Annotated in this window: 119 protein-coding genes and 2 tRNA genes (2 of these 121 running past the window's edge); 69 read left to right on the forward strand and 52 right to left on the reverse strand. The window is 66.5% G+C overall.

From position 1 onward, the window contains the following. A protein-coding gene (locus tag BUR94_RS00265) for a dienelactone hydrolase family protein (RefSeq protein ID WP_074254286.1) crosses the window boundary here: on the reverse strand, positions 1-631 show its 5' portion. It extends 62 nt beyond the left edge of the window; the window shows 631 of its 693 coding nt (coding positions 1-631); the start codon lies at positions 629-631; its stop codon lies off the left edge, out of view. A 176-nt stretch (positions 632-807) separates the two neighbouring features. Between BUR94_RS00265 and rpmI the strand changes: the two genes are divergently transcribed. From rpmI to pheS, 3 genes are all read left to right on the forward strand, one after another. Then, a complete protein-coding gene (rpmI, locus tag BUR94_RS00270; protein ID WP_074254287.1) occupies positions 808-1,008 on the forward strand; it encodes a 50S ribosomal protein L35 in 201 nt (66 codons plus the stop codon). Between the two features lie 12 nt (positions 1,009-1,020). Continuing rightward, complete coding sequence (gene rplT, locus BUR94_RS00275) at positions 1,021-1,383, forward strand: 50S ribosomal protein L20 (RefSeq protein ID WP_074254288.1); 363 nt, start codon at positions 1,021-1,023, stop codon at positions 1,381-1,383. A gap of 143 nt (positions 1,384-1,526) precedes the next feature. After that, entirely contained in the window at positions 1,527-2,597 is a 1,071-nt protein-coding gene (gene pheS, locus BUR94_RS00280; protein ID WP_074254289.1) for a phenylalanine--tRNA ligase subunit alpha, read from the forward strand. A 125-nt stretch (positions 2,598-2,722) separates the two neighbouring features. Here pheS and BUR94_RS00285 read toward each other — a convergent pair whose 3' ends face one another. Together BUR94_RS00285 and BUR94_RS00290 are read right to left on the reverse strand one after the other, a co-directional pair. Continuing rightward, on the reverse strand, positions 2,723-2,914 hold the full coding sequence (locus BUR94_RS00285; RefSeq protein ID WP_074254290.1) for a hypothetical protein: 192 nt from the start codon (positions 2,912-2,914) through the stop codon (positions 2,723-2,725). A gap of 248 nt (positions 2,915-3,162) precedes the next feature. After that, entirely contained in the window at positions 3,163-3,372 is a 210-nt protein-coding gene (locus BUR94_RS00290) for a hypothetical protein (protein ID WP_074254291.1), read from the reverse strand. 317 nt (positions 3,373-3,689) lie between these two features. On the opposite strand from BUR94_RS00290, the gene pheT reads away from it, so the two are divergent. The 3 genes from pheT to BUR94_RS00305 all read left to right on the forward strand — a co-directional run bounded on the left by pheT (position 3,690) and on the right by BUR94_RS00305 (position 7,154). Next, on the forward strand, positions 3,690-6,083 hold the full coding sequence (pheT, locus tag BUR94_RS00295) for a phenylalanine--tRNA ligase subunit beta (protein ID WP_074254292.1): 2,394 nt from the start codon (positions 3,690-3,692) through the stop codon (positions 6,081-6,083). Then, positions 6,080-6,586 carry a hypothetical protein gene (locus BUR94_RS00300; RefSeq protein ID WP_074254293.1) on the forward strand — a complete coding sequence of 169 codons (507 nt, stop codon included), beginning with the start codon at positions 6,080-6,082 and terminating at the stop codon, positions 6,584-6,586. Before pheT ends, BUR94_RS00300 begins: the two co-directional genes overlap by 4 nt. 79 nt (positions 6,587-6,665) lie before the next feature. Continuing rightward, positions 6,666-7,154 (forward strand): hypothetical protein, encoded by a 489-nt coding sequence (locus tag BUR94_RS00305; protein WP_139301184.1) that lies wholly within the window; start codon positions 6,666-6,668, stop codon positions 7,152-7,154. Between the two features lie 21 nt (positions 7,155-7,175). Here BUR94_RS00305 and BUR94_RS00310 read toward each other — a convergent pair whose 3' ends face one another. Further along, positions 7,176-7,877, reverse strand: a complete 702-nt coding sequence (locus BUR94_RS00310) for a glutathione S-transferase family protein (protein ID WP_074254295.1) — start codon at positions 7,875-7,877, stop codon at positions 7,176-7,178. Positions 7,878-8,029: 152 nt separating this feature from the next. Between BUR94_RS00310 and mscL the strand changes: the two genes are divergently transcribed. Together mscL and BUR94_RS00320 are read left to right on the forward strand one after the other, a co-directional pair. Next, on the forward strand, positions 8,030-8,455 hold the full coding sequence (gene mscL, locus BUR94_RS00315) for a large conductance mechanosensitive channel protein MscL (protein WP_074254296.1): 426 nt from the start codon (positions 8,030-8,032) through the stop codon (positions 8,453-8,455). 159 nt (positions 8,456-8,614) lie between these two features. Beyond that, on the forward strand, positions 8,615-9,301 hold the full coding sequence (locus BUR94_RS00320; protein ID WP_074254297.1) for an adenylate kinase: 687 nt from the start codon (positions 8,615-8,617) through the stop codon (positions 9,299-9,301). Positions 9,302-9,379: 78 nt separating this feature from the next. Here BUR94_RS00320 and BUR94_RS00325 read toward each other — a convergent pair whose 3' ends face one another. Continuing rightward, a complete protein-coding gene (locus BUR94_RS00325) occupies positions 9,380-9,574 on the reverse strand; it encodes a DUF1127 domain-containing protein (protein WP_074254298.1) in 195 nt (64 codons plus the stop codon). 336 nt (positions 9,575-9,910) lie between these two features. Between BUR94_RS00325 and ruvC the strand changes: the two genes are divergently transcribed. The 5 genes from ruvC (at position 9,911) to BUR94_RS00350 (ending at position 13,286) form a co-directional block, all read left to right on the forward strand. After that, positions 9,911-10,420, forward strand: a complete 510-nt coding sequence (gene ruvC, locus BUR94_RS00330; protein WP_074254299.1) for a crossover junction endodeoxyribonuclease RuvC — start codon at positions 9,911-9,913, stop codon at positions 10,418-10,420. Then, positions 10,417-11,085, forward strand: coding sequence for a Holliday junction branch migration protein RuvA (ruvA, locus tag BUR94_RS00335; RefSeq protein ID WP_074254300.1), 669 nt, complete (start codon positions 10,417-10,419; stop codon positions 11,083-11,085). Before ruvC ends, ruvA begins: the two co-directional genes overlap by 4 nt. Before the next feature lie 3 nt (positions 11,086-11,088). Further along, on the forward strand, positions 11,089-12,123 hold the full coding sequence (ruvB, locus tag BUR94_RS00340) for a Holliday junction branch migration DNA helicase RuvB (RefSeq protein WP_175570397.1): 1,035 nt from the start codon (positions 11,089-11,091) through the stop codon (positions 12,121-12,123). A gap of 171 nt (positions 12,124-12,294) precedes the next feature. Continuing rightward, a complete protein-coding gene (locus BUR94_RS00345; protein WP_074254301.1) occupies positions 12,295-12,912 on the forward strand; it encodes a hypothetical protein in 618 nt (205 codons plus the stop codon). Next, positions 12,909-13,286, forward strand: coding sequence for a YbgC/FadM family acyl-CoA thioesterase (locus BUR94_RS00350; RefSeq protein WP_074254302.1), 378 nt, complete (start codon positions 12,909-12,911; stop codon positions 13,284-13,286). Before BUR94_RS00345 ends, BUR94_RS00350 begins: the two co-directional genes overlap by 4 nt. Positions 13,287-13,319: 33 nt before the next feature. Here the strand turns inward: BUR94_RS00350 and BUR94_RS00355 are convergent, their stop codons facing one another. The 20 genes from BUR94_RS00355 to BUR94_RS00445 form a co-directional block, all read right to left on the reverse strand. Continuing rightward, complete coding sequence (locus BUR94_RS00355; RefSeq protein ID WP_074254303.1) at positions 13,320-13,778, reverse strand: hypothetical protein; 459 nt, start codon at positions 13,776-13,778, stop codon at positions 13,320-13,322. 43 nt (positions 13,779-13,821) lie between these two features. Next, entirely contained in the window at positions 13,822-15,207 is a 1,386-nt protein-coding gene (locus BUR94_RS00360; protein WP_074254304.1) for a sensor histidine kinase, read from the reverse strand. Between the two features lie 351 nt (positions 15,208-15,558). Beyond that, positions 15,559-15,780 carry a 50S ribosomal protein L31 gene (gene rpmE / locus BUR94_RS00365; protein ID WP_074254305.1) on the reverse strand — a complete coding sequence of 74 codons (222 nt, stop codon included), beginning with the start codon at positions 15,778-15,780 and terminating at the stop codon, positions 15,559-15,561. 12 nt (positions 15,781-15,792) lie between these two features. After that, on the reverse strand, positions 15,793-16,176 hold the full coding sequence (rplS, locus tag BUR94_RS00370; RefSeq protein WP_074254306.1) for a 50S ribosomal protein L19: 384 nt from the start codon (positions 16,174-16,176) through the stop codon (positions 15,793-15,795). Between the two features lie 246 nt (positions 16,177-16,422). Next, entirely contained in the window at positions 16,423-16,617 is a 195-nt protein-coding gene (locus tag BUR94_RS00375; protein ID WP_074254307.1) for a hypothetical protein, read from the reverse strand. Between the two features lie 154 nt (positions 16,618-16,771). Continuing rightward, positions 16,772-17,572, reverse strand: coding sequence for a tRNA (guanosine(37)-N1)-methyltransferase TrmD (gene trmD, locus BUR94_RS00380; RefSeq protein ID WP_074254308.1), 801 nt, complete (start codon positions 17,570-17,572; stop codon positions 16,772-16,774). Further along, positions 17,569-18,003: a VOC family protein gene (locus tag BUR94_RS00385; protein WP_074254309.1), complete on the reverse strand. Its 435-nt coding sequence runs from the start codon at positions 18,001-18,003 to the stop codon at positions 17,569-17,571. The genes trmD and BUR94_RS00385 overlap by 4 nt, the downstream gene beginning before the upstream one ends. Next, on the reverse strand, positions 17,996-18,904 hold the full coding sequence (locus BUR94_RS00390) for a hypothetical protein (RefSeq protein WP_074254310.1): 909 nt from the start codon (positions 18,902-18,904) through the stop codon (positions 17,996-17,998). The genes BUR94_RS00385 and BUR94_RS00390 overlap by 8 nt, the downstream gene beginning before the upstream one ends. 4 nt (positions 18,905-18,908) lie before the next feature. Continuing rightward, positions 18,909-19,412, reverse strand: coding sequence for a ribosome maturation factor RimM (rimM, locus tag BUR94_RS00395; RefSeq protein ID WP_074254311.1), 504 nt, complete (start codon positions 19,410-19,412; stop codon positions 18,909-18,911). After that, entirely contained in the window at positions 19,409-19,552 is a 144-nt protein-coding gene (locus tag BUR94_RS20565; RefSeq protein WP_175570398.1) for a hypothetical protein, read from the reverse strand. Before BUR94_RS20565 ends, rimM begins: the two co-directional genes overlap by 4 nt. 93 nt (positions 19,553-19,645) lie before the next feature. Beyond that, on the reverse strand, positions 19,646-20,467 hold the full coding sequence (locus BUR94_RS00400; protein ID WP_139301185.1) for a hypothetical protein: 822 nt from the start codon (positions 20,465-20,467) through the stop codon (positions 19,646-19,648). A 7-nt stretch (positions 20,468-20,474) separates the two neighbouring features. Continuing rightward, on the reverse strand, positions 20,475-20,897 hold the full coding sequence (gene rpsP, locus BUR94_RS00405) for a 30S ribosomal protein S16 (RefSeq protein ID WP_074254313.1): 423 nt from the start codon (positions 20,895-20,897) through the stop codon (positions 20,475-20,477). A gap of 52 nt (positions 20,898-20,949) precedes the next feature. Next, entirely contained in the window at positions 20,950-21,249 is a 300-nt protein-coding gene (locus tag BUR94_RS00410) for a chorismate mutase (RefSeq protein ID WP_074254314.1), read from the reverse strand. Next, entirely contained in the window at positions 21,242-21,910 is a 669-nt protein-coding gene (locus BUR94_RS00415; RefSeq protein WP_084192851.1) for a GNAT family N-acetyltransferase, read from the reverse strand. The genes BUR94_RS00410 and BUR94_RS00415 overlap by 8 nt, the downstream gene beginning before the upstream one ends. Further along, on the reverse strand, positions 21,907-22,437 hold the full coding sequence (locus BUR94_RS00420; RefSeq protein WP_074254315.1) for a GNAT family N-acetyltransferase: 531 nt from the start codon (positions 22,435-22,437) through the stop codon (positions 21,907-21,909). The genes BUR94_RS00415 and BUR94_RS00420 overlap by 4 nt, the downstream gene beginning before the upstream one ends. Next, complete coding sequence (locus BUR94_RS00425) at positions 22,434-22,976, reverse strand: GNAT family N-acetyltransferase (protein ID WP_074254316.1); 543 nt, start codon at positions 22,974-22,976, stop codon at positions 22,434-22,436. Before BUR94_RS00425 ends, BUR94_RS00420 begins: the two co-directional genes overlap by 4 nt. After that, entirely contained in the window at positions 22,973-23,539 is a 567-nt protein-coding gene (locus tag BUR94_RS00430; RefSeq protein WP_074254317.1) for a GNAT family N-acetyltransferase, read from the reverse strand. Before BUR94_RS00430 ends, BUR94_RS00425 begins: the two co-directional genes overlap by 4 nt. Continuing rightward, positions 23,539-24,060 carry a GNAT family N-acetyltransferase gene (locus BUR94_RS00435; protein WP_074254318.1) on the reverse strand — a complete coding sequence of 174 codons (522 nt, stop codon included), beginning with the start codon at positions 24,058-24,060 and terminating at the stop codon, positions 23,539-23,541. The genes BUR94_RS00430 and BUR94_RS00435 overlap by 1 nt, the downstream gene beginning before the upstream one ends. A gap of 2 nt (positions 24,061-24,062) precedes the next feature. Beyond that, positions 24,063-25,568 carry a signal recognition particle protein gene (ffh, locus tag BUR94_RS00440; RefSeq protein WP_074254319.1) on the reverse strand — a complete coding sequence of 502 codons (1,506 nt, stop codon included), beginning with the start codon at positions 25,566-25,568 and terminating at the stop codon, positions 24,063-24,065. A 358-nt stretch (positions 25,569-25,926) separates the two neighbouring features. Next, the gene (locus BUR94_RS00445) at positions 25,927-26,409 is read right to left on the reverse strand and encodes a hypothetical protein (RefSeq protein WP_074254320.1); all 483 of its coding nucleotides are present in this window, start codon (positions 26,407-26,409) and stop codon (positions 25,927-25,929) included. 323 nt (positions 26,410-26,732) lie between these two features. On the opposite strand from BUR94_RS00445, the gene BUR94_RS00450 reads away from it, so the two are divergent. Beyond that, positions 26,733-27,617, forward strand: a complete 885-nt coding sequence (locus BUR94_RS00450; RefSeq protein ID WP_074254321.1) for a LysR family transcriptional regulator — start codon at positions 26,733-26,735, stop codon at positions 27,615-27,617. A gap of 94 nt (positions 27,618-27,711) precedes the next feature. On the opposite strand, the gene BUR94_RS00455 is transcribed toward BUR94_RS00450, so the two are convergent. Continuing rightward, positions 27,712-28,056 carry an ArsR/SmtB family transcription factor gene (locus BUR94_RS00455; protein ID WP_139301186.1) on the reverse strand — a complete coding sequence of 115 codons (345 nt, stop codon included), beginning with the start codon at positions 28,054-28,056 and terminating at the stop codon, positions 27,712-27,714. Positions 28,057-28,261: 205 nt separating this feature from the next. On the opposite strand from BUR94_RS00455, the gene BUR94_RS00460 reads away from it, so the two are divergent. The 9 genes from BUR94_RS00460 to BUR94_RS00500 all read left to right on the forward strand — a co-directional run bounded on the left by BUR94_RS00460 (position 28,262) and on the right by BUR94_RS00500 (position 36,246). Next, positions 28,262-28,588 (forward strand): AtpZ/AtpI family protein, encoded by a 327-nt coding sequence (locus BUR94_RS00460; RefSeq protein WP_074254322.1) that lies wholly within the window; start codon positions 28,262-28,264, stop codon positions 28,586-28,588. Between the two features lies 1 nt (position 28,589). Further along, positions 28,590-29,366: a F0F1 ATP synthase subunit A gene (locus tag BUR94_RS00465; RefSeq protein WP_074254323.1), complete on the forward strand. Its 777-nt coding sequence runs from the start codon at positions 28,590-28,592 to the stop codon at positions 29,364-29,366. 53 nt (positions 29,367-29,419) lie between these two features. Continuing rightward, positions 29,420-29,656, forward strand: coding sequence for a F0F1 ATP synthase subunit C (locus BUR94_RS00470; protein WP_074254324.1), 237 nt, complete (start codon positions 29,420-29,422; stop codon positions 29,654-29,656). An 81-nt stretch (positions 29,657-29,737) separates the two neighbouring features. Continuing rightward, complete coding sequence (locus tag BUR94_RS00475; protein WP_074254325.1) at positions 29,738-30,331, forward strand: F0F1 ATP synthase subunit B'; 594 nt, start codon at positions 29,738-29,740, stop codon at positions 30,329-30,331. Then, positions 30,331-30,894 carry a F0F1 ATP synthase subunit B gene (locus BUR94_RS00480; protein ID WP_074254326.1) on the forward strand — a complete coding sequence of 188 codons (564 nt, stop codon included), beginning with the start codon at positions 30,331-30,333 and terminating at the stop codon, positions 30,892-30,894. Before BUR94_RS00475 ends, BUR94_RS00480 begins: the two co-directional genes overlap by 1 nt. A gap of 116 nt (positions 30,895-31,010) precedes the next feature. Continuing rightward, positions 31,011-31,856, forward strand: coding sequence for a DUF305 domain-containing protein (locus BUR94_RS00485; protein WP_074257506.1), 846 nt, complete (start codon positions 31,011-31,013; stop codon positions 31,854-31,856). Positions 31,857-31,934: 78 nt separating this feature from the next. Then, complete coding sequence (gene trhA, locus BUR94_RS00490) at positions 31,935-32,609, forward strand: PAQR family membrane homeostasis protein TrhA (RefSeq protein WP_074254327.1); 675 nt, start codon at positions 31,935-31,937, stop codon at positions 32,607-32,609. A 150-nt stretch (positions 32,610-32,759) separates the two neighbouring features. Continuing rightward, a complete protein-coding gene (polA, locus tag BUR94_RS00495; RefSeq protein ID WP_074254328.1) occupies positions 32,760-35,585 on the forward strand; it encodes a DNA polymerase I in 2,826 nt (941 codons plus the stop codon). Positions 35,586-35,661: 76 nt separating this feature from the next. Next, positions 35,662-36,246 (forward strand): pseudouridine synthase, encoded by a 585-nt coding sequence (locus BUR94_RS00500; RefSeq protein ID WP_074254329.1) that lies wholly within the window; start codon positions 35,662-35,664, stop codon positions 36,244-36,246. Here BUR94_RS00500 and BUR94_RS00505 read toward each other — a convergent pair. From BUR94_RS00505 to BUR94_RS00515, 3 genes are all read right to left on the reverse strand, one after another. After that, a complete protein-coding gene (locus BUR94_RS00505; protein WP_074254330.1) occupies positions 36,243-36,959 on the reverse strand; it encodes a helix-turn-helix transcriptional regulator in 717 nt (238 codons plus the stop codon). The genes BUR94_RS00500 and BUR94_RS00505 overlap by 4 nt on opposite strands. Continuing rightward, positions 36,959-37,372 (reverse strand): VOC family protein, encoded by a 414-nt coding sequence (locus BUR94_RS00510; protein WP_245794306.1) that lies wholly within the window; start codon positions 37,370-37,372, stop codon positions 36,959-36,961. The genes BUR94_RS00505 and BUR94_RS00510 overlap by 1 nt, the downstream gene beginning before the upstream one ends. Positions 37,373-37,541: 169 nt before the next feature. Next, positions 37,542-38,132: a DUF1285 domain-containing protein gene (locus BUR94_RS00515; RefSeq protein ID WP_074254331.1), complete on the reverse strand. Its 591-nt coding sequence runs from the start codon at positions 38,130-38,132 to the stop codon at positions 37,542-37,544. 61 nt (positions 38,133-38,193) lie between these two features. Here BUR94_RS00515 and BUR94_RS00520 point away from each other — a divergent pair, with 61 nt between their 5' ends. The 4 genes from BUR94_RS00520 to BUR94_RS00535 are packed head-to-tail and all read left to right on the forward strand — an operon-like array spanning position 38,194 to position 45,021. Beyond that, the gene (locus BUR94_RS00520; protein WP_074254332.1) at positions 38,194-39,201 is read left to right on the forward strand and encodes an AAA family ATPase; all 1,008 of its coding nucleotides are present in this window, start codon (positions 38,194-38,196) and stop codon (positions 39,199-39,201) included. Then, positions 39,198-40,127 (forward strand): DUF58 domain-containing protein, encoded by a 930-nt coding sequence (locus BUR94_RS00525; protein ID WP_245794308.1) that lies wholly within the window; start codon positions 39,198-39,200, stop codon positions 40,125-40,127. Before BUR94_RS00520 ends, BUR94_RS00525 begins: the two co-directional genes overlap by 4 nt. After that, complete coding sequence (locus BUR94_RS00530; RefSeq protein WP_074254333.1) at positions 40,127-42,931, forward strand: DUF4159 domain-containing protein; 2,805 nt, start codon at positions 40,127-40,129, stop codon at positions 42,929-42,931. The genes BUR94_RS00525 and BUR94_RS00530 overlap by 1 nt, the downstream gene beginning before the upstream one ends. Beyond that, positions 42,928-45,021, forward strand: a complete 2,094-nt coding sequence (locus BUR94_RS00535; protein ID WP_074254334.1) for a hypothetical protein — start codon at positions 42,928-42,930, stop codon at positions 45,019-45,021. Before BUR94_RS00530 ends, BUR94_RS00535 begins: the two co-directional genes overlap by 4 nt. A gap of 352 nt (positions 45,022-45,373) precedes the next feature. Here BUR94_RS00535 and ettA read toward each other — a convergent pair whose 3' ends face one another. After that, positions 45,374-47,029 (reverse strand): energy-dependent translational throttle protein EttA, encoded by a 1,656-nt coding sequence (gene ettA, locus BUR94_RS00540; RefSeq protein WP_074254335.1) that lies wholly within the window; start codon positions 47,027-47,029, stop codon positions 45,374-45,376. Between the two features lie 335 nt (positions 47,030-47,364). On the opposite strand from ettA, the gene BUR94_RS00545 reads away from it, so the two are divergent. Continuing rightward, the gene (locus tag BUR94_RS00545; protein ID WP_074254336.1) at positions 47,365-47,562 is read left to right on the forward strand and encodes a hypothetical protein; all 198 of its coding nucleotides are present in this window, start codon (positions 47,365-47,367) and stop codon (positions 47,560-47,562) included. 41 nt (positions 47,563-47,603) lie between these two features. On the opposite strand, the gene BUR94_RS00550 is transcribed toward BUR94_RS00545, so the two are convergent. Together BUR94_RS00550 and BUR94_RS00555 are read right to left on the reverse strand one after the other, a co-directional pair. Beyond that, entirely contained in the window at positions 47,604-48,404 is an 801-nt protein-coding gene (locus BUR94_RS00550) for a hypothetical protein (RefSeq protein ID WP_074254337.1), read from the reverse strand. A 151-nt stretch (positions 48,405-48,555) separates the two neighbouring features. After that, positions 48,556-49,434, reverse strand: a complete 879-nt coding sequence (locus BUR94_RS00555; RefSeq protein WP_074254338.1) for a helix-turn-helix domain-containing GNAT family N-acetyltransferase — start codon at positions 49,432-49,434, stop codon at positions 48,556-48,558. A 96-nt stretch (positions 49,435-49,530) separates the two neighbouring features. Between BUR94_RS00555 and BUR94_RS00560 the strand changes: the two genes are divergently transcribed. The 3 genes from BUR94_RS00560 (at position 49,531) to BUR94_RS00570 (ending at position 53,057) form a co-directional block, all read left to right on the forward strand. Next, a complete protein-coding gene (locus tag BUR94_RS00560; protein ID WP_074254339.1) occupies positions 49,531-50,139 on the forward strand; it encodes a nicotinate-nucleotide adenylyltransferase in 609 nt (202 codons plus the stop codon). A gap of 48 nt (positions 50,140-50,187) precedes the next feature. After that, on the forward strand, positions 50,188-51,687 hold the full coding sequence (gene dacB, locus BUR94_RS00565) for a D-alanyl-D-alanine carboxypeptidase/D-alanyl-D-alanine endopeptidase (RefSeq protein WP_074254340.1): 1,500 nt from the start codon (positions 50,188-50,190) through the stop codon (positions 51,685-51,687). Between the two features lie 89 nt (positions 51,688-51,776). Further along, positions 51,777-53,057 (forward strand): PAS domain-containing protein, encoded by a 1,281-nt coding sequence (locus BUR94_RS00570; protein ID WP_074254341.1) that lies wholly within the window; start codon positions 51,777-51,779, stop codon positions 53,055-53,057. Between the two features lie 20 nt (positions 53,058-53,077). On the opposite strand, the gene BUR94_RS00575 is transcribed toward BUR94_RS00570, so the two are convergent. Continuing rightward, on the reverse strand, positions 53,078-53,479 hold the full coding sequence (locus BUR94_RS00575; RefSeq protein ID WP_245794536.1) for a tellurite resistance TerB family protein: 402 nt from the start codon (positions 53,477-53,479) through the stop codon (positions 53,078-53,080). A 149-nt stretch (positions 53,480-53,628) separates the two neighbouring features. On the opposite strand from BUR94_RS00575, the gene BUR94_RS00580 reads away from it, so the two are divergent. The 3 genes from BUR94_RS00580 to BUR94_RS00590 all read left to right on the forward strand — a co-directional run bounded on the left by BUR94_RS00580 (position 53,629) and on the right by BUR94_RS00590 (position 58,137). Then, positions 53,629-55,203, forward strand: a complete 1,575-nt coding sequence (locus BUR94_RS00580) for a lysine--tRNA ligase (protein WP_074254343.1) — start codon at positions 53,629-53,631, stop codon at positions 55,201-55,203. 54 nt (positions 55,204-55,257) lie between these two features. Then, the gene (locus BUR94_RS00585) at positions 55,258-55,662 is read left to right on the forward strand and encodes a DUF4864 domain-containing protein (RefSeq protein WP_074254344.1); all 405 of its coding nucleotides are present in this window, start codon (positions 55,258-55,260) and stop codon (positions 55,660-55,662) included. 183 nt (positions 55,663-55,845) lie between these two features. Next, positions 55,846-58,137 carry a glycosyl hydrolase family 28-related protein gene (locus tag BUR94_RS00590; protein WP_074254345.1) on the forward strand — a complete coding sequence of 764 codons (2,292 nt, stop codon included), beginning with the start codon at positions 55,846-55,848 and terminating at the stop codon, positions 58,135-58,137. A 42-nt stretch (positions 58,138-58,179) separates the two neighbouring features. Here the strand turns inward: BUR94_RS00590 and BUR94_RS00595 are convergent, their stop codons facing one another. After that, positions 58,180-58,671, reverse strand: coding sequence for a HugZ family pyridoxamine 5'-phosphate oxidase (locus BUR94_RS00595; RefSeq protein ID WP_074254346.1), 492 nt, complete (start codon positions 58,669-58,671; stop codon positions 58,180-58,182). 76 nt (positions 58,672-58,747) lie between these two features. Between BUR94_RS00595 and BUR94_RS00600 the strand changes: the two genes are divergently transcribed. The 5 genes from BUR94_RS00600 to BUR94_RS00620 all read left to right on the forward strand — a co-directional run bounded on the left by BUR94_RS00600 (position 58,748) and on the right by BUR94_RS00620 (position 61,172). Further along, positions 58,748-59,155, forward strand: coding sequence for a universal stress protein (locus BUR94_RS00600; protein WP_074254347.1), 408 nt, complete (start codon positions 58,748-58,750; stop codon positions 59,153-59,155). A gap of 68 nt (positions 59,156-59,223) precedes the next feature. Next, positions 59,224-59,541: an antibiotic biosynthesis monooxygenase family protein gene (locus BUR94_RS00605; protein ID WP_074254348.1), complete on the forward strand. Its 318-nt coding sequence runs from the start codon at positions 59,224-59,226 to the stop codon at positions 59,539-59,541. Next, entirely contained in the window at positions 59,541-60,119 is a 579-nt protein-coding gene (locus BUR94_RS00610) for a rhodanese-like domain-containing protein (RefSeq protein WP_074254349.1), read from the forward strand. Before BUR94_RS00605 ends, BUR94_RS00610 begins: the two co-directional genes overlap by 1 nt. A gap of 84 nt (positions 60,120-60,203) precedes the next feature. Further along, positions 60,204-60,518, forward strand: a complete 315-nt coding sequence (locus BUR94_RS00615; RefSeq protein ID WP_074254350.1) for a TFIIB-type zinc ribbon-containing protein — start codon at positions 60,204-60,206, stop codon at positions 60,516-60,518. 81 nt (positions 60,519-60,599) lie between these two features. After that, complete coding sequence (locus BUR94_RS00620; RefSeq protein WP_074254351.1) at positions 60,600-61,172, forward strand: hypothetical protein; 573 nt, start codon at positions 60,600-60,602, stop codon at positions 61,170-61,172. 6 nt (positions 61,173-61,178) lie between these two features. On the opposite strand, the gene uvrB is transcribed toward BUR94_RS00620, so the two are convergent. Then, entirely contained in the window at positions 61,179-63,383 is a 2,205-nt protein-coding gene (gene uvrB, locus BUR94_RS00625) for an excinuclease ABC subunit UvrB (protein ID WP_074254352.1), read from the reverse strand. 317 nt (positions 63,384-63,700) lie between these two features. On the opposite strand from uvrB, the gene BUR94_RS00630 reads away from it, so the two are divergent. Together BUR94_RS00630 and BUR94_RS00635 are read left to right on the forward strand one after the other, a co-directional pair. Beyond that, on the forward strand, positions 63,701-64,012 hold the full coding sequence (locus tag BUR94_RS00630) for an ETC complex I subunit (RefSeq protein ID WP_074254353.1): 312 nt from the start codon (positions 63,701-63,703) through the stop codon (positions 64,010-64,012). Positions 64,013-64,044: 32 nt separating this feature from the next. Beyond that, positions 64,045-65,169, forward strand: a complete 1,125-nt coding sequence (locus tag BUR94_RS00635; RefSeq protein ID WP_139301187.1) for a glycosyltransferase family 2 protein — start codon at positions 64,045-64,047, stop codon at positions 65,167-65,169. Here BUR94_RS00635 and arsB read toward each other — a convergent pair. Genes arsB through BUR94_RS00655 form a run of 4 tightly spaced genes read right to left on the reverse strand, consistent with a single transcriptional unit; the run spans position 65,117 to position 69,217 of the window. Further along, a complete protein-coding gene (arsB, locus tag BUR94_RS00640) occupies positions 65,117-66,124 on the reverse strand; it encodes an ACR3 family arsenite efflux transporter (RefSeq protein WP_074254355.1) in 1,008 nt (335 codons plus the stop codon). The genes BUR94_RS00635 and arsB overlap by 53 nt on opposite strands. Then, positions 66,121-67,380 (reverse strand): organoarsenical effux MFS transporter ArsJ, encoded by a 1,260-nt coding sequence (gene arsJ, locus BUR94_RS00645; protein ID WP_074254356.1) that lies wholly within the window; start codon positions 67,378-67,380, stop codon positions 66,121-66,123. The genes arsB and arsJ overlap by 4 nt, the downstream gene beginning before the upstream one ends. After that, the gene (locus tag BUR94_RS00650) at positions 67,377-68,375 is read right to left on the reverse strand and encodes an ArsJ-associated glyceraldehyde-3-phosphate dehydrogenase (protein WP_074254357.1); all 999 of its coding nucleotides are present in this window, start codon (positions 68,373-68,375) and stop codon (positions 67,377-67,379) included. The genes arsJ and BUR94_RS00650 overlap by 4 nt, the downstream gene beginning before the upstream one ends. Further along, positions 68,372-69,217, reverse strand: coding sequence for an arsenate reductase/protein-tyrosine-phosphatase family protein (locus BUR94_RS00655; protein WP_074254358.1), 846 nt, complete (start codon positions 69,215-69,217; stop codon positions 68,372-68,374). Before BUR94_RS00655 ends, BUR94_RS00650 begins: the two co-directional genes overlap by 4 nt. A gap of 107 nt (positions 69,218-69,324) precedes the next feature. On the opposite strand from BUR94_RS00655, the gene BUR94_RS00660 reads away from it, so the two are divergent. Then, positions 69,325-69,401, forward strand: a tRNA-Arg gene (locus BUR94_RS00660). An 85-nt stretch (positions 69,402-69,486) separates the two neighbouring features. Here BUR94_RS00660 and BUR94_RS00665 read toward each other — a convergent pair. Further along, entirely contained in the window at positions 69,487-71,787 is a 2,301-nt protein-coding gene (locus BUR94_RS00665) for a TRAP transporter permease (protein ID WP_074254359.1), read from the reverse strand. A gap of 59 nt (positions 71,788-71,846) precedes the next feature. After that, positions 71,847-72,899: a TAXI family TRAP transporter solute-binding subunit gene (locus tag BUR94_RS00670; RefSeq protein ID WP_074254360.1), complete on the reverse strand. Its 1,053-nt coding sequence runs from the start codon at positions 72,897-72,899 to the stop codon at positions 71,847-71,849. A gap of 141 nt (positions 72,900-73,040) precedes the next feature. Here BUR94_RS00670 and BUR94_RS00675 point away from each other — a divergent pair, with 141 nt between their 5' ends. From BUR94_RS00675 to htpX, 3 genes are all read left to right on the forward strand, one after another. Beyond that, positions 73,041-73,550, forward strand: coding sequence for a MarR family winged helix-turn-helix transcriptional regulator (locus BUR94_RS00675; protein WP_074254361.1), 510 nt, complete (start codon positions 73,041-73,043; stop codon positions 73,548-73,550). Then, on the forward strand, positions 73,547-75,193 hold the full coding sequence (locus BUR94_RS00680; protein ID WP_074254362.1) for a sulfatase-like hydrolase/transferase: 1,647 nt from the start codon (positions 73,547-73,549) through the stop codon (positions 75,191-75,193). The genes BUR94_RS00675 and BUR94_RS00680 overlap by 4 nt, the downstream gene beginning before the upstream one ends. 113 nt (positions 75,194-75,306) lie before the next feature. Beyond that, positions 75,307-76,230 (forward strand): zinc metalloprotease HtpX, encoded by a 924-nt coding sequence (gene htpX / locus BUR94_RS00685; RefSeq protein WP_074254363.1) that lies wholly within the window; start codon positions 75,307-75,309, stop codon positions 76,228-76,230. A 453-nt stretch (positions 76,231-76,683) separates the two neighbouring features. Here the strand turns inward: htpX and BUR94_RS00690 are convergent, their stop codons facing one another. Next, positions 76,684-77,553: an IclR family transcriptional regulator gene (locus tag BUR94_RS00690; RefSeq protein ID WP_074254364.1), complete on the reverse strand. Its 870-nt coding sequence runs from the start codon at positions 77,551-77,553 to the stop codon at positions 76,684-76,686. 49 nt (positions 77,554-77,602) lie between these two features. On the opposite strand from BUR94_RS00690, the gene BUR94_RS00695 reads away from it, so the two are divergent. After that, a complete protein-coding gene (locus BUR94_RS00695) occupies positions 77,603-79,333 on the forward strand; it encodes a thiamine pyrophosphate-requiring protein (protein ID WP_074254365.1) in 1,731 nt (576 codons plus the stop codon). Between the two features lie 60 nt (positions 79,334-79,393). On the opposite strand, the gene BUR94_RS00700 is transcribed toward BUR94_RS00695, so the two are convergent. Genes BUR94_RS00700 through BUR94_RS00715 form a run of 4 tightly spaced genes read right to left on the reverse strand, consistent with a single transcriptional unit; the run spans position 79,394 to position 82,912 of the window. Next, on the reverse strand, positions 79,394-80,992 hold the full coding sequence (locus BUR94_RS00700) for an FAD/NAD(P)-binding protein (RefSeq protein WP_074254366.1): 1,599 nt from the start codon (positions 80,990-80,992) through the stop codon (positions 79,394-79,396). A gap of 16 nt (positions 80,993-81,008) precedes the next feature. After that, positions 81,009-82,067, reverse strand: coding sequence for a YeeE/YedE family protein (locus tag BUR94_RS00705; RefSeq protein WP_074257509.1), 1,059 nt, complete (start codon positions 82,065-82,067; stop codon positions 81,009-81,011). A 53-nt stretch (positions 82,068-82,120) separates the two neighbouring features. Continuing rightward, positions 82,121-82,471, reverse strand: coding sequence for an ArsR/SmtB family transcription factor (locus tag BUR94_RS00710; protein ID WP_074254367.1), 351 nt, complete (start codon positions 82,469-82,471; stop codon positions 82,121-82,123). 30 nt (positions 82,472-82,501) lie between these two features. Next, entirely contained in the window at positions 82,502-82,912 is a 411-nt protein-coding gene (locus tag BUR94_RS00715; RefSeq protein WP_175570399.1) for a thioredoxin domain-containing protein, read from the reverse strand. A gap of 61 nt (positions 82,913-82,973) precedes the next feature. On the opposite strand from BUR94_RS00715, the gene BUR94_RS00720 reads away from it, so the two are divergent. The 13 genes from BUR94_RS00720 (at position 82,974) to BUR94_RS00780 (ending at position 94,714) form a co-directional block, all read left to right on the forward strand. Beyond that, positions 82,974-83,711 carry a cytochrome c biogenesis CcdA family protein gene (locus tag BUR94_RS00720; RefSeq protein ID WP_245794310.1) on the forward strand — a complete coding sequence of 246 codons (738 nt, stop codon included), beginning with the start codon at positions 82,974-82,976 and terminating at the stop codon, positions 83,709-83,711. 14 nt (positions 83,712-83,725) lie between these two features. After that, positions 83,726-84,286 carry a thioredoxin family protein gene (locus BUR94_RS00725; protein WP_074254369.1) on the forward strand — a complete coding sequence of 187 codons (561 nt, stop codon included), beginning with the start codon at positions 83,726-83,728 and terminating at the stop codon, positions 84,284-84,286. 130 nt (positions 84,287-84,416) lie between these two features. After that, positions 84,417-84,893, forward strand: a complete 477-nt coding sequence (gene soxX / locus BUR94_RS00730; RefSeq protein ID WP_074254370.1) for a sulfur oxidation c-type cytochrome SoxX — start codon at positions 84,417-84,419, stop codon at positions 84,891-84,893. A 47-nt stretch (positions 84,894-84,940) separates the two neighbouring features. After that, on the forward strand, positions 84,941-85,360 hold the full coding sequence (gene soxY / locus BUR94_RS00735; protein ID WP_074254371.1) for a thiosulfate oxidation carrier protein SoxY: 420 nt from the start codon (positions 84,941-84,943) through the stop codon (positions 85,358-85,360). A gap of 27 nt (positions 85,361-85,387) precedes the next feature. Next, positions 85,388-85,717, forward strand: a complete 330-nt coding sequence (soxZ, locus tag BUR94_RS00740; protein WP_074254372.1) for a thiosulfate oxidation carrier complex protein SoxZ — start codon at positions 85,388-85,390, stop codon at positions 85,715-85,717. 57 nt (positions 85,718-85,774) lie between these two features. Then, positions 85,775-86,608, forward strand: coding sequence for a sulfur oxidation c-type cytochrome SoxA (gene soxA / locus BUR94_RS00745; RefSeq protein WP_074257511.1), 834 nt, complete (start codon positions 85,775-85,777; stop codon positions 86,606-86,608). A gap of 109 nt (positions 86,609-86,717) precedes the next feature. After that, positions 86,718-88,415: a thiosulfohydrolase SoxB gene (gene soxB, locus BUR94_RS00750; RefSeq protein WP_074254373.1), complete on the forward strand. Its 1,698-nt coding sequence runs from the start codon at positions 86,718-86,720 to the stop codon at positions 88,413-88,415. A 34-nt stretch (positions 88,416-88,449) separates the two neighbouring features. Next, positions 88,450-89,715, forward strand: coding sequence for a sulfite dehydrogenase (gene soxC / locus BUR94_RS00755; protein WP_074254374.1), 1,266 nt, complete (start codon positions 88,450-88,452; stop codon positions 89,713-89,715). Further along, on the forward strand, positions 89,699-91,057 hold the full coding sequence (locus BUR94_RS00760) for a c-type cytochrome (RefSeq protein WP_084192854.1): 1,359 nt from the start codon (positions 89,699-89,701) through the stop codon (positions 91,055-91,057). Before soxC ends, BUR94_RS00760 begins: the two co-directional genes overlap by 17 nt. Next, on the forward strand, positions 91,054-91,758 hold the full coding sequence (locus tag BUR94_RS00765; RefSeq protein ID WP_074254375.1) for a c-type cytochrome: 705 nt from the start codon (positions 91,054-91,056) through the stop codon (positions 91,756-91,758). Before BUR94_RS00760 ends, BUR94_RS00765 begins: the two co-directional genes overlap by 4 nt. A 28-nt stretch (positions 91,759-91,786) precedes the next feature. Then, on the forward strand, positions 91,787-93,055 hold the full coding sequence (locus BUR94_RS00770) for an NAD(P)/FAD-dependent oxidoreductase (RefSeq protein ID WP_074254376.1): 1,269 nt from the start codon (positions 91,787-91,789) through the stop codon (positions 93,053-93,055). Positions 93,056-93,142: 87 nt separating this feature from the next. Continuing rightward, entirely contained in the window at positions 93,143-93,571 is a 429-nt protein-coding gene (locus BUR94_RS00775; RefSeq protein ID WP_074254377.1) for a DUF302 domain-containing protein, read from the forward strand. Between the two features lie 78 nt (positions 93,572-93,649). Further along, a complete protein-coding gene (locus tag BUR94_RS00780) occupies positions 93,650-94,714 on the forward strand; it encodes a YeeE/YedE family protein (protein WP_074254378.1) in 1,065 nt (354 codons plus the stop codon). A 6-nt stretch (positions 94,715-94,720) separates the two neighbouring features. Here BUR94_RS00780 and BUR94_RS00785 read toward each other — a convergent pair whose 3' ends face one another. Then, complete coding sequence (locus BUR94_RS00785; protein ID WP_084192855.1) at positions 94,721-94,975, reverse strand: DUF167 domain-containing protein; 255 nt, start codon at positions 94,973-94,975, stop codon at positions 94,721-94,723. A 51-nt stretch (positions 94,976-95,026) separates the two neighbouring features. On the opposite strand from BUR94_RS00785, the gene BUR94_RS00790 reads away from it, so the two are divergent. From BUR94_RS00790 to BUR94_RS00800, 3 genes are all read left to right on the forward strand, one after another. Further along, the gene (locus tag BUR94_RS00790) at positions 95,027-96,130 is read left to right on the forward strand and encodes a class II histone deacetylase (protein WP_074254380.1); all 1,104 of its coding nucleotides are present in this window, start codon (positions 95,027-95,029) and stop codon (positions 96,128-96,130) included. After that, complete coding sequence (locus BUR94_RS00795) at positions 96,127-96,867, forward strand: hypothetical protein (RefSeq protein WP_074254381.1); 741 nt, start codon at positions 96,127-96,129, stop codon at positions 96,865-96,867. Before BUR94_RS00790 ends, BUR94_RS00795 begins: the two co-directional genes overlap by 4 nt. 139 nt (positions 96,868-97,006) lie before the next feature. Next, positions 97,007-97,336, forward strand: coding sequence for a DUF1801 domain-containing protein (locus BUR94_RS00800; protein ID WP_245794312.1), 330 nt, complete (start codon positions 97,007-97,009; stop codon positions 97,334-97,336). A 12-nt stretch (positions 97,337-97,348) separates the two neighbouring features. Here BUR94_RS00800 and trpA read toward each other — a convergent pair whose 3' ends face one another. The 4 genes from trpA to BUR94_RS00820 all read right to left on the reverse strand — a co-directional run bounded on the left by trpA (position 97,349) and on the right by BUR94_RS00820 (position 101,419). Next, positions 97,349-98,140 carry a tryptophan synthase subunit alpha gene (gene trpA, locus BUR94_RS00805; protein WP_074254382.1) on the reverse strand — a complete coding sequence of 264 codons (792 nt, stop codon included), beginning with the start codon at positions 98,138-98,140 and terminating at the stop codon, positions 97,349-97,351. 124 nt (positions 98,141-98,264) lie between these two features. Further along, positions 98,265-99,677: a UdgX family uracil-DNA binding protein gene (locus BUR94_RS00810; protein WP_074254383.1), complete on the reverse strand. Its 1,413-nt coding sequence runs from the start codon at positions 99,675-99,677 to the stop codon at positions 98,265-98,267. After that, the gene (locus tag BUR94_RS00815) at positions 99,677-100,903 is read right to left on the reverse strand and encodes a putative DNA modification/repair radical SAM protein (protein WP_074254384.1); all 1,227 of its coding nucleotides are present in this window, start codon (positions 100,901-100,903) and stop codon (positions 99,677-99,679) included. Before BUR94_RS00815 ends, BUR94_RS00810 begins: the two co-directional genes overlap by 1 nt. A 99-nt stretch (positions 100,904-101,002) precedes the next feature. Then, positions 101,003-101,419 carry a VOC family protein gene (locus BUR94_RS00820; RefSeq protein WP_074254385.1) on the reverse strand — a complete coding sequence of 139 codons (417 nt, stop codon included), beginning with the start codon at positions 101,417-101,419 and terminating at the stop codon, positions 101,003-101,005. Between the two features lie 247 nt (positions 101,420-101,666). Between BUR94_RS00820 and ychF the strand changes: the two genes are divergently transcribed. The 7 genes from ychF (at position 101,667) to BUR94_RS00855 (ending at position 107,423) form a co-directional block, all read left to right on the forward strand. Beyond that, complete coding sequence (gene ychF / locus BUR94_RS00825) at positions 101,667-102,764, forward strand: redox-regulated ATPase YchF (protein WP_074254386.1); 1,098 nt, start codon at positions 101,667-101,669, stop codon at positions 102,762-102,764. 196 nt (positions 102,765-102,960) lie between these two features. Beyond that, positions 102,961-103,515 (forward strand): hypothetical protein, encoded by a 555-nt coding sequence (locus tag BUR94_RS00830; protein WP_074254387.1) that lies wholly within the window; start codon positions 102,961-102,963, stop codon positions 103,513-103,515. A 56-nt stretch (positions 103,516-103,571) separates the two neighbouring features. Further along, the gene (locus tag BUR94_RS00835) at positions 103,572-103,934 is read left to right on the forward strand and encodes a hypothetical protein (RefSeq protein ID WP_074254388.1); all 363 of its coding nucleotides are present in this window, start codon (positions 103,572-103,574) and stop codon (positions 103,932-103,934) included. Positions 103,935-104,006: 72 nt separating this feature from the next. Beyond that, positions 104,007-105,035, forward strand: coding sequence for a glycosyl transferase family 90 (locus tag BUR94_RS00840; RefSeq protein WP_084192856.1), 1,029 nt, complete (start codon positions 104,007-104,009; stop codon positions 105,033-105,035). After that, positions 105,032-105,967, forward strand: a complete 936-nt coding sequence (locus BUR94_RS00845; RefSeq protein WP_084192857.1) for an NAD-dependent epimerase/dehydratase family protein — start codon at positions 105,032-105,034, stop codon at positions 105,965-105,967. The genes BUR94_RS00840 and BUR94_RS00845 overlap by 4 nt, the downstream gene beginning before the upstream one ends. Positions 105,968-106,029: 62 nt before the next feature. Further along, complete coding sequence (gene speB, locus BUR94_RS00850) at positions 106,030-107,004, forward strand: agmatinase (RefSeq protein ID WP_074254391.1); 975 nt, start codon at positions 106,030-106,032, stop codon at positions 107,002-107,004. Between the two features lie 329 nt (positions 107,005-107,333). Then, a tRNA-Ser gene (locus BUR94_RS00855) sits at positions 107,334-107,423 on the forward strand. Positions 107,424-107,742: 319 nt separating this feature from the next. Here BUR94_RS00855 and BUR94_RS00860 read toward each other — a convergent pair. Continuing rightward, positions 107,743-108,390, reverse strand: partial view of a sulfatase family protein gene (locus BUR94_RS00860; RefSeq protein WP_074254392.1) — the 3' end only. 885 nt of this gene lie beyond the right edge of the window; the window shows 648 of its 1,533 coding nt (coding positions 886-1,533); its start codon lies beyond the right edge, outside the window — the gene reads right to left on this strand; its stop codon occupies positions 107,743-107,745.

Below are 108,390 nucleotides of genomic sequence, written 5' to 3' on the forward strand. Positions count from 1 at the left end.
CATACTGCTTGCCGCCGGCCTTGTCCTGCGCCCTGGGGTTGGTGAAGGCATGGCCCACACCGCCCATCGCAAGGATCTGCCAGTCGGCCCCGGCTGCGTCGAGTTCGGCGGCGAGGGCGAAGGTTTGCTCGGGTGTGGCCAGCGGATCATCCCAGCCGTGCAGGGCGAGGACGGAGGCGGGGATCTTTTGGGCGGTCGGCCAGCCGGGTCGGTCGAAGAGGCCGTGAAAGCTGGCGACTCCCCTGACATCGGCATGGCCCATCCGGGCAAGGTCGAGCACGCATTTGCCGCCGAAGCAGAAGCCGATGGCCCCGTGGGCGCCATTGGTCACGCCGGAGCCGCGCATCCAGTCGAGCGCGGCTTCGATGCGGCGGCGCAGCTCGGAGCGGTCGGCGTTGAGCGCGTTCATCATCTCGCGGCAGTCCTCGGGGCCTTCGGGCGCGCGGCCGTAGGTGTCGGCCACGAAGGCGGCATAGCCCAGGTTTGCGAGCCGCTCGGCGGCTTCCATCTCGACCGGGCCGCGCCAGGCGATCGAGTGGAAGACGAGAACGCCGGGGCGCGTGCCGGACCGGGCCGGATCGGTGACGATGGTGCCTTGAAACCCCTCGTAGGTCTGATCGACATGCTGCATGAGGTTGCCTCCTCGAATCGTGCCTGCCCGGCGCATGGTGCGCAGAAGCCGCGGCCTGGCACAAACCCCCTTGCCAGACAGGGGATTCGCCCCTATACGCCACCTCTCATCCGCGCGGACGGGCCGACAGTGGCATGCCTATCTGCGCCAATACGACCAACTCATGGAGATGGCAAATGCCCAAGATGAAGACGAAATCGAGCGCCAAGAAGCGCTTCAAGGTGACGGCCACGGGCCGCATCAAGGCTGCCCAGGCGGGCAAGCGTCACGGCATGATCAAGCGGACGACCAAGTTCATCCGCACGGCCCGCGGCACCACGGTGCTGTGCGACGCTGACGAGAAGATCGTCAAAAAATACATGCCCTACGCCCGCTGAGGAGTTACCCAGATGTCCCGAGTCAAAGGTGGAACGACCACCCACGCCCGCCACAAGAAGGTTCTGAAGGCCGCCAAGGGTTACTATGGCAGCCGTTCGCGGAACTTCCGCACCGCAACCCAGGCCGTCGACAAGGCCAACCAGTACGCGACCCGCGACCGCAAGAACCGCAAGCGCCAGTTCCGCGCGCTGTGGATCCAGCGGATCAACGCCGCCGTGCGCGCCCATGACGAGGCCCTGACCTACTCGCGCTTCATCAACGGCCTGGCGCTCGCCGGGATCGAGGTGGACCGCAAGGTGCTGGCCGACCTCGCCATTCACGAGCCCGATGCCTTTGGCGGCATCGTCGAGAAGGCGAAAGCCGCGCTGGCTTGAGGCCGGTTGCACAGAGATCGCAGGGGCCGTCCTTCGGGGCGGCCCTTTTGCTTTGGGGCAGTGCCCGGGCGGGCTGACGCATCCCGCCTTGCACCCTTGAGCGCCGCGCTATAGTCCATGCGCCGAAGCCAAGGAGGCCAGGCATGGACGAGCTGCGCGGGAAGTACATCGAGGCAATCGCAGGGGCGGCCGACGAGGCCGCGCTCGAGGAGTTGCGCCTGGCTGCCGTGGGCAAGAAGGGCGAGGTGAGCCTCAAGATGCGCGAGCTGGGCAAGATGAGCCCGGAAGAGCGCCAGGTGGCCGGCCCGGCCCTGAACGCGCTGAAGGACGAGATCAACGCGGCCCTCGCTGCCCGCAAGGCCGCGCTGGGCGACGCAGCGCTGGATGAGCGGCTGAAGAGCGAATGGCTCGACGTGACGCTGCCTTCGCGGCCGCGCCGCCAGGGCACGATCCATCCGGTCAGCCAGGTGACCGAGGAGGTCACGGCCATTTTCGCCGACATGGGATTTCGCGTGGCCGAAGGCCCGCAGATCGAGACCGACTGGTACAACTTCGATGCGCTGAACATCCCCGGCCATCACCCGGCCCGCGCGGAAATGGACACCTTCTACATGGCCCGCCAGGAGGGCGACAACCGCCCGCCGCATGTGCTGCGCACCCATACGAGCCCGGTGCAGATCCGGTCGATGGAGGCAGGCGGCGCGCCGACGCGGATCATCTGCCCGGGGCGGGTCTATCGCGCCGACTACGACCAGACCCATACGCCGATGTTTCACCAGGTCGAGGGCCTCGCCATCGACCGCGATATCTCGATGGCCAACCTGAAGTGGGTGCTCGAGGAGTTCTTCACCGCCTTTTTCGGCACCAGCGTGAAGACCCGCTTCCGGGCCAGCCACTTTCCCTTCACCGAGCCTTCGGCGGAGGTGGATATCCAGTGCAGCTTCGAAGGCGGCACGGTGAAGGTGGGCGAGGGCGACGACTGGCTGGAGGTGCTGGGCAGCGGCATGGTCCACCCCGACGTGCTGCGCGCGGGCAAGATCGACCCTGACGAATGGCAGGGCTTTGCCTTCGGCATGGGGATCGACAGGATTGCCATGCTGAAATATGGCATCCCCGACCTGCGGGCCTTCTTCGAGAGTGACCTGCGCTGGCTGCGGCACTACGGATTTGCCGCGCTGGACGTGCCGACGCTGCACGCGGGCGTCTCGCGGTAGAGCGCGCGGCGGGGCCTGACACCCGGCGCCGACGAAAGAGGGCGCGGCGATATCCAGCCCCCTGGAACACCGCCGCGCCCGCGCTTTTGCCCCCACCCGAAACTCTGTTCAGGCGGTTGGTCTCCCTATTCGGGGAGAACCCCCTTCACGAAGGCGACCGACCCCTGGTCGATCACGTCCATGATGGTCCCGCGCGCCAGGGCCACGGCCTTGGCGTCGAGCACCGGCACGGCGATGACGGCCGCGGCGGTGAGTGTCAGCACGACGAGCACGGGGAAACGTGCGCCGCCTGCAACGGTCTTGAGGAAGGTTTGCATCTGCTCGTCCTCGCACTTGTCGTGTGCCGGTGTTCCGGCTTCCACGGTCTCTGAATGCGCCCCGGTTTTTCGGGTGTCGCAGCGTCATCTAGCCGCCGAAAAGGGGCGAGATCAGGGCAAGTTCTAGGTAAAATTTCGGAAACAGAACGGACCAACGGCGCAGATTGTTTCCTGTCCAGAAAACGGCCGCCCCGCTCCGAGGCCGGAAACGAGGGGAATCGGCCTTGGAGCGGGGCGGAGAGGCACGCCTAGTTGGTGGCGGCTTCGTTCTTTGCGGCTGCGCCTTCGGCGCGCAGGCCGGGAATGAGGTCTGCCACCGGCGTGTTCCACAGGCGCGCCGGGTTCATCCGGCACAGCGCACGGTTCAGCTCGATGTTGTCGGTCAGCTGGTGGCAGGTGGTGCCGCCGGCGCCATCCGGCGTGTTCGAAATGAACCCGAGCCCGATGAGCACGAGCACTGCAATGGCAAGTGGGCGGAGGAATCCTCCGAGGGAGTCGAGAACGGACGACAGCATTGGAACCCCCAAGTATCCGTCTGTGAATCGGCCCCCACCGGTTCACGCCCTTGATAGGGCGCAATTATGGCGAAATTTGGGCAAAGGCGGCGGGTTTGTGTTGAATGCCGCTGTCTCGGGCCGCCCGGCCAGGGCATGGAGAGACCGCCGGACGCGCTTTTTTGAGGCCACGCCCCCGTGCCACGGCCCGCCCGCGCCGGTCTTCCCCCTCTGCATCCGATGCGTTAAACCGCGCCGGCAAGCCCTGAGAGGACGACCCGATGAAATTCACCCTGAGCTGGCTCAAGGAGCACCTGGAGACGGATGCGAGCCTTGATGACATTCTCGATGCGCTGACCGACCTCGGCCTCGAGGTGGAGGGAGTCGAGAACCCCGCCGCGAAGCTCTCGGCCTTTACCATCGGCAAGGTGCTCGCCGCCGAAAAGCACCCGGATGCCGACCGGTTGAAGGTGTGCAAGGTGATGACCGACGAGGGCGAGACCCAGATCATCTGCGGAGCGCCCAACGCGCGGGCCGGGATCACCGTGGTTGTGGCCAAGCCGGGCACCTATGTGCCGGGCATCGACACCACGATCCAGGTCGGCAAGATCCGGGGCATCGAGAGCCACGGGATGATGGCCTCCGAGCGGGAGATGGAGCTCTCGGACGAGCACGACGGGATCATCGAGCTGGAGAGCGGCGAGGTGGGCGAGCGGTTCACCGACTGGCTCGCGGCCAACCGGCCCGACACGGTGGACCCGGTGATCGAGATCGTCATCACCCCGAACCGCCCCGATGCGCTGGGCGTGCATGGCATTGCGCGCGACCTCGCGGCACGCGGGCTGGGCAGGCTGAAGCCGCTGAAGGCCCATAGCATCGAAGGCAGGTTCGAGAGCCCCGTGAAGGTGAGGATCGCCGAGGATGCGGCGGATGGCTGCCACGTGTTCCAGGGCCGCTACATCCGGGGCGTGAAGAACGGGCCGAGCCCGGCCTGGCTTCAGAAGAAGCTGCGCGCCATCGGGCTGCGGCCGATCTCGGCGCTGGTCGATATCACCAACTACTTCACCCATGACCGCAACCGCCCGCTGCACGTGTTCGACGGCGGCAGGGTGAAGGGCGACCTGCTGATCCATCGCGCCAAGGGCGGCGAGGCGCTGCTTGCGCTGGATGGCAAGACCTATGCGATGCCCGAGGGGGCGCTGGTGTTCTCGGATGACAACGGCGTGGAAAGTGTTGGCGGGATCATGGGCGGCGAGGAGGCGGGCTGCACCGAGGAGACGGTGGATGTGATCCTCGAGGCCGCCTACTGGGATTTTGTCCAGATCGCGCTGACCGGGCGCGCGCTGAAGATCAACTCGGACGCGCGGTATCGCAACGAGCGCGGCATTGATCCGGGCTACAACCGGCAGGCGGTGGATGATGCCACGGCGATGATCCTCGAGCTCTGCGGCGGCGAACCCTCGGAGCTGATCGAGGCCGGGCAGGTGCCCGATGTGAGCCGCGCCTACAGGCTCGATGCCGCGCGATGCTCGTCGCTCGTGGGCATGGACATTCCGGAGGCGACCCAGAGGGCCACGCTGGAGGCGCTGGGCTTCGTCATGGAAGGCGACATGGCGAATGTGCCCTCCTGGCGGCCCGACGTGAAGGGCGAGGCGGACCTGGTGGAAGAGGTGGCGCGGATCGCCTCGCTGACCGGTCTGGTCGGCAAGCCGATGCCGCGTGTCACCCCCGGCGTGCCCAAGCCGATCCTCACCGAGAGCCAGCAGCGCGAGCGGATCGCGCGGCGGACCCTTGCGGCGCTGGGCTACAACGAATGTGTGACCTACAGCTTCATCGACGAGGCGACGGCGAAGCTCTTCAGCGGCGGCGATGAGGCCACCAGGCTGGAGAACCCCATTTCCAGCGAGATGAGCCACATGCGGCCGGCGCTCCTGCCGGGTCTGTTGCAGGCCGCCGCCCGAAACCAGGCGCGTGGGTTCAATGACATGGCGCTCTTCGAGGTCGGTGCGGCCTTTCACGGCGGCGAGCCGGGCGAGCAGCACATGCTGGCGACCGGCCTGCTGGTGGGTGCGACCGGCCCGCGCGACAGTTTTGCGACGCGCCGCGACGTGGACCTGTATGACGCCAAGGCCGATTGCGAGGCCGTGCTGGCTGCGTTGGGCGCGCCCGATCGTGTGCAGTTTCGCCGCGAGGCCAATGACTGGTGGCATCCGGGTCGGTCCTCGGTGATGGCGCTCGGCCCCAATGTGCTGGCCGTGTTTGGCGAGATTCACCCGAGGATCCTGCGCGAGATGGATGTGAAGGGCCCTGCCGTGGGCTTTACCATCTGGCCCCAGGCGGTGCCGGAGAAGAAGGCCAAGGGCGCCTCGCGCGGAGCCGTGGTGATGGCCGATCTCCAGGCCGTAGAGCGCGACTTTGCCTTCGTGGTCAACGCCGACGTGGCCGCGATGGACCTGATGAACGCCGCGCGCGGGGCCGACAAGGCGCTGATTGCCGATGTGCGGCTCTTCGACCAGTTCATCGGGGGTGCGCTGGGCGAGGGCAAGAAGAGCCTGGCCATCACGGTGCGGATGCAGCCCACCGAAAAGACGTTGACCGATGAGGATATCGCCGGTGTGGCGGCCAGGGTCGTCGAGAAGGTGACCAAGGCCACCGGCGGTGTGCTGCGCGGGTGACCCGCTGGCGCTGGGCTGTGGTGGCCGCGGTGGTGGCCGCCAACATCCTGGCGTTCCTGCCGCTGCTGCGCCGCGAGACGCAGGTGACGTGCCAGCCCGAGATGGCGCTGCCCGAGGGCCTGCTGGCCGGGGTGGCGCCGGACGGATTGGTGCATGAGCTGGTCGGCCTGGATGCGACCTGGCACCTCTCGGGGCCGCAGAGCCTTTCCAACGACGGCATCGAGACCGCCGACGGCGTGAAGCCGTGGCGCGCCGAGCACGTCAGGCACCTGTGCACCGAAGGCCTGCCCTGCGCCCTCAAGATCGAGACCGACGACCGGTTTGCCCTGCTCTGGGTCGAGGCCTCCGAGCCCGGCTACTCGGGCGCGATGGTGGTGCAGGATGCACCCGACCGCCGCCTGACGCTCTCGGCCGCGGCGGAAGAGACCGCCGAGGGAGCCGCTTGCGGGGTGCTGGCTGCCTGGTTCGCCTTTGTCCGAACCGAGCGCTTGCTTCCGGACTGATTGAAAATAGTATGCCGTCATCATGAAACCGGCGTCGTTGCCGGAGCATTGTACCCCAGAGGTTCGAAGGAGGAGGTGTATGGTCCGGACATCGTTGGCAACGGTCTGCGCGTTGGTGCTGTCGTGGCCAGCCGTGGCCTGCGACATTTCGCTGCCGCTGGGCGAAGGCATGTTCGATGACCTCGATGCGCCGCTCGATCAGCTGACGGGCCTGCCGGACAACGCCGGTGCATTCGAGTATCTCAACGAACGCTATCTCGACACCATCCACCTGACCCACAACGGCAAGACCTTTGCCTGGACGGCAAAGAACACGGCCGCAACCTGCGCGCGGCCGGGGCAGGGCAGGACGTGCCGAGTGGTTGCGGATACCGAGACGCGGTTTGGCAAGATCTCCCTTGCCAAGGAGGATACGGGCGCCGTGACGCTCTACCGCTACAGGCTGCTGATGGTTGACGGGCGGCGCCATGTGCGCCTTTTCCCGAGGCCGGCGGCAACCCGGTTGATCGCCGCCTGCAATCTCATGAAATCGGTCGATGCCTTTCGGCGCACGTGGATGCACCGATAGCGGGGCACCCAACCGGCTGGTTCAACCCTCGCGCGGCGGCACGTTCAGGCCGGCCTGCACGGCGGGGCGGGCCTTGAAGCGCTCGATATAGGCGGTGACCCGTTCGAGCTGGGGCAGGCCGACGAGCTCCTCGGCGCCGTAGAACTCCAGCCCCATCAGCCAGGGCACGATCGCCATGTCGGCGATGGAGTAGTCACCGGCGACCCAGTCCTTGCCCTCGAGCGCGCCCTCGAGCACGCCGAGCAGGCGCCTTGCCTCGTTGATGTAGCGCTCGCGGGGGCGCGGATCCTCGATCTCGGAGCCGGCGAACTTGACGAAGAAGCCGAGCTGGCCAAGCATCGGGCCGAGCCCGCCCATCTGCCACATCAGCCATTGGGTCACGACATGCTTTTCGGCCGCTGTGGTGCCGTGAAACCTGCCTGTCTTTTCGGCGAGATAGATCAGGATCGCTCCGCTCTCCCAGAGCGCCAGCGGCTTGCCGCCCGGGCCGTCGGGGTCGATGATTGCAGGGATCTTGTTGTTGGGGTTGAGGCTCAGAAACTCGGGGCTCTTCACGTCCTTGTCGGACACGGTCACCCGGTGCGCCTCGTAGGGCAGGCCCATCTCCTCCAGCGCGACGCCGATCTTGCGGCCGTTCGGGGTGGGAAAAGAGAAGAGCTGAAGCTTGGTGGGGTCTTCCACCGGCCAGCGGCTGGTGACGAAGAACTCGGATAGGTCAGTCATAGGTCGGGTCCCTGATTGGTCTGGTCGTCGCTACGTAGCCTGCGCGTTATCGAAAAAAAGCTACAAAATTGCAGAGGAATGGTTAAAAGCTGCACAGCCGCGGAGAGGGCGTGCGACCTCTGGGCGCAAGAGCAAGACAAGGGACAGTACACATGATTAACGAATTCAAGGACTTCATTGCCAAGGGCAATGTGATGGACATGGCTGTGGGTATCATCATCGGTGCCGCCTTCACTGCCATCGTGACCTCGCTGGTGGGTGACCTCATCAACCCGATCATCGGCCTGTTCACTGGCGGTATCGACTTCTCGGGTTGGTTCTACATCCTGGGCGAAGGCGACTGCGCCTCGGTCGAAGCCTGCCAGGAGGCCGGTGTGGCTGTTTTTGCCATTGGCAACTTCCTGATGGCGGTCATCAACTTTCTCATCATCGCCTTCGTGGTGTTCATGCTGGTGAAGATGGTCAACCGGGTGAAGGCCGCTGCCGAGAAGCCCGAGGAAGTGGCCCCCGAAGTGAAGAGCGGCCCCTCGGAGCTGGACGTGCTGCTCGAGATCCGCGACGCCTTGAAGAAGGCCTGATCACGGCTGAAATCACGGGAAAGGGCGCCCGCTGCGGCGCCTTTTTTCATGTCCGGTCGCGCGGTGTGCAATGGTATGCCGTGGGGCGGTTTTGCCGCAGGCTTGCCCTCTGCGTTTGATGTTAACCATGGGTCAGCCACGGATGAAGGAGGACGAACCATGAGGGCACAAGAGAAGGCAAGGCCGGTGCTTATCCTGCTCGGACCGCCGGGCGCGGGCAAGGGGACCCAGGCACGCAGGCTCGAAGAGCGCCATGGCCTTGTGCAGCTCTCGACCGGCGACATGCTGCGCGCGGCGGTGGCCGCCGGCACCGAGGCCGGCCGCGCGGCGAAGGCCGTGATGGAAGTGGGCGGTTTGGTCAGCGACGAGATCGTGCTGGATATCCTAGCCGACCGGCTGACCGAGGCTGATGTGCAGGAGGGCGTGATTCTCGACGGCTTCCCGAGGACCACGGTGCAGGCCGAGGCGCTCGATGTGATGCTGGCCGAGCATGGCGAGCGGGTGACGGGGGCAATCTCGATGGATGTCGATGACGCCGCCATGGTGAGCCGGATCGCCGGACGCTTCACCTGCGGTGCCTGCGGCGAGGGCTACCATGACAGTTTCAAGCCGACCGTCGTGGAAGGCGTTTGCGATGCCTGCGGCGGAACCGAGATGAAGCGCCGCGCCGATGACAAGGCCGAGACAGTCGCGGCGCGGCTGGAGGCCTATCACGCGCAAACCGCGCCGCTGATCGACTACTACGCGGAAAGGCGGCTGCTCGACCGGGTCGATGCCATGGGCGAGATCGACGCGGTGACGGCGGCGCTTTCGGCCAAGGTCGAGCGGATGCGCGAACCGGCCTGACCTGGCCAAACCGGCAAGAAAAGGGGGCGGCACCTTGCGGGGCCGCCCCTAGTCATTGCCATTTCTGGCAGGGAGAGTTCAGAGAGCCTCGAGGTCGCTGCGGCACAGGCCGATATCGTCCAGCTCGCGGTCGGTGAGCTTGGAGAGGGCGTTGCGGGTCACGCGACGGTCGTTCCACTCGGCGATGATGGCGGTGGGACGGGTGAGGAAACGGGTGATCCTGCCGGCGAGGGTGCTGCCGGAGGCGCGGGTGGTCGGATCGAAGTAAGCCATCGGAATAGTCCTTTGTGGCGCGGATACGGGGGAGGGCGGCTTCAGGGGCCGCTGCATTCTGAGGCTCAATTAGAAGCGGGATGCACATTAAACAAGCGCCGTGAAAACATGCCCGATATGCATTGTGTGCATAGGTCATGTATCCACTAACCTGCTGTAAAGAAGTGTGAAATTCCAGTGACGCTCCTCGCCGGGAATTGTCGTTTCGGGGTCACGTAGCGTCGGTTCTGCTCCCGGAAGGGTGGCGCGGCTGTCGCATTCCCGCTTGGGATTGTTCACGTTTCGTGCTAATCGGGTAAAAAGCGCTGCGAACTGCAGGCATTCGAGAGGGCGAGCATGCGTATCATCGGGGTCGATCCGGGCCTGCGCAACCTGGGCTGGGGCGTGATCGAGGCCGAGGGCAGCCGGATGGTGCATGTTGCCAATGGCATCTGCCACAGTGATTCTGCCGCCCCGCTGGCGATCCGCCTGCAACAGCTCTTTCGCGGCCTTTGCGCCGTGATCGCCGAACATGCGCCCGAGGCAGCCGCCATCGAGGAGACCTTCGTCAACCGCGACGGGCAGGGCACGCTGAAGCTGGGCCAGGCCCGCGGCGTGGCGCTGCTGGCGCTGGCCGAAGCTGGGCTCGCGCCGGGGGAATACGCGCCCAACACGGTGAAGAAGGCGGTGGTCGGCACCGGCCACGCCGCCAAGGGGCAGATCGCCCATATGATCGGCCACTACTTTCCCGGGGTGAAGACCGCGGGGGCCGACGCGGCGGATGCGCTGGCGATCGCCATCTGCCACTCGCACCACACCGGCCCGGGTGCCGCACGGATTGCCGCCGCCCTGAGGGCCGCCGGATGATCGGCCGCATCGCCGGGCGGCTGGATTATCGCGCCTCCGACCACGTGCTGATCGACGTGCGCGGCGTGGGATACCTTGTCTATTGCTCCGAACGGACGCTGGCCGCCCTGCCGGCCCCCGGCGAAGCGGTGGCGCTCTACACCGACCTGCTGGTGCGCGAGGACAACCTGCAGCTCTTCGGCTTTCCGACCCTGCTGGAGAAGGAGTGGCACCGGCTGCTGACGAGCGTGCAGGGGGTGGGGGCCAAGGTCTCGCTCGCCATTCTCGGCACGCTGGGGCCGGAGGGCGTGGGCCGGGCGATCACGCTGGGCGACGCGGCGGCGGTGAAGTCGGCGCCGGGCGTTGGCCCCAAGCTGGCGGCACGGGTGGTGAACGAGCTGAAGGAGAAGGCGGCGGGCGTGATGGCGATGGGCTCGTTTCGGGGCGGCGCGCTCTCGCCGGACCCGGGGGAGGTGGTGGAGGCCGATGTGCCCCCGCCCACCCGCGCGGCCGCCCCGGTGCAGGTGGCGGGCGGACGAGCCGAGGCCCAGGCCGATGCGCTCTCGGCTCTGGTCAACTTGGGCTACGGACAGTCCGAGGCCGCCCAGGCGGTGGCCAGTGTGGAGGGCGAGGATGCCTCTGCCCTGATCCGCGCGGCGCTGAAGCTGCTGGCGCCGAAGGGGTGACGCATGCCCGAACCTGAGAACATGCCCGACCCCACCCTGCGGCCAGAGCCGCGCGAGGAGGATGGCAGCGCGGGGGCGTTGCGGCCGGAAACGCTCGATGACTTTACCGGGCAGGCGGAGGCACGGGCGAACCTGAAGGTCTTCATCGAGAGTGCCCGGCGGCGCGGGCAGGCGATGGATCACACGCTGTTTCATGGACCTCCGGGGCTTGGCAAGACGACGCTGGCGCAGATCATGGCCAGGGAGCTGGGCGTGGGCTTCCGGATGACGTCCGGGCCGGTGCTGGCGCGGGCGGGCGACCTTGCGGCGATCCTGACCAATCTCGAGCCGCGCGACGTGCTCTTCATCGACGAGATCCACCGGATGAACCCGGTGGTGGAGGAGGTGCTCTACCCGGCGATGGAGGATTTCGCGCTCGATCTCGTCATCGGCGAGGGGCCGGCGGCGCGGTCGGTGCGGATCGAGTTGCAGCCTTTCACCCTGGTCGGCGCGACCACGCGGCTTGGCCTGTTGCAGACGCCGCTGCGCGACCGCTTCGGGATTCCGACGCGGCTGGAGTTCTATTCGGTGGAGGAGCTTCACCGGATCACCCTGCGCGGCGCTCGGCTTCTGGACATCGCCTGCGACGAGGACGGCGCCCGCGAGATCGCCGCCCGCTCGCGCGGCACGCCGCGTATCGCCGGGCGGCTCTTGCGCCGGGTAGTGGATTTTGCGCTGGTGGAGGGCGACGGGCGGATCACCAAGCCCATCGCCGATGGTGCCCTGACCCGGCTCGGGGTCGACAGCCTCGGCCTGGACGGGGCCGACCGGCGCTACCTGAGCCTGATCGCGGAGGCCTACCAGGGCGGGCCGGTGGGGGTTGAAACGCTTTCGGCGGCCTTGAGCGAGAGCCGCGACGCGATCGAGGAGGTGATCGAGCCCTACCTGCTGCAACAGGGGCTCATCCAGCGCACCCCGCGCGGGCGCGTGCTGGCGCAGCGCGCATGGTCGCACCTTGGCATGGCGGCGCCCGACCGCCTCTCCGATCTGTTCGATTGACCCTTGCTCTCGCCGGGTTCCTGCCGGTCTGCTGATGCTTGCCGCCTCGGTCCGGGCGGGTGACAGGCCGGGCGAGAGAACGGCGGCGGGGCTCCCGGGCCGTCCAAATACAGCCGCCCCGGATGGGCGTCCCGGCTTTACCCTTGCGCCGCGCTGGGGCATCAAGCCAGCATGAGCCCTGACGACATCGCCCGCCTCTTCACCCGCCCTGACGGGACATATCACTTTGCCCGGTGGCAACGGCCCATCGTCCCGATCGTCTTCGGGGTGGAAGACGAGACGCTGGCGGTGGTGAAGGGCGCCTGCGAGGCAGTCGTGGCGATGGCGGGCCACAAGATGGCCGAGATGGACCACGACCAGGGAGCCAACCTGTTTTTCTTCTTTTTCCGGGAGTGGGAGGAGTTGCTCTCCGTGCCGGACCTTGGCGGGATGATCCCTGGCCTCGATGATCTTGTCGAACGCCTGGAGAGGGCCGGGGCCTCGAGTTACCGGGCGTTTCGATTCGAGGCGGAGGGGGCCATTCGGGCGGCCTTCGTCTTTGTGCGGATGGATGCGGGCAATTCGGCCATGTCGGCGGAGGCGCTGGCGCTGAGCCAGGTGGTGCAGGTGATGCTCGACTGGGGCGAGGGCGCCTTTGCGGGAGCCTCACCGCTTGGGCTTGTGGAGGGGCGCGCGGTGCTGCGGCCGGAGATCGCCGAAGTGATCGTGGCGGGATACGACCCGGTCATGCCTGCGGTGGCCCATGACCCGAGCCATGCGCTCAGGCTGGCGGCGAGGATCGGGCGATGAGCCATCGGTTCGAGACCGACGTGTTTTACGAGGACACCGACCTGTCGGGCTTTGTCTATCACGCGAACTACCTGAAATTCATCGAAAGAGGCCGCTCGGCCTGGGCGGCCGGCCTTGGGGTGGACCAGACTGCGATGCGCGAGGCCGGGCTCGTCTTTGCCGTGCGGCGGATCGAGGCGGACTTTCTGGCGCCCGCGCGATTGGGCGACCGGCTGGTTGTGGAGACCTCGGTGGCCAGCCGGACGGCCGCGCGGATGACCCTTTTGCAACGGGCGTTCCTCGGGGAGAAAGTTCTGTTCGAGGCGCTGGTGACGCTGGTGGCGATGGGCACCGGGGGCAGGCCGGTGCGCTTGCCGGAGGCCTTGAGGTCGTAGCGGCCCGGCGGCGAGAACCTCGCGCGTCGGCGATCAGCTGATCGGCGCGGGTGGCTTGCAGCGGATGTGGAGGTGGGTGCATCGGGGTGGGGACCAATCGGTGCGGTCCCAGCAATAGGCCTCTCCGTCCTCGATCAGGCGCAGGATCCAGATAACCGGCGACCCGGCATCGGTGCGCCGTTGCTCGCCATGCAGGTACATGGTGATCGAATCCGCATCGCTTTCGATGACATCATACACCCCTTCCTGATCGGTCTCTCCGAGGTAGTTGACCATCGGCCCGTCCCAGGTGAACCAGGACAGGCTGCGCTCTTCATTGAAGGTGACCGTGTGGGGGTTTTCGTCGCAGTGCATGTCTTGCACATTGGGAAAGGCCCAACGGTTGGCCGCGAGATGGGCGAAGATATCGGCAGGCCCGGTTGGCCCGGTCTCCTGCGCGGCGACGGGCAGGGCGAGGGACAGCAGGACGGCGGAGGCGAGGTGGCTGCGCATGACGCGAGCCTAGACGCCAGGCCGCGCCGTGCAAGGGGCGAGATCAGGTGCGGGCCCCTCGGGCGGGCTGCGGCTGGACCCGAACCTCCGACAGGTCGCAGCTGTCTGCTTCACGGGTCTCGGGGGGCGGGCGATCGTTGGCGTGGGCCGGAAGATAGAGCGTGAACCGGCTTCCCTTTTCGGGTTCGGATTCGACATGCGCGTGACCGCCTGTCTGCCGGGCAAAGCCCTCCACCATGGCGAGGCCGAGCCCGGTTCCGCCGCCCTTGGGCTTGGTCGAGAAAAACGGGTCAAACACCCGTCCGATCACCTCGGGCTGGATTCCGGTGCCGGTGTCGCTCACCGAGAGTGCCACGAAGTTTCCCGGCGGCAGGAAGCCGGGGCGGGCCTCATGCGGGGTGATGTGGCGCGCCTCGAAATGGATAGATCCTCCGTCCGGCATGGCGTCACGCGCATTGATGGCAAGGTTCAGGAGTGCCGCCTGCAGCGTTGTTTCATCGGCAAGGATCAGGGGAAGGGCGGTATCGGCCTCGGCAGTCAGGCCTATACCCTGCGGCATCACGCGCCGCACAAGGCGCTCGACCTCGAACAGCGACCGGCCCGCGTCTATCCGCTGCGGCACGAGCATCGCGTTGCGGCCCAAGGCTAGCAGCTGGCGGGTCAGCGAGGCGCCGCGCCAGCAGGCGGTCTGCGCCTCGCTGGCGAAGGTGCCGCGCTGCTCGGCGTCCTCCGACAGCTGCATCAGCTCGAGGTTGCCCTGGATGACGCTGAGCAAATTGTTGAAATCATGCGCGATACCGCCGGCAAGCGTGCCGATCGCTTCCATCTTCTGCGCCTGGAAGAACTGCCGCTGGGTATCCTCGAACCGGCGGTGCGCCTGGTTGGCCTCGTACACGGCGACCAGGAAGTAGACGATGATTGCACTGGCCAGAATGACGGAAGTGTAGAACAGCGGCCCGCCGCCCGGGGGCTGCCAAGTGGAGGCGGCGATGACCACAAATGAGGCGGCAAGGGGGACCATGTAGGCCGCCGAGATCTGCCAGACCCGTGCGCGCACGAGGAAGACGTTGAGCACGCCGGCGACCAGCAGGATCAGGGCACCGTACTTCAGGTTCGGGTCTGGGTGCAGCCAAAGATAGGTGGGCAGGGCCGCGTGGGCAGTTGCGATCAGGCCGGAGATGAAGACCATGAGCCAGAAGAAGCCGCGCGAGCTTGCCGAGGGCCAGGCCGCGAGCACGGCCTTTTCGAGCGCGACGCAGGCGTAGTAGGTGCCCAGCCACAGTGGAAGGATCTCCAGCCCGAGCAGGAGGGTGCCGGCCACAGTGCCGATGAACATCAGGGCGATGCGTGCAACGAACTCTGGGCTACGCACGCGCTCCGCACGGCGCAACACGTCGATGCGTGCGCTGTAGTCTGTGTGATCCGTCATTCTTCCCGAGAGGTAAAGCGCGGAAATCGGCTCCAGCCGCCGCAAATCCGCGCATACCCATGCAATAGCTAATCATGCCAACCAAACTCATCGTCAGGTAGAGGAATACAATCAAGAGGAGAGGTTGGCAATTTAATTTTAGCCGAGGCCTATGAATTGTAAGTTTATATCAAAACATATATGGCGAATGCAACTATTGGACGGATGCAGCGAGAGGTCGGATGGGAGGAGCCTTTTCTGCGGCACCGGGGCGGGGTGACGCGCGTGCCAGCGGGCTCGATAGGAGTTGCGCGTGCCGCAAATGAAAACGCCGCCCCGGAGGGCGGCGCATGGATCGCATGGAGGGCGGGCTCAGAAGCCGAGGCCCTCGTACTTTTTCTTGAACTTCGACACGCGGCCGCCGGTGTCCATCAGGCGGGTGTTGCCGCCGGTCCAGGCCGGGTGCACCGAGGGGTCGATATCGAGCGACAGAGTGTCGCCTTCCTTGCCCCAGGTCGATTTCATCTGCACGACGTCGCCATTGGTCATCTTGACGTCGATGATGTGATAGTCGGGATGCAGGTCTTTTTTCATTGTCTCTGCTCCTTACGCGTCAGCGCCGTCGAGCGGCTTGTAGTTGGAAACCTCGGCGATCCGGGCAGATTTGCCGCGGCGGGTGCGGAGGTAGTAGAGCTTGGCGCGGCGGACGCGACCACGACGCACCACTTCGATGCTGTCGATGTTGGTCGAGTGCAGCGGGAACACCCGCTCGACGCCCTCGCCGAAGGAAATCTTGCGCACGGTGAACGAACCGGCGATGCCCTTGCCGTTCTTGCGGCTGATGCAGACGCCTTCGTAGGCCTGCACACGGGTGCGGGTGCCTTCAGTCACCTTGTAGCCGACGCGCACGGTGTCGCCGGCCTTGAAGTCGGGAATGCTCTTCCCGAGGGAGGCAACCTGTTCGGCCTCCAGTTCAGCGATCAGGTCCATCTGATCCACTCCTATGTTGCCCGTGGTATGCCACGGAGGTTTGGCGTGTCTCAGAGCTTCGGGTTTTTTGCCGGGTCCGCCGATGTGCGCCCCGCCGAAGAGTTCAGCCACTATTCCTTGCTTCGCGTCCGGCAAGGCTGATGCCAAAGGCCGAACGGTCCGGCAGGCGATTCCGCCTGCAGACCGGCGCTGTGTAGGGGCTTGGCCCCTGTCGATCAAGGGGTTTCTTGCCGCCAGTCGCGGCGGTCAGCCGGGATTGCGGAACTGGCGTGCCCACCAGCGCGGGCTGAGCAGGTGGGGTTGAAGAAACGCCACGAAGGCAAGCGCCAGCGGAACGCCGAGAAACGGCGTGGTCAGGATGAGCAGCACCAGCAGCAAGGCTGCAGGCACGATGAGCACGACCTTGGTGGCCAGCGGCAGGTTGGCGAGGTTCTGTCTCACGGTATTTGATCGTCTTCCGGTTCTTTCCAGGCAACAGACTGCCAGCGAAACGGGGCGCCGGGGTGGCGGGGACAGGGCGGCACGTAGACAGGTGGGAAACGGTTTGTTTTCAGCCGGTTGAATGTGGGCTGCCTGGCAGCTCGGAGCCGTGCGGCTAGCGTTTCTTCCAAAGGTCGGGGCGGCGCTCCTGCGTCAGTTTCTCGCTCATCTCGCGGCGCCAGGCCTCGATTCGTCCGTGGTGGCCGGAGAGCAGCACCTCGGGGATGCTGCGGCCCCGCCATTCGGCGGGTTTGGTATACTGCGGGTGTTCGAGCAAGCCGTTCGAGTGGCTCTCCTCCTCGGCGCTGGCCTCGTTGCCCAGCACGCCGGGCAGGAGCCTCACGATGGCGTCGAGCATGGCTTGCGCGGCGATTTCGCCGCCCGTGAGAACGAAATCGCCGAGGCTGACTTCTTCCACTTCGAACGCCTCGAGCACGCGCTCGTCCACGCCCTCGAAGCGCCCGCAGAGCAGGGTCAGGCCGCGCCCGGCGGCGAGGCGGCGCGCCATGGCCTGGTCAAAGGGCCTGCCGCGCGGCGAGGCGTAGAGCACCGGCCACTGTCCGCGATCGTGGGGCGTGCCCTGCGCGGCCTCTTCCAGCGCTTCGGCCACCACGTCGGCCCGCAGAACCATGCCGGCACCGCCGCCGGCGGGCGTGTCATCGACATTGCGGTGCCGTCCCTTGCCATAGGCGCGGAGGGGCAGGGTCTCGAGCGCCCACTTGCCTTCGGCCAAAGCCCTTCCGGTGAGCGAAAGGCCGAGCACACCGGGAAAGGCCTCGGGGAAGAGGGTGACGATCTTCGCGGTCCAGGCGTGGGCGAGGCGGGGGCTGTCGCCCATCAGGTCGCGCGGCGCGCGGGAGGCGGAGATGGACAGGCGTCCGTGCGATTTGGAGGGGCGCTCTGGGGTGTCTGTCATTCCACGATCCTGCCGGTTGTCGGGCGCGTCTCCACCGTGGCGAGTGCGGTGGCGAAGCGCAGCAGGTAGCCGTCGGGATCGGCCACCACGAATTGCACTTGCCCGTGCCATCGGGCGCCGTCGCGATACCACGCTTCTTCCAGCGGGCGAAAGAGCGGGACTTCGGCCGCCCCGAGGCTGGCGGCGAGACCGGGGGCATCGGCGATGGCGAACTGCAGGTGCAGGCCCCGGCCCAGCGGAACCTCGGGAGGCGCGAGCGCCCAGCTATCGGGCCCGAGCTGCTCGAGCATCAGAGCGCTGCCCTCCTTGGACAGGTGGTAGAAACCCGAGGCGGGGCGGGCGTAGTCCACGGAGAACCCGAGGAGGCCGGTGTAGAAGGCGAGCGAGGCGGTGACATCGGTGCAGCCCAGTTCGGGCGTGAGCCTAGGCATCGGCTTCGCGCTCGAGGTCCAACATCGCCTTGCCAAGCCCGGCCAGCTCCTCGCCGAGCCTGGGGTTCGCGGCTTCGACGGCCATCGCGACGCGGATGATCTCTCCGCCCTGCGGCATGTCGCGCCAGGCGAAGGGGTCGTCAAGGATCAGCCGGATCGTGGCGCCGGAGAACCGGCAGAGGGCCTCGTGGTCGTTTGCCGCCACAAAGACCGCCCAGGCACGGGCGAGCTGCTGCTGCCCGGTGCAGAGGGCGATGGCCTCGTCGTTCACCGCGGCCCAGTGCAGGGCGGCGTGATCCCGAGGGCAGGGGTGGGCGGCGGCACGCGCGAGGGCCGCCTCGAAGAGCGCGCCGGGCGAGGCCTGGTCGGACAGGGGCAGGACGATGCGGGCGACCTCGTCGGAGGCGGCCGTGGCGGGCAGGTCATCGAGGGCGGACGACATGCGGGCGAGAGCCTCTGCGTCGATGGTGCCGGAATGCGGGGCAGGCGGGCGGTTTGCCGCGCCTTCGGGCCGGGCCCCGGCGGCCTGAACCTCGGTGAGCGCCCGGTCGAGCAACGCGTCGATCTCGCGGGCGAGCTTGGGCGGAAAGGCCAGGCGCGAGAGCAGGATCGCGGCCAGCGCCATCAGGCCCCAGGGCCACCACGGGCGGATCTCGTCGATCCCGAACAGACCCCGTGCCCCCCAGCCGAGGCCCACCAGAACGAGCGCCAACACGGCCACCACGCCGGCAGAAGCAAGTGCCAGCAACGGCTCCCTGGGCACGCGCTCCATGGCCAGGTTGAACAGGAAGAAGACCGCGGCGAACCCTGCCACCGCATCCCAGCCCGCGCCCCAGCTGCCCGCCAGGATCGGGGCGACGTAGAGCGCGGCGATGGACATCCAGTAGATCCGCCGGCGCATCGGCTCAGCTTTCGTCGGGCGGGTCGGCGACGATGCGGCGGGCGGCGAGGTCGACGGTGGGGACGGCGGCGCGGGTGAAGGGCAGGTAGAAGCTGTCGCTGCCGCCCTCCCGGCGGACTTCCAGCAGGTCGCCAGCGCCGTGATCGTGCACCGCATGCACCTTGCCCAGTGTGGCGCCACCTGTGTCCACGACGGTCAGGCCCATCAGGTCGGAGTGGTAGAACTCGTCGTCGGGCAGGGCGGGCAGGCGCTCGCGCGCGACATAGAGGCGGGTGCCTTTGAGCGCGTCGGCCTGCTCCTTGGTGGAGACGCCGCCCAGCCGCGCGCCCAACGCGCCCTTGAGCGGGCGGGTCAGGGTGACGGTGAATCGGCGCGCGCCATCCTCGGTGGAGAGCGGGCCGTAATCGGCGATGTCGCTCGGTTCGGCGCAGAAGCTCTTCAGCCGCACCTCACCCTGGACGCCGAAGGCACCCCCGATGGCGCCGACGCAGATCATGGTTTCGCTCATCTTCCATCCCCCGCACAGAGGTGGCCGCCGTAGTTGCCCCCGGCCGCATCGCAGGCGTCGACGGCGAGTTGCCAATGCGCCGCATAGCCGAAGGCAAAGGCGGCGACGGGGATCAGGAGCTTGCGCAGGAGCCAGAACATGGAGGGCTTGTTAGGGGAAAACGGCAGGCCGGGGCAATGGGGAAGCGGCAGAGCGGTGCCCGGCGCATCTGGAATGGCGGCGAGACGATGTGCCTAGCGGCCAAGCAGCTTGTCTTTTGCGGCGCGCAAAGCCGCGTCATCCAGGTTTGACCGGTTGAGCGCGAGAAGGGCTTCGGTCACCTCCGGGTCGCGGCGGGTGTTCAGACGGCGGGTCGGGTCGAGACGGGCGCGTCGGGAATGCGACACTTGCATCAGGTCGAGCAAGGGTGTCGCAGGGCCGAAAGGGAGCGTGCCGATCTTTTCGAGCCAGGCCGTGGTGACGGTGCTCTGCACCCGCGCCTGCGTGGCCGCGATGATCGAGGCGAAGTTGGCCGCCGAGGGATTGGCGGCCTCGAAGGCCGCGAAATCGAGGGTCATCCGGGAGCTTTTCACATGCTCGGACCAGGCGCTTTTCAGCCAGGGGCCAGGCGCGCGGAGGGAGAAGAAGAACGTGACATCCGCCGCAGGCCAGGCGGCGAGGATCTCCTGCTCCATCACCTCGGCGATCTCGGGCACGGCGGAATAGTCGGGCAGGCCGGGACGACCGGCCATGTGGCCGGCCAGCTCTTCGGACGACAACAGAAGGTCGCGCTTCTGGCCCAGGTGGAGCCCGGCCAGATAGGCGGCGAACCGCAGGCGCAGTTTTTCGAGCGAGAGGACATCGCGCCAGGTCGAGAAAGCGCGGGTTGCAAAGAGAACGGGCTCCAGCTGTTGCCGGAGCCCGAGGGCCATCACGGGCCAGAGGTGCTTGCCGTTGTGGCGCAGGAAGCTCTGTGCGGAGGTCGTCCCGGTCTTGTGAAAGCCCATGTGGACGACCACCCGCACCGGACGCGCATGCGCCTCCGGTGCGTTGGGGCTTCGCGCCTCCCCGGCCACGGGAGGATTACTCCGCGGAGGCTTCGGCGGCAGCTTCCTCGGCGGGCTCTTCGGCCGGAGCCTCGGCGGGCGCGGCAGCGGCCTCGGCGGCCTTGGCGGCCTTGGCGGCCTTGGATTCGGCGCGCTCTTCAGCGGCCTTGCCCGGCTTGCCCTTGTTGGGGTTGTTGCGCTCTTTCTTGGCCAGCACGCCGGCGGCCTCGAGCATGCGGGCAACCCGGTCGGTCGGCTGGGCGCCCTGGTCGAGCCAGAACTGCACGCGCTCCATGTTCATCTTCACCCGGTCCTCGCTGTCCTTCGCCAGGAGCGGGTTGTAGGTGCCGAGCTTCTCCTTGAAGCGGCCGTCGCGGGGCATCCGGCTGTCGGCGGCGACGATGGAGTAGAACGGGCGCTTCTTGGAGCCGCCGCGAGCGAGACGAATTTTCATGGCCATTTGGGTTTCTCCTTTGGAATGGCGGGTAGGTGTGGGGGGCAGATTGCCCACCCTACGATTGGTGTTCCTCGTGGTGCTTGATGACTTCCCGGATGATGAAGGCCAGGAATTTCTTGGCGAATTCGGGGTCGAGGTCGGCCCGGATCGCAAGGTCTTCGAGCCGCGCGATCTGAACCGCCTCGCGGGCGGGGTCGGATGGCGGCAAGTCGTGTTCGGCCTTGAGCTTGCCCACGGCCTGGGTGTGCTTGAAGCGCTCGCCAAGGGTATAGACGAGGATCGCGTCGAGCCGGTCGATGCTTTCGCGGTGGCCCTTCAGCAGCTCCGCTGCGCGGGTGATGACATCTTCAGTCAACGGCCCCTCCCTTGGGTTTGAAGATCGGGTTGATGTGGTGCTCGATCTCGAGCGCGATACCGTCCTCGATCTGGGTGTTCTGCAACGCGGCGGGCGAGGGGTGGCGGTAGACCGCGGCCTCGTCGTTGCCGATCGAGGGGGCCTCCTTGTCCTTCTTGCAGCCCAGCCGTTCGGCCAGCCGGATCGAGCTGAGATCGTGCGGGTCGAGGTAGCTCACGGCCCCTTCCCAGCCCTGGGTCTTGTAGAAGAAGGCGCGGGCGGCGTCGGTGGCCTCCAGCGCATAGCCCTTGCCGGCCTTCTCGGGCCAGATGATCCAGGCGATCTCGCGCTCGGGCCAGCCTGCGGGCGCCCAGCCTCCGGCCATGCCCACGGTTTCGCCCGTGTCCTTCAGGTGAACCATCCACATTCCGAAGCCCCGGATCTGCCAGTGGCCGATCTCGCCGGCGTAGAGCATCCAGCTTTCATAGGGGTTGAGCGGCCCACCCATGAAGCGCGAGCGGTAGGAGGCAAAGGTGGCCTTGAAGTTGGGGTAATCCTCCGGCCGGGGCGGCTCGAGCCGGAGCCGCCGGGTTTCCAGCGTTGGGATCGTCACCGGGCGCGGGCCGGGGATGGTGAGCGGGTTCTCCAGCGGGTTGCCGGTGAAGGTCGCGGCGTCGGTCATGCGGCGGCCTCCGCACGGCGGGGGTGGCGCCAGACCACGCAGGGCGCGTCGAAGAACTCGACCTCGCGTTCGCGGCGCGCGCCCAGCCGCTCTGCCAGGGCGGCGGAGCGGGTGTTGTCGGGGTGGATGTAGCTGATCGGGCCGTCGATGCCGAAGTGGCGGGCGCCGTAGGCCAGTGCCGCTTCGGCCGCCTCGCGGGCGATGCCCAGCCCTTCGAAGCCGTCGAAGATCGACCAGCCGATCTCGGGCTCCAGCCAGCCGTCGTGGTTGTTGAAGCCCACGCGCCCGGCGACCGCGCCGCTCGCCTTCAGCTCGACGGTCCAGAGCCCGTAGCCGTGCAGCGCCCAGTGACCGAGAGTGCTCAGGAACTTGCGCCACGACGTCCAGCGGTCGTTCGGCCCGCCGACCCAGCGCGACCGCTCGGAGGCGTCGAAGGCCAGGTAGGCCTCGAAGTCGCTCTCGCGGGCGCCGCGAAGCACTAGGCGCTCGGTCTCGACGACCGGGATATCCAGCGTGAGGCGGTTCATGCGTAGGCCTCCACGCCGCCCTCGGTGGAGCTCTCGGGCCCGGGGTGGCGCCAGACGTTGACGACGCCGTGGCGCAGGTGTTCGAACTCGCCGTCGGGCTGCGCGCCCATGCGTCGGGCCACGCGGGCGGATCCCTCATTACCGGGCTTCACCAGGCTGATCGCGGTTTGCCAGCCCAGCACGTCGTAGGCATAGGCGCGGGCCGCCAGCGCGGCCTCGGTGGCATAGCCCTTGCCTTCGTGGCCTTCGAAGAGGTCCCAGCCGATCTCCGGTTCGGGCCATCCCTCGGGCGCGAAGAGGCCGACGAGGCCCACGGTGGAGGGCCCGTCCTTCACATCGACGATCCAGCGGCCGAAGCCCGCCAGCGTCCAGTGCCCGATCTCCATCGCCAGCATCCGCCAGCTGCCCTCGCGGTTCAGCGGCCCGCCAACGAACTTGGCGCGGTCGGAGGCGTAGAAGGCGGCGAAGGGCTCGTAATCGCCGATCCCGGGCGCACGCAGGATGAGGCGCGGGGTTTCGAGGGTGGGAATCTCGGTCATTCCGGCCTCCGGTGGCGCCAGATAAAGAGGTCGGGGTTGGGCGAGGGGATGCGGTCGGCGCCCAGCCGCCTGGCCAGCGTGTTGGAGCGGGTGTTGAAGCTGTCGACGTAGCTCACCATCGAGGGCAGGCCGAGCAGGCAGAAGCCGATCTCGCGGGCAGCCTCGGCGGCCTCCCGGGCCAGGCCCTTGCCCTCGTAGGCCTCGGAAAAGAACCAGCCCAGCTCGGGCTCCTCGTCGCCCGGCTCGAAGCCGATCTGCACGAAACCGGCACAGGCGCCCTCGTGCATCACCGCCCAGAGCCCGTGGCCGCGCAGCAGCCAGCAGCCCACCATGGCGGTGTATTCGCGGAAGGCGCTCTCGCGGTCCTGCACGCCGCCGATGCCGCGAGAGCGGACCGGGTCGCAGGCGATCTCGGCAAAGACGTCGAAATCGGCCAGCGTGGCCGGGCGCAGGCGGGTGCGGGCGGTGTCGGCCACCGGCAAGAGGGCAGAAACCTGCGCGGCAAGCCGGGCGGCGGCGCCGGGGATCGGGCGTTCGTGCGGGGCGGGGTGCGGCGTGGCCATCAGGCGTGCTCCGGCTTGGGGTGGCGGTAGACCACCGTATCGGCAGGGGTCTCGCCCTCGGGGCGCGGCGCGGCAGGATCGGGCGCCGCACCGAGGCGCGTGGCAAGCGCGATGGAGCGGGCATTGCCGGGAGAGATGTAGCTGACAAGGGTCGAGAGCCCGCCCGGCCCGAAGGCCCAGTCGCGCGCGGCCTGCGCCGCCTCGAAGGCGATGCCCTTGCCCTGATGCGCGGGCCAGACCGTCCAGCCCAGCTCGGCCTCGGGCCAATGGGCCATGCGGTTGATCCCGACCTGCCCGGCGAAGGTGCCGTCTGCCAGCTCCACTGACCAGCCGCCGTGGCCGCGCAGCGCCCAGTTGGCCGTTTCGGAGGCGAAATAGGCCCAGGTCACGCTCCGGCCGAAGGGCCCGCCCATGTGCACCGACCAGTCCGACGCCATCAGCTCCGCAACCGGCTCGAAATCCTCGATCCGGTAGGGGCGCAGGCGCAGGCGCGCGGTCTCGATGGTGGGGCAGGGGGCCATGGTTACTTCTTCTTTCCGAAGCCGGAGAGGCCGGGGGGCAGCGCACCGCCGCCGAGGCCGGGCAGGCCGCCGCCCATGCCGCCCATCGCCTTGCCGAGACCAGCGGGCATCTTGCCGCCGGCCATCTGGGCGCGCGCGGCCTCCATGTCGGCCTCCGAGGGGCCGCCCTTGCCGAACATGCCCTTGAGCGCCTGCTTGAGCATGCCGCCCTTGCCCATCTTCTTCATCATGTCGGCCATCTGGCGGTGCATCTTCAGCAGCTTGTTCAGCTCGCTGACCTCCTGGCCCGCCCCCGCCGCGATGCGCTTCTTGCGCGAGGCCTGGAGCAGGGCGGGGTTGGCCCGCTCCTTCTTGGTCATCGACTGGATCAGCGCGATCTGGTGGCGGAAGATGGTGTCGTCGAACCCGCTCTCCTCCACCTGCTTGGCCATCTTGCCCATGCCGGGCATCATCTTCATCATGCCTTCCATGCCGCCCATCTTGAGCATCTGCTCGAGCTGCATCTTCAGGTCGTTCATGTTGAACTGACCCTTCTGGAAGCGCTTCATCATCCGCTCGGCCTGTTCAGCCTCGATGGTCTCCTGCGCCTTCTCGACGAGCGCCACGATGTCGCCCATGCCGAGGATCCGGCCGGCGATCTGCTCGGGGCGGAACTCCTCGAGCGCCTCCATCTTCTCGCCGAGGCCGACGAACTTGATCGGCTTGCCGGTCACGGCGCGCATCGACAGCGCCGCGCCCCCGCGCCCGTCGCCGTCCATCCGGGTGAGGACCACGCCGGTGATGCCCACCTTGGCGTCGAACTCCTCGGCCACCTCGACGGCGACCTGGCCGGTCAGGCCGTCGACCACCAGCAGGGTCTCGCGCGGCTTGACGGCGTTGCGCACGTCCTCGACCTCGCCCATCAGCTTTTCGTCGATCTGGAGCCGTCCGGCGGTGTCGAGCATGTAGACGTCGTAGCCGCCCATGGTTGCCTGCTGCTGGGCGCGCTTGGCGATTTGAAGAGCGCTCTGGCCTTCGACGATCGGCAGGGTATCCACGCCGATCTGGCGGCCCAGAACCTCGAGCTGCTGCATGGCGGCGGGGCGGTAGATGTCGAGCGAGGCCATCAGCACGCGCTTGCCCTGCTTCTCCTTGAGCCGCTTGGCGATCTTGGCGGTGGTGGTGGTCTTGCCGCCGCCCTGCAGGCCGACCATCAGGATCGGCGCGGGCGCGTTGTCCACCTTCAGCTCGCCCGGCTCGCCCTCGCCCTCGAGCACGTGGACCAGCTCGTCATGGACGATCTTCACCACCTGCTGCCCGGGGGTGACCGACTTGGTCACCGCCTGGCCGGTGGCCTTTTCCTGCACCGCCTTCACGAAGTCGCGGGCCACGGGCAGCGAAACGTCGGCCTCGAGCAGCGCCACGCGGACCTCGCGAAGGGCGGTCTTCACGTCGTCCTCGGAGAGCGCGCCCTGCTTGGTCAGCCGGTCGAAGACGCCGGAGAGACGTTCGCTCAGATTTTCAAACATGCTCTCGGCCCTCCTGCGGCCTCGGTCTGGGACATGCCCTCCCCAGATGGGTCGGGCGGCTCGTTTCGCAAGCCGGAATGCAGTTGCGCCCCCGTGGGCGATACTCGCTGACGGGGGGCGATCCTGAACTCGGGCAGGACCGGAAGTTGCATCACTTCCGGAGATTTGAGGGGCGTTTACGCGCGCGGCGGCGCCGAGTCAACCGCCGGGGGGTGGCGGAGGAGGCCTGCAGACGCCAGCGGAGCACGGCACCGGAGGCGATGTTGGCGGAGGTGTGGCCGGGTTCCCGCGGCGACATTGGTGACCGTGGCACCTGCTCCGGGATCGGGCGCGCGAAAGGCATCGAGGCCCGAGCGGATCAGGCCGGCAGGGGCGATGCGGCCAGCCAGGCCTCTATGCTTGCCTTGAGGTCGCGAGCGGGGCCGGGCGCGCCAAAGCCGCGGATGGCCACGGGCTCGGACCCGGTAAGCAGCAGGGTGCGATAGATGGTGAGGTCGGCGCCACCGGGGCTGCGGGCCGGCAGGCGGACGCGGTCGCAGGTGACGCCCTCGATTCGGTCGAAGGGGGTGGCGCTGAGCAAGCGGCCAAGCGCCGAGCGTTCTTCGATGCGGCGGGCCGCGCGGTCGATCACCGTCACCGGGCCAGGCCGGAGCGCCCAGAGCAAGGGCAGAACAAACAAGATGCCGCTGGCCCCGGCCAGAGGGGCCAGCGCGGCCGGTCGGAGCAGGGCAGCCGCCATCACCAGCCCACCCCCGGCCACCGCGAGCCAAATGGCCCAGCCCCGTGGCGCGGGGCGGTTGCGCAGGGTGAGCCTGGCTCCGGCGGTCTGGCTGCCGATCATGCTGAGGGGTCCTCTCCCATGGTCGTATTACCGCCCGCCCGGCGCCTCTCGTCAAGAAACTTGGTGACCGACCGACGAAACCGCGCGCCTCGTGCGTAACATCCCCGGATCCGCTCACGCGGCCTCACGTTTTGCGGCGATGGCAGGAACTGTCTTGAGCCGGCAGATAATTCGCGGAGGCTGCTTGCGGGTGCGGCAAAACGTGGTAATCCATACTGAACGGTTCAGAACAGCTGACGCGCTGCTCTTGCAAGAGCGCACAGAACACAGGAAGGTCGTAACTCATGTTGGATGGCGAACATATCTCTGCGGGAGCGCGACGGATGAACAGCCTTGATGCCTGGGACGAAGTCCGCACCGCCTACCACGTGGCGCGTGTCGGCACGGTGTCGGGCGCAGCGGATGCCTTGGGCGTGCACCATGCCACTGTCATCCGGCATATCGACGCCCTGGAGGCGCGCCTCGGGACCAAGCTGTTTCAGCGCCATGCGCGCGGATATACCGCCACCGAAGCGGGGCTCGACCTGCTGCAGGTGGCCAAGGCGACCGATGACCAGTTCTCCCAGCTTGCAGGGCGGATCAAGGGGCGCGGCGAGGAAGTGACCGGCGAGTTGATCGTGACGTCGATTCCCTCGCTTTCGCCGGCGCTCTCGGCCACGCTTGCCCGCTACTCCCGCGCCAACCCGCAGGTGGTGCTGCGCTTCATGACCGACGAGCGCCTGTTCCGGCTGGAATACGGCGAAGCCCATGTTGCAATCCGGGCGGGCAAACGCCCGGACCAGCCGGACAACGTTGTTCAGAAGTTCTTCGATCTCTCCCACGCACTCTATGCGACGCAGGATTACGTGAGGGAGATGGGCCATCTGGACGAAAGCAACCTCGCGCGGCACAGCTTTGTGTCGGAGGACGACCAGGACAGCCGGGCCCCCTTCTACCGCTGGCTGAATGAAATGGTTCCGGACCGTGCGATCACCTACCGCGCCTCGGCCCAGCGCTCGGTGGTGGACGCGATCCGCGCCGGGGCGGGCGTTGGGTTTCTGCCCACGGCGGTGGGCGAGCGCTCTCCCGATCTTGTGCAGATGATGGCACCGAAGGAGGAGTGGAGTGCGACGGTCTGGCTGGTGACCCATGTGGACCTGCACCGGACTGCCAAGGTGCAGTCGATCCTGACCCATCTGAAGGAAAACTTCGACCCGGGCCTCTTCTAAGGGGAGCAAAACCTTGCCGGAATTATGCCTCTTGAGGGTGACCTCCGGTTCGTTACCGATGCGCTGACCGGCTCGGGTGGGCCTGCGCGAGGCCCTAGTCCTCGTGCAGGCCGAGCTCTTCGCCCAGGAACCGCTCGAAGGCGTCGAGGTTGACCGGCTCGAACTGGCCGAAGCCCTGCATCCAGACGGAGGCCGCCTTCATCGCGTCGGGCTCCAGCTTGCACCACTTCACGCGGCCGCGCTTTTCCTGCGTGATGAGGCCCGCGCCGGCGAGGATGGTGAGGTGCTTGGAAATGGCCGCGAGGCTCATCTCGAAGGGCTCGGCCACATCGGTCACGGCCATGTCGTCTTCGAGCAGCATGGCGAGGATTGCCCGCCGCGTCGGATCGGCGAGAGCGGCGAAGACGGTATTGAGCGAGGGGGTCACGCGGGGAGCCATTGCGCAGCGGTAGGGCGGTGCCGGGCAATCGTCAACCATGCGGTTGAATATGCGCGCAGGGCCGAAAGGCGCGCGTGTGGGCTGCCCCAGCGCTGCGACGCTTTGGCAAAATCAATACTTTTCAATGACTTGACGCAGACAGCATGGAATTGACTCTGGCGCGCCCTCTGCCTAGCTTCCGCGCAACTATCGACGGGGGCGAAACATGGCCAGCTCGGGCGACGAGCAGCGACTTGATGAGCTCGATGCGAAGCTCGCGGCGCACAAGGCCAAGTACGCTCCGCCCCCGCCGAAAGACGATCACTATCACGCGGCCTCGCAGGGCTGGCGCATGGTGATCGAGCTGGTCGCGGGACTCGGGATCGGCGTTGCTGTCGGGTATGGGCTCGACGTGCTGTTCGGCACGCTGCCCCTCTTCCTGGTGGTGTTCACATTGCTGGGCTTCGCCGCCGGTGTCCGCGTGATGATGCGCACGGCAGCAGAGTTCCAAAACGCCCCGAAAGCGCGGGCAGAGGACGAGAAGAGGGACTGAAATGGCGACTGAGAGCCACGGCGCAGAAGAAGGCCTCGTGTTTCACCCGATGGACCAGTTCCTGGTCACGCCGCTCTTCGGTGACGGCGCGGTGGCCTGGTACACGCCCACGAACGTGACGCTCTGGATGGCGCTCACGGTTCTTTGCGTGATCCTGCTGCTGGTCATCGGCACCCGCCGGCGTGCGGTGATCCCGAGCCGGAGCCAGTCGGTTGCCGAGATGGCCTATGGTCTCGTTCACAAGATGATCGAGGACGTCTGCGGCAAGGACGGGTTGAAGTACTTCCCCTATATCATGACGCTGTTCATGTTCATCCTGCTGGCCAACATGCTGGGTCTGCTGCCGCTGGCCTTCACCACCACCTCGCACCTCGCGGTGACGGTCGTGCTGGCGCTCTTCGTCTTCATCTCGGTCACAGTGATCGGTTTCGTGAAGAACGGCGCCCATTTCCTCGAACTCTTCTGGGTGTCGTCCGCGCCGCTGGCGCTGCGCCCGATCCTCGCGATCATCGAGGTGATCTCTTACTTCGTGCGCCCGGTCAGCCACTCGATCCGTCTGATGGGCAACATGATGGCCGGTCACGCGGTGATCAAGGTGTTCGCCGCCTTCGCGCCGCTGGTGCTGTTCTCTGCGGTCGGCATCGCGGTCACGCCGCTGTCGATCCTGGCGATCACCGCGATCTACGCGCTCGAGCTGCTCGTGGCCTTCATCCAGGCCTATGTCTTCACCATCCTGACCTGCGTCTACCTGAAGGACGCGCTGCACCCGGGTCACTGAACCGGGGCACAGGACAAAGTTTCTAGCCAATTCCAACGTAAGGAGAATTCGACATGGAAGGCGATATCGTTCAAATGGGTGCCTACATCGGTGCTGGCCTGGCCTCTGTGGGCATGGGTGGCGCTGCCGTGGGTGTGGGCAACGTTGTGGGCAACTTCCTCAGCGGCGCCCTGCGCAACCCCTCCGCCGCCGGCGGCCAGACGGCCACCATGTTCATCGGCATCGCCTTCGCCGAAGCCCTGGGGATCTTCTCGTTCCTCGTCGCGCTTCTGCTGATGTTTGCCGTCTGAGGCAGATCTTCTGATCCTTACGGCCGGGGGGCAGCGCTGATGCGTCCCCCGGTGTCCCTTTAAGGTTTCCGGAGAGAGCCCATGGCAACCGAAGATACCGCAGCCGAAGCGGCAGCCGGGCACGGGGCAGATGCTGCCGGTCACGGGGCCGACGCGGTCGGCCACGCCACCGAGGCCGCCCCCGGCATGCCGCAGCTCGACTTCTCGAGCTGGCCCAACCAGATTTTCTGGCTTCTCGTCACCCTGGTGGCGATCTACTTCGTGCTGAGCCGCATCGCCTTGCCGCGCATTGCCGCGGTTCTGGCCGAGCGGTCTGGCACGATCACGAATGACATCGCCGCGGCCGAAGAGTTCAAGATCCGCGCCGCCGAGGCCGAGAAGGCCTATGAGAAGGCGCTGGCCGATGCGCGGGCCGAGGCTCAGGCCATCGGTGCCGAGGCCCGTGCCGAGGTGCAGAAGGAAGTCGACGTCGCCATCGCAAAGGCCGATGCCGAGATCGCCGCCCGCACCGCCGAAGCCGAGAAGGCGATTGCCGAGATCCGCGAAAGCGCGCTCGCCAACGTCGAGACCGTCGCCAAGGACACCGCCGGCGACATCGTCGAGGCGCTGGGCGGCAAGGTCGACGCCAAGGCGGTCAATGCCGCGGTCGAAGCCCGGCTGAAAGGAGCGTCGTGATGATCCGTTACGCCCTCACCACCGCCGCGATCACGGTGGCCGCGAGCCCGGTTCTGGCCGCCAGCGGCCCGTTCTTCTCGCTGCGCAACACCAACTTCGTGGTGCTCATCGCCTTCCTGCTGTTCATCGGCGTGCTGATGTTCTTCAAGGTGCCGGCGTTGATCGCTGGCATGCTCGACAAGCGGGCGGAGACGATCCGTGCCGAGCTGGAGGAGGCCCGCGCCCTGCGCGAGGAGGCCCAGACCGTTCTGGCCTCCTTCGAGCGCAAGCAGGCCGAGGTGGCCGAGCAGGCCGAGCGCATCGTCGCCCACGCACGCGAGGAGGCCAAGGTGGCCGCCGATGTGGCCAAGGCCGACCTGGAGAAATCCATCGCGCGCCGTCTCGCCGCCGCCGACGAGCAGATCGCCTCTGCCGAAGCGGCTGCCGTGCGATCGGTGCGTGATCGCGCCGTGCAGGTGGCCGTGGCCGCTGCGGGCGACCTGATTGCCAAGCAGATGGGCGCGACCGAGGCCAACAAGCTCATCGACAACGCCATCGACGAGGCCGGTGCCAAGCTGCACTGAGCCGGGCCAGACCAGAAGAGTTGAGCGGCCGCCTCTTGGGCGGCCGTTCACTTTTTTGGGAACCTTCCAGCGCTGGAAACCCGTTGGGTTGCCGGATGACACACAAGGAGGCCCCGATGACCTACACCCGCTTTGCCGCGATGATCGCCACTTCGACGGTGGTGATGTTCGGCCTGATGTATCTCAACACCTACGCGCTCGGGCATGTCTTCTTTTCCCAGACGCGGGCCTGGATGGCCCTGCTGATGGGCGCGGTGATGGCAGGGATCATGCTGGGCTTCATGTGGCCGATGTATCCCGGCCGCGGGGTCAAGCTGGCCATCCTCGGAGGAGCGGTCGCCGTGTTTGCCCTCAGCCTCTTTCTTGTCCGGAGCCAGCTGACCGTGGGCGGGATCAGCTACATGCGGGCGATGATCCCGCACCATTCCATCGCGGTGATGACCTCGGGCCGGGCGGGTATCGAGGATGCCCGGGTGCGCAAACTCGCCGACAACATCATCGCCGCCCAGAACCGCGAGATTGCCGAGATGCGCTGGCTCATCGCCGAGCTGGAAGCGGGTCGCAGTACAGAGGCGGCCTACGAGGATCCGGCCCCGGTGCCCGGCAGCGTGGAGGGCGCCCTGACGACGGTGCGGCTCTCGACCCTCTATCCCGCGCCGCTCACCGCCTCCGAGGCCTCGGCCCTCATCGAGGCGCCCACCGGCGGTTGCAACTTCAGTCAGACCGCCGATGACACGCCGATCCTGTGGACCAGCGCTGCCGGCGACGTGGCGGCGATGCGACTCAACGGCACCGACCTGCGCCTCGGTGGCGGGGACGGGCGTTTCGCGGCCGATCGGCTCACGGTGGAGGTGACGCCGCTGGGCGAGGAGGCCGGTTTCCGGTCCGATGCGGCGCTGGTGTTTTCCATCGCCGACGGGCCTGTGCGCGGGTATCGCGGCTTCTGGTCATGTGCCCAATGATCAGGCGTTGGCAGTCACGATTTCTTAGGGTCGCACGTTTAGGCTTGCAGGGCCGATAGCGCGTTTTAACTTGGCATCATGACACACGCCACAGACCCTGCGATCCTGCCGCACGCCTCACGGCCCTATAGCCGCGCCGAGCTTGTGACCGACGCGGTTGTGCACCTCGCGGCACTGGCGCTGGCGGTGGGCGCGGTGCCGGTGCTGATCACCCTCACGGCGGTCTGGCGCGGTGACGCGATGGGCATCCTGGGCGTTTCGGTCTACGGCGCGACGCTGATCGCCATGCTGACCTGCTCGCTGCTCTACAACCATCTGCCGCGCCCGGAATGGCGCGCCATGCTCCTGCGCTTCGACCAGTCTGCGATCTACCTCAAGATCGCGGGCACCTACACGCCCTTCGCCCTGCTTGCGGGGGCAGGCCAGGGGCTTCTGGTGTTCATCTGGGTGCTGGCGATGGTGGGGACGGCGGCCAATTTCGCCCTGCCGCGCCGGCCCACGGCGGTGGGCATCGGGCTCTGCCTCGGCATGGGCTGGGCGGTGCTCTTCGGAGGGCAGGACCTGCTGGCCGTCACCTCCACGCCGGTGATCGTGCTGATGGCGGTGGGCGGCGGGCTCTACTCCGCCGGCACGCTCTTCCTTCTGCTCGGTCGGATGCGCTTTCACAACGCGATCTGGCACCTCTTTGTCGCCGCAGCCTCGATCATCTTCTTCATCGCCGTCTTCATGCACGCCGCGCAATCGGCGGTTTGACCCCTCGGGTGGGGGCTTCACCCACCCTGGCGACCCCTTGCCTGAAGGTCGGGTGAGGCCGCTCTCCTGCACGCCCGCTGTCAGCTACCCGCTGGCCCCCGCCGCGCCCGCGTGGCATGTAACCCCCACCATCACCGGGAGGCGCATGACATGGCATTCGGCAAGGGCTGCCACCTTCACCTGATCGACGGATCGGCCTTCATCTTCCGCGCCTACCACGCGCTGCCGCCGCTCACCCGCAAGTCCGACGGGTTGCCGATCGGCGCCGTGGCGGGCTTCTGCAACATGCTGCACAAGTACATCGAGGCCAACACCGGCCCCGATGCCCCGACCCACGCGGCGGTGATCTTCGACTATTCCGGCAAGAGCTTTCGCAACGAGATCTACGACAAGTACAAGGCCAACCGCCCGCCCGCGCCGGAGGACCTGGTGCCGCAATTCCCGCTCACCCGGCAGGCCACCCGTGCCTTCAACGTCGCCTGCGAGGAGATCGAGGGCTACGAGGCAGACGACATCATTGCTACCCTCTCCTGCCAGGCCCGCGAGGCCGGCGGGCGGGTGACGATCATCAGCTCCGACAAGGACCTGATGCAGCTCGTCGGCGACGGGGTCGAAATGCTCGATGCGATGAAGAACAAGCGCATCGGCCCCGACGAGGTGGTGGAGAAGTTCGGGGTGAAGCCCGAGCGCGTGGTCGACGTTCAGGCACTTGCCGGTGACAGCACCGACAACGTGCCGGGCGCGCCGGGGATCGGCATCAAGACCGCCGCCTTGCTCATCAACGAGTTCGGCGACCTCGATACGCTGCTGGAACGGGCCGGAGAAATCCCACAGCCCAAGCGCCGCGAGTCGCTGCAAGACAACGCCGAGCTCATCCGCATCAGCCGCAGGCTCGTTCAGCTCGATTGCAACACCCCGCTCGATTTCAGCCTCGACGACCTCGAGGTGAAGGAGCCCGACCCCGAGGCCCTGCTGGCCTTCCTGGCCGAGATGGAGTTTCGCACCCTGGCCAGGCGGGTGGCCGAGCAGTTCAAGGTCGAGGCCCCGGTGATCGACGACACGCCCGGCGCAAGCGCTGGCAGCGATGGTGCCGAGGCCGGCGACATGCCCGACCCGACGGCCCGTGAAATCCCCTTCGACCATGCGAAATACGAGCATGTCGCCACGGCGCAGGCGCTCGACGACTGGCTCATGCGCATTGCCCGCGCGGGCTATGTTGCCGTTGATACCGAAACCACCGGCCTCGACGAGATGGTGGCCGACCTCGTCGGCATCTCGCTCTCCGTCACCCCCGGCGAGGCCTGCTACATCCCGCTCGCCCATGTGAAGGGCACGGGCGACGACCTCTTTGCCGATGACACCCCGGCCGAGGGCCAGCTCCCGATGCAGCAGGTGCTCGACGCGCTGAAGCCGATGCTGGAAGACCCGCAGATCCTGAAGATCGGCCAGAACATCAAGTACGATGCCAAGATCCTGCACCGCTACGGCGTCACGGTCGCCCCCTTCGACGACACCATGCTGATGAGCTACGCCATGCATGGCGGGCTGCACGGGCACGGGATGGATGCGCTCTCCGAGCGGTATCTCCACCACAACCCGATCCCGATCAAGGAGCTGATCGGCTCGGGCAAGAGCCAGCTCACCTTCGACAAGGTGCCGCTGGAGGAGGCGGTGAAATACGCCGCCGAGGATGCCGACATCACGCTCAGGCTCTGGCAGACCTTCAAGCCGCGCCTGCACCGTGCGCGCGTCACCACCGTCTACGAAACGCTGGAGCGCCCGCTGGTGCCCGTGCTGGCCCAGATGGAGCGCCACGGCGTGAAGGTCGACCGTGACACGCTCTCCCGCATGTCCAACGCCTTCGCGCAGAAGATGGCCGGGCTCGAGGCCGAGATCCACGAGCTTGCCGGCGAGGCCTTCAACGTCGGATCCCCGGCCCAGCTCGGCGAGATCCTCTTCGACAAGATGGGGCTGGAAGGCGGCAAGAAGGGCAAGACCGGCAAGTACTCCACCCCGGCGGATGTGCTCGAAGACCTCGCCACCGAGCACGACCTGCCCGCGCGGGTGCTCGACTGGCGCCAGCTCTCCAAGCTGAAGAGCACCTACACCGACGCGCTGCAAACCCACATCAATGCCGAAACAGGCCGGGTGCACACGAGCTACTCGATCACCGGCGCCAACACCGGGCGGCTGGCCTCGACCGACCCCAACCTGCAGAACATCCCCGTGCGCACCGAAGAGGGCCGCCGCATCCGCGAGGCCTTCGTGGCGCAAAAGGGCAACAGGCTGGTGTCGCTCGACTACTCCCAGATCGAGCTGCGCATCCTCGCCCATATCGCCGACATCGACGCGCTGAAGCAGGCGTTCAAGGACGGCCACGACATCCACGCTATGACCGCGTCGGAGATGTTCGACGTGCCGCTCGACCAGATGACCCCGGACATCCGCCGCCAGGCCAAGGCGATCAACTTTGGCGTGATCTACGGGATCAGCGGTTTCGGCCTTGCCCGCAACCTGCGCATCCCCCGCGCCGAGGCCCAGGCCTTCATCGACCGCTACTTCGAGCGCTTCCCGGGCATCCGGAAGTACATGGACGACACCGTGGCCTACGCCAAGGAGCACGGCTGCGTGCAAACCCTCTTCGGGCGCAAGATCCACACGCCCGAGATCAACGCAAAGGGCCCCGGCGCGGGCTTTGCCAAGCGCGCGGCAATCAACGCGCCGATCCAGGGAACGGCGGCCGACGTGATCCGCCGCGCGATGATCCGGATGCCGGAGGCGATCCGGGACCTGCCCGCCAGGATGCTGCTCCAGGTCCACGACGAGCTCATCTTCGAGGTCGAGGAGGCCGCGGTGGACGACACCATCGCCGCCGTCCGCAAGGTGATGGAGAGCGCCGCCGCCCCTGCCGTCCACCTCGCGGTGCCGCTCGAAGTGGATGCTGGTCAGGGCATGAGCTGGGCCGAGGCACATTGATGGGGGGTGTGGGCAGATTGCCCACCCTGCGGTCGACCGGTAGGGTGGGCAATCTGCCCACCGTCCGGACCGCCTCATGCTTCTTGCCCTGAACAAACCCATGAACCTGCTCTCGCAATTCACCGACGAGGGCCAGTGGCAGGGCCTATCGGGCCTCGGCCTGCCGGAAAAGGTCTACCCTGCGGGCCGGCTCGACCGGGACTCGGAGGGCCTGCTGCTCCTTACGGATGACGGCAAGCTGCAGGCACGCATTTCCAGCCCCAAGTTCAAGATGGCCAAGACCTACTGGGTTCTGGTCGAGGGCACGCCCGATGCCGCCGCGCTGGAAGCGTTGAAGTTGGGCGTGGAGCTGAAGGATGGCCCCACCAGACGCGCCGAGGTCGCCATGATCCCCGAGCCGGAGGCACTATGGCCCCGCGATCCGCCGGTGCGGATCCGGAAGGCGCCCGACACCTGGCTTGCGCTCACAATCCGCGAGGGAAGAAACCGGCAGGTACGGCGCATGACCGCAGCGGTGGGTCACCCGACGCTTCGGCTCATCCGTGCGCAGATCGGGCCCTGGGCGCTGGACGGCTTGGCGCCGGGAGAGTGGCGTGAGGTCGATGCAACGCCGCCCGAACCCCGCACACCGCGCCGAAAGACGCTGCGGCTGAAGCGTTAGGACGCTCCGCTGCGGCGCTCGTCGAAACCGCCACGGTGCCGCTCCATCCGGTAGAAATCCTGCAGGCTCTTTCCCGGTTCGATGCGGAACCGTTCGCCGCAGGTCATGCCCTTGATCCGGTCTACCCGGAACATCCGGAAGTCGTCGCGCAGCTCGCACCAGCCGATGAGGGTCCAGGTCCGGCCCCAGAAAATCAGGCTCAAGGGGCGCACCACCCGCGCGGTTTCGGCCCCCTCGGCATCGCCGTAATCGAGCACCAGCCGCTCGCGGGCATCGACCGCCCGTTCGATGCCGTCGAGCCGCCGCCGGGTCTCGTCATCCATCAGGTAGGGCATCGAGTAGGCGTGGATCTGCAGGCCGGCCGCGCGGCCGCGCTCTGCCTCGGGCAGCACCGCCGCGATCTTCACCAGCGCCTCCTCGGCGGCCTCGGCCATCTCGAGCCCGCCCCAGGCGCGGATCAGCCGCGCGCCCGCCACCAGCGCCACGATCTCGTTTCGGTTGAACATCAGCGGCGGCAGGTCGAAGCCGGCACGCATCAGGTAACCCACCCCCGCCTCGCCCTCGATCGGCACGCCAGAGCCCACCAGATCGGCGATGTCGCGGTAGATCGTGCGCTCGCTCACCTCCAGCCGCTCGGCCAGCATCCGCGCAGTGACCAGCCGCCCCCCGCGGAGCAGCTGGACGATCTGGAACAGGCGGTCGGCGCGACGCATCACTTGGCCTTGCTGAACTCGAACAACCCGATCGAGTTGCCATCGGGGTCGAGCGTATAGGCAAAACGCCCGGATGGGATGGGAATAATCCCCGGCAGCACCCGGCCCCCGGCCTCGAGCACCCGCTCGAGCGCGGCCTCCAGCACCGGCACGGCCAGGTGCACCGTCACCCCCGAGCCGTCGCCCGCGGGCTTGCCGGGGTAAAGGTGGCCCGCGGTGCCATCCATCGGCGATTTCACCGGCAGCATCGCCATCGGGTTCGGCCCCTCGTCATTGCGCACCAGCGGGTGGTCCAGCACGGCGCCGTAATAGGCGATCGCGGCGTCGAGATCGGTCACCGGAATCTCGCACCAGACGAGCGCATCTTCGGGGGCCGTCGTCATGTCGGCGGGGTTGGTCATGGTGTCGGTCATCGGGGCATCCTCCTGAGGTTTTGATGCCCCATCATCGCACCCCCCTCCTGACAGCATCCTGTCAGGAGCCGCCGAACGGGCCCGTCATCCGCACAACCTGTTCATTCTCTGGCTGAAAATACTCAGACAAGACATGTCCTGCGTAGCAGGCGCTCGATTGAACAGCAGGTCAAGGCAACTCGGCAGCCGGGATGATGCGAAAGAAGGCACCGCCCGACCAGAGGCCGAACCAGCCGTCCTGCTCGGCGCCGATCTCCACCAGTCGGTAAAAGCTCTTGCGGTCGATCAGCGCCTCCAGCCCGGCTCGCACGTGCACGTAGGGCGAGGGTTCGCCGGTCTCCGGGTCGCGCACCACGCGAATCGGGTTGTCGGGTCCGGCCTCGGTGACATCGCCCACATTGGTCTCGAAGCGCAGCACCTGGGCCTCGCCCGCGCCATGGGCGGTGAAATCCACCGCAACGAAGGGCGCATCGTCCACCGTGATGCCCACCTTCTCCACCGGGGTCACGAGAAAGTAATCCTCTCCCTCCTTCTTCAGGATGGTGGAGAAGAGCCGCACCAGCTCGGGGCGACCGATCGGGGTGCCGAGGTAGAACCAGGTGCCATCGCGGGCGATGCGCATGTCGAGATCGCCGCAGAATTTGGGGTTCCACAGGTGGACCGGCGGGAGTTTGCCCTTTTTGGAAGCGCTCCGGGCGGCGGTTTCCAGGCTTCCGGCGTCGGGTTTCACAATATCTTGTCTGGCCTTCGATTTCGCCATTGGTCTCACATGCGATAGATGGCTTACTGCGCCCTAACCTAGCCGACCAAGGAGAAATGTCATGTCCGACGACGCGGGCCTCGTGCCAGAAATCGAGGCGCTGGCCGAGAAGCTGGGGCAGGCGAGGGCCTCCATCAGCCGCCGGTTCATCGGGCAGGAGACAGTCGTGGACCTCGTGCTTTCGGCCCTCGTCTGCGGCGGCCACGGGCTGCTGATCGGCCTTCCGGGCCTAGGCAAGACCCGCCTGGTCGATACGCTCTCGACGGTGATGGGGCTCAACGGCAGCCGCATCCAGTTCACCCCCGATCTGATGCCGGCCGATATTCTAGGCTCCGAGGTTCTGGAAACCGCCGAGGGCGGCTCACGCGCCTTCCGCTTCATCGAGGGGCCGATCTTTTGCCAGCTGCTGATGGCCGACGAGATCAACAGGGCCTCGCCGCGAACGCAATCTGCCCTGCTGCAGGCGATGCAGGAAAAGGAGGTGACCGTCGGTGGCCAGCACCGCGTTCTGGAAAAGCCCTTTCACGTGCTCGCCACGCAGAACCCGATCGAGCAGGAGGGCACCTATCCGCTGCCCGAAGCCCAGCTCGATCGTTTCCTGGTGCAGATCGACGTGCTTTACCCGGACCGTGATACCGAGCGGGACATCATCCTGGCCACCACCGGCGCGGAGGAGGCCGAGAGCCACCAGATCTTCAGCGCCGGGGAGCTGATTGCCGCGCAGGCCCTGCTGCGGCGGATGCCGGTGGGCACCAGCGTGGTCGAGCTGATCCTCGATCTCGTCCGCGCCTGCCGCCCGGAAGACCCGACCGCGCCCGAGGCGGTGCAGCGATCCGTCAGCTGGGGTCCGGGGCCGCGCGCGGCCCAGGCGTTGATGATGACGGTGCGCGCCCGCGCCCTTCTCGAAGGCCGCCTGGTGCCCTCCGCCGAAGATGTGATGGCCATGGCCGCACCCGTGCTCACCCACCGCATGGCGCTCTCCTTTGCTGCCCGCGCGCGGGGCGAGGAGCTGTCGTCTGTCATTCGTAGCGTGGCCGAGAGCGTCACACGGGTGGAGGCGGCGGCTTGAGCCAAACCGCTTCTGTTCATCTCCATGCCGGCGTCGGGCGCGGGCTGAGGTCGAAGGCCGAGGGGCTCGCTGCCGCGCTGCCCCCTCTGCTGGCCGAAGCCGAGCATCTTGCGCAGACCGTGCTGCTGGGCGCGCACGGCCGCCGCCGCTCGGGCATGGGCGACGAGTTCTGGCAGTACCGCCCGCTGGCCGTGGGCGACGAGGCGCGCAGCATCGACTGGCGCCGTTCGGCCAAGTCGGACCAGCACTTCGTGCGCGAGAAGGAGTGGCAGGCGGCACAATCTGTCATGCTCTGGTGCGACGAGGCGATGTCGATGCGCTTTTCCGGCACGCCCGGCAAGCGCCCCTCCAAGGCCGAGCGCGCGCGCCTGCTGACGCTGGCCATCGCCGTGCTGCTGGTGCGGGGCGGCGAGCGCGTGGGGCTGGCGCGGCTCGAGCAGCCGCCACGCTCCGGCCCGCTCCAGCTTATCCGGATTGCCGACGCGCTGGGCGGTGCGATGGAGGCCGAGGAAAAGGCCTTGCCGGGCCCCGACTACGGTGCGCCGCGCGGCGATACCCTGCCGCTGCACTCGCGCGCCGTGTTCCTGTCGGATTTCATGGGCGATGTGGAGGCGGTTGAAACCGCACTGGCCCGCGCGGCCGACCGAGGCGTGCGCGGGGCCATGGTGATGATCCTCGACCCGCAGGAAGAGGAGTTTCCTTTCGACGGGCGCACGATCTTCGAGAGCATGGGGGGCAGCCTTGCCCATGAAACGAAGAAGGCCGGAGACCTGCGCAGCCGCTATCTCGACCGTCTTGCGGCCCGCAAGGACCGGCTTGAGCAGTTGAGCCGCACCACGGGCTGGCAGTTTTCGACCCACCACACCGACAGTCCGGCCCAATCGGCGCTGCTCTGGCTCTACGGGGCCCTGGAGCATGGTCGCTGATGTTTGCGATCGGCCCCATAGGCTTTACCGCGCCGCTGCTGCTCTGGGCGCTGGTGGTGCTGCCGCTCCTGTGGCTGCTGCTCCGCGCCGTGCCGCCCGCACCGATCCGCCGGCGCTTTCCGGGCGTCGCGCTGCTGCTCGGGCTGGAGGATGAAGACAGCCAGACCGATCGCACGCCGTGGTGGCTGCTGCTGCTGCGGATGCTGGCCATCGCCGCCATCGTCATCGGATTTGCCGGGCCGGTGCTGAACCCCGAACAGCGCCGGGATGGCAGCGGGCCGCTGGTGATCGTGCTGGATGGCGGCTGGGCCGATGCGAGGGATTGGCCTGGGCGGATGGCTCGGATCGAGGGGCTGCTCACGGATGCCGCAGCGGCCGACCGCCCCGTGGCCGTGGTTTCGCTGACCGCTTTGCCCGCGGCGGGAGAGCTGCCAATGCTTGCCGCCGCGGCCTGGGGCCCGCGCCTTGCCGGGTTGGAGCCCACAGCCTGGCCACCGGTGAGCGGGGCGGCGGTCGACTGGGTGGAGAGCCTGGGCAACGGGTTCGAGACCTATTGGCTGTCGGACGGCCTCGCTCACGAGGGGCGCGACGAGATCCTGGCGGCTTTCGAGGCCAAGGGTCCGGTGACGGTATTCGAAAGCCCGCGCCGCCCGCTCGGGTTGCGCCCCGCGCGCTTCGAGGACGGGCAGGTCCGGCTCACCGTGCTGCGCCCCGACGAGACCGCCGCGCAAACCGCCACCGTGCTGGCCTACGGGCGCGACCCCTCGGGCACCGAGCGGGTGCTGGCGCGTGCCGAGGCCAGCTTCGAGCCGCAGGCGACCGAGGCCGAGGTGGCGCTGATCCTGCCCGCTGAGCTGCGCAACCGGGTCACCCGCTTCGAGATCCAGGCCGCCCGCGGCGCCGGGGCGGTCACGCTCACCGACGATGGCCTGCGCCGCCGCGAGGTGGCGCTGATCGCCGGGCGCGAAGACCGCGAAGGTCTCGAGCTGCTCTCGCCGCTGCACTACCTGCAGCGCGCTCTGGAGCCCACCGCCGACCTCGTCGAAGGGACTCTGCCCGATATCCTGCTCGCCAATCCCGACGCGATCATCTTCGCCGATGTGGCTGACCTGCCGGTTGCGGAGAAGGACGATCTGCTGGCCTGGGTCGAGGAAGGCGGGATGCTGCTGCGTTTTGCGGGGCCGCAGCTGGCGGCATCTGACGTGAGCCGCCGCGAGGAAGACCCGCTGATGCCGGTGCGCCTGCGCGAGGGCGGCCGTTCGGTGGGCGGTGCGATGAGCTGGGGCGAGCCCAAGGCGCTGCGGCCCTTTCCGGAGAGCTCTCCGTTTTATGGCCTCGCCTTGCCCGCGGATGTGACGGTGACCGCTCAGGTCATGGCCCAACCCGACCCGGAACTGGCCGAGCGCGTCATTGCCGCGCTGGCCGATGGCACGCCCCTGGTGACCCGCAAGCGCGTGGGGCAGGGCAGCGTGGTTCTGTTTCACGTCACCGCCAATGCCGAGTGGTCGAGCCTGCCGCTCTCGGGCCTCTTCGTGCAGATGCTGGAACGGCTGGCGATCTCGACCCGGCCCGCGACGCCCGAGGCACGCGAGCTGGAGGGCACGGTCTGGACACCCGAGCGCGTTCTCGACGGCTTCGGCGGGGTGCAGGATGCGGGCACTCTGCCGGGCGTGGAGGGTGCGGACCTCGGTGCGGCGCTGGCCGGCGACATCCCCATCGGCCCCGACATGCGCCCGGGTCTTTACGCGGGGGAGGATCGGCTGATCGCACTCAACGTGCTTGGTCCGGAGGCCGTTCTGGAGCCTGTCGCCTGGCCGGCGCGGATTCCGGTGGAGGGGCTGGCGGTGAGCCGGGAGACGGCGTTGAAGGGCTTCGTGCTCTCGGCGGCGCTGATCGCTCTGGCGCTCGACATCCTCGCATCGCTCTGGCTCGGCGGCCGCCTCCTTGCGCCGCGTGCGCGGCGTTCCTCGACGGTCGCAGTGGCGCTCATCGCTGCCTGCTTCGCGGCCGCGCCGGACAATGCGGCGGCGCAAAGCGACGAGGCGGCGGAGATATTCGCGCTGGAGGCCACCACAGACGTGGTTCTGGCCCATGTCATCACCGGTGACACGCGGCTCGATGACGTGGCGCATGCCGGGCTTCGGGGCCTCTCCGATACGCTCTTCCGCCGCACTTCGATCGAGCCGGCCGAACCCATCGCCGTGAACCTCGAAACGGATGAGCTGGCCTTCTTTCCCTTTCTCTACTGGCCGGTCAGCCCGAACCAGCCGCTCCCCTCCGACGAGGCCTATGCCAAGCTCAACCGCTACCTGCGAACCGGTGGGATGATCCTGTTCGACACCCGCGACGCCGACATCGGCGGCTTCGGTGCGGCCACGCCCGAGGGGCGCAAGCTGCAGGAGCTGGCCGCCCCGCTCGACATTCCGCCGCTTGAGCCGATCCCGATGGATCATGTGCTGACCCGAACTTTCTACCTGCTGCAGGATTTTCCCGGCCGCTGGGCCAGCCGGGATGTCTGGGTCGAGGCCGCGCCGCCCGATGCGGAGGTGGTGGAGGGCATGCCCTTCCGCAACCTCAATGACGGGGTGACGCCGGTGGTGATCGGCGGCAACGACTGGGCGGCGGCCTGGGCGGTGGAGCGCAATGGCGCGGCGATGTTTCCCGTGGGGCGTGGCTATGCAGGCGAGCAGCAGCGCGAGATCGCCTATCGCTTCGGGGTGAACCTCATCATGCATGTGCTCACCGGCAACTACAAAAGCGACCAGGTCCACGTGCCGGCCCTGCTCGACAGGTTGGGCCAATGAACGCCGACAGCATCATCTTTGCCCCCCTTCTGCCGTGGATCGCGCTCTACGTCGCCTGCGCGCTCGCCGTGCTTCTGATCGGTCTCGCCATATGGCGTGGCCTTGCCGGCTGGTGGCTGCGTGCACTTGCGGCCGTGGCCCTGCTGGTGGCACTGGCCAACCCCTCGCTGCAGCAGGAGGAGCGCAACCCGCTCACCGACATCGTGCTGGTCGTGGTTGATGAGAGCTCGTCCCAGGGGCTTTCTGACCGTGCAGAGCAGACCCAGGCAGCGTTGGGCCGCGTGCTGGCGCAGATCGCCGCCATGCCCGATACCGAGGCCCGTGTGGCCGTTGTGAGCGATGGCGAGGGCGACGAAGGCACCCGCGCGATGGCGGCGCTTTCCGAGGCGCTGGCAGAAGAGCCGCGCGCCCGGGTCGCGGGGGCCATCCTCATCTCGGACGGGCGAGTGCACGACATGGAGCGCACTCCGGACCTGCCCGCACCGCTGCACCTGCTGATGACAGGCCATTCCACCGACTGGGACCGCCGCCTGGTGGTGCAGAACGCCCCCGCCTTCGGCATCCTTGGCGAGGAGATCACCCTCACCCTGATGATCGAGGATCAGGGGGATGTGCCCGCGAACGGCGGGCCGGGGGCCACGGTGCCGCTCTCCATCGCGATCGACGGGGAAGAGCCGCGCACCTACGACGTTCCGGTGGGCGAGGAGCTTTCGCTGCCCGTCACGCTCTCCCACGGCGGCAAGAACGTAATCCAGTTCGTCACTCCCACCGCCGAGGGCGAGCTGACCGACCGGAACAATGCCGCCGTGGTGCAGATCAACGGCGTGCGAGACCGGCTGCGCGTGCTGCTAGTCTCCGGCGAGCCGCATCCCGGCGAGCGGACCTGGCGCAACCTGCTCAAGTCCGACTCCTCGGTGGACCTCGTGCATTTCACCATCCTGCGCCCGCCCGAAAAGCAGGATGGCGTGCCGGTGAGCGAGCTTTCCCTCATTGCCTTCCCCACCCGCGAGCTCTTCATCGAAAAGATCGACGAGTTCGACCTCATCATCTTCGACCGCTACAAGCGCCGCGGCATCCTGCCCACGCTCTACCTCGAGAACATCCGCGACTACGTGGAGCGGGGCGGCGCTGTGCTGGTGGCAGCGGGGCCCGACTTTGCCTCCGCCGACTCGATCTATCGCTCGCCGCTGGGCGACATCATGCCCGCCTCGCCCTCTGCCCGCGTCCTCGAGGAGGGCTACCTGCCCGAAGTCACCGATCTGGGCGAGAAGCACCCGGTCACGGAGGGGTTGGAGGCGCTCTACCCCTCGCAGGAAGACGGGGTGCCGGGTTGGGGCCGCTGGTTCCGCCTGGTCGATCTGATCCCGGGACAAGGGCAGGTGGTGATGTCGGGGCTGGAAGAACGCCCGCTGCTGGTGCTGCAACGCCAGGGCGAGGGCCGGGTGGCGCTGATGGCCTCGGACCATGCCTGGCTGTGGTCGCGCGGCTTCGAGGGCGGGGGGCCGCAACTGGAGCTGCTGCGCCGGCTGGCGCATTGGATGATGAAGGAACCCGATCTGGAGGAGGAGAGCCTCACCGCCGAGGCGGTTGGTCAGGAAATGACCGTGACCCGCCGCACGCTGGGTGATGCGCCTTCGGAGGTGGAGGTGACGGGCCCTGACGGCAGCCTCTACACCGTGCCGCTCGAAGAGCTTTCACCCGGCCTGTACCAGGGGGTCTTCGAGGGCCCGGACCTTGGGCTCTACAGGCTGGTCGAGGGTGACAAGACCGCGGTGGTGGCGCTTGGGCCTTCGGCGCCGAAGGAGTTCGAGGAGACAATCGCAACCGGCGAGGTGCTGGAGGCGGCGGTGGATGCCCGCCGTGGTGGTGTGGTGCCCCTGGAAGACGGCACGCCGGATATCCGGCAGGTCCGCGAGGGGCGCGTGGCCGCAGGGCGCGGCTGGGTCGGCATCACTCCGCGGGAGGCCTATGTCACTGCCGATGTCACCGTGATCCCGCTGGTGAACCCGCTCCTGTTTCTCGCTCTCGCGGCGCTGATGTCGCTCGGGGCCTGGCTCCTGGAAGGGCGCCGCGGGGCAAAGGGAAGCTAGCGAGCGAGAGAGCGCTCTGCCGCTCAGCGAAACACTTCGCAGGCGCTGAGCGGGTGTATTTCCGGCCCGAAGAACCCCTTGCAGAGCCCGCTGAAGGCTTCGGGAGATCTCGCGCCGGCATGTCCGGCATTCATCTCATGGACCCAAGCCGCGCCGTCAGGATCGGCACCGGCTTTCCATCCGATGCAGCGGATGTGCGCCCGCGGATCGGGCAGCAAACTCCGGGTGCGGGTCGTCAGGCTCTGACCCGGCCACCGTGGTGATGGCCTCCCGGGCGGACCTGTATCGCGACGGGGCGTCCGCCGGGAATGTCGCGCCCGAAGAGGCGGGTATGCGCGGTTGTGAGGCGAACCTACCGCACGAACTTCTTGTACTTGACCCGCTTTGGCTCCAGCGCATCCGGGCCGAGGCGGCGTGCCTTGTCTTCTTCGTAGGCCTCGAAGTTGCCCTCGAACCATTCCACGTGGGCTTCGCCTTCGAAGGCGAGGATGTGGGTGCAGAGACGGTCGAGGAAGAAGCGGTCGTGGGAGATGATCACGGCGCAGCCGGCAAAGTTCTCGAGCGCGTCTTCCAGCGCGCGCAGGGTTTCGACGTCGAGGTCGTTGGTCGGTTCGTCGAGCAGCAGCACGTTGCCGCCGCTCTTCAGGAGCTTGGCCATGTGGACCCGGTTGCGCTCACCGCCCGAGAGCAGCCCCACCTTCTTCTGCTGGTCGCCGCCCTTGAAGTTGAAGGCGGAGCAGTAGGCGCGGGAGTTCATCGAGGCGTCGCCCAGTTCGATCACCTCGGCCCCGCCGGAGATTTCCTCCCAGACGGTCTTGTTGCCCTCGAGCGCGTCGCGCGACTGGTCGACGTAGCTCAGTTTCACCGTGTCGCCGTATTCCACGGAGCCGCCGTCGGGCTGTTCCTGTCCGGTCAGCATGCGGAAGAGGGTCGACTTGCCGGCGCCGTTGGGGCCGATCACGCCGACGATGCCACCGGGCGGCAGGGCAAAGTCCAGCCCCTCGATCAGCAGCTTGTCGCCATAGGCCTTTTGCAGCCCTTCGACTTCAATGACCTTCGAGCCAAGCCGTGGGCCGTTCGGGATGACGATCTGCGCGCGGGAGATCTTTTCGCGTTCGGACTGCGCGGCAAGGTCCTCGTAGGCGTTGATACGGGCCTTCTGCTTGGCCTGGCGGGCCTTGGCCCCTGCGCGGATCCACTCGAGTTCGCGCTCCAGCGTCTTCTGGCGCGACTTGTCCTCGCGCGCCTCCTGCTCCAGCCGCTTGGCCTTCTGCTCCAGCCAGGCCGAGTAGTTGCCCTCGTAGGGAATACCCCGGCCGCGATCCAACTCGAGGATCCAGCCGGTGATGTCGTCGAGGAAGTAACGGTCGTGGGTGACGATCAGGATGGTGCCCTTGTAGTCGATCAGGTGTTGCTGCAACCAGGCGATGGTCTCGGCGTCGAGGTGGTTGGTCGGTTCGTCGAGCAGCAACATGTCGGGCGCTTCGAGCAGCAGCTTGCAGAGCGCCACGCGGCGCCGCTCACCCCCCGAGAGGTTCTCGGGCATGGCCTCGTCGGGCGGGCAGCGCAGGGCCTCCATCGCCACGTCGATCTGGCTGTCGAGATCCCACAGGTTGTTGCTGTCGATCTCGTCCTGCAGCTTCGCCATCTCGTCGGCGGTCTCGTCGGAGTAGTTCATCGCCAGTTCATTGTAGCGGTCGAGGATCGCCTTCTTCTCGGCCACGCCGTCCATGACGTTCTCGCGCACGGTCTTGCTCTCGTCGAGCTGGGGCTCCTGCGGCAGGTAGCCGACCTTGGCGCCCTCGGCGGCCCAGGCCTCGCCGGTGAAATCCTTGTCGATCCCGGCCATGATGCGCATCAGTGTGGATTTACCCGCGCCGTTGACGCCGACGACGCCGATCTTCACGCCCGGCAGAAAGCTCAGGCGGATGTTCTCGAAGCATTTCTTGCCGCCGGGATAGGTCTTGGAGACACCATCCATGTGGTAGACGTATTGATAGCTGGCCATGGAATCCTCCGGGTTTCGCGTTGCGGCACATCTAGGGGAGGCAGCGGAAAAGGGCAATCGGGCGGAAGGCTGCCGTGACTGCCAATCCCATGCGCGTGGCATATTGCTTCGAATCTCCAGACCGATTAGGCACGCCGCACCGAAACCGATCGGACCCAGGAGCGACCGATGATGAACCGAACCGCATATCTCGCCGGGGTGACCCCCCAGTAGCGGCCCGGATCGCGCATTGTCGCTTCATCCCCGAAGGCCGCTCTCCGACGCGGCCTTTTTCATGTTCAACGTCATGTTTCCGTATCGGCGAGCGGCTTTCCTGACCCCAAGGAGAGCAAGACATGACTCTGACGTTTGGAACCTTCCTGACCGGGCCAACGGAGGCCTGGAGCAGGCTCCGCCTGACCCTGTGGCGCGGCAAGCCCAACCTGCCGTCGGCCGAGGGTGCCGAGGTGCCCGATTACCTGCGGCGCGACCTTGGCCTGTTGCCGCCGGAGGCACCCCCCTATCCGATGCCGGGCAGGGTGACGTTTCTCTGACCCTCGAGCCTCGTTCCGCCAGGTGCGGGACGGGGCGCCTGTCAGGCCGAAGGACCGAGCGGTTGCGAGAGCCAGAGTTCCAGCCGCCCCTCCCTGGAAAAGGCCCCCAGGCGGGTGAAGTCGCGCACGTAGATCGGGGTGTCGGGGTGGAGGCCGTGGATGGTTTGCGCCAGCGCGATGGCGGCCTCCCGGTCGGCGGCCTTGAAGTAGCGCACCTCGTTTGTGTCGGGCCCGACCTTCACCAACTCGCCGCCGGTCGACGGCTCCTGGATCTGCCAGTCGAGTTTGGCCAGCGCTTCCGAAAGGCTGACGGCCTCGGATTGGCGCACGCCTTCGGTGAACTGCACGAAGACGTCTCCCTGATGGTCGGTGGCCTCGGGGGTCACGCCGTCCTGCGCCCGCCATATCCGCTCCGGCCCGCCGTTCGGGGCGAGCACCGGGGCCGCGCTGCCGATCCGCAGGTCGTTGTCGGTGTTGCGCAGGCTCTCGATGCAGGTTTCGGGCAGCTCGAACAGGATACGCAGGTAGCAGGGCGTCGGGGGCAGCGAGGGGGGCACCCGGAAGACCGACCCGACGAGGCCCAGCACGAACATGCCGAACCCCGCGACAAGGATCCACGAGAGCACCATGGTCATCCGGTTGTTGCGGGCGATGAAGGCCAGAAGGGTCACCACGCAGGCGAAGGCCAGCACATAGGTGGCGGCGAGACGGAGGTCTTCGAGGTCGCTGCCCCAGCTGATGAGGATGGCCGCAGCGGCCAGAACGCCAAGCCCGGCCGAGACGAGACGGGCGGCATCAGGATTGATCTTGAGGGTCTGCGAAAGGGCATCAATCGGGTTCATGGCAAGCTCCCGGGGTGAAAGGGCAAGGGATCAATGCACGCCATGGTAGCATGAGTCGGGCATGTTCTGCCGTGAGGGGAGCGTGATTTGCACGAGAAAAGCGCCTCTCTTCATGCGGGGAGGTGCGCGCGCGGACCTCGAGGGGCGCCGGCTACAAGGCCTTCTCGAAAAAATGGTCGGGGTAGGGGTCGTCGTTGAAGCGGTCGATCTCGGTCCAGCCGGCGTTGCGATACATCGCCACGGCCTCGGGCAGAGCGGAGTTCGTGTCGAGCCGAAGCACGGCCATGCCAAGCTGGCGTGCACGGGACTCCAGCTCGTCCATCAGCCGCGTGGCCAGTCGCAGGCCCCGGGCGGAGGGCGCGACCCAGAGCCGCTTCACCTCTCCGAAGGCCTGCCCGCCCTTCAGCCCCACGCACCCCACCGGCAGCCCGTCGGAGCGGGCCACGAGGAAGCTGCCGATGGGCGCGCGCATCGAGGCGGCATCGGGGTCGCGTGAGAGGTTCACGTCGAAGCCCTGGGCAAAGCGGCGGCCGAGTTCGGCGTAATACTCGCCCAGGCAGTAGCGGCTTTCGTCGGACTGAGGGTCTTCCTCGGTTACCTCGATCCGGTGCTGTCCGAGGGCAGAGGCGACCAGGTCCATCGCATCCAGCAGGGCCCGGGGGCGGGGGTGATGGGCGAGCAGCTGCGCAGCTCGATCGTCGGAGAGCTTCTCGTAGGCGGCGAATTCCGCGAGGCCGGCTTCGGTGAGCCGGGCCAGGCGCTTGCGTCCATCTTCCGGGTGCGGGGCGACCGAAACCAGCCCTTCCGCTTCGAGCCCGCGCAGAAGCCGCGAGAGCAGCCCGCTGTCGAGGCCGAGAAAGTCGCGCACATCGCCCAGCTCGCGGCCCGCTGCCCCGGCCTGGCCGATGGCATTTAGGACCCGCGCCGCGCCGAGCGGGCGACCCCGGCCGAGAAAACTGTCATCGAGCGCGCCGGTCTCGGTGGTGACGGCGCGGTTGAAGCGGCGGATTCGGGCTATATCGGTCAGCATTGTAGCTGACTTAGGTCAGGCAAAATGCGCGGTCAATACGCAACTGCGGTTGAAACCGATTGACTTGTCCCTGCCCCACCGCGCAACAAGCCGCTGATGAGATGGGATATTCCATACGCTGCACCGGGACAGGCGGTGGGTTTGCTGGGTGGCAGTTTCGACCCGGCCCACGAGGGGCATCTGCATGTCACGCGGGAGGCGCTGAAACGGTTCGGGCTCGACGCGGCGTGGTGGCTGGTGAGCCCCGGCAACCCGCTGAAGGCGCGTGGACCGGCCCCGCTCGAGACCCGCATGGCCGAGGCCCGGGCGCTGGTTGACGGTGACCCGCGCATCACGGTGACCGGCATCGAGGCCCGCCTGGGCACGCGCTACACCGCCGAAACCGTCGCGGGGCTTCAGCGGCTCTATCCCAGGGTGAGGTTCACCTGGCTGATGGGGGCAGACAACCTCGCGCAGTTTCATCTGTGGGATCGCTGGGAGGAGATCATGGCGCGGGTGCCCGTTGGGGTGATCGCGCGGCCCGGCCAAAGGCTCTCCGCCCGGATGTCGAAGACGGCCGAGCGCTTCGCCCGGCACCGTCTTCCGGCTGCTGCCTCGCATCTCCTGCCGCTGGCCGACCCGCCGGCGTGGTGTTTCATCAACATCCCGATGAGCCATCAGTCCTCGACTGCGATCCGCGCCGCGCGCGAGGCTGCAAAGAAGTGATCGCGTGAAGGCTTGAGGCCGGTCGCGGGTTTTGCTTTTGTCGCCGCCATGAACGGTCCTACCCTCTCCCGCCGCTTCGTGCTTGCAGGCCTTCTGACGTCTGCGGCCTCCTGCTCGCTGGCGGATGCACCCGAACGCTCGCTGCGGCCGGCGGCAAAACCGCTGAGCGAGAGTGGCTCCGCGCGCCATGCCAGCGGTGCCGAGGCCCTGATCGAGGCCGCCAAGCTCGACGGCAAGGTGGGGTTCGTGGTGGCCGATTCCCGAACCGGACAGGTGCTGGAATCGCACAATCCGCTGCTGCCTCTGCCGCCCGCGTCCACCGCCAAGGCGATCACCGCGCTCTTTGCGCTGGAACGGCTCGGGCCGGGTTTTCGCTATGCCACCGAAGTCATTGCGACCGGCCCGGTGGCCGGTGGCGTGGTGCAGGGCGATATCGTCCTTGCCGGGTCCGGCGACCCGACGCTCGACACCAACCGGCTGGCAGAACTTGCGCAGCGCATGCGCCGGGCCGGCGTGACAGGTGCGACGGGGCGGATCAGGGTTTGGGAAGGCGCGCTGCCGAGCCTGCGCACAATCGACGCCGAGCAGCCGGATCATGTGGGCTATTCGCCGGGCATCTCCGGGCTGAACCTCAACTTCAACCGAGTCCACTTCGAGTGGAAGCGGGCGGGCAGCGGGTATTCGGTGACGATGGACGCCCGGTCCGACAAGTATCGGCCTCCGGTTCGAACCGCCCGGATGGACGTGTCCAACCGCGACCTGCCCGTTTATACCTACGAGCAGCAAGGCGGCGTGGACCGTTGGACGGTCGCCAGCAAGGCGCTGGGCAAGGGTGGCTCGCGCTGGCTGCCGGTGCGCAATCCGGGTGCCTATGCCGGTGAGGTCTTTCACTCCCTCGCCGCGGCCCAGGGGATCCGTGCCGAGCTGGGCGAGCCTGTCTCGCGGCGTCCGCAGGGCACGGTGCTCGCACAGGTCCTGTCCGACGATCTGTCGACCATCCTGCGGGACATGCTCCAGTATTCCACCAACATCACCGCCGAGGTGGTCGGGATGACCGCCGCCGGGCGCGGCGGGTCGATGCCGCGCAGCCTCAGGGAGTCGGGTGCCGGTATGGCCCGCTGGCTGGAGGCGCGGGTAGGCGCGAACAAGGCGCGTTTCGTCGATCACTCCGGCCTTGGGGCCGCTTCGGAAATTTCCTGCCGCGAGATGGTCGAGGCGCTGACGGTGCTTTCGCCGAAACTGGGCCTTCGGTCGTTGCTCAAGCCGATCCCGATGCGAAACTCCGCCGGACAGGTGCTGGACGGGCACCCGCTCGACATCGTCGCCAAGACCGGCACGCTCAACTTTGTGTCGGCGCTGGCCGGTTACGTGCGTGCACCCGATGGCACGGACCTCGCCTTTGCCATGTTCATGGCCGACGAGCCGCGCCGCAACAGGCTGAGCAAGGCGGAGCGCGAGAGCCCGCAGGGGGCCTCGGCCTGGAATGGGCGGGCCAAGAACCTGCAGCTGCGGCTGATCGAACGGTGGGGCGCGCTTTATACGGGCTGACTCTGGCCCGTTAACCATCTGAAAACCTTCATCGCGTACTGCTGGCGTGTGTGGGCTCAAAACGCCCGCCAGCGAGCCGCGGAGGGGCCATGCCAGAGACCCGAGTGCAGGCGCAGCGCCCGACAAAGGGAGAAGCGCCATTCGAGTTTGACGAGATCTTCTTTTCGCGCACCGACGAGCGCGGGGTCATCCGCTCCGGCAACCAGGTTTTCCAGCGTGTGTCCGCCCACCGCTGGAGTGACCTCATTGGCGCGCCGCACAAGCTCATTCGCCATCCCGACATGCCCAAAGGGTTCTTTCAGCTGTTCTGGGACCGGTTGAAGGTTGGCAAGGTGGTATCGGGCTACGTCAAGAACCTGGCCGCGGACGGGCTGCACTACTGGGTCTATGCCATCGTCGCACCGGTGCAGGGTGGCGGCTTCGTTTCGGTCCGGATCAAGCCTTCGATAGAGCTGCTCCAGCGCGTTTCGGACGAATACGCGCGGCTTTGCAGGGCCGAAGTGGAAGAGTGCCTGACACCGAGCGACAGCGCCGAGCGCCTCGTTGGCCGGCTCCGCGAGGCGGGGTATGTCGATATCGAGCAGTTCATGGCGACCAGCCTCGCCGACGAACTCGCCAGCCGCGATGCAAGGCTGGGCCGCCCCGAGGCTCCGCGCGGCCATCGCTTCGCCTTGGTGGCGCGCGCGGTCAACGAAGCGATCGCGCATACGACCGCGCTGTGCGAGACCTTCAACGCCATCGAGGCCGTGCCCCACAACATGCGGATCCTCGCCTCGCGTCTCGAGTCGTCCGGCGGGCCGATCGCCGCGATCTCGTCGAATTACGGGTCGATGTCGAAGGAGATCTCCGACTGGGTCAACAACTTCATCCTTGGCGATGCCAGCGCCTTCGCGAACCTGCGAAACGCCGTCAGCCGCAGCCGGATGCTAAGCGCCATGGCCCGGGTTTTCGAAGAGGCACGCGCGCAGTTCGACACCGAGAGTTGGGACGACGATGCGCAGTTCGACAGCGAAGGAGAAAAGGCGCTGCTGCTCGCCATCGCCACGGAGTATCGCAAGAAGGCCGAAATCTTTCTGCTGGCGGTGGAGCGCGAGGCGCAGGTGTTTGGCCGTGCCGTCGCCGACATGAAGCGGATGATTGCCGGACTTTCGACCACGCGCATGATGTGCAAGATCGAGAGCGCACGGCTGCCCGACCACAACGAAAGCCTCATGGCGATCATCGACCAGCTCGACACCTTCCAGACCGAACTCGAAAGCCGGCTGGAGAAGATCGGGGAGATCACGAGCGCGGTGCTGGCGGCTGCGCGCTCGCTCGAGATCTGCGGCACCGGGGAGAAGCCGGGCACGCCCGCGATCAGGGTCGCCTGAGACTCAGTCTCGCAGAGGTTTCAGAGCGTGAGGTGCCGGGCCCTGGCGCCGCGCTCGATGGCTGCACCGTGGAGCCTGTCGATGTTGAGCTCGTAGCGCATTTCCTGGAGGAAGGCCAATTCGGCCTCCTGGAGCTTGCCGTCGGAGGCAGCCACATCGCAGGCCAGCGCATAGGCGGTCTCGTAGAGACGTGCGGGCAGCCCGTCTCGGATGAGCATGAAGAAGGCGTCGAGCCCGTCCTCGGCTTCGAACAGGTCGAACACCGTCGCGGAGACGCCGCGAATCCGGTCCTGATCGTAGTCTGCGAAGACGGGCAGATGGTTGACGATGCGCTCGATCGTCACCAGCTCTGCCGTGCGGATCGCCTCGTCCGAGACCGAAACCGCGATCATCACCGCCACGAGGCAGTCCTGAGGAGTCATCGAGGGGGTATCTTCACTCACGTCTTGCCTCTCTTTCGCCGCTTCGCGCAGGTTTCGTGCCTGTTTTATTGACCTCGCTCCCCTGCCGCAATAGGGAGCGGTCTGCGGGCGCGCATGGGGCGGGCCCCCTGAACCGAAAGCACGAACAGATGTCCGACCTGCGGCAGATCGCGATGGAGAGCAAAGCCTGGCCCTTCGAGGAGGCACGGGCCGTGCTCAAACGCATCGAGAAGACGCCGCCCAAAAAGGGATACGTGCTGTTCGAAACCGGCTACGGGCCGAGCGGCCTGCCGCATATCGGTACCTTCGGAGAGGTGTTGCGGACCACGATGATCCGCCGCGCCTTCGAGGTGATCTCGGACATGCCGACCAAGCTCATCTGCTTTTCGGATGACATGGACGGAATGCGCAAGGTCCCCGGCAACGTGCCCAATCAGGAGCGGCTGCGCGAGGATCTCCAGCGCCCGCTGACCAGCGTCTACGACCCGTTCGAGACGCACGAGAGCTTCGGGCACCACAACAACGCCATGCTGCGGCGGTTTCTCGACACCTTCGGTTTCGACTACGAGTTCATCTCGGCCACAGACTTCTACAAGGAAGGCCGGTTCGACGAGGTGCTTTGCCGCGCCGCCGAGCGCTATGATGACGTGATGGCGGTGATGCTGAAGAGCCTCCGCGAGGAGCGCCAGCAGACCTACTCGATCTTTCTGCCGATCCACCCCGAGACCGGCCGGGTGCTCTATGTTCCGATGAAGCATGTGGATGCGGTGAACCACACCATCACCTTCGATGACGAGACCGGCCGCGAGTGGACGCTTCCGGTGACTGGCGGCAACGTGAAGCTCCAGTGGAAGCCCGATTTCGGCGCCCGTTGGGCCGCGCTCGACGTCGATTTCGAAATGTACGGCAAGGACCACTCGACCAACACGCCGATCTACGACCGGATCTGCGAGATCCTGGGGGGCAAGAAGCCCGAGCATTTCACCTACGAGCTCTTCCTCGACGACAAGGGCCAGAAGATCTCGAAGTCTTCGGGCAACGGGATCAGCATCGACGAGTGGCTGACCTATGCGGCGACCGAGAGCCTCGGCTATTTCATGTATCAGAAGCCCAAGACGGCAAAGCGCCTGCATTGGGACGTGATTCCGAAGATGGTGGACGAGTATCACCAGCAGCTCCGGGCCTTCCCCGATCAGGACGCGAAGGCGCAGTTTGCCAACCCGGTCTGGCACATCCACGAGGGCAAGCCGCCGGTCTCCAACATGGTGGTGCCGTTCTCGATGCTGCTGAACCTGGCGAGCGTGTCCGGCGCGCATGACAAGGAGACCCTCTGGGGGTTCATCCGCCGCTATGCGCCGGGAGCGGAGCCGGAGACCCACCCCGACCTCGACGCCGCGGCGGGCTTTGCGGTGAAGTACTTCGAGGATTTCGTGGCCCCTCACCGCACCTATCGCGCGCCGACGGAGCAGGAGCGCGACGCGCTCGAAGACCTGCGCGACAAGCTCAAGGCCTGGGATGGCGGGCTCGATGCGGAGGCGTTGCAGGGCGTGGTCTACGAGGTCGGCCGCGAGCGGTTCGACCCGATGAAAGGCTGGTTCACCGCGCTCTACCAGGTGCTGCTGGGCGCGGACCAGGGCCCGCGATTTGGCGGCTTCATCGCGCTCTACGGGGTCGATGAGACTGTGGCGCTGATCGACAAGGCGCTCGCCGGCGACCTCGCCTGATTTGCCCGACCGGGAAAGCAAGCTACCTTCCTTGAGGTCAAGGGAGGTAGCTTCATGCGGTTCATCGTTCTTTCACTTGCCCTTCTTCTCGCGGTGCCCGCCGCGAAAGCTCAGGAGGCGAACACCATTCCCGATGTGATCGGCCGCCAGCTCGAAGCCTTCGAGGCCGACGACTTTGCCCGCGCCTTCACTTTCGCCAGCCCGATGATCAAGGGCCTGTTCGGCACGCCCGAGAACTTCGGCGCGATGGTTCGCCAGGGGTATCCGATGGTGCATCGGCCGGAGGGCGTGACCTTTGGCGCCCAGCGTGTCGAGGGGGAGAGCATTTACCAGACGGTGACGATCCGAGACGCCCAAGGCCGCTATCACGCGCTCGAGTACGAGATGATCCCGGATGGGGCAGCCGGCTGGCTGATCGACGGGGTCAGCTTCATCCCGGCGCCCGACGTTTCGGTCTGATCGAAGCGGACGCTGGGGTTACCAAGCCTTCAGCCTTCTTGCGTAGAACCACATCCGCACCGGCACAGCGCCGGACCATTCCGCCTATCGAAACACAATCGAGACCTGCCTCGCCGTGCGTGGCGGGTGTCGGGTTGTGGCCGCTGGCAAGGTGCGGCCCGGAACACACAAAGGGGTTTTGCGATGAACAAGGCAATCACCGACGGTATCGTCTTCATGCCGCCGGCTTTTTCTGGCGGCCTCGATGTCTGGTCGAAAGGCGATGGCACGCCGGGGAGTGCCACCTATGATGGCGACCCCAATGCCGCGCTGGTGCCCTCGGATTCCGATTTCGGCGGCTGCCTCGAACTGGTCAAGAGCTCCGGCACCCAGAAGCTCCGCTACATGGGTGAAACGCCGATTCTGCCAGGCTGCTATCTCCGGGTCACCGCGCGGCTGAAGGCGGTGGCGGGCAACCTGCCCGCCGTGCGCATTGCCGCGTGGGCCGGTGGTGCAGGCGGTGCCCATGTGACCGGTCTCGACGAGACCGGGCCCTCGGTGACACTCACCTCCTATGGCGAGGTCGTCGAGGTATCGGCGATCATCGGCACCGCGACCCGAACGGGCGTGAACATGCCCTGGACCACGGATGTGCTCTATGCGCACGTCGGGCTTGACCTCACGGGGCCCAACGGCGGCGTGGTGCGGATTGACGACATCGTGGTCGAAGACATCACTGCCGCCTTCCTGCGTGAGCTGATGGCCTGGGTCGACGTGCGCGATTTCGGGGCGGTCGGTGATGGCGTGGCAGACGATGCGGCGGCGTTCAATGCTGCCGACGACGCGGCCAACGGTCGCTCGGTGCTGGTGCCCGAAGGCACCTACTTCCTGGGTAGCACGGTGACCATCGACAACCCCATCCGATTTGTCGGCACGCTGATCATGCCGACCGACAAGCGACTGTCGTTGAAAAAGAACTTCGACCTGCCAACCTACATCGAAGCCTTCGGAGACGAGGTTCTGGCGTTTCGAAAGGCGGTGCAATCGCTGTTCAACTTCAACGACCACGACAGCCTCGACATGGGCGGGCGCAAGATCGACCTGACCGAGCCGATCGACATCAAGGCGGCCATCGACAACCAGGATGCCTTTCTCATTCGCCGGGTGATCCGGAATGGCCAGTTTCAGGCCTCCACATCGGCGGCGTGGGACGATACGGTGGTCACCTCGCAGGCCAGCTATTCGACATCCAATGACAAGACCCTGACCGGCGTCACCAATGTCGCCAACATCGAAGTCGGAAGCCTGGTGACGGGCGCCGGCGTTGGCCGCGAGGTCTATGTGAAGTCGAAGAACGTGGGCGCGCAGACGGTCACGCTCTCGAAGTCTCTCTACGGCGCGTCCGGGACCCAGAACTTCACCTTTACCCGGTTCAAGTACATGCTCGATTTTTCCGGCATGGTGAACATGGACAAGTTCGTCTTTGCAGACATCGAGTTTCAGTGCTCCGGCAAGGCCTCGGGCATCCTGCTGCCCCAGGATGGGCTGAACTTCCAAATTCGTGACTGCTTCATCACGTCGCCCAAGGATCGCGGGATCACCTCCATCGGAGGGGCGTGCCAGGGGATGCAGCTCGACCGGTGCCAGTTTCTGTCAAGCGAGCAGAGCGCCGATGTGCAGGATCGCCATACCATCGCGGTCAACATCAACTCCAACGATGCAAAGGTCCGCGATTGCCGGGCTGTGCGTTTTTTGCATTTTCTCGTGCTGGGCGGGTCGAACTACATCATCCAGGGCAACCACTGGTTTCAGGGAGACGGCGTGAACCAGGGTCTGCGCTCGGCGGGGCTCGTGTTTACCTCGGTCAACGTGTCCAGCACGATCAACTCGAACTACGTCGACAACAACTTCATTGAATGGACCAACGAGCACGACGCCTCGCCCGACTACAACTCGGGATACTCCTTCGGCGCGCTCTCCGTGCAGAACAACGTGTTCTTCTGCACCAATGCCGCGCCGTGGTTCACCTTTTTCGTGCTGAAGCCCTTCGGCGCTGGGCATTTCGTGCACGGGCTCACCGTGACCGGCAACATGTTCAAGGCGGTCAACGGTGGCATCGACCGGGTGGAGCAGGTGGATGAGAGCTACGCCGGGTTCGATTACGGTCGCTTTCGCAACATCCAGTTTCACTCCAACACCTTCAACGGGATCAATCAGATGACTGTGAGCCCCGTGGCGCTGCAATTCGACCAGAGCAGCGCGGCCAGCACATGGAGTTTGAACTTTGGCGATTACCTGCCGTTCGGCGGACGCGCCCGCAACGTGGAGAGCGTGGTGGCCGAAAACTCGATCGACACGGCGAGCGGCGCGAAACTCTGGTCGATGCCCTATGTGCGGGTCGAGCGGGGCGCCAGCCAACAGGAGGTGGACCTCGAGTGGGAGCAAGCCTGCAAGGGGCGCGTGCATGTGATCGCACGGGTCGACAACCCCAACTGATGCCCGGCGGGGGCTGGCGTTTGGGCGCCGGCCCCCTCTCGGTCAGGGCGAGACGATGCCCAAATCCTTTGGCGTAAGCCGAAAAGCCTTGCCGAATCCGCCGTTCAGGAACGCGCTCTGAACGTCCAGTGCGACGAAGCCGAAATCGCCGAAATCAATATAGAGCTTTGCCTTCGGATGGCTTTCCAGCCAGCGGGCCCGCAGCGCGGCGTGGTCGTCGCTCTCGCGGGCCACGAAGCGGGCCGTGCACTGCACCGTCAGGCGAGGGTGGGTCAGCGGGTCGCCCCTTTCGCCGGGTTCGCCGACAAGCAGAGACGCCGCCGGGCCGGCCTTGAGCGCTCTTGTATGGGCCGAAAGCGAAGAAACCAGCGTGACCGGGCTGCCGGCCGCATCGGTGCCGACCGCGATACGGGTCACCAGTGGCGCACCGCCGTCGAGCACGCCCAGTGCGCCATATCGGGCCGTGTCGAGCAGGCCGCGGGCCAGCGCGCGGGCCTCATCGTCGGTCGGGCGGATCGGGTCGGTCTCGGGCATGATGATTCAGGTCAAGGCGGCAGGGTTCGGCGCAGCATATCCTCATCCCTGCACCATTGGACAGGAGGGCCATCCCATGTATTCGACCATTCTCGTTCCCATCGCCTTCGAGCACGACCGTGACAGCAATGCAGCGCTCGAGATCGCCGAGGCGCTGCTGGCCCCGGGGGGCAGCATCACCGCGCTCCACGTCATCGAGGAGGTGCCGAGCTACGCCGCCACCTATGTCGACGAGGCCCTGTTGAAGGAAGCCCGCACCGGCGTGGAAGAGGCGCTCTTTGCCAAGCTGGGCGACCACAAGACGGTCACGCCGAGAGTCGTCACCGGCCACTCCGGCCGCACCATCCTCGATGTGGCCGAGAGCATGGGCGCCGATCTCATCGTCATCGCCTCTCATCGGCCGGGCTTGCAGGACTATTTCCTGGGCTCCACCGCTGCCCGCGTGGTGCGCCATGCCCAGTGCTGCGTGCATGTGATCCGCTGATCGGCAAGGCGGGCTTTGTCCCGCCCATCCCTTCCGCTAGGCTGGCACCAGCCAGGGAGGAGGACCCCATGCCAACCATTGCCACCGACACCAACTGCCAGACGGTGCTGACCACCTTCGAGGTCACGCCCGGCACCTGTGAAGACGTGCTCGACGCGCTGAAGTCGGCCTATGCCGAGGTCATCTCCAGGCAGCCGGGCTTCATCGCCGCGGCGCTGCATGTGAACGACGCCCAGACGCGGATCGCCAATTATTCGCAGTGGACAAAGCGCGAGGACTTTCAGGCCATGTTGCGGACGAAAGAGATGCGAGAGCGCAACCGCGCCATCCACGCCGAGGTGAAGAGCTTCGAACCGGTGATGATGGACGTGGCGGCGGTGTTCTGATGCGCTGGCTCGCGCTCCTGCTGCTTGCCAGCCCCGCCGTCGCAGACCCGGTTGGCATCACGCCCGATGTGATGTCGGTCACGGTCCAAACCCCCTCCGGTCCGGTCGAGATTTCGCGCCTGCAGGACAATGCCGCCGTGATCGAGGGGGAGTTCGCCCGGATCGCCCGACCTTGCCCCAACTTCTGCATCCAGCCCATGGTGCCGGCGCCCGGTGTCACCCCCATCGGGGAGCTGGAGCTGCTGGAGTTTCTCGCCGATCCCGAAGCGGTGGTGATCGACGGTCGCATCCGCCCCGAGTTCGAGGCCGGCACCATCCCCGGCGCCGTGTCGGTGCCCTACACCGAGGCCGCCGACCGCCTTGGCGAGCTCGGCTGCGAGCCCGACTTCGAGGGCTTCATCTGCGAAGGCGAGCACCCGCGCGTCGCGCTCTTCTGCAACGGCCCCTGGTGCGGCCAGTCGCCCACGGCGGCGCGGCGGATGATCGAGGCGGGCTACCCTGCGGAGCTGATCCACTACTACCGCGGCGGCATGCAGATGTGGCGGATGCTGGGGCTCACGGTGGTGCCGGGCTCCTAGGGCGGGGCGCTCTGCCGCAGGGCTCTTGCGCCGGGCCCATTCGTTCATACCTTTCCCCGGAAGCGAACCGCGAAAGGACAGCCCATGAACTGCCCCCACTGCAACATCCCCCTCTCCATGGCCGACCGCACCGGTATCGAGATCGACTTCTGCCCCCAGTGCCGCGGCATCTGGCTGGACCGCGGCGAGCTGGACAAGATCATCGAGCGGGCGAACGCGCCGCTCGGCGGCCCCTCCGGCGCCCGCTACGACAAAGGGGCGGTGCGGAGCCGCGATTGGGACGATGTCGACGAGGATGACGATTACCGCCGGTCTGGGAAGGGCGGCGACGACCGCTACCGCGGGAAGCGGAAGAAGAAGGGCGTGGGGTCGATCTTGGGGGATATCTTTGATTTCTAGAAACCAATGACTAAGCTGACCTCGGCGAAAATTGTATGGTGCTTGGATGTATCGCATTCGCGCCGTGGTTGAGGAAGTTATATGGATAGTGTTACGACAGCCTTTGAGTTGATGGAGGTCGAACTGGATTCGGAAGTCGACAGTCTCAATGCTCGGGGCGCAGAGTGCTTCAGGAACTCTGATTACTCGCAAGCGGAACGTCTGATTGCTGAAGGGAAGTCGCTGCTAGACTTTTGTGCCCGAGTTAGGGAACTATCGGATGAGTGGAAGGACAAGTTTTCTGCCTCGTTCCCAGAAGAAGTGGTTCCTAACAACGTAGTCGAAGCTCGGAAAACCATTCTTGGCGCTTCGAAATCTGCAAAAACCCTCCTGACCGTAAAGTTTGAGGACGGCACGGTCGTTTATGAGCCCAAGGCTTTGGAGACGTTTGCTCTAGCCATTCAAAAAATTGGCTTTGATCGCGTGGAGCGATTGGGCCTCGTCGTCAACAGGGAACCCTTGGTGTCACGGTCCCCATCTAAGCGCTATGCCGACTTCCAGGTTGGAAACACGTTCATTAAGACCCATTCGAGTACTAGCCAGAAAAAACGTACTCTGGAAGAAATCGCTGCAAGGCTCGGGGAAAGCTTGATCGTGAGAATTGTCGAGGCCTAGCCCACACTACCTCTTCCGCCTCTTAACATTCCCCCCACGCTGCCCCGGCCGTCCCGCCGTGCTCCGCCCCGAAGCCTTCTGCCCCGCCTCCACAGCCGCATCCACCGCCGACTGACGTGCCAGCGGGTCTGCCGACACCACCAGGTCCACAGCTTCCAGCCGTTTCACCTCGTCGCGCAGCCGGGCGGCCTCCTCGAACTCCAGGTTCTCCGCCGCCTTGCGCATCTGGGTTCGCAGCGCATCCAGGTGGGCTTGCAGGTTCGCCCCGGTGCCGACGCCCTCGATCTTCGCGGTCACCCGGTTCATGTCCACGTCGCCCTTGTAGAGCCCGGCCAGCACATCCTCGACGTTCTTCTTGACCGTCGCGGGGGTGATCCCGTGCTCCTCGTTGTAGGCCATCTGCTTGGCGCGGCGTCGGTCGGTTTCGCGCATGGCGCGTTCCATCGAGCCGGTGATCTTGTCGGCATACATGATGACCCGGCCTTCGACGTTGCGCGCCGCGCGGCCGATGGTCTGGATCAGCGAGGTCTCCGACCGCAGGAACCCTTCCTTGTCGGCGTCCAGAATGGCGACCAGGCCACATTCGGGGATATCCAGACCCTCGCGCAGCAGGTTGATGCCCACCAGCACGTCGAAGGCTCCAAGCCGCAGGTCGCGGAGGATTTCGATGCGCTCGATGGTGTCGATGTCACTGTGCATGTAGCGCACCTTGATGCCCTGCTCGTGCAGATACTCGGTGAGATCCTCGGCCATCCGCTTGGTCAGGGTCGTCACCAGCGTGCGGTAGCCCTTGGCCGAGACCTTGCGGATCTCGTCCATCACGTCGTCGACCTGCGTATCGACCGGCCGGATCTCGATCACCGGGTCGAGCAGCCCCGTGGGCCGGATCACCTGCTCGACGAACACGCCGCCCGATTGCTCGATCTCCCAGGCTGCAGGGGTGGCGCTCACGAAGACCGACTGGGGCCGCATCGCGTCCCATTCCTCGAACTTGAGGGGCCGGTTGTCCATGCACGACGGCAGGCGGAAGCCGTGCTCCGCGAGGGTGAACTTGCGCCGGTAGTCGCCGCGATACATGCCGCCGATCTGGGGCACGCTCACGTGGCTTTCATCCGCAAACACGAGGGCATGGTCTGGGATGAACTCGAAGAGGGTAGGGGGCGGCTCACCCGGCGCGCGGCCCGTCAGGTAGCGCGAGTAGTTCTCGATGCCGTTGCAGACGCCGGTGGCTTCCAGCATCTCGATGTCGAAGTTGGTGCGCTGTTCCAGCCGCTGCGCCTCCAGCAGCTTGCCCTCGCCAACCAGCTGGTCGAGTCGCTGGCGCAGCTCTTTCTTGATGGCATTGATCGCCTGCTGCATCGTCGGCTTGGGCGTCACGTAGTGCGAGTTGGCGTAGATCCGCACCCGGTCCATTGCCGCAGCCTTCTCGCCGGTCAGCGGGTCGAACTCCACCATCGCCTCCAGCTCTTCGCCGAAGAACGAGAGCCGCCAGGCCCGGTCTTCGAGGTGCGCCGGCCAGATCTCCAGCGCATCGCCGCGCACCCGGAAGGTGCCGCGCTGAAACGCCTGATCGTTGCGCTTGTATTGCTGGGCGATCAGGTCGGCGATCACCTTGCGCTGGTCGTAGTCGCGGCCGATGTGCAGATCCTGGGTCATGGCGCCGTAGGTCTCGACCGAGCCGATGCCGTAGATGCAGGAGACCGAGGCCACGATGATCACGTCATCCCGCTCCAGCAGCGCCCGGGTGGCCGAGTGGCGCATCCGGTCGATCTGCTCGTTGATCTGGGATTCCTTCTCGATATAGGTGTCCGACCGCGGCACATAGGCCTCCGGCTGGTAGTAGTCGTAGTAGCTGACGAAATACTCTACCGCGTTGTCGGGAAAGAACCCCTTGAACTCGCCGTAGAGCTGGGCCGCCAGCGTCTTGTTGGGTGCCAGTATGATCGCCGGGCGCTGGGTTTCCTCGATCACCTTGGCCATGGTGAAGGTCTTGCCGGTGCCGGTGGCACCCAGCAGCACCTGGTCGCGGTCGCCGTTGCGCACGCCCTGGGCAAGCTCGGCAATCGCCGTCGGCTGGTCGCCTGCAGGCGAGAACTCGGTGTGCATCACGAAGGCCCGCCCGCCTTCCAGCTTTTCCCGCGTTCTCACGTCGGGGGCGGGCGAGTGCAAGACCGGCGGGCTCTCGGAACCGTCGTTATGAGCGTAGGGCATGGGGCAAAGCTCCTTTGCTCCCAAGATGCGGCCTTTCTCCCGAGGTTCAAGGCCCGCTCCTGACAGTGTCGTGTCAGGAGGTTGTCAGGGCAGCGGGCAGATTTCCGCCAATGCAATCGGAGGGAGAGTGATGCATTGATGACTCGCTCTGAGAGGTGTAGCCTGTAGATATGCAGCGACCCGACCGCCGGAGCCTGCCGAGCCCTGTGGCACCACATCGGCACGGCCCCGGCGGTCACCCTTGCATGGGCTTTGGGCCTTGCGTCACGGGGGCAATTTCGCCCATATGTCAGGCGGAAAGAGCCAGGAGATCCGCCATGCGCGCACGCATCTACCAGCCCGCCAAGACGGCCATGCAATCCGGCACCGCCAAGACAAGGGGCTGGGTGCTCGATTTCGCGCCCGCCGAAAGCCGTGAGCTTGACCCGCTGATGGGTTGGACCGGCTCGGGTGACACTCAATCCCAGGTGCGGCTGCGGTTCTCTTCCAAGGAGGAGGCGCTCGATTACGCCAAGGAACACGGGATCGACGCCGTCGTGACCGAGCCGCAGAAGCGCAAACCCAACATCCGCCCTGGCGGCTATGGCGAGAACTTCGCCACCTCCCGCCGCGAGCCCTGGTCGCATTGAGCTCGGCTCCAGTGCGCGACGCGGGCGTTCCCTTGGGCGGGTACGCGTCCGTGGCTCCCACGCCGGGGCAGTACGGCGGCCGTCGGATCCAGTCCGTCACCCCGATGAAGAACGAAGGCCCGTACATCCTCGAGTGGGTCGCCTACCACCGCCTGATCGGCATCAACGACATTCTGATCTTCTCGAACGATTGCACCGATGGCTCGGACCAGCTGCTGGACCGGCTCGACGAGCTGGGCTACATCCGCCACTACGGCAACCCCTCGGTGATCATGAACGTGGAGCGGCACCACCTTGCGGTGATCCGTTACCTCAACACGCTTTCCCGCGTGCACCGGGCCGACTGGGTCGTGTCGCTCGATGCCGACGAGTTCATCTGCATCAACACGGGCGACGGCACCCTCGATGCGCTCATCGAGGCCTGCGCCGGGGCGGACGTGATCAGCATGAACCAGCTCAACTTCGGCTGCGGCGGTCAGGGTGACTTCACAGACGAATTGCAGATCGACCGCTTCATCTGGGCCCAGCGCTACGCCGGCGGCAAGAACCCGACGGGCCAGCGCCGCGGGGTGAAGTCGCTCACCCGGATTGGCGCGCCCGTTGTCGCCATCACCAACCACTCGCCGCGCCCCGACCCCGAGCGGAGCGCCGAGCTGACCTGGGTCAACGGCGCTGGCAAGCCGTTGCCACAGGAGATGCTGGTGAAGGAAATCAAGTCGTTCGGGGAGGAGCTTTGCGCCTATGACCTGGTTCAACTGAACCACTATGCCCTGCGCTCGATGGACAGCTTTCTCACCCAGGTCTTCCGTGGAAATGCCAACCACGCCAACCGCGCGGCCGATATGAGCTATTGGCGCAAGCACAACCTCAACGAACAGCTCGATACCCGGATACAGCGCTGGTCGGCGCCGGTGAAAACGGCCATTGCCGAGATGCTGCAGGATGGCGAGTTGGCCGCGCTGCACCAGGCCACGGTGGCGCACCATCGGGCGCATATCGAGGAGCTCAAGGGAGGGCAGGATCTCTCCAGGCTTCGGCGTCTTGTCGAGAACGCCCACAACCGAGGTTGGCCCGAGTTGGCCACGACCGAGGCGGGCGCCTCGACTAGCCGAAACGCGCCCGCGTCCGGTTTGCGAAGCCGACCAGCGACAGCATGACCGGCACCTCCACCAGCACGCCCACCACCGTTGCCAGCGCCGCGCCCGAATTGAGCCCGAAGAGCGAGATTGCCACGGCCACGGCCAGCTCGAAGAAATTGGACGTGCCGATCAGCGCGCAGGGCGCGGCAATCCGGTGCGGCACCTTGAGCGCGAAAGCCGCCGCATAGGCCAGGGCGAAGATCCCGTAGCTCTGGATCACGATCGGCACCGCGATGAGGGCAATCACCTGCGGGCGGTCGAGGATGGTGCCGCCCTGCAGCGCGAAGAGGATCGCCACGGTCGCGATCAGCCCGATCACCGACCAGGGCTTCACCCGCGCCTGAAACCCGTCGATCCGCTCTCGGGTCGCCAGTCGTTTCCGCGTCCAGACGCCGGCGATGAGGGGGAGCAGCACGAAGAGGAGCACCGAGAGCAGCAGGGTCTCCCAAGGCACCTCGATGTCGGTCACGCCGAGAAGGAAGGCGACGATGGGCGCGAAGGCGAAGACCATCACCACGTCGTTCACGCTGACCTGCAGAAGCGTGTAGCTCTCGTCGCCTCTCGTGAGCTGGGACCAGACGAAGACCATCGCCGTGCAGGGCGCCGCGCCCAGCAGGATCAGCCCGGCGGTGTACTGCATCGCATCCTCGGGCGAGATCCATGGCGCGAAGACATGATCGAAGAAGAGCACCGCAAGCAAGGCCATGGTGAAGGGCTTGATCAGCCAGTTCACCGCCAATGTGATCGCCAGCCCCCTCGGCTGTTTGACGGCCGTCTTCAGCGCGGCAGGGTCGACGCCCACCATCATGGGGTAGACCATGGCCCAGATCAGAATGGCGACCACGAGGTTGACGCGGGCCACCTCGGCGGCCGCGACGAGCTCTACCAGCGCGGGGAAGGCGGCGCCGAGGATGATGCCGCCCAGCATCGCAAGCGCCACCCAGACGGTCAGGTAACGTTCGAATATGCTCACGCCGGTTGTGCCTCTGCGTCGAGCCGGCCCGAAAGCAGCGCGGCCGTGGCCACCATGACGGTGGCGGTTCCCAGCACAAGGGGCAAACCGCCGAGCTGGTAGGTGAGGCCCGAGAGCACGGTGCCCAGCAGACGCCCGCCCGCATTGGCCATGTAATAGAAGCCCACGTCCATCGTCACCCGCTCCGCCCTGGTGAAGGCGAGGATCAGGTAGGAATGCAGCGAGGAGTTGATGGCAAAGAGCGCGCCAAAGGCCAGCAGCCCGGCCACCAGCGTCACCGTCAGCCAGGGCTGCGGCTCGGGCGAGGCGAGCACGGCGGCGGTGAGCGCCGCCGGCACGAGAAAGAGCGCCCCGGCCCAGGTGCGCGCCGCGCGGATCAGGTGGGACTCTTCCCGTGTGCTTGCCCGCAGCAGCCTTGGTGCGGAGGCTTGCACCGCACCATAGAGGATGACCCAGACGGCCATGAAGGTGCCGATCATGAAGAAGGCGGAGCGGTTGCCTGCTTCGGTGCCGTCGGAGAGCACGGCGTAGAAGTAGATCGGGATGCCCACCACGAACCACACGTCGCGTGCCCCGAAGAGAAACACCCGCGCTGCCGAGAGCCAGTTCACGTTGGCGGATTTCGAGAACACCTCCGAGAACTTCGCCCCCTTGCGGCCGGTCGGAAGGCCACGGGGCATGACCGCCACGATCACGGCAAGGATCACGCCCAGCACCAGGGCCATGACCAGCACGGAGCCGACGAACCCCAGGACCGCCAGCAGCGCCGCGCCGAGCAGGAAGCCCACGCCCTTCACCGCGTTCTTGGAGCCAGTCAGCACCGCCACCCAGCGAAAGAGCCCGCCCGTCTCGGAAGGTGCCAGCAGTTTTACTGCGGACTTCGACGACATCTTCGCCAGGTCCTTCGCGACCCCGCTCGCGCCCTGAACGCACATCACGTAGGCCACGGAGGCGCCCACGGCCCAGCCGGGATCAAGCAGCGCAAGCGCTAGCAGGGCCATCACCTGCAGCGCCAGACCGGCATAGAGCGTCGCCACCAGCCCGAAGCGGGCGGCGATCCATCCGGCGGACAGGTTGGTGACCATCCCGGCGATCTCGTAGAGCACGAAAAGGTAAGCCAGCTGCACCGGCGAAAAGCCCAGCGTGTGAAAGTGCAGGAGCACCAGCATCCGCAGGGCCCCGTCGGTGAGCATGAAGGCCCAATAAGCGGCGGTGACGGCAATGTAGGCCGAGAGGCCCTCGGGGCGCTGGCTCACAAGGAGGCCCCTACCATCAGCGCAACATCTGCCAGACGGTGGGCATACCCCATCTCGTTGTCGTACCAGGCATAGATCTTCACCTGCGTCCCGTTCACAACCAAAGTGGAGGGCGCATCGACGATGCTCGATCGGGTGTCGTTGGTGTAGTCGGCAGAAACGAGCGGGCGTGTCTCGTAGCCCAGAATGCCCTTCAGCTCCCCCTCTGCGGCCGCCGCGAACAGCGCGTTGACCTCTTCGGTAGTGGTTGCGCGTTCCACTTCGAACACGCAATCGGTGAGTGAGGCATTGAGAAGCGGCACACGGACCGCATGACCGTTCAGCCGCCCCTTGAGCTCAGGGTAGATGAGGGTGATCGCCGTGGCGCTGCCGGTCGTGGTGGGGATCAGCGAGTTCAGGGCCGAGCGGGCGCGGCGAAGGTCCTTTGCGGGGCGGTCGACGATGGTCTGCGTATTGGTCACGTCATGGATCGTCGTGATCGAGCCATGCTTGATGCCGAGGGACTCGTGGATCACCTTCACCACGGGCGCGAGGCAGTTCGTGGTGCAGGAGGCAGCGGTGACGATGGAGTGTGCCTCGGTGTCATATGTCTGGTCATTGACGCCGATCACGATATTGGCCGTCGGGCCGTCCTTCACGGGGGCCGAAACCACCACTTTCTTCACACCGGCGGCGAAGTAGGGTGCCAGCCTGGCCTCGGTCTTGAACACGCCGGTGCAGTCGATCACCACGTCCACGCCGTCGAGTGGCAGCTTGTCGATGTCTCGGGTGCCGATGAAGGGCAGGCGGGTGCCGTTGACCGTCACGCTCTCCGCGTCGCTCGAGAACTCGGCATCCCAACGTCCGTGCACCGTGTCGAACTCCAGGAGATGCGCATGCATCGCCGTGTCGCCGACCGCATCGTTGATCCATGCGATCTCCGCACCTTTTTCGAGCAGCGGCTTCAGGGCGAGTTTGCCCATTCTGCCGAGACCATTGAGGGCATAGGTCGTCATGGGGCGTGATCCTCTTTCTCGCGGCCGATCTCGTCGACGGCCGATTGCAGGGCGATCCGGTCGAGCGTGGCGAGCGGCAGGGCCGTGAAGGCCGTGATCCGGTGCTTCAGCGCGCCGTAGGCCTGCTGGAAGGCCAGGGCCTTTTGCGCTTCGGAGCCCTCTGCCTTCACCGGGTCTTCCATGCCCCAATGACCGCTGATCGGTTGCCCTTCCCAGGCCGGGCACTCCTCGTTGGCCGCCTGGTTGCAGACCGTGAAGACGAAATCGAGATGCGGCGCGTCGGGGCCGATGAACTCGTTCACGTTCTTGGCCCGGAGCGGCCCGATGTCATGCCCCTTCTTCTCCAGCAGGCGCACCGCGAAGGGGTTCAGCTCGGACTGCGGGCGCGTACCGGCGGAATAGGCGTTGAACCTGTCGCCTCCCAGGGACCGCAAGAGGGTCTCGGCAAAGATCGACCGGGCGGAGTTGCCGGTGCAGATGAAGAGCACATTGTATTTCTGATCTGCCATCGGAGTTGATCCTTCGATGAGGGGGAAAACCAGGGGGCCGCACAACTCGGGACGGCCGCGGCAGCAATCGAGAAAGAGGTAATCCAGGGTTTGTCGCACAGCTGCCATGTCGACTGTGTAGTGCAGCGATGTGCCCACCCGTGTCTGCACGGCGAGCCCGGCTTGCATGAGCGCCGCAAGATAGGCGCTGAGCGTGCTGGGCTTGAGGCCCATCGCCTCTGCAATCTCGCCCGCGGGCAGCCGATCCGGGTAACGGCGCATGAGAAGCCGGAACAGCGCGAGGCGCTGGGGATGACCGAGGGTCGTCAGACGATGGGGAATCTCTGTTTTCATATTTCACGAATAAAAGAAATAAACAGAGAGTCCAAGTGACAGTTTGATGACTCCATTGCGCGCCCCGCGTTGACCGGCCTCCGCCGCCGGGCTACCACGGCGCCAGCGGTCCCGTAGCTCAACTGGATAGAGCAGCTGACTTCTAATCAGCAGGTTCGGGGTTCGAGTCCTCGCGGGATCGCCAGCCTGAATCGCACAGGCCCTCCAGACGCACCGCAGTGGCAGTTGCCCGGAAGAACGGACCTTAGCGCCGACCCGGAGAGGCCTCCTCAGGCCGCGGCGCGCTCGGTGTTTCGCCGGGCGGTCATGGCATGGAAGGCCAGGAGCGCGGCCGCGAGGCCGATGCCGGTCAGCATCACGGGCACGGTCTTCCACAGGACCAGCACGGCGAGGAAGAGCCGCAGCGCGACTTCCCAGCTTGCCAGCCTGTCCCGATCGTAGCGCGCGAGGGCCGAGGCGATCAGGTAGAGCGCAAGCACAAGGCGCAGGCCCAGAAGCCCCAAGGCGACGATATCGACCGAGCCGGAGTAGCCCTCGATCAGCGCCTTGCGGCCGGTCTCGTCGGTGATCGTCACGGCCTCTTCGATCAGCAGCAGCTCGGGATACCAGGCAAAGACGAAGGGGATGGTGAACATCACGATCCCCACCCGAACGGCGGCAATGCCGGTTCGCATCGGTTCGGTGCGGGTGATTGAGGCCGCGGCGAAGGCGGCAATGGCCACGGGCGGGGTGATCGCCGAGGCCACCGCGAAGTAGAAGACGAACATATGCGCGGTGAAGAAGCTGACCCCGAGGTTGGCCAGCAGCGGCCCGAGCAGCAGCGCCACGTTCACATAGGCGGGCACCGTGGGCATCCCCATGCCGAGTATGATGGCGCAGACCATGGCGCATGTGAGCGCCAGCATCAGGTAGACACCGCCCACGATGCGGATCTCGAAGCCAAAGATGTGCATCACCTGGGCCCGTTCGAGCCAGGTGGTAACGGCGCGGGTCAGCTCACCCGTGAGGCCGCTCTCGTTCAGGAAGGCGGCGATGATCGACACCGCGAAGAGCAGCAGAAACAGGCGCGATAGCAGGATGCCGCCATCGGCCAGCGACACCACCACCCTGCGTGGTGCGGCGCGCGTGCCCGGATCGAGAAAGAGCAGCGGCAACAGCACGATCACCGCCCACCACCCGGCCGAGATCGCATCGCCGGTGGCGTTCTGGATCGTCTGGGTCACCGCCGCGGGCAGGATCGAGGCCAGCAGGCCGCTGCCCGCCGTGTCCTTGTTGCCCAGGAGCAGCATCAGGATCGTCAGGATCGGCACGAAGATGATGATCAGGTTGAGCCAGTCCTGCCGGTTCATCACCAGGTCGTCGGGAATGTCGCGCATCGGCTCCACGCGGTCGCGCCGGGCCTGGAACATGACCGCGAGGAAGATCGAGAAGAAGAAGCACAGCGCCGGCAGAAAGGCCGCGGTAATGACCTTGGTGTAGGGCACCGCCGTGAGCGCCACGAGCACGAAGGCCGCAACCCCCATCACCGGTGGCATGATCTGCCCGCCCGAGGAGGCCGCCGCCTCGACGCCACCGGCGAACTGCGGCGAGAACCCGTTGCGCTGCATCATCGGAATGGTCAGCCGTCCGGTCGAGAGCACGTTGGTCACCGGCCCGCCGGTGATGGTGCCGAACATCGCGGAAGAGACAACGGCCGCATGAGCCGGCCCGCCGCGCAGGCGACTGGTGGAGAGCACCGCGAGCTTGATGAGCGAAGTGCCTCCGGCAGAGGTGCCGAAGAGCGCGCCGAGGATCACGTAGGGAAAGACCTGGTTCACCACGATATCCATGAAGCGCCCCATGAACCCGTCGGGCGTGATGAATACGTTGGTGGCCTTCTGGATCGCCGCGGCCATTGGGTCTCCGCCGTCCGCGCCGAGCTTGGTCAGCAGGAAGTTGTGGCTGGAGAGGTCGAACATCCAGATCAGCGCGGTGGCCAGGGTATACAGGACGACCACGGTCGAGACGATGACCAGCGGCAGGCCCCAGACCCGGACGTTGTAGAGAAAGAAGAGAGTGATGATGACGAAGAGCAGCGGGATCGACCAGATACCGAACCGCGCCTGGCAGGCCGGCACCTCGGCTTCGAGCGAGATCCCGGGGATCACGCCGACAGAGCGTTCCGCAGCCTCCTGCATCAGCCGCGCCCGCTCTCCGGTGATCTGGTCTATGAGGCAGACGGAGTCGAGCTCGACCAGGTAGCCCAGGGCGCCGAGGAAGGCGGCGAAGATCAGGCCCGCGTCGAGCAGGAGGCCAAGCCAGGCGCGCTCGGGCCGCTCCTCCTTCCAGGCGCGGTAGACGCTGGAGTCGAGCGCCACGATCACCATCATGACGAAGAAGACAGGCGGATAGAAATACTGCGGCGGAAAGCCGGAAATCCGGAAGTAGGGCCGCCCCGTGATCTCGCGCGCCCAGTCCTGAAGGCCGGGAATCTCGGGCATGGTGTTGATCATGCCGACGATCACGAGGAGCAGGGCAAGCACCAGAGCAATGCGCTGTCCGAGCGGACGCGTCAGGGAGAGTTGGGTCATGTTTTCGGGCCTGTCTGGGCGGAGGCGTGGCCGGCTGACCGGCCACGCAGGGTGTCAGGTCAGGGGCGCAGGCAATCCGCGACGGTGTGGCCCGCATCCTCGAAGGCACGGATTGCGCCGGGGTGCATCTTGATCTGCACCGCACCGCAGGCGCCCTGGCTCACGCCGTCGAGGTCACCGAAGCTCATCATCGTGAAGGGGCCTCGGGGCGAACCCTCGATGAAGCGGTCCTTGCCCGCGAGGTAGGCCGCGGTGATGTCGTACACGAGCTGCTCGTCCATCGTGGCGGGCACGATCTGGCCGAAGGCGGTGGCGAAGCTGTCGAAGGTGTCGTCATCGGTGACGATGGTGATGTCGTTGCCGTCATAGGCGGCGCGCACATCCTCGACCGGCACCGAGTAGGGCGCGTGGCCGGGCGCGGCCAAGATCTGCTGGCCGAGTTCGCTGGCGAGCAGGTCGGAGGGCACATCGTGGATGGTGATCCCGCCGACCGCCGCGATGGAGATCTGGCGGCCCGAGGGCAGGCCTTCGGGGATCGTCCAGGCATCGACGCCGCCGCCGGTGATGGTCGACACCGTATCGGGCCACTCGTTCTGAATGCCCTCGTAGCCCTCGCCGTCCTTGAGGCCCGACAGCAGTTGGACCATCGCCCGGCCCGAGGTCAGGGCGGCGCCGCGGGGCGGGCCGTTCCAGATGCGCTTGCCATCGAGCTTGCGGATGTCCTCGATCGGGTTGGAGTTGTAGTAGCCAAGAATCTGGGCCGAACCCGCATTCCAGAAGATCACCCGCAGGTTCGCGGCCAGCTCGGCGCCCTTCTCGGGGCCGACACCGGCATAGGGCCCGATGCCCTTGGACAGCAGGAAGGGCAGGATCAGCGGCGCGGGCGCCATGTCGAGCCGGCCCTCGGCCACGGCCTGGACCGAATTTGTCAGCGTCGCGCCCTCGGTGATCTGCAACGTCGCCACGCCGGCGCTGTCGAGGATCGCGGCGAGGGTCGAGTCGATGTAATGCGGGGTCGAGCCCGCTGTCGTTGTTTCGGCCGTCAGCGTGGCCTGGGCCGTGGCGGCCAGCGGGGCAAGGGCCAGCGCTGCGCCGAGGAGCGTTTTCTTCATGTCGGTTCATCCTCCCTAATCTCGCGCGCCATCCTCCCGGCGCACGGCTCCCCTTTCGGGGCATGCAGGTAGAGTTGCAAAATATATATGACTTGTCACGCATTTAATTTTCGGGCTTTATCAGCGGGGTGGAGGATACCGATGACCGACCCAGCCAAGATCGACCCGGAGCGGATTCGGGAGAGGCGCAGCCATGAAGACCTCAACGTCTTCTCGCGGCTGCCGGCCGTCTATGCCGCCTCGCGCAGGCAGGGGCAGCAGTTCTTGCAGTTCGGCGGCGGCATCTCGATCATGGAGTGGCGGGTGCTTTGGGATCTCTGCGAGGCCGGGCCCATGACGATCCGGGACCTGGCCACCATCCAGCGCGCCGATCACTCGCTGCTGAGCCGGGCGCTGCCGGAGATGAAGCGCAAGGGCTTCGTCACCATGCACCGCGCCCAGCGGGACAAGCGGCAGACCATCGTGGAGGCGACGACGGAGGGCCGTGCCGCCTATGAGCTGGCCGCGCCGGTGATGGCGCGCCGCAGGGCGGCGCTGCGCGAGGCGCTGACCGAGGAGGAGACCCGCAGGTTCATCGACCTGCTGGACCGGGTGGAGATGTTTCTCAACACGCCCGCCGCCGAGATTTTGCAGAAGGACATGGCCGAATGACCACCCGCCCCAACGTGTTCTGGATCATGGCCGACCAGCTCAGGTTCGACTACCTCAGCTGCTACGGCCACCCGCACCTGCACACCCCGCACATCGACGCGCTGGCTGCCCGGGGCGTGCGCTTCACCAATGCCTATGTGCAGTCGCCGGTTTGCGGCCCCTCCCGGATGTCGGCCTACACCGGTCGCTACGTCCGGTCTCACGGCTCCACCTGGAACGGCATGCCGCTCCGTGTGGGCGAACCGACCCTGGGCGACCACCTGCGCGAGGTCGGTGCCCGCGCCGTGCTCGTGGGCAAGACCCACATGACCGCCGACGCCGAGGGCATGGCCTGGCTCGGCATCGCGCCCGAAAGCGAGATCGGCGTGCGCGTGTCGGAATGCGGCTTCGAACCCTTCGAGCGTGACGACGGCTTGCACCCCGACAGCGCGCGGCAGAACTGGTCGGCCTACGACGACTACCTCGTCGCCCATGGCTTCTCCTCCGACAATCCGTGGGGGGACTTTGCCAATTCCGGCCTCGACGACGATGGCGAGCTGCTCTCGGCCTGGCTGCTCAAGAACTCCCGGCTCCCCGCAAACGTGCCCGAGGAGCATTCCGAGACCGCCTACATGACCGACCGGGCCATGGCCTTCATGGAAGAGGCCGAGGCCGATGGGCGACCCTGGATGTGCCACCTGAGCTACATCAAGCCCCACTGGCCCTACATCGTGCCCGCACCTTACCACGACATGTACGGCCCGGAGCACATCGTGCCGCCGGTCCGCTCCGAGGCCGAGAAGGCCACCGACCACCCGCTCGTGTCGGCCTATCACCAGGCCCGAGTCTGCCGCAGCTTCTCGCGTGACCTCGTCCGCGAGCATGTCATCCCGGCCTACATGGGCCTCATCAAGCAGCTCGATGACCAGCTTGGGCGGCTTTTTGCATGGATGGAGAAGACGGGCCGCAGCCGGAACACCATCATCGCCGTGACCTCCGACCACGGCGACTACATGGGCGATCACTGGATGGGCGACAAGGATTTCTACCACGAGATGGCCGTGAAGGTGCCGCTCATCATCCACGATCCGCGCCCGGAGGCCGATGCCACACGCGGCACGGTATCGGAGGACCTCGTCGAGATGATCGACCTCGCCCCCACCTTCATGAACGCGCTGGGCTGCAGGCCCAAGCCGCATGTGATCGAGGGGCGCGACCTGACTCCGCTTCTCCACGGCACCGAGGGCTTTTCCCGCCGCTACGCCATATCCGAGCATGATTACCACTGGTCCGACATGGCCCGCACGCTCGATCAGCCCCAGGAGCATGCCCATACCACGATGATCTTCGATGGTCGTTGGAAGTACATCCGCTGCGAGGGCTTCCGCCCCGTTCTCTTTGACCTGGAGACGGATCCGCAGGAGGTGGATGACATAGGCGCCTCCGACGCGCCCGAGCATGTCGCCGTGCGCGCCCGGATGGAGGCCGCCTTGCTCGACTGGGCCACCCGCCATCATACCCGCATCACCGCCACCCCCGAAGTGCTGGCCCGCCAGAAGCGTGCCGCCGAGACTGGTATTCTCATTGGCTTCTGGGACGAGGCCGAATTCGAGGCCGCTACCGGCAAGGCTTTCGCCGACCTCAGGCCGACAGGCCGCCCCTAGACCGCGGCGTCACGTGGGGCGCTCCGTCGCATCGGCCCGCCCTGCATCTTGCATGGGCGGGAACCGTCTCCATATCTCGTTCATTCTCAGATCGAGCGATATCGGAGGCGGACTTGGGCTACGTCAAGACAGCAATGCTCATGGCGGCGATGACCGCACTCTTCATGGGCGTGGGCTACCTGCTCGGCGGCGCCGGTGGCGCGGTGATCGCGCTTGTGGTCGCGGCCGGCATGAATGCCTTCACCTGGTGGAACTCCGATCGCATGGTCCTGCGCATGCACAACGCCCAGCCGATCGCGCCGGGCGACCGGCTCGGCCTGCATGCGCTGACCATGGACCTCGCCAGAAACGCCGGGCTCCCCGAACCCCGGCTCTACCTGATCGACACGCCTCAGCCCAACGCCTTCGCCACCGGGCGCAACCCTGCCAATGCAGCCGTCGCTGTGACCTCCGGCCTGATCCGCAGCCTGAGCCGCGAGGAGCTGGCCGGGGTGATCGCGCATGAACTGGCCCATATCCGCAACCACGACACTGCGATCATGACTGTCACCGCCACCTTCGCCGGTGCGATCTCGATGCTTGCCAACTTTGCGCTGTTCTTTGGCGGCTCGCGCGAACGCCTTGGGCTGGTCGGGTCCTTGCTGATGATGTTTCTCGCGCCGATGGCTGCCGCACTGGTGCAGATGGCGATCAGCCGAACCCGCGAATATGCCGCCGACAAGGCCGGCGCCGAGATCTGCGGCGAGCCTCTGTGGCTGGCTTCCGCGTTGGAAAAGATCGCCTCCGGCGCCGCGCGCATCGACAATGACGCGGCCGAGCGCAACCCGGGGACCGCGCATATGTTCATCGTCAACCCGCTGCACGCCTACAAACGCGACAATCTCTTTGCCACGCACCCCGCGACAGAGAACCGCGTGGCCGCGCTGCGCGCGATGGCCTCGCAAACCCGGCCCACGGCGCCTTCTGCCCGCCAGCCGATCACGGCGAGCCGCATACCAAATGTCGGGAGACGTCGGCGCGGTGGCCCTTGGACCTGACGGTAGGGGTGCCTGCCCACTCTGGCCGCGAGAGCGGACCGAGGGCGTTGCGGCCTTTCGGCACGCGATCGACAGAGTGGCGTGGCGATGCGGCGAACCTTCGCGGTTCTCATGCCGCCGGAAGATACGAGTGAGACAGGCGGCATCGCCAAAGCCCCTTCTGAGACCGATCTCCGCCCCCTGAAGGTTCGTCGTCACCGGTAGGGCCTTGGCCTCTCTCATCACCCTGCGCTGGAACCGGGCGGGCTGGAAGGCGCCGATGGGGCAGCGTGCCTCTTGGCTTCCAGCGTTGCCATCAGCAAGTCGCTGCACCGGTTCTGGCCGGACGGAGCCCAGATCGGCCTTGAAAACACCGGTTCGGTGAAAGGCGCATAGGTGCGCATGTCGTCATCGGCGATCTGGGCAGGGAGATCTCGGAAGAAGCATCACGCTGAACCATCTTGGCAACCGGCGTCAGGCCTCGTTGCCGCCGCGGTCCATGGCGGTGTGGTCGTTATGCATGGACTCTCTCCTCCCACCGGATTTTTGGCTTTGACGTGCAGGGTCGATCTCGCGCGCAAGGTCGGAGGCCGCCTTCACGAGAAGTCCGGCAGCTCGGGCCTGCACATCGGCCCCAAATCGGCCCAGCGTTCCGAAGGCCGACACCGTCAGAACCGTGCGTTCACCCGCGATCACCGGCACGGAAACGGCGGCGATGTCGGGCTCGTTGTCACCGCGATTCACTGCGTGGCCCGCCGCGCGGATACCCTCCAGCAGCGGCTCGATCTCTGCGAGGCTCGCCCGAGAAATGCCCTGCACCCTGGCCCAGACCTGCCGGTCGCGTGGGGTCATCCCGGCGAGAAAGAGCCGCCCCTGCGCGGTGGTGAGCATCGGCAGGGTGGTGCCGGTGCGGATGTTCACCGATATCGGCCTGTCAGCCTGGCTCACGGCCACGCAAAGCGGGCCGCGCGGCGTGTACCGGCAGGCCATTACCGACTCCTCCAGCGCCTGCCGCAATCGGTCGAGCGTGGCTTGGAGGCTGCGGGGCAGGGGAGCCAGATCTTCTGCCATCCGGCCGAGGCGGGCAAGCCGCGGGCCAGGGGCGAAACTCCCGCGACGCACCGCCGTCAGCACGTTCGCGGCGTCGAGCGTGGCGAGGAACCTGTGCGCCGTGGCATGCGACAACCGCAGCTCCCGCGCCACCACCTCCGTCGTCAGCTCGCGGCGAGTGTCGTCGAAGAGATCCAGCACGTCGAAGGCTTTCATCACGGAGAGATTGATCGGGGTGGCCATGCAGTCGTTCTCCAGGGGCGCATATTGACTCACCTTGCCGCTCAGCCTCATTATCTGCAAATAGAATCTCACATAATGAAATAACAGGGCGGCAGGGCGCATGAAGGATGGTTCTTCGATCACTGCGGGCGGAGCGATCTTCGGGAAACTGAAGGCGCTGGGCGTCGACTATGTCTTCGCCAACTCGGGCACCGACTTTCCGCCGATCATCGAAGGCCTGGTGGAGGCCCGCCGGGCCGGGCTCGACCTGCCCACGCCCGTCACCGTGCCTCATGAGCACGCGGCGGTCTCGATGGCGCACGGCTACTGGCAGGTGACCGGCCGGCCACAGGCGGTGCTTCTGCACACCAACGTGGGCCTGTCCAACGGGGCGACGGCCGCGATCAACGCATGGTGCGACCAGGTGCCGATGATTCTCATGTCGGGCCGAACCCCGGTGACAGAGCACAGCCGCTTCGGCGCGCGCACCGTGCCGATCGGTTGGGGGCAGGAAATGTTCGACCAGGAGGCGCTGATCCGCGAGACGACGAAGTGGAACTACGAACTGCGCTTCCCCGACCAGATTTCGGAGTTGATGGACCGCGCCTGGGCGATCGCCAATTCGACGCCCAAGGGTCCGGTCTACCTGAGCCTGCCCCGCGAGGTGCTGTGCGAGCCCTGCCCTCGGGCCGGTCTGGAGGCCCCCTCGCGCATCTCCCCGGTCGTCAGCGCGCCGGACAGGGCGGCGTTGGTACGGGCTGCCGAGGCGCTGGCACGGGCCGAGAACCCGCTGATCATTGCCCAGCGTGGCGCAGGCAGTGAGGCAGGTTTTGCGGCGCTCGCCAACCTGTGCGAGGCCCACGCCTTCCCGCTCTCGCATTACTGGTCGAACCAGCTCGCCATGCCACTCTCGCACCCGATGCAGATCGGTGCCGACCCGGGCCCCTGGCTTGCCGAGGCAGATGTGGTGCTGGTGCTCGATGCTTTGGCACCCTGGTTCCCCGACAAGGTGCGGCTGCGCGAGGATGCGACCGTTATCATGGCGGGTCCCGACCCGCTCTTTTCCCGGACACCCGTGCGAAACTTTCCTGCGGCAATCACTCTCGCCGGACCTGTCGACCGGGTCATCGAAGATCTTGCACGGGCGCTGGAGGCGGAGCCGACTGACGCCGAAGGCACCGCCGCGCGTCGCGCCCGCATCACTGGCGCCTCTTCGAAAGCCCGCGCCCAGGCCGTTTCCGTCGCCGAAGCGGGTGCGGCTTCGCCGATGAGCAAGGAGTGGGTCAGCCTTTGCCTCGGCCGCGCGATCAAGGCGCAAGCCCGGCAAGGCCGACGCGCCACCGTGTTTCATGAGCTGGGCTGCCCGCTCATGCCGCTCGATCTGGAGCAACCCGACAGCTACTTTCAGGAGCCTCATTCCGGCGGCCTCGGATGGGGCTTGCCTGCGGCCATCGGGGCGCAGCTTGCGCATCCCGACCGGCTCATCTTTGCTACCATGGGCGACGGCAGCTATATGTTCGCCAATCCGACCGCCTGTCATCTTGTCGCCGAGGCGCAGGCGGCTCCGGTGATCGTGTTGGTTCTCAACAACGAAGAATGGGGGGCCGTGCGGCACTCGGTCGAGGGGCTCTATCCCGCGGGCGCGGCACGGGCGGCCAACGAGGTGCCGCTCACGTCGCTGCGCCCCAGCCCCGACTTCACCCGCACCGCCGAGGCGAGCCGGGCCTGGACCGCGACCGTAACCAGTGGCGCCGATCTGCCCTCTACTCTGGAGCGCGCCATCCAAGTCGCCACCACCGAGCGGCGGCAAGTTCTGCTCAACATCGCCATCGCCCGAACCGCGCCGCACTGAGGCAACCATTGGCGCGGCTCGTGGCAATGGCGCACGCCGGCAGCCGCCCTTGCAAGCTGGCTAGTCGGTCCGTCTTCCGCTGCGGTCCGCCACGCCGTTTGCCCAGCGGTCCGCCGCCGCGCCGAAGCAGTCATGGATCGAGTCGACCGCGATCACGCTTCCTGCTGCCATGCGCCCGAGCACGGCGAGGCCCGGGGCAGGGCGGCCATCGCGGGTGAGGGCCAGGCCGTCGGCCGCAGTCTCCCCGCCCAGCCCTTCGGCGACCTCGTGCAGCCAGCCGTCCTCGCGCAGACCGGCAAGCGCCCGGTCGGTAACGGGCGCAAGGGCAGGGGAGGGCAGGACGGCATCGACCATCACTTCGGCCCTCAGGGTGGCTGCGTCTCCATCCAGCACCCAACCGTCATCGACCAATCGGATATCCGGGTCATCCACCGCCCGCAGGTCCACCACATCGGCCCGGATCAGCGCCAGCAGCTCCTCCGCCGAGCGCAACGGCGGCCCGTAGGAGAAGCGTTTCAGCGCATCGTCGAACTTTACCAGCGCGGCGGCCGTCTCAGGCGCCATGCGCGCGGGGTTGAAGCCTTGGCGCAACTCGTTCTGCCACTTCCGCCAAACCTGGCCCAGCGCATAGCCCACCTCCGGCACAGCACCCCGCGCCATGTCCATATGGGCCGCCAGCGCCTCGATCGGCCCGCGCGTTTCTTGGCTGCCGGGTGCTTCGCGCTCCGCGGCGAGCCACCGCTCCACCTCGCGGCGAGGCGCCTGCGCCAGTCGCATGCCGGGGGCCACAAGCGCGGCGCAAATCCGCTCCAGCGCCGCGTTTGCCGCCATTCCGACCGCCTCCGCAAGCGCCCCGATGAAAGCGCGCGTCTCACCTTCCTCAGGGTCGAAACCCGCGTCCACCTCAGAGGTCGCGGGCTTGGGCGCCGGGGCGTGGCCGTCAAGCGAGAACGGCAGGATCCTGGCGGGTTCACGGCCTGACGGCACATAGGCTCCGTCCTCGAAACGCCCTCCCAGGCCGAGCGTCAGCAGGCGCATCACGTCGAGGGTTGAGAGCCCGAGGCCGCGCACGCCCACGACCTTGCCCTGCCAGCCCTGCGCCGCGGCCCGCAGCGCCTGTCCCGGGTAGGCTGCGAAGAGCGGCAAACCCTGCGTCTTCGCATGGTTCTGCCATTCCGCCAGCTGCGCGTCGGGTTCGCACCTGGGCTGGCCCTGCGTGGTCAGGACCTCGTCAAAGGGGCCGTGCCGCCCATCGGCCTCCAGATACCAGCCATCCGCCTCCCGGCTGACGTTCTCGACCCGTGCGGCATGCATCAGGGGAGCCAAGCTCTCTGCCACCGCTTCGAACCGCGCGGCAAAGTAGCGCCCTAGATCGGCGCGGGGCGGATAGCTCTCTGGATCCTCGACGCCCAGCCAGTCGGCGAACCGCCCAACCCTGCCGGGGTCGATCTGCACCGCCCGCACCGGCAGGTTCAGCAAGCACAGCTCGCTCTCGTCCGGAGAGAAATTGGGGCCGGCTCCGTATGGCCGTACCGGATCGAATATCTCCACTGAAACCGAGCCCGGCGCCACCCGCGCGGCCAGCGCCTCGAGCGCGCCGAGGCCACGCGGTCCCATTCCGATGATCGCAATCCGGCGCTTGCCGTTCCGTCCTGTCATGCGGAGAAATCTTGAGCTATCCGCGCGCCGTGTGGAAGCCCGAAATCAGCTGCTTCAACCCGAGCGCCGCGCCCGCGTAGATTGCCGCAAAGGTCACCGGCGCCGACCAGGCCAGCACGGAGAAGGCGCTGATCCCCTGGCCCACCGAACAGCCCACCGCCAGCACCGCACCGGGCCCCATGATCGCCGCTCCGATGATCTGCCGCTTCAACTCGCGCGGGTCTTCGCAGGCTTCCCAGCGGAAGTGACCCTTGAAGAGCGAGCCGGCAAAGGCGCCGACCAGCACGCCGACCACCGAGCCCACGCTGAACGACAGCGTGTTGCCGCTCGCTGTCATCAGCCAGAAGATCGTGTCGCCGAGCGGCTGCGAGAAGGTGTGCGAGGTGATCCGTTCGGCATCGAAGCCGGTATGCGCCACGAAATAGGTGCCGATCCACCCCGACAGGATTGCGAGGCCGACAACCACACCCCAGAGGATGTGTCGGGGCGATCGCAGCATGTCGCGGCTCGAAAGCGCAAGCGCCAGCAGGGCCACGCCCAGCACCAATGCAAAGAACACGGGTGATAGCCCGGTCGCTCCGGCAAGGCTCTCGGCAAATCCCTGCGACCGCACCGCGGCGTCATCTACCGGCAAGAGCCAGATTCGCAGTCTGGCAAGAGGCCCCGACAGCACCGCGTAGGCAGACAGGCCCATGACCAGCACGATGATGAACCCGCGCAAGTCGCCGCCGCCCAGCCGGGACAGGGCGCCGTAGCCGCAGTTGCCCGCGATCGCCATGCCATAGCCGAACATCAGCCCCCCCGCGATACTGCCCAAAGGGGTCCAGACGCGGTTGAGATAGAGCGTTTCCAGGGGGTCGAACAGGCCGCCCGCGCGGGCCAGGGCCACCCCGATGACGGAGGTGCCGATGGCGAGCGCCCACATCCTCAGGCGGCGGGTGTCGGCGGCGTAGAGCTGATCCTCGATCGCCCCCAGCGTGCAGAATCGACCGATCCGCGCGGCCAGCCCAAGCAGTATGCCCCCCACAAGGCCCACGAGGGCCACCGCGTTGGCATCGCCGATCCTGTCGAGCAGATCTTCGAACACCCAGGCTCCTCCCAAAGTCCCGGACACCCGCAGGAACGGCGTCAGCCCTCCTTGCAGAACATCTCGTAGACGACTTCCATCATCTTCTTCGGGCGGTCGTCCGCAAGGCTGTAGTAAATCGCCTTGCCGTCGCGGCGCGGGGTGACGAGCCCTTCGAGCCGGAGCCGCGAGAGCTGCTGCGAGACCGCGGCCTGGCGCGCCGAGAGAAGTTCTTCCAACTCGGTCACCGTCTTTTCGCCGGTTGCGAGGTGGCAGAGAATCATCAACCGGCCCTCATGGCTGATCGCCTTGAGAAAGTTCGCGGCGGCGGTCGCATTGGCCACCATCCGGTCCATGTCCTCGGCGCACATGTTCTTGTCGAACACCGGCAGGTTGGGCTTTTCGTCCAGCATGTCTCGTTCCCTCGTCCGTCTCTCCCGGCCTCAGCCGGTCTCGTCTGGCGTTCCGGTGGCAAGCGCCACGCCGTTGCGTTCCATCATCTCTTTGAGCAGGCCCCAGAAGAAGTCCTCGCCCGGATATCCCTCGATGCGGCCCAGCTCCTTGCCGTCTTCCACGAGAACGAAGGTGGGCGTGAAGTGCAGACCACGGGAAAACTCGATGTCGTGAGGTGGTGCGCCGATCATCTCGCGTCGCAGCGGCGCGGCCTGTCCCTCCGGGGTCTTCGGGTAGATCGGGCCGATTTCCTTGTTCCACCGCGCACACCAGGCGCAGCCGTGTTCTTCCACCATGACCAGCGCCACTTCGGCCCGTGCCACGAGGGGCAGGACCGAGAGGGCGAAGGTCAGGAGGAGAGCCGCGAGCCGCAAGGGCGCCGATCCCGATTGACGTTCCATTCAACAAACTTAATATGATTATGGGTCCCAGACAAGGGCCGCATCAAGGGAGGACGGGGCCATGCTGCTCGACGTCGGCATCTGGAGCGCCTTTCTGGGCGGGCTCATCGTGTTCTTCTCGCCCTGCGTGCTGCCTATCGTGCCGTTTTATCTCAGCTACATGGCGGGAGTCGGCATGTCGGAGATCTCTGCCGACGGCACCCTTGCGCGGGGTGCCCGCCTCCGCCTCGTTGCCTCGGCCGTGATGTTCTCGCTCGGAATGATGACCGTCTTCGCGATCCTGGGCGCCGGTGCCTTTGCCATCTCCGAGCTGTTCAAGACCTACATCGACTGGTTCCGCTACGCCGCCGGGGCGCTGGTGCTCATCATGGGCCTCCACTTTCTCGGGGTCTTCCGCATCGGCTTTCTCGACCGCAGCTTCCAGATGCAGGCCGGCGACACCTCCAACATGACGATCTGGTCGAGCTACCTTGTGGGCCTCGCCTTCATGGCCGGCTGGACGCCCTGCGTCGGCGGCGTGCTTACCGGCGTTTTCATGATGGCCTCGACGGACGAAACCGCCTGGCGCGGTCTTCTGATGGTCAACGTCTTCGGCGCTGGCATGGTGCTGCCCTTCATCATCGCCGCGCTCTTCACCGCGCCCTTCATGCAATTCGCCGGGAGCTTCCGAAAGCACCTCGGCAAGATGGAGAAGGTCATGGGTGCCTTGCTCATCCTCTTTGCCGTTCTAATTCTAACCGGGACCGTCAATGCCATCGCCTGGTGGCTGATCGAAAAGGTCCCGGCCTTCACCAACTGACCCCGGAGGCAGACATGAAACGCATTCTCACCTTCTTCGCCGCCCTCCTCATGGCGGGCTCCGCCCATGCGGCCGAACTGGGAGACGACGGGCTGCACAAGGAGCCGTGGTTCCGCGACACCTTCAAGGACATGCGCGAGGACCTCGCCGAGGCCAATGCCGAGGGCAAGCGGTTCGTTGTGATGATCGAGCAGCGTGGCTGCATCTACTGCACCAAGATGCATGAAGAGGTCTATTCGGATCCCGAGGTGAAGAAACTGATCGAAGACAACTTCTACGTCGTGCAGATCAACATGTTCGGCGATATCGAGGTCACGGATTTCGACGGCGAGGCCCTGGCCGAGAAGGATGCCGTCAAGCGCTGGAACGCGCTCTTCACGCCGACGATTCTCTTCTTCCCTGAAGACGTGGGTGCCGATCTGACCGCCGCACAGGCTGCCGTGGTGACAATGCCCGGCGCCTTCGGTAAGTGGACAACGGTGAACCTGCTCAACTGGGTTCTGGAAAAGGGCTACGAGGGCGATGAACCCTTCCAGAAGTATCATGCCCGCAAGTTCGCGGAACAGCAGGGCTGAGGCCAATGCTGCAGTGCAACATAATCATTAATTCAGGTAAATGAATTTGTCGTTGCGTGGGGTCGACATTGTGCGCTACCGTATGCAGACGAGGCAGCGGGCTCCGGCTCGGCTACCCAAGGGAGGGAACATGAAGAACACGCTAGGAATGGCGGCCATCATGGCATTCGCAGGCAGCGGCCTGCTGGCTGAGGCCGTTGCACCCGCTGAAGTGGCCTACGACGACTATGGTGCCGTCGAGGTCTCGCTCACCGGCGCGCCGGGCAATGTCGAGAACGGTGCGGTCCTGATGAACAAGGGCTCGGGCAATTGCGTTGCCTGCCACCAGATCGCGGCGCTTCCCGAACTCGCCTTCCAGGGCGAGATCGGCCCGGCGCTCGACGGCGCGGGCAGCCGCTGGACCGAGGCCGAACTGCGCGGGATCGTCGCAAACGCCAAGAAAACCTTCGACGGCACCATGATGCCTTCTTTCTACAAGACCGAAGGCTACATCCGCCTTGGCAACGGCTTCACCGGCAAGGCCGCCGAGGGCGATGTGCCGCCGCTGCTCACGGCGCAGGACGTCGAGGACGTGGTGGCCTTCCTGATGACGCTCAAAGACGAATGACCTGAACACTCACCGACCCACGTCTCGGGTCGACAAGGAGGCTGAACATGAACCTTAGCAGACGAGACACCCTGTTTCTGGGCGCTGGCGCCGCTCTGGCCGCCGTACTTCCGATGCCTGCCATGGCCGATGCCGTGGCTGACGCAATCGCCGCCTTCACCGGCGGGGTCACCCCCTCCGAGGGCGGTGTGACCGTGGACGCGCCCGAGATCGCCGAGAACGGCAACACCGTTCCGATCGGCGTCGAGGCCGAGGGCGCCGAGAGCATCATGCTTCTCGCGACCGGCAACCCCACGCCCGCCGTGGCCACCTTCACATTCGGCCCGCTGGCCGCGCGCCAGGCTGGTGCCACCCGCATCCGCCTTGCCAAGACGCAGGACGTGATCGCCGTCGCCAAGATGCCCGACGGCAGCTTCAAGCAGGCGTCGGCTACCGTGAAAGTCACCATCGGCGGCTGCGGCGGCTGAGGCACATCATCATAGGAGACTGAGAACATGGCATCCGATGTCAAACCCCGGGTCAAAGTCCCGAAGAGCGCCTCTGCCGGTGAGACCATCACCATCAAGACGCTGATCTCGCACGCAATGGAAAGCGGCCAGCGCAAGGACAGCGACGGCAACCCGATCCCGCGTTCGATCATCAACCACTTCACCTGCACCTTCAACGGTGAGACCGTGATTGACGTGGTGATGGAGCCGGCGATCTCGACCAACCCCTATTTCGAGTTCGACGCCGTCGTGCCCGAGAGCGGGACGTTCGAGTTTACCTGGCAGGATGACGACGGCTCGACTTACACCGACACGAAAGAGATCACCGTTGGCTGACAGCCGCGCGCTCTTAGGGAGGGAAGCGTGAAGAAAGCAAGCAAGAGAGCAAGCTACGTGGCCATCGCCGCAGCCGTGTCCGCACTGGCGGTCACGGCGCACGCGGGGCCCGATGAAGACCAGCTGACGATCAACGAGGAGATCGAGATCGTCACCGAAGCCCCCGCACCTGCGCATCTCGAAGGCGTGGTGGACACCATCTATTCTGGCTGGCGGTTCCGTTCCGACGAGACTCAGGCCATGCAGATGGACGACTTCGACAACCCCGGCTTGGTCGGGGTGGAGAGCGCGCAGGCCGCCTTTGCCGCGGTCGATGGCACCGAGGGCAAGGCCTGCGCCGACTGCCACAACTCCCCCGAGGATCTGGCCGGCGTAAAGGCGGTCTATCCAAAGTGGAACGAGGAGGCTGGCGAAGTCCGGACGATCGAGATGCAGATCAACGATTGCCGGACCACCCGCATGGGCGCCGAGGAATGGAAATATTCCGGCGGCGAGATGACCGACATGGTCGCGCTCATGGCCTTCGTGTCGCGCGGCATGCCGGTCGATGTGGCGATTGACGGTCCGGCCCAGTCCACCTGGGAGCAGGGCAAGGAGATCTACTATACCCGCTACGGCCAGCTCGAACTGGCCTGCGCCAACTGCCACGAAGACAACTGGGGCAACATGATCCGGGCCGATCACCTGAGCCAGGGTCAGATCAACGGCTTCCCGACCTACCGGCTGAAGAACACCAAGCTGAATGCCGTGCACGACCGTTTCCGCGGCTGCGTGCGCGACACCATGGCCGAAACCTTTGCCGTGGGCAGCCCCGAGTTCGTCGCCCTTGAGCTCTACGTCGCCTCGCGCGGCAATGGCCTCTCGGTCGAGGGCCCCTCGGTTCGCAACTAAGTCAACGGCCCGCGCGTCCGACCGGCGCGCGGGCCTTTCTGTCCAAAACAAATGCACTTATGCGCATGTGTCTAAAGGCGCAATGCAAAACAGTCAGAATGAGGCTCCGATGATCTCCCGCCGCGATTTCCTTCAGGTCGGCATGGCCGCTTCCGCCCTCCTCGGCACGTCCGGCTTCGGAAACTGGGCCCGCCTGGCGGCGCAGCAGAGGCTGACGCAGGACCGGCTCTTGCAGTTCGACACCTTCGGCAACGTGAGCCTTATCCATGTCACCGATATTCATGCCCAGCTGAAGCCGATCTACTTCCGCGAGCCTTCGGTCAACCTCGGGGTCGGCGCCAACAAGGGCGTGGTCCCCCACGTCACCGGCGCCGACTTTCGCAAGCTCTACGGCATCGAAGACGGCTCTCCCTCCCACTATGCCCTCAGCTCAGGCGACTTCGCGGCGCTGGCGGCAGGGTATGGCAAGGTTGGCGGGATGGACCGGGTGGCCACCGTTATCAACGCCATCCGCGCCGACCGCCCCGATGCGCTCCTGCTCGATGGCGGCGATACCTGGCACGGCTCCTACACCTGCCTCAAGACGGCCGGGCAGGACATGGTCAATGTGATGAACGGCCTTCAGCCCGATGCGATGACCTTCCACTGGGAGTTCACCCTGGGCTCGGAGCGGGTGCAGGAAATCGTCGAGGGTCTGCCCTTTGCCGCGTTGGGGCAAAACATCTTCGACGCCGAGTGGGACGAACCGGCAGAGCTGTTCCCGCCCTACCAGATGTTCGAGCGCGGCGGCACCAAGATCGCCGTCATCGGCCAGGCCTTCCCCTACATGCCGATCGCCAACCCCGGCTGGATGTTCCCCGAATACTCCTTCGGCATCCGCGACGAGCACATGGCCGAGATGGTCGAGGAGGTCCGCGCCGAAGGGGCCGAGGTGGTCGTGGTGCTCTCCCACAACGGCTTTGACGTCGACAAGAAGATGGCCTCTGTCGTGCCGGGGATCGACGTGATCCTCTCCGGCCACACCCACGACGCGCTCCCCGAGCCGGTGGTGGTGGGCGAAACCATCGTGGTGGCCTCCGGCTCCCACGGCAAGTTCGTCAGCCGGGTGGATCTCGACGTGCGCGACGGACGGATGATGGGCTACCGCCACAAGCTGATCCCGATCTTCTCCGACGTGATCGCCCCCGACCCCGAGATGACCGCCCTCATCGACGCGCAGCGCGCCCCCTACGAGGCCGAGATGGCCGAGGTCATCGGCCAGTGCGACACCACGCTCTACCGGCGCGGCAACTTCAACGGAACCTGGGACGACCTGATCTGCGACGCCCTGCTCTCCGAGCGCGACGCCCAGATCGCCCTGTCGCCCGGCGTCCGCTGGGGCGCCTCGATGATCCCGGGCCAGGAGATCACCCGCGAAGACATCTTCAACGTCACCTCGATGACCTACCCCAACGCCTACCGCACCGAGATGACAGGCGAGTTTCTCAAGGTGGTGATGGAGGACGTGGCGGACAACATCTTCAACCCCGACCCCTACTACCAGCAGGGCGGCGACATGGTTCGCGTCGGCGGCATGGGCTACCAGATCGACATCAACAAACCCGCCGGCGAGCGCATCTCGAACATGACGCTGCTCTCCACCGGCGAGGCGATCGACCCGGCCGGGAGCTACACAGTCGCCGGCTGGGCCTCGGTCAACGAGGGCACCGAAGGCCCGCCCATCTGGGAGGTGGTCGAGGCCCATATCGCCAAGCTCGGCACCGTTACAGCAGGCGATCATGACAACGTGAAAGTGGTGGTCGACTGACCACCGCCCCCCCGTGAATGAGGAGACACACCCCATGAGCGACGATCTCAAACTCTCACGCCGCGCCGTACTGGCGGGCTCCGCAGCCGCCGCAGCCGGCACGCTGGCCACCCAGGCCCGCGCCGAGGGCGACCCGCTCATCACCGAGGTGCAGGAGTGGGCCTCCGGCCTCGGCGAAGGTGTCGATGCCACCCCCTACGGCCTGCCCATCGAGTTCGAGGCCGACGTGGTGCGCCGCAACGTGCCCTGGCTCACCGCCGACCCGATCTCCTCGATCAACTTCACGCCGATCCACGCGCTCGACGGCACCATCACGCCCCAGGGCTGCGCCTTCGAGCGCCACCACTCCGGCGCCATCGAGCTGCGCAAGGAGGACTACCGGCTGATGATCAACGGCCTCGGCGTTTCGCCGCTGGTCTTCACCTATGCCGACCTGGAGCGCTTTCCGCGCGAGAACCACGTCTATTTCTGCGAATGCGCGGCCAACACGGGCATGGAATGGGCCGGTGCCCAGCTCAACGGCGCCCAGTTCACCCACGGCATGATCCACAACATGGAATACACCGGCATTCCTCTGCGCACCTTGCTGAACGAGGCCGGCTACGACGGCGCCACCGAGGGTCGCTGGGTCTATGTCGAGGGGGCCGATGCCTCCTCCAACGGCCGCTCGATCCCGATGGAAAAGGCGCTGGACGACGTGCTCGTGGCCTTCAAGGCCAACGGCGAGGCGCTGCGCAAGGAGCACGGCTACCCGGTGCGCCTCGTGGTGCCCGGCTGGGAGGGCAACATGTGGATCAAGTGGCTCCGCCGCATCGAGGTGACCGATGCCGCCGTCGAGAGCCGCGAGGAGACCTCCAAGTACACCGACACGCTGGCCGACGGCACCTCCCGCAAGTGGACCTGGGTGATGGACGCCAAGTCGGTCGTCACCTCGCCCAGCCCGCAGGCCCCGATCACCCACGGGCCGGGCCCGCTGGTCATCACCGGCATGGCCTGGTCGGGCCACGGCCGCATCACCCGTGTCGACGTGTCCAAGGACGGCGGCATCACATGGGAGACCGCCCGCCTCGGCCGCACCCAAGGCGATACCAAGGCACTCACCCGCTTCTACCTCGATACCGAGTGGGACGGCTCCGAGATGCTGCTGCAAAGCCGCGCGATGGACGAAACCGGCTATGTCCAGCCGACCAAGGCCCAGCTGCGCGAGGTGCGTGGGCTGAACTCGGTCTACCACAACAACTGCATCCAGACCTGGCATGTGAACACCGACGGGAGCGCAGAAAATGTCGAAGTTTCTTAATACCTTCGCCCCTGTGATGGGCGGCACCGCCGTCCTGCTGGGCTCCGCCTACATTCTCGCCGACCAGTTCGTGGCTGACATGCCCGCCCCCCTCCGGGGCCAGGCCGTGCCCGCCGCTTCGGCTCAGGCAACCCCGGAGCCGGTGGCCGAAGAGACGGCGCAAGCCGCCGACGAGGCGGCCCCCGCCGAGCAAAGCGAGGCAACGGAGGAGCACGCCGAGCAAAGCGAGGCAACGGAGGAACACGCCGAGCAAAGCGAGGCAACGGAGGAGCAGCCCGAGCAAAGCGAGGCAACGTCGGTCGCCACTGCGAAGTACGGCCTTGGCCGCCCCGCCACTGAAGACGAAATCGCGGCCTGGGACGTAAAGGTCATGCCCGACGGGCGCGGGCTTCCGCCCGGTTCCGGCTCGGTCGAAGATGGCGAGGTGCTGTTTTCCGACAATTGCGCCGTCTGTCACGGCGAATTCGCCGAAGGCTCCGGCAACTGGCCCAAGCTGGCAGGCGGCGACGGCACGCTCGCCGACCAGGACCCGCTGAAGACCGTGGGCTCCTACTGGCCCTACCTTTCCACCGCCTGGGACTACGTCCACCGCTCCATGCCCTTCGGCGCGGCCCAGACCCTTTCGGCTGATGACACCTATGCCATCACCGCCTACATTCTGTACTCGAACTTCCTTGTCGACGAGGACTTCGTGCTGTCGAACGAGAACTTCCTGGAGGTCGAGATGCCCAATGCCGACGGCTTCATCGTCGATGACCGGGCCGAAACCGAGTATCCCCAGTGGCGCACCGAGCCCTGCATGGAGGGGTGCAAGGACAGCGTCGAGATCACGATGCGCGCCACCGTTCTCGATGTGACGCCGGACGATCCGACCGACGACACCCCTGCGGAAGCCCAACAGGTTGCGCAACCTGTCGAGGCCGCGCCCGCCTCCGAGGAGACTGCCGCCGAGGAGACTGCTGCCGAAGAAGCGGCAGCCGAGCAGGCTCCGGCCGCTGAAGCGACCCCGGCCGCTGCCGATCCCGCGATGATCGCCGCGGGCGAGAACGTCTTTAAGAAGTGCAAGGCCTGCCACCAGGTCGGCGAGGGGGCCGAAAACAAGACCGGCCCGCAGCTCAATGGCATCATGGGTCGCGTTGCGGGCACCGTGGAGGGCTTCAAGTATTCCAAGGCCATGACCGACGCAGGCGCGGGCGGGCTGGTCTGGACCGCCGAAACCCTCGCCGGCTTTCTGGCCAAGCCAAAGGACTTCATGAAGGGCACCAAGATGTCCTTCGCCGGTCTGCGCAAGGAGGAAGATATCAAGGCGGTTGAAGCCTACCTCGGCAGCTTCTCCGAATGAGCCTGCGCGCGGCCCTCGCCACTCTGGTCCTTCTCTGCGCCGCACAAGGCGCAGAGGCGGATGCCCTGGGTGACGTGGCACGCGGGGAGCAGGCCTTTGGAAAGTGCAAGGGCTGCCACCAGGTCGGGCCGGAGGCCGCCAATCGCATCGGTCCCAAGCTCAACGGCCTGTTCGGGCGCAGGGCCGCCTCCATCGAAGGGTTCAAGTATTCCAAGGCCTTTGCACGCGCTGGCGAAAAAGGTCTCGAGTGGCATGCCGACACGCTCGACGCCTTTCTAGAGAACCCCAGGCAAATCGTGCCGGGAACCCGCATGAGCTACCGCGGCGAGGCGGACGCGACCACCAGGGCCGACCTCATCGCCTATCTGCGCAGCTTCTCCGCCTCGCCCCAGAACATCCCCGAGGCAGACCCCACCGCGCGCGCGACCGATCATGATGTAGCGCCCGAGATCCTCGCGCTGGTGGGTGATCCGGACTATGGTGAATATCTCTCGTCCGAATGCACCTCCTGCCACCAGTCCAGCGGCGCCGACGAGGGCATCCCCTCCATCATCCTCTGGCCGGAGGAGGATTTCGTGGTGGCGATGCACGCCTACAAGCAGAAGAAGCGCAGCCACCCCGTCATGAACATGATCGCCGGGCGGCTGGGCGATGAAGAGATCGCGGCGCTCGCCGCGTTTTTTGCGACCCTGGAAGAGTAGGGGCCGCGCAGAACAGGGAGGAAACGCAATGAAACTGAACAGACGGATGTTTCTCGGCACGGCCTCGGCCGGCGCCGCAACGCTTTCGGCGCCGATGGTCATGGGCGCCTCGCACGGCATGCCGCGTGTGGTGGTGATCGGCGGCGGGGCAGGAGGCGCGACGGCTGCTCGCTACATCGCCAAAGACAGCGAAGGCGCGGTCGATGTCACGCTGATCGAGCCCACCCGCACCTATTACACCTGCTTTTTCTCCAACCTCTACATCGGCGGCTTCCGCGACCTGCAGTCGATCGCCCACAGCTATGGCACGTTGGCGGCGGAGTATGGCATCAACGTCGTGCACGACTACGCCGTCAGAGTGGACCGTGACGCCAAGACCGTGGCGCTCGCCTCTGGCGGATCGGTGCCCTACGACAAGCTGGTGGTCTCGCCCGGCATCGACTTCATTGAGGGCGCGGTGCCCGGCTGGTCGGTCATGGCGCAGAACAAGATGCCTCACGCCTACAAGGCCGGCTCCCAGTCGGAGTTGCTGAAGGCCCAGATCGAGGCCATGCCCGAGGGCGGCACCTACTGCATGGTGGCCCCACCCAACCCCTACCGCTGCCCGCCCGGCCCCTACGAGCGCATCTCGATGGTGGCCCACGTGCTCAAGCAGACCAACCCGACCGCCAAGATCCTGATCGTCGACCCCAAGGAGAAGTTCTCCAAGCAGGGCCTCTTCGAGGAAGGCTGGCAGAACCACTACACCGGCATGGTCGAGCGCATCGGCCCCGATTTCGGCGGCGACAAGGTCGAGGTCAACCCCGACGAGATGACCGTCACCATCGACGGGGTCGTGGAAAAGGTCGACGTGTGCAACGTCATCCCGGCCCAGAAGGCGGGCCACATCGCCGAGGTGGCGGGCCTGACCGAGAACAACTGGGCCCCGGTCAACCCCGCCGACATGACCTCGAAGATGGATCCCGACGTGACCGTGCTGGGCGACGCCACCAACCAGGGCGACATGCCCAAGTCCGGCTTCTCGGCCAACAGCCAGGCCAAGGTCGCGGCCAACGCCATCCTCGGGGGGCTGACCGGCAGCCGCGTGTTCCCGGCCAAGTATTCCAACACCTGCTGGTCGCTCATCGCCACCGACGACGGGGTGAAGGTCGGCGCGGCCTACGAGCCGACCGAGGAGAAGATCGCCAGCACCGACAGCTTCGTCTCGCAGACCGGCGAGGATGCCGCGCTGCGCAAGGCGACCTTCGAGGAGAGCCTTGGCTGGTACGCCGGCATCACCGCCGACATGTTCGGCTAGATCCGCCCGGCGGGGCGCTTGATGCAGGTCATGGTGCCCCGCTCCCCTATCTCCATCCTGTATCCACACCCGGAGGAGGACCATCCCATGAAACACATCGCACTCGCCGCAACTCTCGCGTTCAGCACCCCGACCCTCGCGCAGGAGGCCGTCACCCACGATTTCGAGGGCAGCTTCGAGGATGCCACCTTCGCCGTGGAAAGTGCCATCGTCGGCCAGGGCCTGGTGATCGACTACACCAGCCACGTTGGCGACATGCTCAACCGCACCGGCGAAGACGTGGGCTCCGAGGTCAGGATCTTCGAGGCCGCCGACATCTTCCTCTTCTGTTCCGCCGTGATCTCGCGGCAGGTCATGGAGGCCGACCCCGCCAATATCCAGCACTGCCCCTACGGCATCTTCGTCACCGAGATGGATGGCAAGGTGCAGATCGGCCACCGCGATTACCCCGACGGCCCGATGGACGCCGTGGAGGACCTGCTGGAGAGCATCATCGCCGAAGCGATGGGCGGGTGAACCGCTCCATTTGACACGGGTCAACGCGCAGCCCTGAGGCCTGTGCTATCCGGGCCAAAACCGCGGTGAGGCCGTCGCATGATCTGGCTCCTGGACAGTTTGGGCGAAGCCCCTGGTTTGGCCTTCCTGGGCCTCGCCATCGGCCTGCTTTTCGGCGTGGCCGCGCAGCGCTCCGCCTTCTGTCTGCGTGCTGCGACGGTCGAGGTGGCAACGCTTCAGGCCGGGCCGAAGCTCGCGACATGGCTGATCGTCTTCACCTCCGCCCTGGCCCTGGTCCAAGGCTTCATCGCCTTCGGCTGGCTTGATCTTTCGCAGGCCCGCCAGTTCTCGCAGCCCGGCTCGATCTCCGGTGCCGTGATCGGCGGGGTGATGTTCGGCATCGGTATGGTCCTTGCTCGCGGCTGCGCCTCGCGCCTGCTGGTGCTCTCGGCCACCGGCAACCTGCGCGCGCTGGTCGCCGGCCTTGTGCTCACCCTCGTGGCGCAGGCCGCTCTCACCGGCATCCTCGCCCCGGCGCGCCTCTGGCTCTTTTCTCTCTGGACCGTCCCCCCCGGTCCCGGTCGAGACCTCGCCTCCACCTTCGGCCTCGTCCAGCCCGTGCCCGCAATCGTCGGGGCCCTCGCCCTGGTCGCCGCGATCACCTGGTCGCGCCTGCACACGCGCAAGAGCAACGCCCAGATCGTCTTTTCCATCCTCGTGGGCGCCGCCGTGGCGCTGGGCTGGCTCGCCACCTACCAGGCCTCGCTCGTGGCGTTCGAGCCTGTTTCTGTTGGCTCCATCACCTTCACCGGACCGGCCACCGACACGCTCATGGGCCTCGTCGGCTCTCCCTCCCTGCCGCTTTCCTTCGGGGTGGGCCTCGTTCCCGGGGTCTTCGCGGGCTCCTTTGCAGCCTCGGTCGCAAGCCGCGAGTTTCGCATCCAGCGCTTCGAAGCCGAGGCGCCGATGGAGCGCTACCTGCTCGGCGGGTCGCTCATGGGCTTTGGCGCCATGCTCGCGGGCGGCTGCGCCGTGGGCGCGGGCGTGTCCGGCGGCGCGGCCCTGAGCGCGACGGCCTGGCTCGCTCTCTTCTCGATGTGGGTCTCGGCGATGGCCACCCACCACCTCCTCGCCCGGATGACGCCCACCCCCGCTCCGGCCTGAGGCCGATCAATCCAGCCGAAACTGCTTGTCCCGGCTGGTCGCTCCGGAAACGAGCGTCAGACGGGTCGGTGCCACGCCGAGCGCATGAGCGAGGTTGCGACGCACCGCGACATTGGCCTTGCCGCCTTCCGGAGAAGCGGTGGTCGTCACCAGCACGAGGCTGCCCTGCAAGAGAACCGTGTCATGGCGCGCGTTCGGCGTGGCGCGCACCACAAGCGTGCTGCCCGGTTCGGCGAGGTGGGCAAAGGAGCCCTTTTGCATACGCGGCTTGGCCATGTCACTGATGGCGGAGATTGACGTGAAGAGGGCAGGATGGCGACAGGATTTTTCTGGGACGAGCGGTGCTTCTGGCATCACGGCGGCGATTATGCCCTGACCCTGCCGGTGGGCGGATACGTGCAGCCCGGCGCGGGCGGCCTGCCCGATGGCCCCGAGACCAAGCGGCGGTTGAAGAACCTGATGAGCGTGAGCGGTCTGGACCGCGAACTGGCGATGCGCGGTGCGGCCGAGGCGACGCGGGAGGAACTCTTGCGCGTGCATCCGGCGAAGTACCTTGATGCCTTCAAGACGATGTCCGATGCCGGCGGCGGCGAACTTGGCTTGCGTACCCCCTTCGGCCGCGGCGGCTATGAGGTTGCGGCCCTCTCGGCGGGTCTGGCCACGGAGGCTGTCCGCGCTGTCTGCAGAGGCGAGATCGACAACGCCTATTCTCTCTCCCGCCCGCCCGGCCACCACTGCAAGCCCGACTGGCCCAACGGGTTCTGCCTGATGGCCAACATCGCCATCGCCATCGAGGCCGCACGGGCCGAGGGGCGGGCCGAACGCGTCGCCGTGCTGGACTGGGATGTGCACCACGGCAACGGCACCGAGGCCTGCTTCTGGGAGTGCGCGGAGGTGCTCACCATCTCGATCCACCAAGAGCGCAACTACCCGCTCGACACGGGCAGTGCCTCCGATCGGGGCGCGGGGGCAGGGGAGGGGGCCAACCTCAACATCCCGTTGCCGCCCGGCGTGGGCCACAGGGGCTACCTTGCGGCGATGGACCGGCTGGTGCTCCCGGCGATCCGCGCCCATGCCCCCGATCTCGTCATCGTCGCCTGTGGCTATGACGCCGGCGGGATGGACCCCCTGGGCCGCATGTTCTGCACCGCCGAAACCTTCCGGGAGATGACGCTGCGAGTGAAGGCGCTCGCGGGCGAGATCTGCGGCGGCAGGCTGGTTCTGGTTCACGAGGGGGGCTACTCCGAGGCCCATGTGCCCTTTCTGGGTCACGCCACGCTCGAAGCCCTGTCCGGCACCTCGATCCGCGTGCCCGACCCACTGGCCGATACCCTGGTGAAGCGCCAGCCCGGCCCGGCGTTCGATGCCTTCGTCGATGGCCTCATCGCCGAGCAGGCGGAGGCCGCGGGCCTATGAGGCTGCGCGCCGCCGTGCCGCTCCACGCCTCGGTGGCCCTGGTGCTCACCGTGCTCACCTTCACCGGCGGTGCAGCCTGGCTGAGCGCCTTGGCCTTCCGCCGCCGGTGGCTTGCTCTTGGCGCGCTCTACCTGGCGCTTTCCGCCACGCTCTGGGTCGCCGCCCCGCTCTGGGGGCGGCAGCCCATGCCCTGCTGGGGCGAGCCGCTGAGGGCCAAGGGTATCTACTGCGCGATGAACCGCACCTACGTCACACCCGAGCTGGCGCTCGTGCTGGCCGACCTCGCCGGTGCCATGGAGGCCGCGCACCCCGGCACAATCACCCTCATGCTCGACGGCGGATTTCCCGCCACCAACCTGCCGCTCCTCCCGCACCTCTCCCATGACGATGGCCAAAAGGCCGACCTTGCTTTCTGGTATCGGGATGCGCAGGGCTATGCGCCCGCTCGCACGCCCTCTCCCCTCGGCTACTTCGCCTTCGAAGCCGGCCCGACCGACTGCCGCCCGGGCTCTTTCTCACTGCGCTGGAACCTCGCCTGGCTTCAGCCGTTCTGGCCCGAAATGACGCTCGACGGGCCCCGGCTCGAGACCGCGCTCGCTCTGCTCGAGGCCGACGGAAGGGTGGGCAAGGTCTTTGTCGAACCGCACCTCGCGCAGCGACACGGCGCAGGCTCCAAGGTTCGGTTCCAGGGCTGCCGGGCGGCCAGGCATGACGATCACATCCACCTCCAGCTCTGAAACCTCTTGCCCTCATCCCTGTCTGCAGGGACCCTTGGGCATGGCCTTGCCCGACCCTCCCCTTGCTTCACCTGCGATGGAAGCAACCTTCGCAGCCTTCCCGGCGGCTTCTCGCAAGCCCTTGCTCCACTTGCGGGCGATGATTTTCGATGTTGCCTGTGCCACCCCCGGCGTCGGCGCGCTCGAAGAAAGTCTGAAGTGGGGCCAGCCGAGTTATGCGACGGTGGAGACCGGTGCCGGATCGCCGATCCGCCTGGGCTGCCCGAAAGCGGGCGGCCACGCGCTTTATGTTCCCTGCACCACTCGGATCATCCCCGATTTCAGGGCGCTCTTCCCCAAGGCCTTCCATTACGAAGGGTCGCGCGCGGTGCTCTTCGAGGACAGTGTTAACCACGATGAGGAGCCACTGCGCCTGCTCATTGCCTCTGCGCTCACCTATCACGCCCGCAAGAAGGCGCATGCGCGGTGAGCCGCGGGCAGGTCAGGCCGAATGTGCGCCGTCTGCGAGGCTCTTGACGAAGGCGGTCACATCCGAGGCTGACTTGCCCTCTGCAATCTGGGCCACGATGGCAGAGCCCACCACGGCGCCATCCGCGACCGAAGCGATGTTGCGGGCCCCATCCGGGGTCTTGATTCCGAAGCCCACGATCACCGGCAAATCGGTCTGGGCCTTGATCCGCGCCACCTCGGGGCCCACGTCGCCCGCCTGCGCCTCGGCCGAGCCGGTGATCCCGGTGATCGACACGTAATACACGAAGCCCGAGGTGTTCTGCAGAACCTTGGGCAGACGCTTTTCGTCGGTTGTGGGAGTCGCCAGCCGGATGAAGTTGAGTCCGGCCTTCTGCGCCGGGATGCACAGCTCGTCATCCTCTTCGGGCGGCAGGTCCACCACGATCAGCCCGTCCACGCCTGCCTCCTTCGCCTCGGCAAGAAAGGTATCGACGCCGCGGCTGTAGATCGGGTTGTAGTAGCCCATCAGCACAATGGGTGTGGTGGTGTTGCCGGCACGAAAGGCACGCACCATCTCCAGCGTGCGACCCATGGTCATGCCCGCCTCCAGGGCCCGCTGACCGGCGAGCTGGATCGTCGGCCCGTCCGCCATCGGGTCGGTGAAAGGCGCGCCGAGCTCGATGATGTCGACGCCGGCGCCGGGCAGGCTCTTCACGATCTCCAGCGAGGTGTCAAAATCCGGGTCGCCGGCCATGACATAGGCCACGAAAGCCTTTTTGCCCTCGGACTTGAGGCGGGCGAAGGTGTCATCAATGCGGGTCATCGGCAGGCTCCGGTTCTGGTCCGGGGAGATGTGCCGGATCGACGCGCGGCTGGCAAGAGCCGGACGGGGCTTTCCTCCCTGCAACGCCGTGATGAAGGCGTTTTCGCCGCGCGCCGGGGGCGGATCAGGTGCAAATCCGCGCCGCTTCGGCCAGATCGGCGATGAAGCGCGCGGTGGCATCCTGCCGTGCGGCACCCTCGGGCAGGCGGAGCAGGTAGCTCGGGTGGGTGGTCAGCAGCAGCGCCGTGCCGTCGCGCGTGGCTTCCAGCGTGGACTGGCGGCGCGTGATGTCTCTCGCCGACCCGGTGAGGGCGAGGGCCGCGGTGGCGCCCATGGCGAGAATGAGCCGCGGCTTCACCCACTGGCGCTCGAGGTCGAGCCACCACGAACAGATCTCCACCTCGCCCGCGTCGGGGCGCTGGTGGATGCGCCGCTTTCCACGCGGGGTGAACTTGAAGTGCTTTACCGCATTGGTGACATAGGTCTTTTCGCGGGGCAGGGCGGCGGCCTGCGCACAGCGGTCGAAGAGCTGCCCCGCCGGGCCGACGAAGGGCCGCCCGGCGAGATCCTCGGCATCGCCCGGTTGCTCACCGACGATCATCACCGGAGCGGTCATCGGCCCCTCGCCGGGCACGCCCTGGGTGGCGCGGCAGCCGATCGGGCAGCGGGTGCAGGCGTCGAGGTGTCGCTTGAAGGTGTCCGGCCTCACGCCCTCGGGCAGCGCCTCGCGCGTGGCAATCGCCTTGGCGGCGAAGGCGGGCGGGATGGAGGGGAGCTTTGCCTGCATCTCGGCGGCCCGTGCGGGCGCGGTGCGGATCAGCTCGGGGATCAGCCGCGCCTCGGGCAGGTTCTTCCAGTATTTCTTAGGCATCTCCGAGCGCATCGCCTCGGGCATAAGCCGGGCGGGGTTGAAGATATTGGCGTAGTAGGTGCGCCAGAGCGCGTGGCTGGCATCTTCCGGTGGCCGCGCGCCTGTGGCGGTCTCCTCGAAGGTGAGCTGGCCTGCAACAAACCGTGCGGTGAGGTGGGGCGTGGCAATGACCCAGTCCATGTCGCCAAAACGCCTGGCGAAGAACGGGGCGGCGGCCTCGGTGATCGGGTTGTCGGGCTCGAACCAGGCGGCAAAGGCGCGGCGGTTGGCGCCGGGTTCGGTGACCTCGTTGAACCGCACGAAGGCGTGCATCTTGTGGATGTCGCGGCCCACCTCCTTGCGCTGGTGCAGGAGCTTGCGGATCGCGTCGTCGGCCCGGTCGCCCCAGCGGATCTCGCCCCGGCCGAGGCGGAGGACGAGGCCGTAGGCCCGGGCGAAGCGCTCGGGGTCGCGGTGGTAGAGGCTGCTTTCGATGTCGAAGAGTGCCTGCTTGGTCAGGCGGATCTCCACCGGCGCCCCGCGCGGGGCATCGCCGGCAAACAGGTCGGCGTCGTCGTTCTGGGTCCAGCGCACGGCTTCGGCGGGCACGCCCTCGGCGGCGAGGCGGCGGGCCTCGGCACGCCAGGCGGCGACGGAGCCGATGAGGGGCAGGCGGATGGTCAGCATCAGAACAGCGAGAGCTGCTCGGCGGGCGGGGCGAAGCGGGCGCGGAGGTTGGCCTCGTCGGTCAGCCCGCGCGGCGACCAGCCGGGGCAGGTGATGAAGGGCCGCGCGTTCTTGAGGTTGCAGCCGATCTTCAGCAGGTCGTCGTAGCGCAGAGCGCGGTGGCGGCGGGCGGCGAGGATGCGCTTCACGCTCGTCGTCCCCAGTCCCGGCGTGCGCAGCAACGCCTCGCGGGGGGCGCGGTTGATATCCACCGGGAAGGCTTCGCGATGGGCCAGCGCCCAGGCGAGCTTCGGGTCGATCTCGAGGTCGAGCATCCCGGACCGGGGCGCGATCTCGCCCGCGTCGAAACCGTAGAAACGCATCAACCAGTCGGCCTGGTAGAGCCGGTGCTCGCGCTGGAGCGGCGGCCGAATGAGGGGCAGCACCTTGCTGGCATCGGGGATCGGCGAGAAGGCGGAGTAGTAGACGCGTGACAGCTTGTAGCTGGCGTAGAGGGTGGAGGAATTGGCGAGAATGTCGCTATCCTTCGCCGCATCCGCCCCCACGATCATCTGCGTGCTTTGCCCTGCGGGCGCAAACCGGCCCCGGCGCCCTTTCCAGCTCGGCTCCTTGGCCGCCTCCCGCCGCGCCCTCACCCCGGCCATGGCGGAGCGGATCTGCTGGGCGGATTTCTCGGGTGCCAGCGCGGTGAGGGCGTGCTCGGTCGGCAGTTCGACGTTGATCGAGAGTCGGTCGGCCCAGATGCCCGCCTCGTCGAGCAGTTCGGGTGAGGCGTCGGGGATGGTCTTGAGGTGGATATAGCCGCGGAAATTCTCCTGCTCCCGCAGCGTGCGGGCGATCCGCACCATGTCGGCCATGGTGTCGTCAGGCGATTTGATGATACCGGAAGACAGGAACAGCCCCTCGATGTAGTTGCGGCGGTAGAACTCGACGGTGAGCGACACCACCTCCTCGACCGAGAATCGCGCCCGCTCGACCCGGCTCGACACCCGGTTCACGCAATAGGCGCAATCGTAGATGCAGAAGTTGGTCATCAGGATCTTCAGCAGCGAGATGCAGCGTCCATCGGGCGCGTAGGCATGGCATATGCCCGCACCGCCGGAAGAGCCCAGGCCCTTGCCATCCTTGCTGTTCCGCTTCTCCCCGCCGGAGGAGGCGCAGGAGGCATCGTATTTGGCGGCATCCGCGAGGATCGCCAGCTTGTCCTGGAGTGTGCGCTTGACCATGTGTTCACCATATGTTCCGAGTCCGGAACATGCCAGTCACGAGGCCGGGAGCGCAATGTTCTATGACGTTGGGGGCCGCGAGTCTGGGCGCGGCCTGGCCTACGGCTCGCCGTCGGCCATCACCATCCAGCGGATTCCGAAGCGGTCGGTGAGCGTGCCGAAGGCGGGGGAGAAGAACATCTCCATCAGCGGCATCCGCACCTCACCGCCTTCGGAGAGGGCGGTGAAGACCCGCTCGGTCTCGGCCTCGTCCTTCAGGGTCACGGAGATCGACGAGCCCGCCATGGGGATGAACTCGCCGGTCAGGTCGTCGGAACAGTATAGCCATGTGTCGCCGACCTGCACGGCGCCGTGCATCACGGCATCCGCCGGCACGCCGGGCATCTGGGCACGGTCTTCCTCTGGCATGGAGGCATAGGTAAACACCTCGGGCGCGGCGCTGCCGAAAATGCGGGCGTAAGTCTCGAGCGCCTCCTTGGCGGTGCCTCGGTAGAACAGGTAGGGAATGGCCTTCACGGGGGATCTCCACTGATAGTTGATATCAACCTAGTCGCCGCGGATGTGTTTCGTCAACCGATGCTTCAGCCCGTTGGCGCGGATTCGCCGCTCGCAGGAGCGCAGCAGGCGGTGTTGTGGCGCAGGCAGCTGGGCCGCTCTCTTCTGCCGTGCCTTCGCAGGGCAACCGGGAAGTATGCGCCAAGCGGCCATTGCTCTCCTGCGGCTCTGCGCCTAGAACGCGGCGCGAACCAACGGAGGCAAGGCAATGGGCTTCAAGACCGGCATCGTGGGGCTGCCCAACGTGGGCAAGTCGACGCTGTTCAACGCGCTGACCCGCACAGCGGCGGCGCAGGCGGCGAACTTTCCCTTCTGCACCATCGAGCCCAACGTGGGCGAGGTGGCGGTGCCCGACGCTCGTCTGGAGAAGCTGGCCGCCATCGCCGGCTCCAGGCAGATCATCCCGACCCGGATGACCTTCGTCGACATCGCCGGGCTGGTGAAGGGTGCGAGCAAGGGCGAGGGCCTGGGCAACCAGTTTCTGGCCAACATCCGCGAGTGCGACGCCATCGCCCACGTGCTGCGCTGCTTCGAGGACGGCGACGTGACCCACGTGGAGGGGCGCGTGGATCCGGTGGCCGACGCCGAGACCATCGAGACCGAGCTGATGCTGGCCGACCTCGAGAGCATCGAGAAGCGCCGCGCCAACCTCGTGCGCAAGCTCAAGGGCAACGACAATGACGCCGCGCAGCAGGACCGCCTCCTCGCCGAGGCCCAGGCTGCGCTTGAAGCCGGGCGACCCGCCCGCTCGGTGGAGGTGTCGGAGGAAGACTCCCGCGCCTGGCGCCAGCTCCAGCTGCTCACCACCAAGCCCATCCTCTATGTCTGCAACGTGGCCGAGGACGAGGCCGCGAAGGGCAATGCCCATGCCGAGGCCGTGGCAAAGATGGCCGAGGCTCAAGGCGCGGCCTCGGTGGTGATTTCCGCCAAGATCGAGGAAGAGATCAGCCAGCTTGATGCGGAGGAGGCCGAGATGTTCCTCGAGGAGCTGGGCCTCAAGGAGGCCGGTCTCGACCGCCTGATCAAGGCCGGCTACGACCTGCTTCACCTTCAGACATACTTCACCGTCGGCCCCAAGGAAGCCCGCGCCTGGACGATACCGCAGGGCACCTCCGCGCCGCGTGCGGCAGGTGTGATCCACGGAGATTTCGAGAAAGGCTTCATCCGCGCCGAGACCATCGCCTACGACGATTACATCGCGGGCAATGGCGAGCAGGGGGCCAAGGAAGCCGGAAAGATGCGTGCAGAGGGCAAGGGCTACGTGGTGCAGGACGGCGACGTGCTGCACTTCCTGCACTCCGGCTGAACCGGCGCAAGGCGATGGCCCCTGCCACGACCGGCAGGGCATGGTAAGCTGAACGGGCCGCCATTTTTCGGCGGCGTGAGCAAAGTGATTTAGAGAACGGAGTGATACCATGCCCGGTGAAAAGACTCGCCCATCGAACAATTTTCATTGTTTTGAGGGGCTTGGCCGGCCCTATTGGTTGATGGAGGCCCGCGGAATGACCCGGGGCGCCGTCAAGCAGGGGCCCGACGGCGCTCGAATCGAATATGTCTCCGACACGGATGGTTTTGCCATGCAGAACGGCGGCATGTTCAACCCGACCGAAAGCAAGATGCCGCCGGGTATCTACTACCGGTTCTTCGGCACCATCAATCGCAACAGATACGGCGCCGAGGGCTGCATGGCCGGCGGATGGTGGGTCGATGGCGAGAACTACGCCAAGGTGCGCAGCGTGGCGCAGGAACAGGGCATATCGCTGGCCAAGGCGGCGCAGGCCCTCATCGTGATCCCCGGCGGCTGGCACGATTGCGGCTATGTTGGACGGGCGCTTCTCAAGACCGAGCTGAAAGCATGGGTCGGCAAGGGAAAACCCGCCACCTCGGCCGCCAGCCCGTTCAACAAACTGCGCAACCCCGATACCGACCCCGTCCAGATCGCCCCGGCGCACCTGGAGATGAAGCAATGGTTCGTGCCGGGCGAGCGCGCTTTGCTGTCACGCTTCTTCGAGGTGCAGCAGGTCATGCATGTGATCGCCAAGGGTGTGGCGCTCTAGGGTGGTCACTGCGGACCGATCTGGTAGAACCGGACCTCAGGAGAGAGGAGCCCGACATGCCGAGATCAACCGCCTTCACCCTTGTCGGACTGACGGTGGCCGCCTTCGTGTCGGCCTGCTCGAGCGACGCCGTCGTCAATACGGTCTACCCTGACCGAGAGCGTTTTGCCTTTGCGAACAGCCAGGGCGAGCGCAGCACCTACCTCTGTGCCCCCGGCGCCGATGCGCAGAAGCGCGCTGGCCAGGCACATCGATACACCGAAGCGCAGCTCGGCAAGGTCGCAGACTGGGCCGCCAACCACATTGTCAACGGCACCGCCAGCAGCATGGAAATCTCCCGCCGCATCAACTCGGTGGCCAAGGCCACGGTCGACGAGACGGAAAAGCGGTACAAGTGTTTGCTGATCGACGCTGAGTAGATCAGCGGCACCTCCCGGTTCATCAACGGTTCAGCCTGTTTGGCACCAACGCAGTTCAAGCGGCGAGGGCCGATGTTCCGACAACCAAAGCGCGGCAGCGAAGCTGGCTTCTGGGGCGGCCTGAAACGGCGGCGGCGCCTCGGTCAGGCACGTTCCGAAAGCGCCCGGCAGATCGCGGATCTCGCTAAGCTGCCCCCGCTGACCGTCGGGCGGAGCGACCGACCGTCCGGGGCCTACGATGTGCGTATCCGGCGTGAAGGTGCGGGCTATCGGGTGCTGCTGCCGTCGTTCCGTGCCGACGCGAATGCCCGCAGCTACGTCCGTCGTCGCACGGCCGCCTATCTGTGGTGGTTCATGCAGGCCGCACCGGAGGTGGAAGAGATCTCGGGCAATACCTCCGACGGTGAGACGCCTTCCCTGGCGCGCTACAGCTTCTCCTCCTACGGCTCTCAGGTGCCGCTGCCCGACTATTACTTCTTCCGCGACCGAGGCTACGAGGCCTTTCGCCGGCAGGCTCTCTCCGCCGAACAGGACTGGGACAGCCGGAGCGATGCCCTGATCTGGCGGGGTGGTCCCAATGGGCTCGGGCTGGTTTCCACCGATCCGGCGATGGCCCGCCACCCCGGTCTGCAGCAACGGATCGCACTGGCGTTACGCTGCAAGGGCGGGCCGATCGACGTGGGCTTCGTGGCTGCGTCGAGCCCCGACCAGGCGGCGATATTCGAGGCCGCCGGCATTTTGGGCGATGTGGTGCCCAACCTGAGCTGGGGTGGCCGGAAATACGCCATTGATATTGATGGCTTTTCAAACGCGTGGGACAACCTCTTTCACCGTCTCCTGCTCGGCTGCTGCGTGCTGAAGGTCGAGAGCCCCTTCGGTTTTCGGCAATGGTATTACGACAGGCTGCAGCCTGGCTGCCATTACGTTCCTGTCCGGGCCGACCTGTCCGATCTGGAAACGCAGTTCGACTGGGTGAAGGCGAACCCCTCGCAGGCCCGCGAAATCGCCGCCGAGGGGCAAGCCCTCGCCCGAAGCCTGACCTGGGACAGCGAATGTGCCCGGGCCGGCGAAATCATCAATTCCACCTGGAGCAGCCAATGAAGCATGTCCTGGTTACCGGCGGCGCAGGCTTCATTGGCCGGCATCTCGTGAAGGCCCTGCTGAACCGGGGGGCGCGAGTCACCGTGCTGGACGACATGTCGACCGGCCACCGGGAGAACCTGCCCTCCCATCCCCGGCTCACCGTGACCGAGGGTTGCGTCACCCGGCTGCCCGATCCGGGACCGGTCGACATGATCTACAACCTGGCCTGCCGCGCGTCGCCGCGCCACTACCAGGCCGATCCCATCGGAACCTGGCGCGCCTCTGTTCATGGGGTCGAGCAGGTCGCCAGCCTGGCCAGGCGCCACAGTGCCCGGATCGTGCACAGCTCCACCTCCGAGGTCTATGGCGACCCGGAAGTCACCCCGCAGACCGAGGCCTACGTCGGCCACGTCAACCCGGTCGGGCCGCGCGCATGTTACGACGAGAGCAAACGCGCCGCCGAGACTCTGCTTGCCGATCTGTACCGGATCGAGGGCCTGCAAGTTCGCATCGCCCGCATCTTCAACACCTACGGTCCCGGCATGGCGGCCGATGACGGCCGCGTGGTCTCCAACTTCGTCGTGCAGGCCCTGAAGGGGGTGCCGCTGACCATCTACGGCGATGGCCGCCAGACCCGAAGCTTCTGCCACGTGCGCGACATGGTGGCTGGCCTTCTGGCGCTGGGCGAAACCGAAGGTATCGATGGGGCCATCGTGAACATCGGCAATCCCGGCGAGTTCACCATTGCCGCCCTTGCGGCCAAGATCGCGGCTCTCGCCGGTGTGCCCCTCGAGATTGCCCCGGCGCCGCTGCCCGCCGACGACCCGCGCCAGCGCCGGCCCGACATCACCCGTGCCCGCGCCCTTCTGGGCTGGGAGCCGAAGGTAGAGCTCGACGAGGGGCTCGCGGACACAATGGCCCATTTCCGGGAGCTCCTTGCGCTGACCTGAAGGGGCTTTCCTTCGGGGCGTCCGGGCGGCACCTTGGGCTTGCGCAACCGCAGGAGCCACCCATGCCCAACCCGTTCTTCCAGCCGGTCTCCGGCTTCGAGCTGCCACGCTTTGCAGGCATCCCGACCTTCATGCGGCTGCCCCATGTGCCGCTCGACGATCCCCGGCTGGCCGAAGTCGAGATCGGCCTGATCGGCGTGCCCTGGGACTCCGGCACCACCAACCGCCCCGGCCCGCGCCACGGCCCCCGCGCCCTGCGCGATGCCTCCACCATGATCCGCGCCGAGAACGGGGCGACGGGCGTGCGTCCCTACGAGATGGTCAACTGCGCCGACCTCGGCGACGTGGCGCCCAATCCCGCCGATATCGCCGACACGATGGACCGGATAACATCGTTTTATTGCAAGGTGTTGGATGCCGGGATCATGCCGCTGACCGCGGGCGGAGACCACCTGACCTCGCTGCCCGTCCTGCGCGCCATTGCCGCCGAGGGGCCGGTGGGCATGGTGCATTTCGACAGCCATACCGACCTCTACCACTCCTACTTCGGCGGCACGATGTACACCCATGGCACGCCCTTCCGACGCGCGGTGGAGGAGGGGCTGCTGGAGCCCGAGCGGGTGGTGCAGATCGGCATTCGCGGCACTGCCTATGACAGCGAGGACAGGGACTTCGCCACATCGGTCGGCATCCGCGTGATCCCGATCGAGGAGTTCCACGCGCGGGGTGTCGACCAGGTGATGGCCGAGGCTCGGGAGATCGTTGGCGACGGGCCGACCTACGTGAGCTATGACATTGATTTCATTGACCCCGCATTTGCCCCGGGCACCGGAACGCCGGAGGTGGGCGGGCCGAACAGCTACCAGGCCTTGCAGGTGGTTCGCGCCCTGCGCGGGCTCAACGTGGTGGCGGCCGACATGGTCGAGGTGTCTCCGCCTTTCGACCTGGGAGGCGCCACCAGCTACCTCGGAACCTCGGTGATGTTCGAACTCCTCTGCGTGATGGCGGAGGCGATTTCCGACCCGATGAAGCGTTGAGATCCGGTTAATGCCGGTCGATTTCCGGCGTTAACCGCAACTCCGCAACAGGCACAACCGATACACAACCCATGCACAACCGATGCATACGCGAAATCGGATGACATGGTTAAGTTAACCGCCCGTTCCGCGCAACGCCCCGGTCCCGGGGCCGCAGCCGACGCAAGGCCACCCGCCCAGGGTCGGCGCACGGCCATCTGGTGCCGGTCAACCACCAACCGGCCGGCGCGCCCCCCGGCCCCTGTCCCGCCCGCATCAGCACCACGAAAAGCCTGAAATCGGTCAAGAGCATATTGCCCCCGCCAGCCCAACCCGATAAACCCGCCGGCGGAGACGTGGCCGAGTGGTCGAAGGCACACCCCTGCTAAGGGTGCAGGCGGGAAACCGTCTCGAGGGTTCGAATCCCTTCGTCTCCGCCACCATTGCTTTCTATGGTATTGATTAAGTTACGAAGGTTCGGAGCTGCCGCATTCAGCCCCGCGTCTAGCCCCACATTTCACACCGCTGGTCGCGGGTCCGACAGATGACTTGTCAGGTTGCCTCAGGTCGTTGCATGTTGGAGCCGTAACTTCGGCGCTACTGGGATCAGGTCAGGGCCGGTGCTTTCGAAGCTGAGGTCATTTCCCCGGGCGGTATTGGGACAGCCCAAGCCTCGAGTAGCCAGCCTGGTGGCGGAAGATCGGACACAAGATTCGGTTCAGGCATGCTTTGCAGTCCGGGCGTTCCCTTTCGCAAGTCTCAGTGCCACCCCACCCTGGGCGACACGGGGATCTGGTCGTTCGGGCGGCTTCTGATCATGTCCATGTGTTCCCGGCGTACGGCGCTGCGTGAGGCATCGTCGAAGAGGTTGTGCATTTCGTCGGGGTCTTCCTGCATGTCGTAGAGCTCGCCGGTGTCGGTCCGGAGGTCGACGGACATGCGGAACCGACGACTGCGGACGGTCATCAGGTCCATGTCGACGGCGCTTCGCAGGGAGTCGACCTCGTATTCGGAGAGAGCGAAATCGCGGGTTTCTGCGCCCTGCCAGAGGGCGCGCCAGGAGCGGCCATGGTTCGGCGCGGTCTCCAGACCGCAGAGGTCGGCCGCGGTGGCGAGGATGTCGACGGAGCCGACTGGATCGGACAGGACCTGGCCCGGGGGCACGCCGGGGCCCCGGATGAGGCAGGGCACGCGCAGCAGGCCGTCGTAGAGCATCGGGCCCTTCAGCAGCAGGCCGTGGTCGCCCAGCCATTCGCCGTGGTCGCTGACGAAGACGATGTAGGTGTTGTCGAGCTCGCCCTTCGCCTCCAGCGCCGCGAGTATGCGGCCGAGCTGCGCATCGACGGCGGAGATCATGCCGAAGTAGATCGAGGTCAGGTCGCGCAGGGCATCCTCGGTCAGTTCGCC

It is taken from the genome of Vannielia litorea (assembly GCF_900142295.1).
Taxonomy (GTDB): Bacteria; Pseudomonadota; Alphaproteobacteria; order Rhodobacterales; family Rhodobacteraceae; genus Vannielia; species Vannielia litorea.

What these genes read in the sequence shown, in the direction of transcription:
- rpmI (WP_074254287.1), top strand. Translation starts at nt 808, where the DNA reads ATGCCCAAGATGAAGACGAAATCGAGCGCCAAGAAGCGCTTCAAGGTG.
- rplT (WP_074254288.1), top strand. Translation starts at nt 1,021, where the DNA reads ATGTCCCGAGTCAAAGGTGGAACGACCACCCACGCCCGCCACAAGAAG.
- pheS (WP_074254289.1), top strand. Translation starts at nt 1,527, where the DNA reads ATGGACGAGCTGCGCGGGAAGTACATCGAGGCAATCGCAGGGGCGGCC.
- BUR94_RS00285 (WP_074254290.1), bottom strand. Translation starts at nt 2,914, where the DNA reads ATGCAAACCTTCCTCAAGACCGTTGCAGGCGGCGCACGTTTCCCCGTG.
- pheT (WP_074254292.1), top strand. Translation starts at nt 3,690, where the DNA reads ATGAAATTCACCCTGAGCTGGCTCAAGGAGCACCTGGAGACGGATGCG.
- BUR94_RS00305 (WP_139301184.1), top strand. Translation starts at nt 6,666, where the DNA reads ATGGTCCGGACATCGTTGGCAACGGTCTGCGCGTTGGTGCTGTCGTGG.
- BUR94_RS00310 (WP_074254295.1), bottom strand. Translation starts at nt 7,877, where the DNA reads ATGACTGACCTATCCGAGTTCTTCGTCACCAGCCGCTGGCCGGTGGAA.
- mscL (WP_074254296.1), top strand. Translation starts at nt 8,030, where the DNA reads ATGATTAACGAATTCAAGGACTTCATTGCCAAGGGCAATGTGATGGAC.
- BUR94_RS00320 (WP_074254297.1), top strand. Translation starts at nt 8,615, where the DNA reads ATGAGGGCACAAGAGAAGGCAAGGCCGGTGCTTATCCTGCTCGGACCG.
- BUR94_RS00325 (WP_074254298.1), bottom strand. Translation starts at nt 9,574, where the DNA reads ATGGCTTACTTCGATCCGACCACCCGCGCCTCCGGCAGCACCCTCGCC.
- ruvC (WP_074254299.1), top strand. Translation starts at nt 9,911, where the DNA reads ATGCGTATCATCGGGGTCGATCCGGGCCTGCGCAACCTGGGCTGGGGC.
- ruvA (WP_074254300.1), top strand. Translation starts at nt 10,417, where the DNA reads ATGATCGGCCGCATCGCCGGGCGGCTGGATTATCGCGCCTCCGACCAC.
- ruvB (WP_175570397.1), top strand. Translation starts at nt 11,089, where the DNA reads ATGCCCGAACCTGAGAACATGCCCGACCCCACCCTGCGGCCAGAGCCG.
- BUR94_RS00345 (WP_074254301.1), top strand. Translation starts at nt 12,295, where the DNA reads ATGAGCCCTGACGACATCGCCCGCCTCTTCACCCGCCCTGACGGGACA.
- BUR94_RS00350 (WP_074254302.1), top strand. Translation starts at nt 12,909, where the DNA reads ATGAGCCATCGGTTCGAGACCGACGTGTTTTACGAGGACACCGACCTG.
- BUR94_RS00355 (WP_074254303.1), bottom strand. Translation starts at nt 13,778, where the DNA reads ATGCGCAGCCACCTCGCCTCCGCCGTCCTGCTGTCCCTCGCCCTGCCC.
- BUR94_RS00360 (WP_074254304.1), bottom strand. Translation starts at nt 15,207, where the DNA reads ATGACGGATCACACAGACTACAGCGCACGCATCGACGTGTTGCGCCGT.
- rpmE (WP_074254305.1), bottom strand. Translation starts at nt 15,780, where the DNA reads ATGAAAAAAGACCTGCATCCCGACTATCACATCATCGACGTCAAGATG.
- rplS (WP_074254306.1), bottom strand. Translation starts at nt 16,176, where the DNA reads ATGGACCTGATCGCTGAACTGGAGGCCGAACAGGTTGCCTCCCTCGGG.
- trmD (WP_074254308.1), bottom strand. Translation starts at nt 17,572, where the DNA reads ATGACAGACACCCCAGAGCGCCCCTCCAAATCGCACGGACGCCTGTCC.
- BUR94_RS00385 (WP_074254309.1), bottom strand. Translation starts at nt 18,003, where the DNA reads ATGCCTAGGCTCACGCCCGAACTGGGCTGCACCGATGTCACCGCCTCG.
- BUR94_RS00390 (WP_074254310.1), bottom strand. Translation starts at nt 18,904, where the DNA reads ATGCGCCGGCGGATCTACTGGATGTCCATCGCCGCGCTCTACGTCGCC.
- rimM (WP_074254311.1), bottom strand. Translation starts at nt 19,412, where the DNA reads ATGAGCGAAACCATGATCTGCGTCGGCGCCATCGGGGGTGCCTTCGGC.
- BUR94_RS20565 (WP_175570398.1), bottom strand. Translation starts at nt 19,552, where the DNA reads ATGTTCTGGCTCCTGCGCAAGCTCCTGATCCCCGTCGCCGCCTTTGCC.
- rpsP (WP_074254313.1), bottom strand. Translation starts at nt 20,897, where the DNA reads ATGGCCATGAAAATTCGTCTCGCTCGCGGCGGCTCCAAGAAGCGCCCG.
- BUR94_RS00415 (WP_084192851.1), bottom strand. Translation starts at nt 21,910, where the DNA reads ATGACCGACGCCGCGACCTTCACCGGCAACCCGCTGGAGAACCCGCTC.
- BUR94_RS00420 (WP_074254315.1), bottom strand. Translation starts at nt 22,437, where the DNA reads ATGAACCGCCTCACGCTGGATATCCCGGTCGTCGAGACCGAGCGCCTA.
- BUR94_RS00425 (WP_074254316.1), bottom strand. Translation starts at nt 22,976, where the DNA reads ATGACCGAGATTCCCACCCTCGAAACCCCGCGCCTCATCCTGCGTGCG.
- BUR94_RS00430 (WP_074254317.1), bottom strand. Translation starts at nt 23,539, where the DNA reads ATGGCCACGCCGCACCCCGCCCCGCACGAACGCCCGATCCCCGGCGCC.
- BUR94_RS00435 (WP_074254318.1), bottom strand. Translation starts at nt 24,060, where the DNA reads ATGGCCCCCTGCCCCACCATCGAGACCGCGCGCCTGCGCCTGCGCCCC.
- ffh (WP_074254319.1), bottom strand. Translation starts at nt 25,568, where the DNA reads ATGTTTGAAAATCTGAGCGAACGTCTCTCCGGCGTCTTCGACCGGCTG.
- BUR94_RS00445 (WP_074254320.1), bottom strand. Translation starts at nt 26,409, where the DNA reads ATGATCGGCAGCCAGACCGCCGGAGCCAGGCTCACCCTGCGCAACCGC.
- BUR94_RS00450 (WP_074254321.1), top strand. Translation starts at nt 26,733, where the DNA reads ATGAACAGCCTTGATGCCTGGGACGAAGTCCGCACCGCCTACCACGTG.
- BUR94_RS00455 (WP_139301186.1), bottom strand. Translation starts at nt 28,056, where the DNA reads ATGGCTCCCCGCGTGACCCCCTCGCTCAATACCGTCTTCGCCGCTCTC.
- BUR94_RS00460 (WP_074254322.1), top strand. Translation starts at nt 28,262, where the DNA reads ATGGCCAGCTCGGGCGACGAGCAGCGACTTGATGAGCTCGATGCGAAG.
- BUR94_RS00465 (WP_074254323.1), top strand. Translation starts at nt 28,590, where the DNA reads ATGGCGACTGAGAGCCACGGCGCAGAAGAAGGCCTCGTGTTTCACCCG.
- BUR94_RS00470 (WP_074254324.1), top strand. Translation starts at nt 29,420, where the DNA reads ATGGAAGGCGATATCGTTCAAATGGGTGCCTACATCGGTGCTGGCCTG.
- BUR94_RS00475 (WP_074254325.1), top strand. Translation starts at nt 29,738, where the DNA reads ATGGCAACCGAAGATACCGCAGCCGAAGCGGCAGCCGGGCACGGGGCA.
- BUR94_RS00480 (WP_074254326.1), top strand. Translation starts at nt 30,331, where the DNA reads ATGATCCGTTACGCCCTCACCACCGCCGCGATCACGGTGGCCGCGAGC.
- BUR94_RS00485 (WP_074257506.1), top strand. Translation starts at nt 31,011, where the DNA reads ATGACCTACACCCGCTTTGCCGCGATGATCGCCACTTCGACGGTGGTG.
- trhA (WP_074254327.1), top strand. Translation starts at nt 31,935, where the DNA reads ATGACACACGCCACAGACCCTGCGATCCTGCCGCACGCCTCACGGCCC.
- polA (WP_074254328.1), top strand. Translation starts at nt 32,760, where the DNA reads ATGGCATTCGGCAAGGGCTGCCACCTTCACCTGATCGACGGATCGGCC.
- BUR94_RS00500 (WP_074254329.1), top strand. Translation starts at nt 35,662, where the DNA reads ATGCTTCTTGCCCTGAACAAACCCATGAACCTGCTCTCGCAATTCACC.
- BUR94_RS00505 (WP_074254330.1), bottom strand. Translation starts at nt 36,959, where the DNA reads ATGCGTCGCGCCGACCGCCTGTTCCAGATCGTCCAGCTGCTCCGCGGG.
- BUR94_RS00510 (WP_245794306.1), bottom strand. Translation starts at nt 37,372, where the DNA reads ATGACCGACACCATGACCAACCCCGCCGACATGACGACGGCCCCCGAA.
- BUR94_RS00515 (WP_074254331.1), bottom strand. Translation starts at nt 38,132, where the DNA reads ATGGCGAAATCGAAGGCCAGACAAGATATTGTGAAACCCGACGCCGGA.
- BUR94_RS00520 (WP_074254332.1), top strand. Translation starts at nt 38,194, where the DNA reads ATGTCCGACGACGCGGGCCTCGTGCCAGAAATCGAGGCGCTGGCCGAG.
- BUR94_RS00530 (WP_074254333.1), top strand. Translation starts at nt 40,127, where the DNA reads ATGTTTGCGATCGGCCCCATAGGCTTTACCGCGCCGCTGCTGCTCTGG.
- BUR94_RS00535 (WP_074254334.1), top strand. Translation starts at nt 42,928, where the DNA reads ATGAACGCCGACAGCATCATCTTTGCCCCCCTTCTGCCGTGGATCGCG.
- ettA (WP_074254335.1), bottom strand. Translation starts at nt 47,029, where the DNA reads ATGGCCAGCTATCAATACGTCTACCACATGGATGGTGTCTCCAAGACC.
- BUR94_RS00545 (WP_074254336.1), top strand. Translation starts at nt 47,365, where the DNA reads ATGACTCTGACGTTTGGAACCTTCCTGACCGGGCCAACGGAGGCCTGG.
- BUR94_RS00550 (WP_074254337.1), bottom strand. Translation starts at nt 48,404, where the DNA reads ATGAACCCGATTGATGCCCTTTCGCAGACCCTCAAGATCAATCCTGAT.
- BUR94_RS00555 (WP_074254338.1), bottom strand. Translation starts at nt 49,434, where the DNA reads ATGCTGACCGATATAGCCCGAATCCGCCGCTTCAACCGCGCCGTCACC.
- BUR94_RS00560 (WP_074254339.1), top strand. Translation starts at nt 49,531, where the DNA reads ATGAGATGGGATATTCCATACGCTGCACCGGGACAGGCGGTGGGTTTG.
- dacB (WP_074254340.1), top strand. Translation starts at nt 50,188, where the DNA reads ATGAACGGTCCTACCCTCTCCCGCCGCTTCGTGCTTGCAGGCCTTCTG.
- BUR94_RS00570 (WP_074254341.1), top strand. Translation starts at nt 51,777, where the DNA reads ATGCCAGAGACCCGAGTGCAGGCGCAGCGCCCGACAAAGGGAGAAGCG.
- BUR94_RS00575 (WP_245794536.1), bottom strand. Translation starts at nt 53,479, where the DNA reads ATGACTCCTCAGGACTGCCTCGTGGCGGTGATGATCGCGGTTTCGGTC.
- BUR94_RS00580 (WP_074254343.1), top strand. Translation starts at nt 53,629, where the DNA reads ATGTCCGACCTGCGGCAGATCGCGATGGAGAGCAAAGCCTGGCCCTTC.
- BUR94_RS00585 (WP_074254344.1), top strand. Translation starts at nt 55,258, where the DNA reads ATGCGGTTCATCGTTCTTTCACTTGCCCTTCTTCTCGCGGTGCCCGCC.
- BUR94_RS00590 (WP_074254345.1), top strand. Translation starts at nt 55,846, where the DNA reads ATGAACAAGGCAATCACCGACGGTATCGTCTTCATGCCGCCGGCTTTT.
- BUR94_RS00595 (WP_074254346.1), bottom strand. Translation starts at nt 58,671, where the DNA reads ATGCCCGAGACCGACCCGATCCGCCCGACCGACGATGAGGCCCGCGCG.
- BUR94_RS00600 (WP_074254347.1), top strand. Translation starts at nt 58,748, where the DNA reads ATGTATTCGACCATTCTCGTTCCCATCGCCTTCGAGCACGACCGTGAC.
- BUR94_RS00605 (WP_074254348.1), top strand. Translation starts at nt 59,224, where the DNA reads ATGCCAACCATTGCCACCGACACCAACTGCCAGACGGTGCTGACCACC.
- BUR94_RS00610 (WP_074254349.1), top strand. Translation starts at nt 59,541, where the DNA reads ATGCGCTGGCTCGCGCTCCTGCTGCTTGCCAGCCCCGCCGTCGCAGAC.
- BUR94_RS00615 (WP_074254350.1), top strand. Translation starts at nt 60,204, where the DNA reads ATGAACTGCCCCCACTGCAACATCCCCCTCTCCATGGCCGACCGCACC.
- BUR94_RS00620 (WP_074254351.1), top strand. Translation starts at nt 60,600, where the DNA reads ATGGATAGTGTTACGACAGCCTTTGAGTTGATGGAGGTCGAACTGGAT.
- uvrB (WP_074254352.1), bottom strand. Translation starts at nt 63,383, where the DNA reads ATGCCCTACGCTCATAACGACGGTTCCGAGAGCCCGCCGGTCTTGCAC.
- BUR94_RS00630 (WP_074254353.1), top strand. Translation starts at nt 63,701, where the DNA reads ATGCGCGCACGCATCTACCAGCCCGCCAAGACGGCCATGCAATCCGGC.
- BUR94_RS00650 (WP_074254357.1), bottom strand. Translation starts at nt 68,375, where the DNA reads ATGACGACCTATGCCCTCAATGGTCTCGGCAGAATGGGCAAACTCGCC.
- BUR94_RS00655 (WP_074254358.1), bottom strand. Translation starts at nt 69,217, where the DNA reads ATGAAAACAGAGATTCCCCATCGTCTGACGACCCTCGGTCATCCCCAG.
- BUR94_RS00665 (WP_074254359.1), bottom strand. Translation starts at nt 71,787, where the DNA reads ATGACCCAACTCTCCCTGACGCGTCCGCTCGGACAGCGCATTGCTCTG.
- BUR94_RS00670 (WP_074254360.1), bottom strand. Translation starts at nt 72,899, where the DNA reads ATGAAGAAAACGCTCCTCGGCGCAGCGCTGGCCCTTGCCCCGCTGGCC.
- BUR94_RS00675 (WP_074254361.1), top strand. Translation starts at nt 73,041, where the DNA reads ATGACCGACCCAGCCAAGATCGACCCGGAGCGGATTCGGGAGAGGCGC.
- BUR94_RS00680 (WP_074254362.1), top strand. Translation starts at nt 73,547, where the DNA reads ATGACCACCCGCCCCAACGTGTTCTGGATCATGGCCGACCAGCTCAGG.
- BUR94_RS00690 (WP_074254364.1), bottom strand. Translation starts at nt 77,553, where the DNA reads ATGAGGCTGAGCGGCAAGGTGAGTCAATATGCGCCCCTGGAGAACGAC.
- BUR94_RS00695 (WP_074254365.1), top strand. Translation starts at nt 77,603, where the DNA reads ATGAAGGATGGTTCTTCGATCACTGCGGGCGGAGCGATCTTCGGGAAA.
- BUR94_RS00700 (WP_074254366.1), bottom strand. Translation starts at nt 80,992, where the DNA reads ATGACAGGACGGAACGGCAAGCGCCGGATTGCGATCATCGGAATGGGA.
- BUR94_RS00710 (WP_074254367.1), bottom strand. Translation starts at nt 82,471, where the DNA reads ATGCTGGACGAAAAGCCCAACCTGCCGGTGTTCGACAAGAACATGTGC.
- BUR94_RS00715 (WP_175570399.1), bottom strand. Translation starts at nt 82,912, where the DNA reads ATGGAACGTCAATCGGGATCGGCGCCCTTGCGGCTCGCGGCTCTCCTC.
- BUR94_RS00720 (WP_245794310.1), top strand. Translation starts at nt 82,974, where the DNA reads ATGCTGCTCGACGTCGGCATCTGGAGCGCCTTTCTGGGCGGGCTCATC.
- BUR94_RS00725 (WP_074254369.1), top strand. Translation starts at nt 83,726, where the DNA reads ATGAAACGCATTCTCACCTTCTTCGCCGCCCTCCTCATGGCGGGCTCC.
- soxX (WP_074254370.1), top strand. Translation starts at nt 84,417, where the DNA reads ATGAAGAACACGCTAGGAATGGCGGCCATCATGGCATTCGCAGGCAGC.
- soxY (WP_074254371.1), top strand. Translation starts at nt 84,941, where the DNA reads ATGAACCTTAGCAGACGAGACACCCTGTTTCTGGGCGCTGGCGCCGCT.
- soxZ (WP_074254372.1), top strand. Translation starts at nt 85,388, where the DNA reads ATGGCATCCGATGTCAAACCCCGGGTCAAAGTCCCGAAGAGCGCCTCT.
- soxB (WP_074254373.1), top strand. Translation starts at nt 86,718, where the DNA reads ATGATCTCCCGCCGCGATTTCCTTCAGGTCGGCATGGCCGCTTCCGCC.
- soxC (WP_074254374.1), top strand. Translation starts at nt 88,450, where the DNA reads ATGAGCGACGATCTCAAACTCTCACGCCGCGCCGTACTGGCGGGCTCC.
- BUR94_RS00760 (WP_084192854.1), top strand. Translation starts at nt 89,699, where the DNA reads ATGTCGAAGTTTCTTAATACCTTCGCCCCTGTGATGGGCGGCACCGCC.
- BUR94_RS00765 (WP_074254375.1), top strand. Translation starts at nt 91,054, where the DNA reads ATGAGCCTGCGCGCGGCCCTCGCCACTCTGGTCCTTCTCTGCGCCGCA.
- BUR94_RS00770 (WP_074254376.1), top strand. Translation starts at nt 91,787, where the DNA reads ATGAAACTGAACAGACGGATGTTTCTCGGCACGGCCTCGGCCGGCGCC.
- BUR94_RS00775 (WP_074254377.1), top strand. Translation starts at nt 93,143, where the DNA reads ATGAAACACATCGCACTCGCCGCAACTCTCGCGTTCAGCACCCCGACC.
- BUR94_RS00780 (WP_074254378.1), top strand. Translation starts at nt 93,650, where the DNA reads ATGATCTGGCTCCTGGACAGTTTGGGCGAAGCCCCTGGTTTGGCCTTC.
- BUR94_RS00785 (WP_084192855.1), bottom strand. Translation starts at nt 94,975, where the DNA reads ATGCAAAAGGGCTCCTTTGCCCACCTCGCCGAACCGGGCAGCACGCTT.
- BUR94_RS00790 (WP_074254380.1), top strand. Translation starts at nt 95,027, where the DNA reads ATGGCGACAGGATTTTTCTGGGACGAGCGGTGCTTCTGGCATCACGGC.
- BUR94_RS00795 (WP_074254381.1), top strand. Translation starts at nt 96,127, where the DNA reads ATGAGGCTGCGCGCCGCCGTGCCGCTCCACGCCTCGGTGGCCCTGGTG.
- BUR94_RS00800 (WP_245794312.1), top strand. Translation starts at nt 97,007, where the DNA reads ATGATTTTCGATGTTGCCTGTGCCACCCCCGGCGTCGGCGCGCTCGAA.
- trpA (WP_074254382.1), bottom strand. Translation starts at nt 98,140, where the DNA reads ATGACCCGCATTGATGACACCTTCGCCCGCCTCAAGTCCGAGGGCAAA.
- BUR94_RS00810 (WP_074254383.1), bottom strand. Translation starts at nt 99,677, where the DNA reads ATGCTGACCATCCGCCTGCCCCTCATCGGCTCCGTCGCCGCCTGGCGT.
- BUR94_RS00815 (WP_074254384.1), bottom strand. Translation starts at nt 100,903, where the DNA reads ATGGTCAAGCGCACACTCCAGGACAAGCTGGCGATCCTCGCGGATGCC.
- ychF (WP_074254386.1), top strand. Translation starts at nt 101,667, where the DNA reads ATGGGCTTCAAGACCGGCATCGTGGGGCTGCCCAACGTGGGCAAGTCG.
- BUR94_RS00830 (WP_074254387.1), top strand. Translation starts at nt 102,961, where the DNA reads ATGACCCGGGGCGCCGTCAAGCAGGGGCCCGACGGCGCTCGAATCGAA.
- BUR94_RS00835 (WP_074254388.1), top strand. Translation starts at nt 103,572, where the DNA reads ATGCCGAGATCAACCGCCTTCACCCTTGTCGGACTGACGGTGGCCGCC.
- BUR94_RS00840 (WP_084192856.1), top strand. Translation starts at nt 104,007, where the DNA reads ATGTTCCGACAACCAAAGCGCGGCAGCGAAGCTGGCTTCTGGGGCGGC.
- BUR94_RS00845 (WP_084192857.1), top strand. Translation starts at nt 105,032, where the DNA reads ATGAAGCATGTCCTGGTTACCGGCGGCGCAGGCTTCATTGGCCGGCAT.
- speB (WP_074254391.1), top strand. Translation starts at nt 106,030, where the DNA reads ATGCCCAACCCGTTCTTCCAGCCGGTCTCCGGCTTCGAGCTGCCACGC.